Annotated in this window: 91 protein-coding genes and 1 tRNA gene; 39 read left to right on the top strand and 53 right to left on the bottom strand. The window is 73.4% G+C overall.

What is annotated here, in order from left to right; translation table 11 throughout:
- The first annotated feature begins 341 nt into the window (after nucleotides 1–341).
- From ACYVGT_RS07550 to ACYVGT_RS07560, 3 genes are all read left to right on the top strand, one after another.
- Complete coding sequence (locus tag ACYVGT_RS07550) at nucleotides 342–1,187, top strand: helix-turn-helix domain-containing protein (protein WP_460855720.1); 846 nt, start codon at nucleotides 342–344, stop codon at nucleotides 1,185–1,187.
- Between the two features lie 12 nt (nucleotides 1,188–1,199).
- Nucleotides 1,200–1,394 carry a DUF397 domain-containing protein gene (locus ACYVGT_RS07555; protein WP_460855721.1) on the top strand — a complete coding sequence of 65 codons (195 nt, stop codon included), beginning with the start codon at nucleotides 1,200–1,202 and terminating at the stop codon, nucleotides 1,392–1,394.
- A gap of 112 nt (nucleotides 1,395–1,506) precedes the next feature.
- Nucleotides 1,507–2,298 carry an SAM-dependent methyltransferase gene (locus ACYVGT_RS07560; protein WP_460855722.1) on the top strand — a complete coding sequence of 264 codons (792 nt, stop codon included), beginning with the start codon at nucleotides 1,507–1,509 and terminating at the stop codon, nucleotides 2,296–2,298.
- A gap of 8 nt (nucleotides 2,299–2,306) precedes the next feature.
- Here ACYVGT_RS07560 and ACYVGT_RS07565 read toward each other — a convergent pair whose 3' ends face one another.
- Together ACYVGT_RS07565 and ACYVGT_RS07570 are read right to left on the bottom strand one after the other, a co-directional pair.
- Nucleotides 2,307–2,789 carry a hypothetical protein gene (locus ACYVGT_RS07565; RefSeq protein WP_460855723.1) on the bottom strand — a complete coding sequence of 161 codons (483 nt, stop codon included), beginning with the start codon at nucleotides 2,787–2,789 and terminating at the stop codon, nucleotides 2,307–2,309.
- 629 nt (nucleotides 2,790–3,418) lie between these two features.
- Nucleotides 3,419–4,210 (bottom strand): SAM-dependent methyltransferase, encoded by a 792-nt coding sequence (locus tag ACYVGT_RS07570; RefSeq protein ID WP_460855724.1) that lies wholly within the window; start codon nucleotides 4,208–4,210, stop codon nucleotides 3,419–3,421.
- A 328-nt stretch (nucleotides 4,211–4,538) separates the two neighbouring features.
- Between ACYVGT_RS07570 and ACYVGT_RS07575 the strand changes: the two genes are divergently transcribed.
- Complete coding sequence (locus ACYVGT_RS07575) at nucleotides 4,539–6,080, top strand: M28 family peptidase (RefSeq protein ID WP_460855725.1); 1,542 nt, start codon at nucleotides 4,539–4,541, stop codon at nucleotides 6,078–6,080.
- Nucleotides 6,081–6,707: 627 nt separating this feature from the next.
- Nucleotides 6,708–7,316 carry a cob(I)yrinic acid a,c-diamide adenosyltransferase gene (locus tag ACYVGT_RS07580; RefSeq protein ID WP_460855726.1) on the top strand — a complete coding sequence of 203 codons (609 nt, stop codon included), beginning with the start codon at nucleotides 6,708–6,710 and terminating at the stop codon, nucleotides 7,314–7,316.
- A gap of 71 nt (nucleotides 7,317–7,387) precedes the next feature.
- Here ACYVGT_RS07580 and ACYVGT_RS07585 read toward each other — a convergent pair whose 3' ends face one another.
- The 26 genes from ACYVGT_RS07585 to ACYVGT_RS07710 all read right to left on the bottom strand — a co-directional run bounded on the left by ACYVGT_RS07585 (nucleotide 7,388) and on the right by ACYVGT_RS07710 (nucleotide 34,918).
- Nucleotides 7,388–7,690: an MTH1187 family thiamine-binding protein gene (locus ACYVGT_RS07585; RefSeq protein ID WP_460855727.1), complete on the bottom strand. Its 303-nt coding sequence runs from the start codon at nucleotides 7,688–7,690 to the stop codon at nucleotides 7,388–7,390.
- An 89-nt stretch (nucleotides 7,691–7,779) separates the two neighbouring features.
- Entirely contained in the window at nucleotides 7,780–8,253 is a 474-nt protein-coding gene (locus ACYVGT_RS07590; protein ID WP_460855847.1) for a DUF2550 domain-containing protein, read from the bottom strand.
- A 114-nt stretch (nucleotides 8,254–8,367) separates the two neighbouring features.
- Nucleotides 8,368–8,775, bottom strand: coding sequence for a F0F1 ATP synthase subunit epsilon (locus tag ACYVGT_RS07595; RefSeq protein WP_460855728.1), 408 nt, complete (start codon nucleotides 8,773–8,775; stop codon nucleotides 8,368–8,370).
- Between the two features lie 103 nt (nucleotides 8,776–8,878).
- Nucleotides 8,879–10,321 (bottom strand): F0F1 ATP synthase subunit beta, encoded by a 1,443-nt coding sequence (gene atpD / locus ACYVGT_RS07600; RefSeq protein ID WP_460855729.1) that lies wholly within the window; start codon nucleotides 10,319–10,321, stop codon nucleotides 8,879–8,881.
- 7 nt (nucleotides 10,322–10,328) lie between these two features.
- Nucleotides 10,329–11,240 (bottom strand): F0F1 ATP synthase subunit gamma, encoded by a 912-nt coding sequence (locus ACYVGT_RS07605; protein WP_460855730.1) that lies wholly within the window; start codon nucleotides 11,238–11,240, stop codon nucleotides 10,329–10,331.
- Between the two features lie 3 nt (nucleotides 11,241–11,243).
- Nucleotides 11,244–12,887 carry a F0F1 ATP synthase subunit alpha gene (gene atpA / locus ACYVGT_RS07610; RefSeq protein ID WP_460855731.1) on the bottom strand — a complete coding sequence of 548 codons (1,644 nt, stop codon included), beginning with the start codon at nucleotides 12,885–12,887 and terminating at the stop codon, nucleotides 11,244–11,246.
- Between the two features lie 75 nt (nucleotides 12,888–12,962).
- Nucleotides 12,963–13,769 carry a F0F1 ATP synthase subunit delta gene (locus ACYVGT_RS07615; RefSeq protein ID WP_460855732.1) on the bottom strand — a complete coding sequence of 269 codons (807 nt, stop codon included), beginning with the start codon at nucleotides 13,767–13,769 and terminating at the stop codon, nucleotides 12,963–12,965.
- Nucleotides 13,769–14,317, bottom strand: coding sequence for a F0F1 ATP synthase subunit B (gene atpF, locus ACYVGT_RS07620; protein WP_460855733.1), 549 nt, complete (start codon nucleotides 14,315–14,317; stop codon nucleotides 13,769–13,771). Before atpF ends, ACYVGT_RS07615 begins: the two co-directional genes overlap by 1 nt.
- A gap of 42 nt (nucleotides 14,318–14,359) precedes the next feature.
- The gene (gene atpE / locus ACYVGT_RS07625) at nucleotides 14,360–14,572 is read right to left on the bottom strand and encodes an ATP synthase F0 subunit C (protein WP_460855734.1); all 213 of its coding nucleotides are present in this window, start codon (nucleotides 14,570–14,572) and stop codon (nucleotides 14,360–14,362) included.
- 123 nt (nucleotides 14,573–14,695) lie between these two features.
- The gene (atpB, locus tag ACYVGT_RS07630) at nucleotides 14,696–15,538 is read right to left on the bottom strand and encodes a F0F1 ATP synthase subunit A (RefSeq protein WP_460855848.1); all 843 of its coding nucleotides are present in this window, start codon (nucleotides 15,536–15,538) and stop codon (nucleotides 14,696–14,698) included.
- 108 nt (nucleotides 15,539–15,646) lie between these two features.
- Nucleotides 15,647–15,862, bottom strand: a complete 216-nt coding sequence (locus ACYVGT_RS07635; RefSeq protein WP_460855735.1) for an AtpZ/AtpI family protein — start codon at nucleotides 15,860–15,862, stop codon at nucleotides 15,647–15,649.
- A 60-nt stretch (nucleotides 15,863–15,922) separates the two neighbouring features.
- Entirely contained in the window at nucleotides 15,923–16,378 is a 456-nt protein-coding gene (locus tag ACYVGT_RS07640) for a hypothetical protein (RefSeq protein WP_460855736.1), read from the bottom strand.
- 238 nt (nucleotides 16,379–16,616) lie between these two features.
- The gene (locus ACYVGT_RS07645) at nucleotides 16,617–17,819 is read right to left on the bottom strand and encodes a glycosyltransferase family 4 protein (RefSeq protein ID WP_460855849.1); all 1,203 of its coding nucleotides are present in this window, start codon (nucleotides 17,817–17,819) and stop codon (nucleotides 16,617–16,619) included.
- 168 nt (nucleotides 17,820–17,987) lie between these two features.
- A complete protein-coding gene (locus tag ACYVGT_RS07650) occupies nucleotides 17,988–18,872 on the bottom strand; it encodes an L-threonylcarbamoyladenylate synthase (RefSeq protein ID WP_460855737.1) in 885 nt (294 codons plus the stop codon).
- Between the two features lie 69 nt (nucleotides 18,873–18,941).
- Nucleotides 18,942–19,799: a peptide chain release factor N(5)-glutamine methyltransferase gene (gene prmC / locus ACYVGT_RS07655; RefSeq protein WP_460855738.1), complete on the bottom strand. Its 858-nt coding sequence runs from the start codon at nucleotides 19,797–19,799 to the stop codon at nucleotides 18,942–18,944.
- Complete coding sequence (gene prfA / locus ACYVGT_RS07660) at nucleotides 19,796–20,863, bottom strand: peptide chain release factor 1 (RefSeq protein WP_460855739.1); 1,068 nt, start codon at nucleotides 20,861–20,863, stop codon at nucleotides 19,796–19,798. The genes prmC and prfA overlap by 4 nt, the downstream gene beginning before the upstream one ends.
- A gap of 135 nt (nucleotides 20,864–20,998) precedes the next feature.
- Entirely contained in the window at nucleotides 20,999–21,208 is a 210-nt protein-coding gene (rpmE, locus tag ACYVGT_RS07665; protein ID WP_460855740.1) for a 50S ribosomal protein L31, read from the bottom strand.
- Between the two features lie 351 nt (nucleotides 21,209–21,559).
- Nucleotides 21,560–22,837: a serine hydrolase domain-containing protein gene (locus ACYVGT_RS07670; RefSeq protein ID WP_460855741.1), complete on the bottom strand. Its 1,278-nt coding sequence runs from the start codon at nucleotides 22,835–22,837 to the stop codon at nucleotides 21,560–21,562.
- Nucleotides 22,838–23,080: 243 nt separating this feature from the next.
- The gene (locus tag ACYVGT_RS07675) at nucleotides 23,081–24,874 is read right to left on the bottom strand and encodes an L-lactate permease (protein WP_460855742.1); all 1,794 of its coding nucleotides are present in this window, start codon (nucleotides 24,872–24,874) and stop codon (nucleotides 23,081–23,083) included.
- Between the two features lie 343 nt (nucleotides 24,875–25,217).
- Entirely contained in the window at nucleotides 25,218–27,230 is a 2,013-nt protein-coding gene (gene rho, locus ACYVGT_RS07680; RefSeq protein WP_460855743.1) for a transcription termination factor Rho, read from the bottom strand.
- Nucleotides 27,231–27,659: 429 nt separating this feature from the next.
- Nucleotides 27,660–28,670 (bottom strand): homoserine kinase, encoded by a 1,011-nt coding sequence (gene thrB, locus ACYVGT_RS07685; RefSeq protein WP_460855744.1) that lies wholly within the window; start codon nucleotides 28,668–28,670, stop codon nucleotides 27,660–27,662.
- Complete coding sequence (gene thrC, locus ACYVGT_RS07690) at nucleotides 28,670–29,728, bottom strand: threonine synthase (RefSeq protein ID WP_460855850.1); 1,059 nt, start codon at nucleotides 29,726–29,728, stop codon at nucleotides 28,670–28,672. The genes thrB and thrC overlap by 1 nt, the downstream gene beginning before the upstream one ends.
- A 201-nt stretch (nucleotides 29,729–29,929) precedes the next feature.
- The gene (locus tag ACYVGT_RS07695; protein ID WP_460855745.1) at nucleotides 29,930–31,225 is read right to left on the bottom strand and encodes a homoserine dehydrogenase; all 1,296 of its coding nucleotides are present in this window, start codon (nucleotides 31,223–31,225) and stop codon (nucleotides 29,930–29,932) included.
- A gap of 120 nt (nucleotides 31,226–31,345) precedes the next feature.
- On the bottom strand, nucleotides 31,346–32,740 hold the full coding sequence (gene lysA, locus ACYVGT_RS07700; protein ID WP_460855746.1) for a diaminopimelate decarboxylase: 1,395 nt from the start codon (nucleotides 32,738–32,740) through the stop codon (nucleotides 31,346–31,348).
- 328 nt (nucleotides 32,741–33,068) lie between these two features.
- Nucleotides 33,069–34,508 (bottom strand): hypothetical protein, encoded by a 1,440-nt coding sequence (locus ACYVGT_RS07705; RefSeq protein ID WP_460855747.1) that lies wholly within the window; start codon nucleotides 34,506–34,508, stop codon nucleotides 33,069–33,071.
- 26 nt (nucleotides 34,509–34,534) lie between these two features.
- Entirely contained in the window at nucleotides 34,535–34,918 is a 384-nt protein-coding gene (locus ACYVGT_RS07710) for a response regulator (protein ID WP_460855748.1), read from the bottom strand.
- 108 nt (nucleotides 34,919–35,026) lie between these two features.
- Here ACYVGT_RS07710 and ACYVGT_RS07715 point away from each other — a divergent pair.
- A tRNA-Arg gene (locus ACYVGT_RS07715) sits at nucleotides 35,027–35,098 on the top strand.
- Between the two features lie 169 nt (nucleotides 35,099–35,267).
- Nucleotides 35,268–35,918 (top strand): DUF6518 family protein, encoded by a 651-nt coding sequence (locus tag ACYVGT_RS07720; protein WP_460855749.1) that lies wholly within the window; start codon nucleotides 35,268–35,270, stop codon nucleotides 35,916–35,918.
- 78 nt (nucleotides 35,919–35,996) lie between these two features.
- Here ACYVGT_RS07720 and ACYVGT_RS07725 read toward each other — a convergent pair whose 3' ends face one another.
- On the bottom strand, nucleotides 35,997–37,340 hold the full coding sequence (locus ACYVGT_RS07725; protein WP_460855750.1) for an MFS transporter: 1,344 nt from the start codon (nucleotides 37,338–37,340) through the stop codon (nucleotides 35,997–35,999).
- Nucleotides 37,341–38,916: 1,576 nt separating this feature from the next.
- The gene (locus tag ACYVGT_RS07730) at nucleotides 38,917–39,630 is read right to left on the bottom strand and encodes a GntR family transcriptional regulator (protein ID WP_460855751.1); all 714 of its coding nucleotides are present in this window, start codon (nucleotides 39,628–39,630) and stop codon (nucleotides 38,917–38,919) included.
- A gap of 205 nt (nucleotides 39,631–39,835) precedes the next feature.
- Here ACYVGT_RS07730 and ACYVGT_RS07735 point away from each other — a divergent pair, with 205 nt between their 5' ends.
- The 3 genes from ACYVGT_RS07735 to ACYVGT_RS07745 all read left to right on the top strand — a co-directional run bounded on the left by ACYVGT_RS07735 (nucleotide 39,836) and on the right by ACYVGT_RS07745 (nucleotide 44,673).
- Nucleotides 39,836–41,176 (top strand): TRAP transporter large permease subunit, encoded by a 1,341-nt coding sequence (locus ACYVGT_RS07735; protein WP_460855752.1) that lies wholly within the window; start codon nucleotides 39,836–39,838, stop codon nucleotides 41,174–41,176.
- A 55-nt stretch (nucleotides 41,177–41,231) separates the two neighbouring features.
- Entirely contained in the window at nucleotides 41,232–41,492 is a 261-nt protein-coding gene (locus ACYVGT_RS07740; protein WP_460855753.1) for a hypothetical protein, read from the top strand.
- A gap of 238 nt (nucleotides 41,493–41,730) precedes the next feature.
- On the top strand, nucleotides 41,731–44,673 hold the full coding sequence (locus tag ACYVGT_RS07745; protein ID WP_460855754.1) for an FAD-binding and (Fe-S)-binding domain-containing protein: 2,943 nt from the start codon (nucleotides 41,731–41,733) through the stop codon (nucleotides 44,671–44,673).
- 363 nt (nucleotides 44,674–45,036) lie between these two features.
- On the opposite strand, the gene ACYVGT_RS07750 is transcribed toward ACYVGT_RS07745, so the two are convergent.
- The gene (locus ACYVGT_RS07750; RefSeq protein ID WP_460855755.1) at nucleotides 45,037–48,063 is read right to left on the bottom strand and encodes an AfsR/SARP family transcriptional regulator; all 3,027 of its coding nucleotides are present in this window, start codon (nucleotides 48,061–48,063) and stop codon (nucleotides 45,037–45,039) included.
- Between the two features lie 336 nt (nucleotides 48,064–48,399).
- Here ACYVGT_RS07750 and ACYVGT_RS07755 point away from each other — a divergent pair, with 336 nt between their 5' ends.
- From ACYVGT_RS07755 to ACYVGT_RS07800, 10 genes are all read left to right on the top strand, one after another.
- Complete coding sequence (locus tag ACYVGT_RS07755) at nucleotides 48,400–49,077, top strand: helix-turn-helix domain-containing protein (protein WP_460855756.1); 678 nt, start codon at nucleotides 48,400–48,402, stop codon at nucleotides 49,075–49,077.
- A 270-nt stretch (nucleotides 49,078–49,347) separates the two neighbouring features.
- Nucleotides 49,348–49,791 (top strand): type III-B CRISPR-associated protein Cas10/Cmr2, encoded by a 444-nt coding sequence (locus tag ACYVGT_RS07760; protein WP_460855757.1) that lies wholly within the window; start codon nucleotides 49,348–49,350, stop codon nucleotides 49,789–49,791.
- A 58-nt stretch (nucleotides 49,792–49,849) separates the two neighbouring features.
- Complete coding sequence (gene cas10 / locus ACYVGT_RS07765) at nucleotides 49,850–51,334, top strand: type III-B CRISPR-associated protein Cas10/Cmr2 (RefSeq protein ID WP_460855758.1); 1,485 nt, start codon at nucleotides 49,850–49,852, stop codon at nucleotides 51,332–51,334.
- 95 nt (nucleotides 51,335–51,429) lie between these two features.
- Nucleotides 51,430–52,575 carry a type III-B CRISPR module-associated Cmr3 family protein gene (locus tag ACYVGT_RS07770; RefSeq protein ID WP_460855759.1) on the top strand — a complete coding sequence of 382 codons (1,146 nt, stop codon included), beginning with the start codon at nucleotides 51,430–51,432 and terminating at the stop codon, nucleotides 52,573–52,575.
- Nucleotides 52,572–53,528, top strand: coding sequence for a type III-B CRISPR module RAMP protein Cmr4 (gene cmr4 / locus ACYVGT_RS07775; RefSeq protein WP_460855760.1), 957 nt, complete (start codon nucleotides 52,572–52,574; stop codon nucleotides 53,526–53,528). Before ACYVGT_RS07770 ends, cmr4 begins: the two co-directional genes overlap by 4 nt.
- Complete coding sequence (locus tag ACYVGT_RS07780) at nucleotides 53,521–54,012, top strand: type III-B CRISPR module-associated protein Cmr5 (RefSeq protein WP_460855761.1); 492 nt, start codon at nucleotides 53,521–53,523, stop codon at nucleotides 54,010–54,012. The genes cmr4 and ACYVGT_RS07780 overlap by 8 nt, the downstream gene beginning before the upstream one ends.
- Nucleotides 53,999–55,216, top strand: coding sequence for a type III-B CRISPR module RAMP protein Cmr6 (gene cmr6, locus ACYVGT_RS07785; protein ID WP_460855762.1), 1,218 nt, complete (start codon nucleotides 53,999–54,001; stop codon nucleotides 55,214–55,216). The genes ACYVGT_RS07780 and cmr6 overlap by 14 nt, the downstream gene beginning before the upstream one ends.
- The gene (locus ACYVGT_RS07790) at nucleotides 55,213–56,319 is read left to right on the top strand and encodes a hypothetical protein (RefSeq protein WP_460855763.1); all 1,107 of its coding nucleotides are present in this window, start codon (nucleotides 55,213–55,215) and stop codon (nucleotides 56,317–56,319) included. Before cmr6 ends, ACYVGT_RS07790 begins: the two co-directional genes overlap by 4 nt.
- A 197-nt stretch (nucleotides 56,320–56,516) precedes the next feature.
- Nucleotides 56,517–57,821 (top strand): hypothetical protein, encoded by a 1,305-nt coding sequence (locus ACYVGT_RS07795; RefSeq protein ID WP_460855764.1) that lies wholly within the window; start codon nucleotides 56,517–56,519, stop codon nucleotides 57,819–57,821.
- Between the two features lie 11 nt (nucleotides 57,822–57,832).
- Nucleotides 57,833–59,149 carry an RAMP superfamily CRISPR-associated protein gene (locus ACYVGT_RS07800; protein WP_460855765.1) on the top strand — a complete coding sequence of 439 codons (1,317 nt, stop codon included), beginning with the start codon at nucleotides 57,833–57,835 and terminating at the stop codon, nucleotides 59,147–59,149.
- A gap of 6 nt (nucleotides 59,150–59,155) precedes the next feature.
- Here the strand turns inward: ACYVGT_RS07800 and ACYVGT_RS07805 are convergent, their stop codons facing one another.
- On the bottom strand, nucleotides 59,156–60,025 hold the full coding sequence (locus ACYVGT_RS07805; protein WP_460855766.1) for an LLM class F420-dependent oxidoreductase: 870 nt from the start codon (nucleotides 60,023–60,025) through the stop codon (nucleotides 59,156–59,158).
- A 97-nt stretch (nucleotides 60,026–60,122) separates the two neighbouring features.
- Between ACYVGT_RS07805 and ACYVGT_RS07810 the strand changes: the two genes are divergently transcribed.
- Nucleotides 60,123–60,401: a hypothetical protein gene (locus tag ACYVGT_RS07810; RefSeq protein WP_460855767.1), complete on the top strand. Its 279-nt coding sequence runs from the start codon at nucleotides 60,123–60,125 to the stop codon at nucleotides 60,399–60,401.
- An 80-nt stretch (nucleotides 60,402–60,481) separates the two neighbouring features.
- Here ACYVGT_RS07810 and ACYVGT_RS07815 read toward each other — a convergent pair whose 3' ends face one another.
- From ACYVGT_RS07815 to ACYVGT_RS07830, 4 genes are read right to left on the bottom strand one after another with little or no spacing between them, the layout of a single operon-like run.
- Nucleotides 60,482–62,230, bottom strand: coding sequence for an ABC transporter ATP-binding protein (locus ACYVGT_RS07815; protein ID WP_460855768.1), 1,749 nt, complete (start codon nucleotides 62,228–62,230; stop codon nucleotides 60,482–60,484).
- The gene (locus ACYVGT_RS07820) at nucleotides 62,227–63,177 is read right to left on the bottom strand and encodes an ABC transporter permease (RefSeq protein WP_460855769.1); all 951 of its coding nucleotides are present in this window, start codon (nucleotides 63,175–63,177) and stop codon (nucleotides 62,227–62,229) included. The genes ACYVGT_RS07815 and ACYVGT_RS07820 overlap by 4 nt, the downstream gene beginning before the upstream one ends.
- Complete coding sequence (locus ACYVGT_RS07825; RefSeq protein ID WP_460855770.1) at nucleotides 63,174–64,130, bottom strand: ABC transporter permease; 957 nt, start codon at nucleotides 64,128–64,130, stop codon at nucleotides 63,174–63,176. Before ACYVGT_RS07825 ends, ACYVGT_RS07820 begins: the two co-directional genes overlap by 4 nt.
- A gap of 2 nt (nucleotides 64,131–64,132) precedes the next feature.
- Nucleotides 64,133–65,851, bottom strand: a complete 1,719-nt coding sequence (locus ACYVGT_RS07830) for an ABC transporter substrate-binding protein (protein WP_460855771.1) — start codon at nucleotides 65,849–65,851, stop codon at nucleotides 64,133–64,135.
- A 270-nt stretch (nucleotides 65,852–66,121) separates the two neighbouring features.
- Here ACYVGT_RS07830 and ACYVGT_RS07835 point away from each other — a divergent pair, with 270 nt between their 5' ends.
- From ACYVGT_RS07835 to ACYVGT_RS07845, 3 genes are all read left to right on the top strand, one after another.
- Complete coding sequence (locus ACYVGT_RS07835; protein ID WP_460855851.1) at nucleotides 66,122–67,900, top strand: gamma-glutamyltransferase family protein; 1,779 nt, start codon at nucleotides 66,122–66,124, stop codon at nucleotides 67,898–67,900.
- Between the two features lie 316 nt (nucleotides 67,901–68,216).
- The gene (locus ACYVGT_RS07840) at nucleotides 68,217–69,953 is read left to right on the top strand and encodes a pyruvate dehydrogenase (protein ID WP_460855772.1); all 1,737 of its coding nucleotides are present in this window, start codon (nucleotides 68,217–68,219) and stop codon (nucleotides 69,951–69,953) included.
- A gap of 377 nt (nucleotides 69,954–70,330) precedes the next feature.
- On the top strand, nucleotides 70,331–70,816 hold the full coding sequence (locus tag ACYVGT_RS07845) for an inorganic diphosphatase (protein WP_460855773.1): 486 nt from the start codon (nucleotides 70,331–70,333) through the stop codon (nucleotides 70,814–70,816).
- A 274-nt stretch (nucleotides 70,817–71,090) separates the two neighbouring features.
- On the opposite strand, the gene ACYVGT_RS07850 is transcribed toward ACYVGT_RS07845, so the two are convergent.
- Nucleotides 71,091–72,659 carry a carboxylesterase/lipase family protein gene (locus ACYVGT_RS07850; RefSeq protein ID WP_460855774.1) on the bottom strand — a complete coding sequence of 523 codons (1,569 nt, stop codon included), beginning with the start codon at nucleotides 72,657–72,659 and terminating at the stop codon, nucleotides 71,091–71,093.
- A 342-nt stretch (nucleotides 72,660–73,001) separates the two neighbouring features.
- Here ACYVGT_RS07850 and ACYVGT_RS07855 point away from each other — a divergent pair, with 342 nt between their 5' ends.
- On the top strand, nucleotides 73,002–73,937 hold the full coding sequence (locus tag ACYVGT_RS07855; RefSeq protein ID WP_460855775.1) for an SCO6745 family protein: 936 nt from the start codon (nucleotides 73,002–73,004) through the stop codon (nucleotides 73,935–73,937).
- Between the two features lie 114 nt (nucleotides 73,938–74,051).
- Here ACYVGT_RS07855 and ACYVGT_RS07860 read toward each other — a convergent pair whose 3' ends face one another.
- From ACYVGT_RS07860 to ACYVGT_RS07885, 6 genes are all read right to left on the bottom strand, one after another.
- Nucleotides 74,052–75,215: a DUF5808 domain-containing protein gene (locus ACYVGT_RS07860; RefSeq protein WP_460855776.1), complete on the bottom strand. Its 1,164-nt coding sequence runs from the start codon at nucleotides 75,213–75,215 to the stop codon at nucleotides 74,052–74,054.
- A 1-nt stretch (nucleotide 75,216) separates the two neighbouring features.
- Nucleotides 75,217–75,624: a GntR family transcriptional regulator gene (locus tag ACYVGT_RS07865; protein ID WP_460855777.1), complete on the bottom strand. Its 408-nt coding sequence runs from the start codon at nucleotides 75,622–75,624 to the stop codon at nucleotides 75,217–75,219.
- 54 nt (nucleotides 75,625–75,678) lie between these two features.
- The gene (locus tag ACYVGT_RS07870) at nucleotides 75,679–76,572 is read right to left on the bottom strand and encodes an ABC transporter permease (RefSeq protein WP_460855778.1); all 894 of its coding nucleotides are present in this window, start codon (nucleotides 76,570–76,572) and stop codon (nucleotides 75,679–75,681) included.
- Nucleotides 76,569–77,300: an ABC transporter ATP-binding protein gene (locus ACYVGT_RS07875; protein ID WP_460855779.1), complete on the bottom strand. Its 732-nt coding sequence runs from the start codon at nucleotides 77,298–77,300 to the stop codon at nucleotides 76,569–76,571. The genes ACYVGT_RS07870 and ACYVGT_RS07875 overlap by 4 nt, the downstream gene beginning before the upstream one ends.
- A gap of 1,585 nt (nucleotides 77,301–78,885) precedes the next feature.
- Complete coding sequence (locus ACYVGT_RS07880) at nucleotides 78,886–80,439, bottom strand: glycerol-3-phosphate dehydrogenase/oxidase (RefSeq protein WP_460855780.1); 1,554 nt, start codon at nucleotides 80,437–80,439, stop codon at nucleotides 78,886–78,888.
- 126 nt (nucleotides 80,440–80,565) lie between these two features.
- Complete coding sequence (locus tag ACYVGT_RS07885) at nucleotides 80,566–81,156, bottom strand: TetR/AcrR family transcriptional regulator (protein ID WP_460855781.1); 591 nt, start codon at nucleotides 81,154–81,156, stop codon at nucleotides 80,566–80,568.
- Between the two features lie 17 nt (nucleotides 81,157–81,173).
- Here ACYVGT_RS07885 and ACYVGT_RS07890 point away from each other — a divergent pair, with 17 nt between their 5' ends.
- The 4 genes from ACYVGT_RS07890 (at nucleotide 81,174) to ACYVGT_RS07905 (ending at nucleotide 87,541) form a co-directional block, all read left to right on the top strand.
- Nucleotides 81,174–82,799: an FAD-binding oxidoreductase gene (locus ACYVGT_RS07890; protein WP_460855782.1), complete on the top strand. Its 1,626-nt coding sequence runs from the start codon at nucleotides 81,174–81,176 to the stop codon at nucleotides 82,797–82,799.
- 357 nt (nucleotides 82,800–83,156) lie between these two features.
- Nucleotides 83,157–83,954, top strand: coding sequence for an enoyl-CoA hydratase-related protein (locus tag ACYVGT_RS07895; protein ID WP_460855783.1), 798 nt, complete (start codon nucleotides 83,157–83,159; stop codon nucleotides 83,952–83,954).
- Nucleotides 83,955–84,122: 168 nt separating this feature from the next.
- The gene (locus tag ACYVGT_RS07900) at nucleotides 84,123–86,846 is read left to right on the top strand and encodes an ATP-binding protein (RefSeq protein WP_460855784.1); all 2,724 of its coding nucleotides are present in this window, start codon (nucleotides 84,123–84,125) and stop codon (nucleotides 86,844–86,846) included.
- A gap of 23 nt (nucleotides 86,847–86,869) precedes the next feature.
- Complete coding sequence (locus ACYVGT_RS07905; protein ID WP_460855785.1) at nucleotides 86,870–87,541, top strand: response regulator; 672 nt, start codon at nucleotides 86,870–86,872, stop codon at nucleotides 87,539–87,541.
- 103 nt (nucleotides 87,542–87,644) lie between these two features.
- Here the strand turns inward: ACYVGT_RS07905 and ACYVGT_RS07910 are convergent, their stop codons facing one another.
- Together ACYVGT_RS07910 and ACYVGT_RS07915 are read right to left on the bottom strand one after the other, a co-directional pair.
- Nucleotides 87,645–88,763: a glycerophosphodiester phosphodiesterase family protein gene (locus ACYVGT_RS07910; RefSeq protein ID WP_460855786.1), complete on the bottom strand. Its 1,119-nt coding sequence runs from the start codon at nucleotides 88,761–88,763 to the stop codon at nucleotides 87,645–87,647.
- 409 nt (nucleotides 88,764–89,172) lie between these two features.
- A complete protein-coding gene (locus ACYVGT_RS07915) occupies nucleotides 89,173–90,108 on the bottom strand; it encodes an aminoglycoside phosphotransferase family protein (RefSeq protein ID WP_460855787.1) in 936 nt (311 codons plus the stop codon).
- A 203-nt stretch (nucleotides 90,109–90,311) separates the two neighbouring features.
- On the opposite strand from ACYVGT_RS07915, the gene ACYVGT_RS07920 reads away from it, so the two are divergent.
- Both ACYVGT_RS07920 and ACYVGT_RS07925 read left to right on the top strand, forming a co-directional pair.
- Complete coding sequence (locus tag ACYVGT_RS07920) at nucleotides 90,312–90,878, top strand: hypothetical protein (protein WP_460855788.1); 567 nt, start codon at nucleotides 90,312–90,314, stop codon at nucleotides 90,876–90,878.
- An 87-nt stretch (nucleotides 90,879–90,965) separates the two neighbouring features.
- Nucleotides 90,966–91,697: a DUF305 domain-containing protein gene (locus ACYVGT_RS07925; protein ID WP_460855789.1), complete on the top strand. Its 732-nt coding sequence runs from the start codon at nucleotides 90,966–90,968 to the stop codon at nucleotides 91,695–91,697.
- 114 nt (nucleotides 91,698–91,811) lie between these two features.
- Here ACYVGT_RS07925 and ACYVGT_RS07930 read toward each other — a convergent pair whose 3' ends face one another.
- Entirely contained in the window at nucleotides 91,812–92,492 is a 681-nt protein-coding gene (locus ACYVGT_RS07930; protein ID WP_460855790.1) for a sirohydrochlorin chelatase, read from the bottom strand.
- Between the two features lie 632 nt (nucleotides 92,493–93,124).
- On the opposite strand from ACYVGT_RS07930, the gene ACYVGT_RS07935 reads away from it, so the two are divergent.
- From ACYVGT_RS07935 to ACYVGT_RS07945, 3 genes are all read left to right on the top strand, one after another.
- Nucleotides 93,125–93,934 carry an aminoglycoside adenylyltransferase domain-containing protein gene (locus ACYVGT_RS07935; protein WP_460855791.1) on the top strand — a complete coding sequence of 270 codons (810 nt, stop codon included), beginning with the start codon at nucleotides 93,125–93,127 and terminating at the stop codon, nucleotides 93,932–93,934.
- A gap of 138 nt (nucleotides 93,935–94,072) precedes the next feature.
- Entirely contained in the window at nucleotides 94,073–94,639 is a 567-nt protein-coding gene (gene def, locus ACYVGT_RS07940; RefSeq protein WP_460855792.1) for a peptide deformylase, read from the top strand.
- A 291-nt stretch (nucleotides 94,640–94,930) separates the two neighbouring features.
- Entirely contained in the window at nucleotides 94,931–95,920 is a 990-nt protein-coding gene (locus tag ACYVGT_RS07945) for a coiled-coil domain-containing protein (protein ID WP_460855793.1), read from the top strand.
- Nucleotides 95,921–96,232: 312 nt separating this feature from the next.
- Here ACYVGT_RS07945 and ACYVGT_RS07950 read toward each other — a convergent pair whose 3' ends face one another.
- The 3 genes from ACYVGT_RS07950 to ACYVGT_RS07960 form a co-directional block, all read right to left on the bottom strand.
- On the bottom strand, nucleotides 96,233–97,426 hold the full coding sequence (locus ACYVGT_RS07950) for an MFS transporter (RefSeq protein WP_460855794.1): 1,194 nt from the start codon (nucleotides 97,424–97,426) through the stop codon (nucleotides 96,233–96,235).
- Nucleotides 97,427–97,599: 173 nt separating this feature from the next.
- The gene (locus ACYVGT_RS07955) at nucleotides 97,600–98,391 is read right to left on the bottom strand and encodes an alpha/beta hydrolase family protein (RefSeq protein WP_460855795.1); all 792 of its coding nucleotides are present in this window, start codon (nucleotides 98,389–98,391) and stop codon (nucleotides 97,600–97,602) included.
- 1,167 nt (nucleotides 98,392–99,558) lie between these two features.
- Nucleotides 99,559–101,832, bottom strand: a complete 2,274-nt coding sequence (locus tag ACYVGT_RS07960; RefSeq protein WP_460855796.1) for a CPBP family glutamic-type intramembrane protease — start codon at nucleotides 101,830–101,832, stop codon at nucleotides 99,559–99,561.
- A 231-nt stretch (nucleotides 101,833–102,063) separates the two neighbouring features.
- Between ACYVGT_RS07960 and ACYVGT_RS07965 the strand changes: the two genes are divergently transcribed.
- Nucleotides 102,064–104,232, top strand: a complete 2,169-nt coding sequence (locus tag ACYVGT_RS07965; protein WP_460855797.1) for an elongation factor G-like protein EF-G2 — start codon at nucleotides 102,064–102,066, stop codon at nucleotides 104,230–104,232.
- 93 nt (nucleotides 104,233–104,325) lie between these two features.
- On the opposite strand, the gene ACYVGT_RS07970 is transcribed toward ACYVGT_RS07965, so the two are convergent.
- Together ACYVGT_RS07970 and ACYVGT_RS07975 are read right to left on the bottom strand one after the other, a co-directional pair.
- On the bottom strand, nucleotides 104,326–105,138 hold the full coding sequence (locus tag ACYVGT_RS07970) for a M48 family metallopeptidase (RefSeq protein WP_460855798.1): 813 nt from the start codon (nucleotides 105,136–105,138) through the stop codon (nucleotides 104,326–104,328).
- Between the two features lie 31 nt (nucleotides 105,139–105,169).
- Nucleotides 105,170–107,014 carry an amidohydrolase gene (locus ACYVGT_RS07975; protein ID WP_460855852.1) on the bottom strand — a complete coding sequence of 615 codons (1,845 nt, stop codon included), beginning with the start codon at nucleotides 107,012–107,014 and terminating at the stop codon, nucleotides 105,170–105,172.
- A gap of 543 nt (nucleotides 107,015–107,557) precedes the next feature.
- On the opposite strand from ACYVGT_RS07975, the gene ACYVGT_RS07980 reads away from it, so the two are divergent.
- The gene (locus ACYVGT_RS07980; protein WP_460855799.1) at nucleotides 107,558–108,694 is read left to right on the top strand and encodes an acyltransferase family protein; all 1,137 of its coding nucleotides are present in this window, start codon (nucleotides 107,558–107,560) and stop codon (nucleotides 108,692–108,694) included.
- 107 nt (nucleotides 108,695–108,801) lie between these two features.
- On the opposite strand, the gene ACYVGT_RS07985 is transcribed toward ACYVGT_RS07980, so the two are convergent.
- Entirely contained in the window at nucleotides 108,802–110,241 is a 1,440-nt protein-coding gene (locus ACYVGT_RS07985) for a GuaB1 family IMP dehydrogenase-related protein (protein ID WP_460855800.1), read from the bottom strand.
- Between the two features lie 266 nt (nucleotides 110,242–110,507).
- Here ACYVGT_RS07985 and ACYVGT_RS07990 point away from each other — a divergent pair, with 266 nt between their 5' ends.
- Nucleotides 110,508–111,524: a CDP-alcohol phosphatidyltransferase family protein gene (locus tag ACYVGT_RS07990; RefSeq protein WP_460855801.1), complete on the top strand. Its 1,017-nt coding sequence runs from the start codon at nucleotides 110,508–110,510 to the stop codon at nucleotides 111,522–111,524.
- A gap of 79 nt (nucleotides 111,525–111,603) precedes the next feature.
- On the opposite strand, the gene ACYVGT_RS07995 is transcribed toward ACYVGT_RS07990, so the two are convergent.
- Nucleotides 111,604–112,029, bottom strand: a complete 426-nt coding sequence (locus ACYVGT_RS07995) for a nitroreductase/quinone reductase family protein (RefSeq protein WP_460855802.1) — start codon at nucleotides 112,027–112,029, stop codon at nucleotides 111,604–111,606.
- Between the two features lie 293 nt (nucleotides 112,030–112,322).
- Between ACYVGT_RS07995 and ACYVGT_RS08000 the strand changes: the two genes are divergently transcribed.
- Complete coding sequence (locus tag ACYVGT_RS08000) at nucleotides 112,323–113,060, top strand: ABC transporter ATP-binding protein (protein WP_460855803.1); 738 nt, start codon at nucleotides 112,323–112,325, stop codon at nucleotides 113,058–113,060.
- A complete protein-coding gene (locus tag ACYVGT_RS08005) occupies nucleotides 113,057–115,216 on the top strand; it encodes a YhgE/Pip family protein (RefSeq protein WP_460855804.1) in 2,160 nt (719 codons plus the stop codon). The genes ACYVGT_RS08000 and ACYVGT_RS08005 overlap by 4 nt, the downstream gene beginning before the upstream one ends.
- The last annotated feature ends 127 nt before the right edge of the window (nucleotides 115,217–115,343 follow it).

Raw genomic sequence — 115,343 nt, forward strand, 5'->3', positions numbered from 1 at the left:
GAGAGCCGGCAGAAGTCGGGGTAGTCGGGCACCCAGTAAGACGGCGGGACATAGCCGCGCTTACGGGCCCCGAACCACCGCGGTCCGGGCCTGGGGGCATCAGCAGACATAGAGAACAGCTCCTCAAGTCGAGACCGGTAGGAGACCGGTCACTTCGAGTGATGACTCCACGGTTGCCCGCATCCACTCAAAAATGCAAGACCAACTTTAAAACTAGTGACATCATCACTAGTAGGTCTCCGTTTTCATGGTGGGTGATGAGTGAAATGTCCAGTAACCCAGGTTCGGGCATAGGATCAGATCAACGTCGTTCGAAGGCCTCCTCGCCGCCTAGGAGTCACGTGGCCACCTCGCCTCCGCTGAGCAAGCGCCGGTTGTCCAAGCGGCTCCGTGAGGCGCGCGAGACTGCTGGACTGACTGCCGACCAAGTGGTCGAGAAGACGCGTGAACTCGGCGGAACCCGGTGGTCTGCCTCGAAGATCACGCGGTTGGAGCGTGACGAGTGGCTTCGACCCAAGCTCGACGACGTGGAGATGCTCCTCGACGTCTACGCAATCGAAGGGCTCCAGGAACGCGACACGTACATCCAGCTGGCTAAAGAGGCACGGCAGCGGGGATGGTGGGCCTCCTATGGCGACGTCCTCGGGCAAGCTGCATTGACGGGCTTGGAGCCAGGCGCGTCGCGGATCCGGGACGTGTCACTCACCGTGATTCCCGGACTGCTGCAAACGGGGAGCTACGCACGCTCAGTCGTCCTCGGTTCCGGCGTGACCGATCCGAGCGAGGTTGAGCGCAGAGTAGAGGCGCGCATGCTCCGGCAGCGCATTTTGGCCCTTGAGGCCGAAGGCCCCAAGTACTGGGCGATCATTGATGAAGCAGCCTTGCGCAAGATTCCTGTCGAAGCGCGAGAGCAGCAGATTCGCCATCTCATCGAGGTTCAGCGTCCGCACTTGCGTGTCCAGGTACTGCCTGACTCAGCTGGGCTGCACGCGGCAATCGCGGGCGGTTTCACGCTGCTCGACTTCACGGAGGAAACCGGGCTTGCCTACATCGAGAATGCTTCACACCAGGTGGTGATCGATGATGAGGAAGACGTCGAGGGCTTCGATCTGGCGTACCAGTATGTGAGTGCATCAGCCCTGGGCGTTCAGGAATCAAACGCCTTCCTGCGCGACCTCATCACCTAAGGACCCACCGACATGAAATCCCGGACCCACCTGGAGTTCCGCAAGTCCTCCTACTCTGGCGGACGCACCGAAGGGTGCGTGGAGATCGCCGACTTCGTCGGAGGCTCGGCGGTGCGGGACACCCAGCACCGCCACCTCGGCCACGTCGAGTTCACTTCCGACGAGTGGCACGCCTTCCTCGAAGCCCTCAAGCACGACCAGCTTTAGGCCTCAGCAACGGCCCGGCGATGCGATCGCCGGGCCGTTCGCATGGGTACACCCTCCGCCCACAGCACTATGCTCGAACCTCCCCTCCCCCCCCATTCGGCGTCAGGTGCCCATGAACACCCCACCCTTCATCGACACTTCCCAAGCCCACTCCGCCCGCATCTGGAACTACTGGCTCGGCGGAAAAGACAACTACGCCGCAGACCGCGAAGCCGGCGACCAGATCGTGGCCGTCCTGCCCGAAATCGTCGACATCGCCGTCGCGACCCGCGCCGTCCTGGTCCGCATGATCAGGCACCTGGTCCAGCAGGGCATCGACCAGTTCCTCGACATCGGCACCGGCCTGCCCACCGCCAACAACACCCACGAGGTCGCCCAGCGCACCAACCCCGCCGCCCGAATCGTCTACGTCGACAACGACCCACTGGTCCTCGTCCACGCACGCGCCCTCCTCACCGGCACCGCCGAGGGAGCAACCGACTACATCCACGCCGACCTGCGCGACCCGGCCACGGTCCTGGACAAGGCCGCCGCAACCCTCGACCTCCAGCGGCCGGTCGCCATCACCATGTTCGGGGTCCTGCCGTTCGTCGGCGAGGACACCGAGGCGACGGCGATCATCGACCACCTGCTGGGCGCACTGCCCGCAGGCAGTTACCTGGCCATCGTGCACAGCACGAGCGCCGTCACCGGCGAGGCGATGGAAGAAGCCGTCCGCCGGTGGAACGAGGCCGGATCGGCCGTCTATCACCTGCGTACACCCGCGCGCATAGCCGCACTGTTCGACGGTTTGGAGCTCGTGGAGCCCGGAATCGTCTCCTGCCCGCTGTGGCACCCGGAACCCGCGGAAATCGGCCAGGCTCGCGAAATGGACGAGTACTGCGGGCTCGCGCGCAAGAGGTAGGAACCGGCCTACTCTCGCCGCGCACCCTCCGGCCACACCACGTACACGGGGACACCTCGGCCACGTGCCGCCTCGACCGCGTCACCGGTGCCGCCCTTGCCGCCCGACGGTTTCCCGTCCCAGACGGCCACGAGCCGGTCGATGCTGCCCAGGATTGTCTCGTTCGCGTCCTCGTAGGCGTCCCGCCCGGCGCTCTTGTGCGGCATGTAGCGGACCAGCGTCGAGCGCATCAACAGGCCGTCGAACTGGTCGAGGTTGTCCGGCTTGACCTTTGCCTCGCGGTAGTCGACCGAAGGAAGCACGACTTCGAGCTGACCGCCGGCCTCCAGTACGACCTCGGCAAAGATCTGGTCGGCTCCCCGGGCGAGACACGACAGGCCGACCAGGTCGCCGTCGTTGTACGGCGCGAGCACCTCGGCCAGGGCCTTGCGCACGAGCGGAACGCTGTCGGCCGAGAGGTTCGAGTGACCGGTGATCCCGATCCGTGTCATGCCATCTCCCCAGAGGTCCAGTTCTCAGCCAGCAGGGTATTCGAAAGCCTTTCGCGGACGTCGGCCACCGCGGGGTCACGGTGGACGGCAGAGGCTTCGCGGCACCAGTCGTGCAGGCGCCGACGCACCCGACCGGACCCAAGGTCACCTTCGATGTCCCGCGTGCGCCCTGGTGGGGCTCGGCAGTCGTCGCGTCCGCAAACTGACCTAGAGAAAAAAGGCCACGAACTGCTGGGCACGCACAGATGCCGAAGCGGTGGGACAGAGCGAAAAATACTGTCGGCGAAGCCGTCCTTGTCTTTATGCCGTGAGTCCCGCGCGGCAGAGCGGAGGCACCGCCGCCGAAGCCGCCCCCGCATACTCCTGGCAAAGCCGCCCATTTCCTCCTTGGGAAGGAGGCGGCATCCGACTGGGCGAGGATGCGGGGGGCGGGTGGGGACCGAGAGACTGGAGGGCTGCGGCGCGGCGGACCGCGACGGAGGACGGCCTGACCGTTTCGCCACCGCGGCCGGCGGTGCCGCGCCGGAGCACCGCCGTGGGCCGGGGCGGGCCGCACGGCCCGCCCCGGCCGCCCAGGGCATGTTGGGTGGACAACTGCCCTGCGACAAACGCCACCCACCCGACACGCCCTATCCGCGCACCAGCGTCAGGTAGGCGAACCCCAGCGGCTCGCGGATGCCGCGGATCCGGAAGTGCTGGTGGCGGTCGGCGACCGCGCGCACCTCCGCCGCGTGCGGCGAGCCGGGGTTCGCCAGCAGCCACTCCTCCCACGCCACCGCGTTGCCGTTCTCCATCACGTCCCACTCGTCCACGGTCGCCTCGGACAGCGCCAGCAGCCGGAAACCGCGGCCCAGCGCCGCATCGACGAGGTCGGGAAGCCGCCGGTACTGCTCCCGCGGCAGACCCGCCGACGCCGCCGCGGCCGTCTCCTCCTCCGTCGGCCGGCGCTTCCAGAAGCACTCTCCGAACAGCAGCCGCCCGCCGGCCGGAACCAGTTCGGCCAGCGCGTCCAAGGCGTTGTCGGTGTGGTCGACGACCTCGCCGCCCCACGCGTGCGCCGCGCCGATGTTGACGGTGACGTCCGCGCCGCCCTGCCGCCCGATCTCGGCCGCGCGCTCGGCGGCGTCGCCCACCGACAGCTCGACGCGGTCCGCGAGTCCCCGGCGCCGCGCCTGCTCCCGGCCGTATCCGACCGCCCCGGCATCGGAGTCGACCCCGAATCCGGTGGCGTCCGGCGCCGATTCCAGTGCGCGCAGCAGGAATTCGGCCCACCCGCACCCGACATCGACAATGCGGCGGCCGCCGAGCGGGCCGAGCGAGCGGATCAGCGAGGCGGCGCGCGCATCGGACAGCGGCGCGTTGAAAGAGACGTCGGCGTGCATCGGCCGGATCGGCGGAACAACCGAGGAAAGGGAGGTCATCCGGACACCCTAGGCGCTCCGGTGCCACCGGACCGCCTCTGGAACCCCTGTGCAGCGGGCCCTCCGGGGCTCCACGGAATTCCCGGAAGCGGCCCCGGAGCCCTTCCGAACACCGTTCTGGCGGGCGTGGCGCGAAACAGGAGACCGCGGAGCCGTCTATCGGAACACGGGATTCGGGCGTTTGTTAACCCCTCTGGCTGGATGTGGCAATCCCGTGCGCGCGTTCTTGCCCTGCCACACCTGTGGTGACAGGCTGCCCGTATCTCGCACCATTCTCGCCCGTACCTACACAAATGTCCCGGGCGCCGTGTCCGTAGGAGGACAATCCGTGCGCAGTAACCAGCCTGACCCATCCCCCCGCAGGTCATCCGGGCTCCGGCGCAAGGCAGCAGCCGGCGGCGTCGGACTCGCCACGGCCCTCGCCCTCGGCATCGTCCCCACCGGGGCGGCCGCCGCCGACACGCAGGGCCTCGACGACCTGGTGACGGTCGACGCGGTCCGCACCCACCTGGAGAACTTCCAGACGATCGCGGACGCCAACGGCGGCAACCGGGCCACCGGAACGCCCGGCTACGACGTGGCCGCGAACTACGTGATCGACCAGCTGAAGCAGGCCGGCTATGCGCCGGAGAAGCACACCTACGCGTTCGAGCAGTGGCAGGAGCACTCCGAGGCGGTGTTCGCGCAGACGGCGCCCGAGGAGAAGGAGTACACCGCTGAGGAGGACTTCCTCACGATGACCTACTCCCCCGGCGCCGAAGCCGCGGGCCCGGTCGCGGCCGTGGACACCGGCTCCGAGAGCAGCGGCTGCGAGCCCGAGGACTTCGCCGACGTCCCGGAGGGCGCGATCGCGCTGATGAAGCGCGGCACCTGCGACTTCGGAGTGAAGACGCAGAACGCCGCCGACGCGGGCGCCTCCGCCGCCGTCATCTACAACAGCGGCGCCACCGACGACCCCGAGGACACCGACGTGTTCGCCGGCACCCTCGGCGAGCTCGGCGACATCCCCGCCATCGGCACCAGCCACGCGGTCGGAGCGGAGCTCGCCGAGGCCGAGGGCGCCGAGGTGCAGCTGTCGGTCGATGCGAGCGTCACCGAGGAGGAGTCCTACAACATCATCGCCGACGCCGAAGGCGGCGCCGACGACAACGCGGTGGTGGTCGGCGCCCACCTGGACAGCGTGGCCGACGGCGCCGGCATCAACGACAACGCCAGCGGCTCCGGCGCGCTGCTGGAGACGGCGCTGCAGTTCCCCAACCTGCCGGAGAAGCCGAAGAACAAGGTCCGCTTCGCCTGGTGGGGCACTGAAGAGGAGGGCCTCGTCGGCTCGACGGAGTACGTCGCGTCGCTGAGCGAGGCGGAGCTGGAGGACCTCGGCCTCTACCTCAACTTCGACATGATCGGCTCGCCCAACTACGGCCGGTTCATCTATGACGGCCGCGGCGAGCTGCCCGGCTCGATCCCGCCGCCGTCCGGCTCGGGCGCGGTCCAGAAGCTCTTCGAGGACTACTTCGCCGCCGAGGACCTGGTGGCGGAGCCGACCGAGTTCAACGGCCGCTCCGACTACGAGGCGTTCATGCTGGCCGGCATCCCCTCCGGCGGCCTCTTCAGCGGCGGCGACGGCGTGAAGACCGAAGAGCAGGCCGAATGGTACGGCGGCACCCCGGGCGAGGACTACGACCCGAACTACCACACGGCCGCCGACGACATCGACAACATCAACTGGGACTCCGTGGCGGAGCTCTCCGGCGGAATGGCCTACGCGGTGGACGAGTACTCGGCGTCCACGCTGCCGGTCAACGGCCGGGTGCGCACCCTCGACGAAGCCCCGTCGTCCTTCGAGCGCAAGGGCGACGCCTGGGTGCGGTGACCGTCCCACCGCACCGGTGACGCACTCCCGGCCCCCGGGTGCGTACACGGCAGGGCCCCTGGGCGCACCCCGCGCCCAGGGGCCCTGCTGTTCGCGGCATGGACGCGAACGCGATTGTTCCGGCCCCGCTCCGGGCCCGGCGGAGGGTGCGGGCCCCCCAGCCCCTCGCCCTCCTGCCCGAGCCCCGGCCTCCCGCGCCAGCGCCTCCCCCTCTGCGCCGGACGGGCCGCCCGGGTGGCCCCCGGTTCGCATCCGGGCGCCAGGGCCGCCATGCCGTTGAGGTCTGCCGTGGTGCGGCAGCGGTGCCCTCCAGCACCTCTCCGGGGCCACCGCCGCCGGTTCGCCCTCGGTGGCAGTGCTGTCCGGTCCGCTCCCCGGCCCCGCGCCTCCGCGGATCGCTCCGACCGCCGGACGCGCGGCACCTCGCTACTCACTTACCCTCTGTAAAATGTTCGTGCCCCACAGTACCAGCCGCCCACTTCGGTGGTAACCCGTTGTTGTCCAACAGTTACCCGCTGACGGTTTACACCGTGTGGCCCGGCCACCGGGTTCCCACCGGTCCCGCACCCCCTGTACGCCTCCCCTGCGCCCTCCACCGCACCGCCGGCGCCCCCTAGGGTTGGCCGCATGGCGAAGAAGAGCAACGACACTCCGGTTGTGCTGTCGAAGATCTACACCCGCACCGGCGACGCGGGAAGCACGAACCTCGGCGACATGAGCACGGCGCCAAAGACCGACCTGCGCATTGCCGCCTACGCCGACGTGGAGGAGGCCAACGCGGCCATCGGCACCGCCCTCGCCCTCGGCGAGGTGCCCGACGCGATGCGCGAGCTGCTCGCGCGGGTGCAGAACGAGCTGTTCGACCTCGGCGCGGACCTGTCGACGCCGCTCGCTCCGGACCCGGAGTATCCGCCGCTCCGGGTAGAGCAGGACTACATCGACCGCCTCGAAGCCGCCTGCGACGCCTACAACGCCGACCTGCCGGTGCTGCGCAGCTTCATCCTCCCCGGCGGCACGCCGACAGTGGCGCTGATGCACCAGGCGCGGGTGGTGGCGCGCCGCGCGGAGCGGAGCGCCTGGGCGGCCATCGCCGAGCACGGCACCGGCGATGGCGGCGGGATGAACGTGCTCGCCGTGAAGTACCTCAACCGGCTGTCCGACCTGCTCTTCGTGCTGGGCCGGGTGCTCGGCGCCGACGGCGGCGAGGTGCTGTGGAAGCCGGGCGGCGAGCGCTGACCGCTCCCCCGCACCCGACCGCGTCCGTTCCGCGGGGCCGGCGCAGAGCCGGCCCCGCGGAACGGCCGGAGTCAGTCGTTGGAAAGCGCTCGCTCGACCGCTTCCACCTTGCTGGTCAGGCCGTCGGTGACACCTTCGCGGATGTCGGCCTTGAGCGTGAGTGAGACGCGGGACGCCCCTTCGCCCGCGGCGGCCACGGCCCGCTTCACGACGTCCATCACCTCGTCCCACTCGCCTTCGACGCTGGTGAACATGGCATCGGTGCTGTTCGGCAGCCCGCTTTCGCGGACGACCCGGACGGCGCGCGCAACGGCCGGCGCCACCGACTCGCCCTCACCCAGCGGGCTGACAGAGAATGCGACGATCGTGCTCATGCGGCCCAGCCTAGGCGCCGCCTCCCGGGCTCGTCATCCCCACGCGCACGCGCAGCCCCATCTGCCTCGGCACGGCGGGGCAGCGGCCGCTACTGCTCCCAGGGGGTCCCCGGGGGCGCCGACTCCACCCAGGACAGGAATCCGGTGAGTGCGGCGGGCCCCATCGCGAGCTCGAAGGACGGCTCCGCGGGATCCGACCCGTCCGGGGCCGACCACCCGACCGCGACCACGTGCAGCTCGGGGGTGAGCTCTTCGAGGTCGCCGGGGTCGGGACGGCGCCGCCCCACAACGACAAGACCGCGGCGCGGCAGCGCTGCTGCCGGCCGCGGCCAGAGAGAGAAGACCCGCCACCACACCAGACACGTGGTCCCGTAGCGGCCGAGCCCGATGCGCCAGGGCGGCGTGCGCTCGCCGCCGCAGGGGCGCAGATAGCACTCGACGGCGCCGCCCCGCCGCTCCAGCAGGTGCCGCCGGAGCGCTATCCCGGCCATGCTGGCCAGCGCGAGGGCAAGCAGCAGGAGGAACGCCCACTCGGCGAGTCGCAGAAGCGTCTGCCCGGACAGCTCGTCCTCCCTGGTTCCCTGCTCCTCAGCGGTGCAGCCGCCGCCCGCCCGATGGCGGGCGCCGGCTGCGCGGTCTCCGCGCCGGCGGTGCGGCCGGCCCGGTGGCCCGCGGGCTCAGCCCTCGGCCGCGCCCGCGGCCGTAAGGCGGCTGCGCGCACGCTCGGCGCGCGCCTTGGCCTCGTCGTCCTCGGCGGTCGCGGTGCCCTCGGCCTCAGCCAGGGCCCGCTTCGCCCGCGCGACGTCGATGTCCTCGGCCAGCTCGGCGATCTCAGCGAGGATCGACACGCGGTTGTCGTCGGAGACGGAGATGAATCCGCCGTGCGCCGCCGCCCGGACCTCGCCGTTCTCACGGCCGCCGGCGACCCGCACCACCGCACCGGGCGCGAGCAGCGCCAGCACCGGGGTGTGCCCGGGCTGGATGCCGATCTCGCCCTCGACGGTCTTGGCGATGACCATGTCGCCCTCGCCCGCCCACAGCTCGCGCTCGGGGGAGACGATCTCGACGAACAGCTTCTTCGACACTGCCACCAACTCCTCTGATCGAGGGCGGCTCCGCGGCCGGCGGTGCGGGCGATGCGCAGATCCGGAAGACCTCCGCCGCCCGCGGCCGCCGGCCGTGGAACGCCTAGCCCTGCAGCGTCTTCGCCTTCTCGACGACCATGTCGATGTTGCCGACGTCGAGGAACGCCTGCTCGGGCAGGTGGTCGTACTCGCCGTCGCACAGCGCCTTGAAGGAGGAGATGGTCTCCTCCAGCGGCACGAACACGCCCGGGTTGCCGGTGAACTTCTCGGCGACGAACATGTTCTGCGACAGGAACCGCTCGATGCGGCGCGCCCGCTGGACGATGATCTTGTCCTCTTCGGACAGCTCGTCCATACCGAGGATGGCGATCTGGTCCTGCAGGTCGTTGTTGCGCTGCAGGATCTCCTTGACGCGCTGGGCCACCTGGTAGTGCTCGTCGCCCACGTACTGCGGGTCGAGGATGCGCGAGGTGGAGGCCAGCGGGTCGACCGCCGGGTAGATGCCCTTCTGCGAGATCGGGCGGGAGAGCTCGGTCGTCGCGTCCAGGTGGGCGAAGGTGGTGGCCGGCGCCGGGTCGGTGTAGTCGTCCGCGGGCACGTAGATCGCCTGCATCGAGGTGATCGAGTGGCCGCGGGTCGAGGTGATCCGCTCCTGCAGCTGGCCCATCTCGTCCGCCAGGTTCGGCTGGTAGCCCACGGCCGAGGGCATGCGGCCCAGCAGCGTGGAGACTTCCTGGCCGGCCTGGGTGAACCGGAAGATGTTGTCGATGAACAGCAGCACGTCCTGCTTCTGGACGTCGCGGAAGTACTCCGCCATCGTCAGGGCGGACAGCGCCACCCGCAGACGCGTGCCGGGCGGCTCGTCCATCTGGCCGAAGACGAGCGCGGTGTCCGGGAGGACCCCCATCTCGTCCATCTCCAGGAACAGGTCGGTGCCCTCACGGGTGCGCTCGCCGACGCCGGCGAAGACCGACACACCGCCGAAGTTGCGGGCGATGCGGGTGATCATCTCCTGGATGAGCACGGTCTTGCCGACACCCGCGCCGCCGAACAGGCCGATCTTGCCGCCGCGCACGTACGGGGTCAGCAGGTCGATGACCTTGATGCCGGTGACCAGCATCTCCGTCTTCGACTCCAGCTGGTCGAACGGCGGGGCCGAGCGGTGGATCGGCCAGCGCTCGGTGACGCCGAGCTCGGAGCTCTTGACGTCCAGCGACTCGCCCAGGGTGTTGAACACGTGGCCCTTGACGACGTCGCCGACCGGCACGCTGATCGGCTCGCCCGTGTCGCGCACCTCTGCGCCGCGGACCATGCCGTCCTGCGGGGCGAGGCTGACCGTGCGGACCAGGTTGTCCCCCAGGTGCTGGGCGACCTCCAGGGTCACGGTCTTGGTCTCGCCGCCGACGGTGACGTCGGTGTGCAGCGCGTTGTAGATGTCCGGCAGGGAGTCGACGGAGAACTCGACGTCGACGACCGGGCCGGTGACCCGGGCGATGCGCCCGGTGGCCGTGCCCGGCTCGGCGGTCCCTTCAGTGGTCGTGGTCACAGGTCTTTCACTCCCCGCTGGCGCCAGCGAGGGCGTCGGCCCCGCCGACGATCTCGCTGATCTCGTTCGTGATCTCCGCCTGGCGGGCCTGGTTGGCCTGGCGGGTCAGGGTCTTGACAAGGTCCTCGGCGTTGTCGGTGGCCGCCTTCATGGCGTTGCGGCGCGACGCCCACTGGGAGGCCGCCGACTCGAGGAGGGCGAAATAGATCCGGTTCGTCACGTACTGCGGGAGGAGCTGGTCGAGCGCCTCCTCGGCAGACGGCTCGAACTCGTACAGCGGCAGGGCCCCGCCCTGCTGCTGGGCGAGCTCCTCGGCGTCGACCTCCTCGACCTCCAGGGGGAGGGCGCGGTGGGCCGCCGCCGACTGCGTCAGCATCGACACGAACTCGGTGGAGACGATGTGGATCTCGTCCACACCGCCCTCGGCGGTGTCCTGGGTGAACCGCTCCATGAGGGCGGTGCCGATCTCCTTGGCGTGCATGTAGGAGGGGCGCTCAGTGATGCCCTCCCACGTCGCCTCCATGGCCCGCTCGCGGAACTGGTAGTTGGCGACACCCTTGCGGCCGACCATGTAGGTGACGACCTCCTTGCCCTGCTCCTGGAGCAGGGCGCCGAGGGAGTCGGCCTCCTTGATGGCGTTCATGGTGAAGGCGCCGGCGAGGCCCTTGTCGCTGGTGACCACCAGGACCGCAGCCCGGGTCGGGTTCTCCGCCTCAGTGAGCAGCGGGTGGTCGCTGACCCGCCCGGCCACCGCGGAGACCGCCTTGGTGATCTCGCGCGCGTACGGACCGGCAGCCTGGACCGCCCGCTGCGCCTTGGTGATGCGGGTGGTGGCGATGAGCTCCATCGCCCGGGTGATCTTCGCCATCGACTTCGTCGAGCGGATCCTCCGGCGATAGACGCGAAGCTGTGCTCCCATGGGCTACTTCCCGGCGCTCTTGGCGACCTTGATGGTCTCCTGACCGACCTTCTCCTCCTCCAGGGCCTCGGCCTCTTCCTCGGTGCCGAGGATGCTGCCGGAGCTGGTCTGGAAGCTGGACTTGAAGGTGGCGACGGCGTCCTTCAGGGCGCTCTCCGTCTCCGGCTCGAACTTGCCGGACTCGCGGATGTTGGCGAGGACTCCGGCGTGCTCGCGCTGCAGGTAGTCGAGGAAGTCGCCCTCGAAGCGGCGCACGTCCTCCACCGGCACGTCGTCCATCTGGCCCGAGGTGCCGGCCCAGATCGAGACGACCGCCTGCTCACCGGGGAACGGCGAGTACTGGCCCTGCTTGAGCAGCTCCATCAGACGCTGCCCGCGCTCCAGCTGCTGCTTGGAGACGGCGTCCAGGTCGGAGCCGAACGCGGCGAACGCCTCCAGCTCGCGGAACTGCGCCAGGCCCAGCCGGAGCGAGCCGCTGACCTTCTTCATCGCCTTGGTCTGGGCCGCGCCGCCGACGCGGGAGACCGAGATGCCGACGTTGATGGCGGGCCGCTGGCCCTGGTTGAACAGGTCGGACTCGAGGAAGACCTGGCCGTCGGTGATGGAGATGACGTTGGTCGGGATGTACGCCGAGACGTCGCCCGCCTTGGTCTCGATGATCGGCAGACCGGTCATCGAGCCGCCGCCCATCTCGTCGGAGAGCTTGGCGCAGCGCTCCAGGAGCCGGGAGTGCAGGTAGAAGACGTCGCCCGGGTAGGCCTCGCGGCCCGGCGGGCGGCGCAGCAGCAGGGACACGGCGCGGTAGGCCTCAGCCTGCTTGGTCAGGTCGTCGAAGACGATCAGGACATGCTTGCCCTCGTACATCCAGTGCTGGCCGATGGCCGAGCCGGCGTAGGGCGCGATGTACTTGAAGCCCGCGGGGTCGGACGCCGGGGCGGCGACGATGGTGGTGTACTCCATCGCGCCGGCCTCTTCGAGCGCGCCCTTGACGCTGGCGATGGTCGAGCCCTTCTGGCCGACCGCGACGTAGATGCAGCGCACCTGCTTGTCGGGGTCGCCGGACTCCCAGTTCGCCTTCTGGTTGATGATCGTGTCGATGCAGACCGCGGTCTTGCCGGTCTGCCGGTCGCCGATGACCAGCTGGCGCTGGCCGCGGCCGATCGGAGTCATCGAGTCGATGGCCTTGGTGCCGGTCTGCATCGGCTCTTCAACCGGCTGGCGCTGCATGACCGAGGGGGCCCGCAGCTCCAGCTCACGGCGCTCAGTGGTGGCGATCTCGCCCTGGCCGTCGATCGGCCGACCCAGCGAGTCGACGACACGGCCGAGGAAGTTGTCGCCCACCGGCACGGAGAGGACCTGGCCGGTGCGGCGCACCGTCTGGCCCTCCTCGACACCGGTGAATTCGCCGAGAACGATCGCGCCGATCTCGCCGATCTCCAGGTTCAGGGCCAGGCCCAGGGTGCCGTCTTCGAATTCCAGCAGCTCGTTCGCCATCGCCGAGGGAAGGCCGCCGATCCGGGCGGTCCCGTCACCGGCGCTGGTGACGGTTCCAACCTCTTCACGCGCGGCGGCGTCGGGCTCGTACGACTGGACGAAACGCTGCAGCGCGTTCCGGATCTCCTCCGGCCGGATCGTCAGCTCCGCCATCTCAGGTATGTCCTTGCTCTCGTATGGCGCCGTTCACCGGGCGCCGTGCGTTGTGCCTTGCGGTCGTTCGCGGAGTCAGCCGGCCAGGCGGCGGCGGACCTCCGCGAGCCGCCCGGCGACGCTGCCGTCGATGACCTCGTCGCCGACACGGATGGACAGGCCGCCCGCGAGCTCGGGGACGACGTCGATGTTGAGGTGGATCGACCGGCCGTAGACCCGGGAGAGCGCCTGCTTGAGCCGCTCCTGCTGGGCCTCGCTGAGCACCGACGCGGTGCGGACCACGGCGATCGACCGCTGGGCCCGCTCGGCGACCAGGTTCTGGACGTGGTCGAGCCCGGCTTCCAGGCTACGTCCGCGCGGGCGGACGGCGACCTCGGTGACCAGGGTGATCACCGCGGGCTCGGCCTTGCCTTCGAGGAGGGAGCCGACCAGGCCGCGCTTGCGCTCGGCCGGGATGCCCTCCGCGATCAGGGCTGCGCGGAGGTCGGGGTTGGCCGCCACGATCCGCCCGAAGCGGAACAGCTCGTCCTCGACCCGGTCGAGCCCGCGGGCCTCGGCGGAGGCGACCGTCGCGAAGACGGCCATCCGCTCGAGGGCGTCCACGAGGTCGCGGGGGCGGGACCACTTCGCGGCGACCACGTCGCCGGCCACGAGGATCGTGGACGGCGACACCTTCGACTCCAGCAGACCGCCGATCAGCTGTGTCTTCGCCTCGGCGGGGTTGGACTGGTCGGACAGCCACCGGCGGAGCGAGCTCTCCGTGGAGAGCACGCTCACCACCTCGAAGAGCTCGCGCCCGAGGGCGGCGGGCTCAGCCGAGGGCAGGACCTCGTCCAGGCGCCGGGTGACCTCGTCCAGCGAGGTACGGCTGATCCCACGCATCAGCGCACCTCGGCCTGGTTTGCACCGTTGGCGGCGGAGTCCTGCTCCAGCTCGTCCAGGAACCGGTCGATGACGCGGCTCTGCAGGGAGGAGTCGGCCAGGGACTCTCCGACGATGCGCTCGGCAAGGTCGGTGGACAGCGTGCCGATCTCACCGCGGAGCTGGGCGAACGCCTGCTTCCGGTCGGCCTCGATCTGGACGTGCGCCGCCTCGATGATCCGCCGGGCCTCGACCTGCGCCTCTTCCCTCGCCTCAGCGATGATGGCGGCGCGGGTCTCCTTGGCCTTCTCCAGCTCGGCAGCGGAAGCGCGGTGCGCCTCCTCGAGCTTCTCGCGGTACTGCTGGCGAGTCTCCTCCGCCTCCGCCTCGGCCTTCTTCGCACGCTCGATGCCACCCTCGATCTGGTTGGCACGCTCGTCCAGAGCCGAGGTCAGCTTGGGCCACATCTTGTAGACGATGCCCAAGATGATGAGGAAGGCGATGGAGCCGAAGACGAACTCATCCCAGTGGATGCGCAGGATGTTCTCTTCTGCAGCCAATTCGATCATGGCTGGCATCTCCTTCGTCTACGCGTTCGGAACAGGAACGGCTCAGGCCTGGATGAACGCGAGAACGAAGCCGAGGATGGCCAGCGCCTCGACGACCGCGAAGCCGAAGATCATCTGGCCCTGCAGGATGCCGCGGGCCTCAGGCTGGCGGGCGATCGCCTGGACGCCCATGCCGAAGATGAGGCCGACGCCGATGCCGGGGCCGATGGCGGCGAGGCCGTAACCGATGGTGGCGAGGCTACCGGTGATTTCCATTGCGATTCCTCTTAACTCAGACAATGCCGACGGGCTCATGCCGTCGAACTGACGTTGATTACCGGACTGGGGTCGTAAAGCGTGCGCAGCATCGCGGCGCGGTACCTCTCGGGAGGCGCCGGCTTAGTGCGCACCCTCCATGGCCTCTCCGAGGTAAATGGAGGACAGTAGGACGAACACGTACGCCTGCACGGCCATGATGAACAGCTCGAAGGCGGTGAAGGCCAGGAATCCGATCAGCGCGACAGCGGAGTAGCCCGTCGAAAGCAGGCCGAGCCCGATGTTGGGGGCGCCGAAGAGGTTGAACATGTACCAGCCGCCCGCAGCGAAGACCGCGAGGAGCAGGTGGCCGGCGAACATGGTCGCGAAAAGACGGATCATGTGCGTCGCCGGACGGATGATGAAGTTCGACAGGGCCTCGATCGGCACCACGACCGGGAGGATCCACCCGGGGACGCCGCCGGGCACCAGGCGCGCCTTCATGTGGGCGCCGAAACCGTGCCGCTTGATGCCGATGAAGTTCCAGAGCACGAAGATAAACAGCGCCAGGACGGCCGGGTACGCCATGTTGGACGTCACCGGCAGCTGCAGTCCCGGGATCAGACCCATGATGTTCATCGAGAAGATGAACAGGAAGAGGGTCACCATCAGCGGCAGGAACTTGTCGCCGGCCTTGCCCATCGTGGAGCGGGTGATCTGGTCGCGGATGAACCCGACCAGCAGCTCGGCCATGCTCTGCCCGCGCGAGGGGACAACCTTGGCGTTACGGGTAGTGAAGTACCAGAATGCCGACGCCACCAGCAGGGCCACCACCAGTACGAGGGTGTACTTGGTGATGCCGGAGGTGAAGGGCAGGCCGAAGTCCACCCACGGCGTGGGGAAGAACAGGCTCGTCCCCGGCGCCTCGAAACCGCAGCCGAAATCGTTGAAGAGGTGGCAGCCTTCTTCACCGGCGGCGCTGTACACAACGTCAGCACTCACGGCGAACCCTTTCGTCGTGACGCAACTCAATCCTCGATGTATGGGGCCCTGCTGCGCCGCACTCGGGGAGCGGCGCGCTGCGGGGCCGGACGTTCAGGACCGGACGTACTGGGTGATGATCAGGTACATCGCCCCGACCAGGCCCAGCAGGAGACCGATGGGCAGGAACAGCGTCTCGAAACCGAACGCCCGATCCGCCAACCAGCCGAGAAACCCCCAGAAGGCAAGGCCCCCCAGCAGGTACGAGACGATCGTCATACCGCTGGCGTTCGACACCTCTGTGTCGTCCGCCGTCTTCCGCTCGCTCATCTCGCCGCTCCGCTGGTTCGCCGGTGGTGGCACGGATCCGCGCCCCTGGGGAAAGGGCCTTCACCGCTGTTCCCCGGCCACGGCCTGAGCCTCCTCGGAGCGCTCCGCCGCGGCGGACTCGGCCTCAGGGACGACGTAGAGCTGCTTCACCCGGCGGCTCGCCACTGCTTGCCCGCCGAGCCAGAAGATGATGCAGGCGAGCGCGGTCATCGCGAACGCAGTGTGGTCGAAGGCGGTCGTCCCGCCGAAGACGATGAGGACGACCGCGAGGATGCCGATCTTCGTCGTGTAGACGAGGAACGCCACCGGCAGCATGAGCTGCGCGTTGCGCTCGCCGGTGCGGGCGATCACGTAGGCCGAGACCGCGAAGCAGCCAAGGATGAGCAGCGCCCCGAACACCGCGCCGATCAGGCCGTGCACGCCCGCGAGGGCGAAGGCCGCGATCATGGCGACCAGGCCTGCCGCGGCGGTGGGAATCGCGGCGCCGCGGAGAATCCGGGCGTCGTGTTCCTGCATGGCTGAGCTCCGGTGGTGTTCAGTGGGGTGCTTGCTCGTGAAAGCTATCACAAGGATTTCGGACCCCGATTCCGGAGAACCGTGCGACCGCAGCGCTGGCGCCGGATACGTCCGTCTATCGGGGTCGGGTTCAGCCTAAAGGGTCCCCGCGGTGGTCCGGCACCACCCCCCGCGAAAGTCCCGAAACGGGACGGGCCCCCCTGCGCGGCCGCAAAAGTTCACACCCTGCTCGGGAACTTCAGGAGCTCTTCCCGGAGCCTCCCGGAACAGCCTCCTGCGGAGCCTCCACGGGGGTTTCGGACACCGTGTGGCGGCGCCGCAGCGCCCTGCGCCGGAGGCGCGGGAGAGTGATGAGTCCCACCGCGCACGCGGCGACGAGCACGGTGACCGTCAGCACCATCAGCGGGGTGTCGAGCACCGACAGGCTGACCGACGCGAACGCGATGATCGCCGCCCACAGGTACATGAGCAGCACCGCCCGCTTGTGCGAGTGGCCCAGCTCCAGCAGCCGGTGGTGCAGGTGCTTCTTGTCCGGGGCGAACGGGGACTTGCCGGCCAGGGTGCGGCGCACCACCGCGAGGAACAGGTCGGCCAGCGGCAGCGCCAGCACGAGCAGCGGCAGCAGCACCGGCAGGAACGCGGCCAGGGCGTGGAAGCCCATGCCGGTCGCGTCCGCGGCGGCCGAGCGGTCGGGCAGGAAGAGGCCGGTCACCGAGATGGTGATCGAGGCGAGCAGCAGGCCGAGCAGCATCGACCCGGTGTCGCCCATGAACACCCGCGCCGGGTTGAAGTTGTGCAGCAGGAAGCCGATGCAGACGCCGACCAGGATGATCGCGACCATCGCCGGATAGGACTGGCGCTCGAAGCCGGCGTCGACGGCGGCCACGTAGTAGTAGGCGAAGAACGCCATGGCGGAGATCGCGACGATGCCCGCGGCCAGTCCGTCGAGGCCGTCGGCGAAGTTCACCGCGTTGATGGTGACCAGGATCAGCAGGACCGACAGCACCGCGCCGAGCCAGGGCCCCAGGGACAGCTGCATGCCGGGCAGCGGCAGCCAGAGCAGCTGCACGCCCTGGGCGACCAGGATTCCGGCGGCGGCGGTCTGCCCGGCGAGCTTGGGCACCGGGCCCATCCCCCACCGGTCGTCGATGATGCCGATCGCGGTGATCAGGCCGCCGGCCATCAGCAGGCCCCACCAGATCCGCGCCGTGTCGGTGCGGAAGACCTCCTGCAGGTGCGGCAGCTGCGCGGAGATCAGCAGCGCCGCCGCGAAGCCGCCGAAGATGGCGACACCGCCCATCCGCGGGATGGGCTCGGTGTGCACGTCCCGGTCGCGGACCGGGGGCACGGCGCCGAACGCGATCGCCGCCCTGCGGACGAAGGGGGTGAGCAGATAGGTGACCGCCACGGCGATGACGAAAGTGAGCGCGTACTCCCGCACGGCGCGATCGCCGACCTTCCCGTTACGTTGCGGTACCGCGCCGATGCACCCCGGCGCGGAGACCGCCAACCTAGCATTGCACGGCTGCGCGGTAGCCCGCTCAGCAGCCTGTTCAGCGAGCGGATCTGCGGACGGCGGCCTGCCGGCCGCGTCCGCCGGCGCCCACGGTCAGGAGTCCGGCGCCCCGGGGCGCTCCCCCGCCGGCCCGCTGCCCTGGCCGGCGTCGGCGGAGCCCGCGTCGGCGGTTCCAGCGTCCTGCGTGCCGGTGTCCTGCTGGGCGGCAGCGGCGCCGTCGGAGGCGGCGGTGCCGCTGTCTGCTGCTGCGGCGCCCGCGGCACCGGTGTCCTCGCCGTCCGCATCGCCGGCGGCGTCTTCGGACTCGGCCGGCTCCTCGGCGCGGCGCTGGCGCGCCTCGCCGATGACCGTGCCGCACACCGCGCGGAGCTGCTCGATGGAGACCGCGCCCGCCCGCAGCACCCGCGGCACCGCATAGGTCAGGTCGACGATGGTGGACGGCGCGCCGCCCTCGCAGGCGCCCCCGTCGAGGTAGACCGCGACCTTGTCGCCCAGCTGCGCGCGCGCCTCGTCCATCGTGGCGGCCGCCGGCTGGCCGGAGAGGTTGGCGCTGCTGACCGCCATCGGGCCGGTCTCCTTCAGCAGCTCGATCGCCGCCGGGTGCATCGGCATCCGCACCGCGACCGTGCCCTTGGTGTCCCCCAGGTCCCAGGAGAGGCTCGGGGTGGCGTGGCAGACGATGGTCAGCGGCCCGGGCCAGAACTCGTCAATGAGGTCCTGTCCGTGCCCGCCGAGGTCGTCGACGAGTGCATGCGCGGCGCGGACCGAGCCCACCAGCACCGGCGGCGGCATGTCGCGGCCGCGCCCCTTCGCAGCGAGCAGCGCGGCGACGGCCGCCGGGCTGAACGCGTCCGCGCCGATGCCGTAGACGGTGTCGGTCGGCAGCACGGTGAGCTCGCCGCGGCGCACCGTTGACGCCGCATCCGCGATCCCGTCCTTGCGTTCCTGCTCATCGGCGCAGTCGTAAGCGCGGCTCACCTCAGGTCACCTCGGTTCGTGTCGTGCGGGCCTGCTGGCGGGGCAGCGGCAGTGCCCGTCTGTAGTCGCCTAGTCGTCAGCGCGGCGCATGACCACGAACCGGTCCCGATGGGCCAGGTCCTTGCGGTTGCGCACGTCGCGCCAGCCCAGCTCTTCGGGGAAGAGCCGGGGAATGTCGATGCCCTGCCCGTCGCCGTGCTCGATCGCCATGGCGCCGCCGGGGCGGAGCAGGCGGCGGCCGACGCCTTCCAGGGCGCGGATCATGTCCAGCCCGTCCGCGCCCGACCAGAGCGCCGGCGCCGGGTCGTGGTCGCGCACTTCCGGCGGGATCCGGGCGCCGTCGCCGGTGGGCACGTAGGGCGGGTTGCTGATCAGCAGGTCCACCCGGCCGTCCAGCTCGTGCAGTGCGGCGCGCAGGTCGCCCTGGTGCGCGGTGACCCGGTCGGCGTGGCCCGTCTCGGCGATGTTGCGCTCGGCCCAGGCGAGGGCTTCGCCGTCGAGCTCGACCGTGTGCACGCGCGAGCGCGGCACTTCCTGGGCGATGGAGATGGCGATGGCTCCGGATCCGGTGCCGAGGTCGGCGACGAGCGGATCGGCCACATCCATGGCGCGCAGGGTGTCGATCGCCCAGTCGACCATGATCTCGGTCTCCGGGCGGGGCACGAAGACGCCGGGGCCCACGGCCAGTTCGAGGTAGCGGAAGAAGGCGCGGCCGGTGATGTGCTGCAGCGGCTCGCGAGCGGCGCGGCGCGCGACGCACTCCCAGTACAGGGCGTCGAACGCGCCGTCGCCGACGGTGTGCAGCTCTCCTCGACGAACGCCGTGCACGAACGCCGCGAGTTCCTCGGCGTCGGTGCGGGGGGAGTCCACCCCCGCCTCGGCCAGCCGCAGCGTGGCCCGCGCGACTTCGTCGAGCAGGAAGTTCATGACTGGGCCTGCTCCAGCCTTTCGTTGGTGTCGGCGTCGATCAGGGCCTGGAGAACTCCGCCCAGGTCACCGTCGAGGACCTGGTCGAGATTGTATGCCTTGTAGCCGACCCGGTGATCGGAGATCCGGTTCTCCGGGAAATTGTAGGTGCGCACCCGCTCGGACCGGTCGACCGTGCGGACCTGGCTCTTCCGCTCGGCCTGCGCCTCGGCGTCGGCGCTCGCCTGCGCCTCGGCGAAGATCCGGGCGCGCAGGATGCGCATCGCCTGCTCCTTGTTCTGGAGCTGGCTCTTCTCGTTCTGGCAGGAGACGACGATGCCGGTCGGCAGGTGGGTGATGCGGACCGCGGAGTCGGTGGTGTTCACCGACTGCCCGCCGGGCCCGGAGGAGCGGTAGACGTCGATGCGGAGGTCGTTGTCGTTGATCTCGACCTCGATCTCCTCCGCCTCGGGCACCACGAGCACACCGGCCGCGGAGGTGTGGATGCGGCCCTGCGACTCGGTGACCGGGACCCGCTGGACGCGGTGCACGCCCCCCTCGAACTTGAGGTTGGGCCACACGCTGTCGGCGGCCTCGGCCCCGCCCTTGTTCTTGAAGGCGATCGTGATGTCCTTGTACCCGCCGAGGTCGGACGGCGTGGAGTCGATGACCTCGGTCTTCCAGCCGCGCCGCTCGGCATAGCGCAGGTACATGCGGACGAGGTCGCCGGCGAACAGAGCCGACTCCTCGCCGCCCTCGCCGGCCTTGACCTCCATGATGAGGTTCTTGTCGTCGGCCGGGTCGCGCGGGACCAGCAGGACGCGCAGCCGCTCGGTGAGGCGCTCGCTCTCAGCTTCGAGCCGCTCGGCCTCCTCGGCGAAGGAGGAGTCCTCGACGGCGAGCTCGCGGGCGGCCTCCAGGTCGCTCTCCACCTGGCCGAGCTCGCGGTAGGCGGCGATGACGGGGGTGAGCTGGGAGTAGCGCTTGCCCAGGCTGCGGGCGCGCGCCTGGTCGGCGTGCACCTCCGGATCGGCGAGCTGCTGCTCGAGCTCGTAGTACTCGCCCAGAAGGTCGTCCAGCTTCACGTCTGATCCCGTCGAGATGGTGGCTGTCGAACCGCCCGGCGCTGCGTGAGCGGCGCCGCGGAGCGGCGGAGGACCGTCGACGGCGGCGCCGCTCCGTGCACGTGGCCGTGCCCGGTGCGGCGCCGCCGGAGGTGCCTACTTGCGCTTGCCGAAGCGCTTCTCGAAGCGGGCCACGCGGCCGCCGGTGTCCATGATCTTCTGCTTGCCCGTGTAGAACGGGTGGCAGGCGGAGCAGATGTCCGTGCGGATCACACCGTCGCCCTTGGTGCTGCGGGTGGTGAAGCTGTTCCCGCAGGTGCAGGTCACCTCGGTGACGACGTAGTTCGGGTGGATGTCGGCCTTCATGCGGTTCTCCTCATCGGGGGCGGTCGCCGGACGCACGCCGCGAAAGGAACCCGGGCACGATCGCACCCCGTGCGGGGTGGAGAGAGCGGCGTGCGCGAACCGGTACCGCTGGTCGTAGGACCTGGCGTGCCCCCGCGCCGGTGTGCCGCGGCCGGGCGGGGATGATCCCGCGGACCCGGTCGGTGCCCTGCGCAGGGCGGTTCCTTCCGCTACCAGTCTGCCAGAGTTCCCAACACGTTCGGACCGCGCGTTGTTCCCCCTGCAGCCCCGTGCCAAGCGCGCCGGCCGGGGCGCTCCCCGGCGCTGCTGCACCGCCGTTGCGAGCCGCGGATCCGCCGCCCGCTCCGGCTGCTACCTGCCGCCGTCCTCGCCACGGCCGGTGCCGCCGACGTCCTCGCTCGGGTAGTCGCCGGTGCTGGGCGAGGGGTCCGGCTCCAGCGGGGCCTCGGGACACATCGCGAGTTCGATCATCGACCAGGCCGGCGGGTCCGGGTTGGCCGAGTAGCGCGCCTGGAACAGGGTGAAGTCGAGGTCGTCGCCGTGCACCGTCCAGGTGCGGTGGCCGGGGATGTTGCCGGGGTGCATCCACACCTGCGCGCCGCAGCTCAGCGTGTAGGAGCGCGGGCCGAGCGCGAAACCGTATCCCTTGCCGCCGTCGTCGACGGCCTGGACCGTGAGCATCTCGTCGAGCATGTCGCCGGAGAGCACCTCGCCGTCGAGCAGCGCCCGCCAGAACCGGTTGACGTCGCTCACCGTCGACACCACCTGCGCGGTGCCGTACCAGCGGCTGGGGTCGAACTCGGTTACGTCGAACGGCTCGGAGCCGCCCTGGTGGTCCGAGACCGCCGCATAGCCGCGCATCACCGGATCGGGCACTGCGGAGTCGCCCGGGATGGAGGTCTCCTCAAGCCCGACGGGGTCCAGGACCAGCCGCTGCACCGACTCCGGATAGGGGCGCCCGGTGGCGCGCTCGATCGCCATCGCCACCAGTACGTAGTTGGTGTTGGAGTACTCGACGCTGCTGCCGGGCGCAAAGACCGGGCCGTGCTGCTCGGCGATCTCCACCAGGTCCTCCGGCTCCCAGGTGGCGCCGGGGTCGTCGGTGACGCTGGGCATCGCACCGTTGTAGCTGTAGAGGCCGCTGGTGTGGCTGAGCAGCATCCGCAGGGTGATCTGGTCGCCCCCGCCGACCAGCCCGGGGAGCATGTCCTCCAGCGTGTCGCCGAGGTTGAGGGTGCCCTGCTCGACCAGCTTGAGCGCGGTGGCGGCGACGAACGGCTTGGACAGGCTCGCGATGCGGAAGTGCGCGTTGGGGTCGACCGGGTCGCGGGTCTCGCGGTCGCTCACGCCCGCGACGCCGTTCCACGTGTCGGAGCCGTCGGCGTTGTGCTCGACGAGTTCGGCCACCGCGCCACTGGAGCCCTCGGCGATCACCTCGTTGAGCGCCTGCTGGAGCTGGACGCGCCGCTCGGAGCTGATCCGCGGCGGCTCCGGCGGCGGCTGGGACGCGGCCGCCTCCTGCGCGGGGCCGGCGTCCGCGGAGGGGCCGGAGGCGTGCACGGCCACGACTGCGGCGGCGACGGCGAGCGCCGCCGCGCCCGTTGTCGCGGCCCACCTCTTCACATCCATACGAGAGCGAATGGAAGCACGGAACGCCGGTTTTGGCGAACCGCCGCCGGGGTATCGAAGTCCCTCAGTGGCAGGCTTTGACGCCTTTCCTACCCCGCTGGTTCTACGCTTCTCCCCGCCGGGCGCTGCGGCCGCGCCCGCACTGCCGCAGCGCGGGCTGCGCCGCAGCTCAGCGCCGCAGCGAGGGCGCCGCGCGGGGCCGCGGACGCGCCGGCGGAGCGCCCGCGGCGGGAACGTCCGGGGTCAGGCGCCCGCGCGCGCCGCCTCTGCCGCATCCCGGCGGCGGAGCAGGACCGCCGCCGCGATCAGCACCAGGATCAGCGCGATGAGCATCCCCAGGCCCGCGTTCAGCCCGATGCCGTAGACCAGCAGGTAGGCCAGCGAGCCGGACATGAGCAGGTAGTAGATGCACGGGATCACGGTCTGGCGGAGCAGGTCGCCTTCGCGGCCCAGCAGGCCCACCACCGCGGCCGCCGCAACCACGTTGTGCACCGCGATCATGTTGCCGGCCGCGCCGCCGACCGCCTGGGCGGCGACCACCGATTCCGGCGCCACCCCGATCTGCTCGCCGGTGGAGAACTGGAACAGGCTGAACATGAGGTTCGACACAGTGTTGCTGCCCGCGACGAAGGCGCCCAGTGCGCCGATCCAGGGCGCGAACAGCGGCCAGGTGCCGCCGGCCAGTGCCGCTGCGCCCTCGGCCAGGGTCAGCGGCATCGACTCCAGGTCGCCGCCGGTGAACTCGGTCCCGGTGTTGATGAAGACCCGCACCAGCGGCACCGCGAACAGCAGCGCGAACGCCGCGCCGGCCAGCTGCGATCCTGCCGACTTCCAGGAGTCGGCGATCTGCCGGCGCGTCATCCGGTGCAGGCCGTAGGTGATGAGGCAGACCAGGATGAACGTGGCGCCCGGCGAGTAGAGCGGCTGCACGGCGTCGCCGATGGAGGTGCCGAACAGGCCGTCGGGAGCGCCGACCCGGATGCCTTCCAGCCACTCCTTGAGCGGAGTGATGGTCCGGGTGAGGACGAGGACGCCGGCCACGATGAGGTAGGGCGTCCAGGCGCGCACCAGGCCGATCCGGCCGCCGGCGACCTCCCCGTCGCCGACCCCCGGGACGATGTTGCCGAGCCAGCGCTGCTCCCAGCGCTCCCGCGGCGGGAAGTCCCAGATCTCCTTCGGCATCAGGAAGCCGGTGCGCGCCGCGGCGAGCACGATCAGCAGTCCGGTGAGCCCGCCCAGCAGGGAGGTGAATTCGACGCCGAGGAAGGCGTTGAAGAACACCGAGGGGATCACCATCGCCAGCGCCGAGAAGAGCGCGAACGGCCAGACGGCGAGGCCGTCGGAGAACCTGCGGCGGCCGCCGTAGAAGCCGGTGAGCATGCAGCACAGGATCAGCGGGACCAGGGTGCCGGTCAGCGCGTGCAGCACGACGACCTCGAAGCCGATCTGGCTGATCATCGCGTCGAAGCCGGTACCGGTGGCGGCGGTGTGCGCTTCGACGTTGGGCGCACCGGTGAGGCCGCCGCCGACGCCGACCAGGACGGGCGTGCCGACCGCACCGAAGCTGACCGGCGTCGACTGGATGATGAGGCCGACCATGACCGCGGCCATCGCCGGGAAGCCCAGCGCCAGCATGAGCGGCGCGACGACCGCCGCCGGGGTGCCGAACCCGGAGGCGCCCTCGATGAAGCTGCCGAACAGCCAGCCGATGATGATCGCCTGCACGCGCCGGTCCGGACTGATGCCGGTGAAGGTCGCCCGGATCGTGGCGATCGCGCCGCCCTTGGTGAGCGTCGCCAGCAGGAGCAGCGCGCCGAAGATGATGTAGAGCAGCCCGATCGCGAGGATCAGGCCCTGCACGGTGGAGGCGGCGATCGCCGCCCACTCGGTGTCCCACACCAGCACCGCGATGAGGACGACGACCGCGTAGCCGACGGGCATGGCGTATTTGGCCGGCCAGCGCAGGCCGAGCAGGAGGATGCCGACGACCGCGATGGGCGCGAGGGCGATCAGGCTGAGCAGGGCGAGGTTGTCCATCCGCGGTGCTCCCGGGGGGTCGGAGTACCGGAGCGGCCGTGCCGGTGGGGTGCGGGCGGGGCCGAGCGGTACCGGACGGAGAGGGGTGGTGGGCGGGGTGGCTCAGTGGTCGCGACTGCCCGGCGGCGTCGGCGGGCCGTTCGACCCGCGAATGCTATGCCCGTGACTCATGTCACGTAAAGACCGGATTGGCGGGGCTGAATGAATCGCTCCGCGAACACCCTGCACACACACCGCACAGAATCGCGGACTGCGCGTCCCCCTGCGCGTCCCCGGACCGCGCACGGGAAAGGGCGGCCCCTCCGCGGGAGGGACCGCCCTTTCCGTACCGCTCATGCCCTGGTCAGGTCGTCTGCTGGACCTGCAGCAGGAACTCGGTGTTGCTCTTGGACTCCTTCATCTTGTCCAGGAGGAGTTCGAGCGCCTGCTGGGTGTCGAGCGCGTGCAGGACGCGCCGGAGCTTCCAGATGATGGCGAGCTCCTCCTTGGACATGAGGATCTCCTCCTTGCGGGTGGAGGAGGCGTCCACGTCCACCGCGGGGAAGATGCGCTTGTCCGCGAGCTGCCGGTTGAGCTTGAGCTCCATGTTGCCGGTGCCCTTGAACTCCTCGAAGATGACCTCGTCCATCCGGGAGCCGGTCTCCACCAGCGCGGTGGCGAGAATCGTCAGCGAGCCGCCGTTCTCGATGTTGCGCGCCGCACCGAAGAACCGCTTCGGCGGGTAGAGCGCGGTCGAGTCGACACCGCCGGAGAGGATGCGCCCGCTGGCCGGCGCGGCCAGGTTGTAGGCGCGGCCCAGGCGGGTGATCGAGTCGAGCAGGACGACGACGTCCATGCCCATCTCGACGAGGCGCTTGGCGCGCTCGATCGACAGCTCGGCGACCGTGGTGTGGTCCTCGGCCGGGCGGTCGAAGGTGGAGTGGATGACCTCCCCCTTGACCGTGCGCTGCATGTCGGTGACCTCTTCGGGCCGCTCGTCGACGAGGACGACCATGAGGTGGCACTCGGGGTTGTTCTCGGTGATCGCGTTGGCGATCGACTGCAGCACCATCGTCTTGCCGGCCTTGGGCGGGGAGACGATGAGGCCGCGCTGGCCCTTGCCGATCGGGGCGACCAGGTCGATGATGCGCGTGGTCAGCACGTTCGGCTCGGTCTCCAGGCGGAGCCGGTCCTGCGGGTACAGCGGCACCAGCTTGGAGAATTCGGCGCGGCTGCGCGCCTGCTCGGGCGCCATGCCGTTGATGGTGTCCAGCCGGACGAGGGCGTTGAACTTCTCGCGCCGCTCGCCTTCGCGGGGCTGGCGCACCGCGCCGGTGATGGCGTCGCCCTTGCGCAGGCCGTGCTTGCGGACCTGGGCCAGCGAGACGTAGACGTCGTTGGCGCCGGGCAGGTAGCCGGTGGTGCGGACGAACGCGTAGTTGTCCAGGATGTCGAGGATCCCGGCAACCGGCAGGAGGACGTCGTCCTCGCCGATCACCGGCTCGGACTCCTGGCGCTCCCGGCCGCCGCGGCGGTCCCGCCGGTCGCGGCGCCGCCCGCGGCGCCGCCCGCCGCCGTCGTCGTCGTGGCTGCTGCTGCCGCCGCGGCCGCCCTGGTTCTGGCCCTGGTTCTGGCCGCCCTGGTTCTGGTTGCCGCCGCGCTGGCCGCCGTCGCTGTTCTGACCGCCGCCCTGGTTGTCGGACTGCTGGCCGTCGCCGTCCTCGCGGTTGCGGTTGCGCCGGTTGCGCTGGCGCTCGCGGCCGCTCTGGCGGCCGCCGGACTGCTGCCCGCCCGACTGCTGGCCGCCGGACTGCTGGTCAGGGCCGTTCTTCTGGGAGGTGTTCGAAGTCTTAGTCACACTGCTCGCGGAGGTAGAGGTTTCGGTCGCGTCCGAGGAGGTCCGGGACTGGTCACCGCCGTCCTCGCCGCGCTTGCGCGAGGAGCGGCGCCCGCGCCCCTTGTCGGCGGTCTCGCCCGCCGCGTCCGCCCCGCCCGAGGCCGCCGTGGCGTCGACCTTATCGGCCGCAGGCTCCTCGGCGGAGGACTTCGCGGCGCCGGACCGGCCACTGGCCGACTTCGGCGCCGAAACGGGGCCGCCCTGCTTCGCCTCGATCGCGGCGATGACGTCGTTCTTGCGCATCCGCCCGGTACCGGTGATGCCGAGGCTGGAAGCGAGGCGCTGGAGCTCGGTGAGCTTCAGCGCGGAGAGTCCGGTCCCGCCGGACTGCCGGCCGCGCGCCTGGCTCTTGGACGCGGCCGAGGCGGCGGCAGCACTGCCGTCCGCGGTCCCCGACTGCGCACCGGCTGCACCGGCCGCGGTGGGGGAATCACTGCTGCTGACCGCCGCGTCCGTGTGGAGATCGGTGGTGTCGCTCACTAAGGGTCCTTCCCAAGGAGCGGGCTCGTGCCGCTGGTCATGTTCTGCTACGGCAGGCCCGGTGGTGCGAACCGGCCTGGCGCCGGGTCGGGCATGCCCCACGTGGATGTGTGTCGGGAACCGAAGGCGCCCTTTACCCAATCGCGGCGGGCTCTGGGCACAGCCAGACAATGGGGCGTACAGCTCGGTGGTGCTTCCCGTGGACCGTCCTGTCGCTCTCGCCGGGCGGAAGAACAGCCGTCGGAGAGGCAGAGCCACGGGTGCGACGTGAGCTCGACACAGCGACCACCTTGGACCCCGCCGGTACACGTACGGGCGGTGTCGGTGCGGAGGACCCTGTGGCGGATGAGCACACGCCCCGCAACGGGGCATCTGGTGCTTCGACCAGCCTAACATCACCGGAGCCCACAGCTATTCCTCGACTCAGGTCTATGAACGGGGAGAACTGATCCGCACCCCAGCCGGATCGATTGTTAAGGGGCGTATGTGCCATCCCGTACCCGTTCGCGCTCGAATCGAATCCGTGAGCACGGCATCGATTTCCTCGCCCGACGGCGCGGAATGCCCGCCGCCGCGGGCGTTTCCGCCCGCCGCGGCGCCGGCGCTGCCGAGCACCAGCACCGTGGGGCCGGCGCCGGAGACCACCGCGGGCAGGCCCGCGGCGCGCAGATCGGCGATGAGGCGGGCGCTGGCCTGCATCGCAGCCGCCCGGTAGCCCTCGTGCAGCCGGTCCTCGGTGGCCGCGAGCAGCAGCTCGGGGTGGCCGGAAACGGCCGCGGTGAGCAGCGCCGCGCGGCCGGCGGTGAACGCGGCGTCGGCGTGCGGCACCTCGGCCGGCAGCAGGCCGCGGGCCTCCTTGGTGGAGGACCGCGTCTCCGGCACGCACACCACGGGCCGCAGCTCCGGCGACGGCGCCAGCGCCAGCGTGCGCCACTGCGGGCCGGCGGCGGCCGCGGCGCCGGAGTCGCGCCAGGAGATGGTGAAGCCGCCGTAGACGCAGGGCGCCACGTTGTCGGGGTGGCCCTCGATGTCGGCGGCGACCCGGAACACCCGGTCCCGGTCGAGGCCGCCGTCCGGCGCGTGCCAGCCCAGCAGACCGGCTGCAGCGGCCACGCCCGCGGTGATCGCCGACGCCGAGGAACCCAGTCCGCGGCTCTGCGGCACCGCGTTGCGGCAGTGCAGGTCGACTCCCGGCGGCTCCTCCCCCGCGGCCGCGTAGGCGGCGCGGAACGCCCTGGCGACCAGGTGGGAGGGGCCCTCCGGCACCTCGCCGGCGCCCTCGCCCGCCACCCGGACGCGCACGGCGCCGTCGGTGCGCGGGCGGGCGTCGACCTCGTCGTAGAGCGCGAGGGCCAAGCCCAGCGCGTCGAAGCCGGGGCCCAGGTTGGCGCTGGTGGCCGGGGTGCGCACGCGCACCGCGGCCAGGGGGGCGTCCGGCATCAGGCCAGCCCGAGCGCTGCGGCGGCCGCCTGGGCGTCGACCGGGACCGTGGTCGCGGAGGACGCTCCGGCCAGGGCCCAGTCGGGGTCCTTCAGGCCGTTGCCGGTCACCGTGCACACGACGCGGCTGCCGCGCTCGACCGCTCCGGCCTCGACGGCCTGCAGCAGGCCGGCGACGCTCGCGGCGGAGGCGAGCTCGACGAAGACGCCCTCCTCTGCGGCGAGCATCCGGTACGCGGCGAGGATCTGCCGGTCGGTGACCGAGTCGATCGCGCCGCCGGAGGCGTCCCGCGCCTCCGCGGCCAGCGACCAGGAGGCCGGGTTGCCGATCCGGATGGCGGTGGCGATGGTGCGCGGTGTCTCCACCGGCGCGCCGCTCACCATCGGCGCGGCGCCGCTGGCCTGGAAGCCCAGCATCTTCGGCGTGCGGGTGGCGATCCCGTCCTTGGCGTACTCGGTGTAGCCCATCCAGTAGGCGCTGATGTTGCCCGCGTTGCCCACCGGGAGGCAGTGCACGTCGGGCGCGTCGCCGAGGGCGTCGACGATCTCGAAGGACGCGGTCTTCTGGCCCTGCAGCCGGTACGGGTTGACCGAGTTGACCAGGGCAACCGGGTAGTCCACGGACAGCTTGCGGGCGAGCTCCAGGCAGTCGTCGAAGTTGCCGTCGACCTGGAGCAGCTGCGCACCGTGCACCAGGGCCTGCGCGAGCTTGCCCATCGCGATCTTGCCCTGCGGCACGAGGACGGCGCAGGTCATCCCGGCGCGGACCGCGTAGGCGGCGGCGCTGGCGCTGGTGTTGCCGGTGGAGGCGCAGATGACGGCCTTGGCGCCGTCCTCGGCGGCCTTGGAGATCGCCATCGTCATGCCGCGGTCCTTGAAGGAGCCGGTGGGATTGAGGCCCTCGACCTTGAGGAAGACCTCGCATCCGGTCAGCTCCGACACCCGGTTCGCGGGGACGAGCGGCGTGCCGCCCTCCAGCAGGGTGACGACCGGCGTCTGCGCCGTGACGGGGAGTCGGTCGCGGTATTCCTCGACGACTCCGCGCCACGCCCGTGCCATGCTCACGACAGGACCTTTCGCGGTGCGGTAGGGGCGGGGCGGGCTGGGCCCGCCCCCCTTCGATTCTACGGTCCCCCGCGCCGCGGCGGCGCCGGGGACATCCGTTCCGACCTGCACCGCCGCGCCCGGGCGGGCCCGGTGCGGCGGCGGTGCGCGGCGGAGGTTCAGGTGCCGGCGGGTGCGGCGGCCGGCGGCGCCGGGTCAGGCGCTGCCGAGGGCCTCGACGCGCATCACGCTGGCGACGCTGAGCACCTCGTCCAGCACGCTCAGCCGGTCGACGGTCGCGCTGAGCGCGGAGTCCGGGGCGGGGTGGCTGACCAGGATCAGCTGGGCGTCGCCGCCGGAGCCCTCCTGGCGCACGTTCTTGATGGAGACGCCGTAGTCGGCGAACACGTCGGCGACCAGCGCCAGCACGCCCGGCCTGTCGGCGACGTCGAGCGAGAGGTGGTAGCGGGTGACCGTGTCGCCCACCGGGTGCACCGGCAGGCCGGTGTCGTGCGCGCCCTCGCCGACCGAGGTGCCGGCGAGCCGGTTGCGCGCCACCGCGACCAGGTCGCCCAAGACCGCGCTCGCGGTGGGCGTGCCGCCGGCGCCCGCGCCGTAGAACATCAGCCGGCCGGCGTTCTCCGCCTCGACGAACACCGCGTTGTAGGCGCCGCCGACGGTCGCCAGCGGGTGCTCGCGCGGCAGCATCGCCGGGTGCACGCGGACGCCGACCGAGCTGCCGTCCTCGGCGAGCTGGCAGATCGCCAGCGGTTTGACGACGCAGCCCATGGCCTGCGCGCTCGCGATGTCGCCGGCGGTGACGCCGGTGATGCCCTCGCGGTGCACGTCGGCGGCGGTCACCTTCTGGGTGTGGAAGGCGAGCCGGGCCAGGATGGCCGCCTTCGCGGCGGCGTCGAAGCCCTCCACGTCAGCGGTCGGGTCGGCCTCGGCGTAGCCCAGCGCCTGCGCCTCTTCGAGGGACTCGGTGAAGCCGGCGCCCTGGGAGTCCATCCGGTCGAGGATGAAGTTGGTGGTGCCGTTGACGATGCCCATCACGCGGGTGACGCGGTCGCCGGCCAGGGAGTCGCGCAGCGGCCGCAGCAGCGGGATCGCGCCGGCCACCGACGCCTCGTAGAACACGTCGACATTGCTCTCCCGGGCGGCGGCGTGGATGGCCGCGCCGTCCTCGGCGAGCAGCGCCTTGTTCGCGGTCACCACCGACTTGCCGGCCTTGACCGCGGCGAGGATCAGCGACCGCGCGGGCTCGATACCGCCGATCACCTCCACGACGAGGTCGATGTCGGGGCGCGTGGCCAGCGCCATGGCGTCGGTGGTGATCAGCTCCGGGTCCAGGCCGGCGCCGCGCGCCCGCCCGGGGCGGCGCACCGCGACGCCGCCGATCTCGACCCGCGTGCCCACGCGCGCGGCGATCTCGTCGGCCTGCTCGGTGAGCTGCCGTGCGACCTCTGCACCCACGACGCCGCATCCGAGCAGCGCCACCTTCATCGCCATGGGGGGTGACTCCCGTTCCTGTCGACGCATCCTGAAGATCGGTTCCCGTTCGGGCCCGCGCCCGAACCGCGGCCGGCCAGTCCGTGCGGACCGTATCGGCCGGACCGGGCGCGGCCGCGCTCAGCCCAGATCGAGGCGGAGGAGGTCCTCCTCCGTCTCGCGGCGCACGATGGCACGCGCCGCACCGCCGGCGACGGCGACGACGGCCGGCCGCGGCAGGTGGTTGTAGTTGCTGGCCATCGAGTGGCAGTAGGCGCCGGTCGCGGCGACCGCCACGAGGTCGCCCGGCCGGAGGTCGTCGGGCAGGTAGAGGTCGTTGACCACGATGTCGCCGCTCTCGCAGTGCTTGCCGACCAGGCGGGACAGCATCGGCGCAGCACCGCCGCTCTCCCGCGAAGCGGGCACGCAGGTGTACTCGGCTCCGTAGAGGGCGGTGCGGATGTTGTCGCTCATACCGCCGTCCACGCTGACGTAGGTGCGGATGCCCTCCACGTCCTTCACCGTGCCGACCCGGTAGAGGGTGACGCCGGCCGGCCCGGCGATCGCGCGGCCCGGCTCGACCGCGATACGCGGCGGCTCCAGCCCACCGGCGGCGCACTCCCGGGCGGTGATGGCGGCGAGGTTCTCCGCGATGGCCTTCGGCGACAGCGGGGTGTCGCCGGGCACGTAGGCGATGCCGAGGCCGCCGCCGAGGTCCAGCTCGGGCAGGCTGACGCCGGTCTCGGTGTGGATCCGGGCGAGGAACGCGGCGACCCGGCGGGCCGCCACCTCGAAGCCGGCGGTGTCGAAGATCTGCGAGCCGATGTGCGAGTGCAGGCCCACCAGGCGCAGGTGCTCGGCGGCGAGCACCCGGCGGACCGCCTCGTCGGCGGCTCCGGTGCTCAGCGCGAAGCCGAACTTCTGGTCGTCGTGCGCGGTGGCGACGAACTCGTGGGTGTGCGCCTCCACCCCGGTGGTGACGCGGATGAGGACCGAGGGCGTGCAGCCGCGCTCGCCGGCGAGCCGCTCCAGCCGCTCGATCTCGTCGAAGGAGTCGACGACGATGCGGCCGACGCCGGCCTCCAGGGCGCGCACCAGCTCGGCCTCGGACTTGTTGTTGCCGTGCATGCCGAGGTCGGCGGGCGGGAACCCGGCAGCCAGCGCTACGGCGAGCTCGCCGCCGCTGCACACGTCGAGCTTGAGGCCCTCTTCGTGCACCCAGCGCGCGACCGCCTTGGTCAGCAGGGCCTTGCCGGCGTAGTAGACGTCCGCGCCGACCGCGGCGAACGCGGTGCGGAAGTCGCGGGCGCGGCCGCGGAAGTCGTCCTCGTCGAGGACGAACAGCGGGGTGCCGTACTCGCGGGCGAGCTCCGAGGCGGGGACGCCGCCGAGGACCAGCTCGCCGCTGACGCGCTGCGCGCTGCCCGGCCACACGCGCGGGTCCAGCTCGAAGAGGTCGTTGGGCGGCGCCGGCGGATTCTCCTCGGGCAGCACGTCGGCGTGGCGCGGGCCGGCGGGGTGGGCGTAGCGGCTCATGGCGGCTCTCGGCTGTCGTCTCGTGGCTGTGCGGGCAGCGGCGGTGGGCAGTGCGGTAGCGGTGCGGTTGGCGGCGATGTGCAATCGCGGGATCTTCACGATGTGGCCGGCCGCGGCGGCTGCACCCGTGCAGCCCCGGCCCGGCGGGCCGCCTGCGGTGGCGCGGCCGCTCTTGGCGTCCGGCCGCCGGCCGCGCGGTCGGACCGAGCACGCCGGGCACGCCGGAGTGCGCCGGTGTGCCCTGGATGCTCGTGCGGCTCCGGCGCGGTGCGCGCACCGCGCGGGCTGCTTCTCCCCAGGCTGTCACGCGGAGCGGGGGCACGGGCGCTCAGGGCCTTGTGGGCGCCGACACACCGAGCAGGCGCAGCGCGGCGCCGAGAACCCCCGCCGCCGCGGCGTCGGCCGCAGCGGAGCGGGACGGGCCGACAGCGGTGTACGCCGCGGCCAGTCCCTCCACGTATCTGACCAGCATATGCGGTCGTCCGCGCCGTCCAGCCCCCCGCAGAACCCCGGGACCGTCATAGAGGGCCCCCGCAAACTCCGCCAATTCGGGCTCCCGGTCCCATGCGGCCGGGTCGAGCAGGGGGTCGGAGGCGGGAGCCCCGCACGGACCTCCGGGCTCCGCGCCGCCGCTGACCTGCGGGGCTTCCCCGCCGGGGTCATGCTGCCCCGCGCGGCTGCCCCGGCCGGCTGTGCGGCCCTGATCTTCCCGAGCGCCGCCGAGCGTGTCCGCGACCGCACTGCCGCGTCCGTCCCCCGGACCGGAGCCGGACCGGGGACCGGCGCCCTGGCCGCTCTGCAGACCCGCCCTTGATGCGGGGCCGCCTCCGGCGGCGAACGGCGGTATGCCGGAGGAGAAGAGGCCGTCGCGGGAGGCTGCGGCGCGGGCGTGCGCGAGGCGGACGGCGAACGCGGGGTTGCCGGGGGTCGCGCGCGCCCAGGCGCCGGGCCGGTCGGCGGTCGGTTCGGCGGGCAGGTCGGGGCCGGTCAGCTCGCCGGGTCGGGGCTGGTCGTCGGCCGCCCTGCAGAAGGCGTAGCGGGCGGCGTTCTCCCCGACCGCCGCCAGCAGCAGCGCAGTCGGGCCGAGGGGGGTGTCCGCGGCGGCCGGGGCGAGCGCATCGGCGGCGGGTTCGCGCCAGTCGTCCCGCTCCTCGGGCGCCGGGGACGCTGCGGGCGGTCCGGCATGTGCAGGGTGCACGGGAGGGGCGGTGCCGCCGGCCCCGGCAGCCGCGCCCGCACCGGCCGCGTCCTGCGCGGCGCAGGCCGCATCGCTGCGGGCGTCGGCGCGCGCCTGGGCGACGGGCCCGGACCCGGCAAGCCCGGTCAGCGGCCAGTCCGGGACGGGCAGCGCATCGTCCGGGCCGGCCGGACCCCATCGGCCCCCGGGGTCCGGCATGCCGCGCCAGGCGCCGGCGGTCAGGAAGGCGGCGCCCTCGGCCGCACGGACCGCCAGCGCGGCGAGGAGGCGGGGCTCCGGGGTGAAGGCGATGAAGCCGGGGCCGACCGCTTCGGCCGAGCGGATACCGGGGACGCTGCGCAGCGCGGCGGCGGCGCGGCCGGCCAGTGCCGCGGGGTCGCCGGGGGCGCGCAGAGCAGCGGCGGTCGTGAACCGGCCCGCCCAGGGGCGCTGGTCCGGGTCGCGGCGCGGGTCGGTGAAACCGAGGCCGCTGGGCGCGCAGGCGAGCGCCGAAGCGAAGGCCCCGCGCAGCAGCGCGTCCAGGGTGGCGGGATCGGCGGCCGGGCCGCTGCCCGCTCCGGTCTGCGGCACGGGCCCGCGCGGTGCGGCGGAGTGCGTCAACGGACGAGCCCGGCCAGAGAGCGCACGGTGGAGATCAGCTCGGTCGGGTCGAAGGGCTTCGCGAGGTAGGCGTCGACGCCGGCGGCGCGGCTGCGGCGCAGGTCGTCCTCCTGCGCTCGGGCGGTGATCAGCACGACCTTCGCGCGGCGCGTGTCCTCGCCGGCCCGCAGCCGCTCGGCGGTGACCCAGCCGTCGAGGTTCGGCATCATCACGTCCAGCGTGATGACGTCCGGGCTCACCTCCGCGGCGCGCGCCAAGCAGTCCCGGCCGTCCACCGCGGTGTGCACCTCGAACCCCTCGAGCTGCAGGTTGACCGCGATGAGCTGCCGGATCACCTCGTCGTCGTCGACCACCAGGACCCGTGTCAGCGCTTCTCCCACGGCCGCGACCCTAGCGCCCGCCGGGCTCCCGCGCCCGCCCTTCGCCGAACCCGCCCCAAAACCGAACGACCCACCCCCGCACCCCTGTTATTGTTGTTCTCGCAGCGCGCCCCCTTAGCTCAGGGGATAGAGCAACGGCCTCCGGAGCCGTGTGCGCAGGTTCGAATCCTGCAGGGGGCACTCCAGCGCGCACAGCGCAATCCCACGGCGGCCAGCGGAAGCACCTCGGTGCCCGCTGGCCCTTGTGCTTTCCGGGCGCTCCGCCGGCTGCTCCTGCGCCGCTCCCCGCTCCCGCCGCGCGTCCGGACATCCGGTTCGGCCGCCGCAGGAGTCTCAGTACCCTGCCGGGATGACTGAGACAACGACGACCGAGAGCCCCGCGCGGACCGCGGGGATGCACCCGCTGCTCCGTGCCGGTGCAGTCGCCGTAGCGGGCTTCGCACTGGGCGCTCTGACGTTCTACGCGCAGGGGTTCCTGCCCGATTCCGTGGTCTCCTTCGCCAACTCGGCGAGCGGCTGGACCCTGCTGACGGTGCTGCTGATCGCGGCGGCACGGCTGTCCACGGCCGCTTCGTCGGTGCTGGGTGCGGTGGCCTTCGTACTGCTGGTCCTGGGCTATACCGCCGCCGCCCTGCTGAACGGACTCTTCTACAGCCCGCTGTTCTTCGGTGCCATCGGGGTGGTCGCCGGTCCCTTCGTGGGAGCGGCGACCGCGTGGCTGCGTTCCCCGGCGCCCCTCCGGGCCGCTGCCGGCACCGCCCTGCTGGCGGGGATCGGCGTCGGCGAGGGCATCTACGGGCTGACCGTCGTCGCTGCCACTACGAGCCCCGTCTACTGGGCGGCCATCGCTGCCGCCGGGCTGGCCCTGCTCGCTGCGATGCTGCTGCGCCGCATCCGCGGCGCCGCCCCCGCCGCTCTCGCGGCAGCGGGCACCGCGCTGATCGCGGGCGCCTTCGTCCTCACCTACACCGCCGCGGGGGCCGTTCCCCAGCTCCTCTAGCCCCCGCGTCCCCCGGTCTCCCCGGGCCTGCCGCCGTGCTCCCGGGACCGGAGCGGCCCCGGGAGCGCGGCGGCGGGGTCAGCGGTCGGCGAGGGGGTCGAGGTCGGCGTCAAGCTGCTCCTGGGAGACGCGCGAAGCGGAGCCGGCGAGGAGGACGGCGGCGAGGGAGATGCCGGCTGTCGCGACGATGTAGACCGCGATCGGAAGCCAGGAGCCGCCGAACTCGGAAAGCAGCCAGGTGGCGATCAGCGGAGCGGTGCCGCCGGCCGCGGCGGCGCCGATCTGGTAGCCCAGCGTCACGCCGGTGTAGCGGATGCGCGCGGGGAAGATCTCCGAGGAGAGGGTGCCGAGGGTCGCGGTCACCGGCGCCCAGAAGATGCCGAGTCCCACCACGGTCGCCAGGATCAGCATGGCCGTACTGCCGGTGTCCAGCAGCAGGAAGTACGGTGCGGCGAAGAGTGCGAGCAGCACGGTTCCGACGAGGTAGACCGGGCGGCGGCCGTAGGTGTCGGAGGCCCGGCCCGCGATCGGGATGCAGACGGTCGCGACGATCGCGCCGATGGTCACCGCGTTCAGCGTCGTGGTGTTGTCGAAGTCCAGCGTGCCGGTGGCATAGCTGACCACGAAGGTGCCGAAGATGTAGAACGGCGCGGTCTCCACGACCTTGGCGCCGGTTGCGACGAGCACGGCGCGCCAGTGGTGGCGGAGTGTCTCCAGCACCGGAACCTGGGCGATCTCGCCCTCGTCGCGGGCCTTCTGGAAGGCGGGCGTCTCATCGATGCCGGAGCGGATCCACAGCCCGACCGCGACCAGTACGACGCTGGCGATGAACGGCACGCGCCAGCCCCAGGCGTTGAACGCCTCGTCGGGAAGGAGGGTCATCCCGGCCAGGGCGAGGCTGGCCAGCAGCATGCCGGCGGTCACCCCCATCTGCGGAACGCTGCCGAAGAGCCCGCGCCGGTTCTTGGGCGCGTACTCGTAGGCGAGGAGCAGGGCACCGCCCCACTCGCCGCCGATGCCCAGGCCCTGGATGAGGCGCAGGAGGATCAGCAGGACCGGCGCCAGCATGCCGGCCGCCGCGTAGGTGGGCAGCAGGCCGATCGCCATGGTCGCGCCGCCCATCAGGGACAGCGTGATCACCAGCGTCCGCTTGCGGCCGATCCGGTCGCCGATGTGGGAGAAGATGACGCCGCCCAGCGGCCGGACGAAGAACGTCAGCGAGAACGTCATGTAGGAGAGCATCAGCGACACGAAGGGGTCGCCGGAGGGGAAGAACAGCTTGTCGAAGATGAGCCCGGCGGCGGTTCCGTAGAGGAAGAAGTCGAACCACTCGATGGTGCTGCCGGTGAGGCTCGCCGCGAGGACCTTGGCGCGGGGCGCCTTCTTCGGTTGGGACTCACTCGGCGTACTCGGTCCGCTCATGGGTCCGCTCCTGATTGGGGAGTGGTGTGCGAGGGCGCTTGGGATGAGCACCCTCCCGGGAGGGAGCCGAACGCTAGACCGGCAGGGCTACGGTTTGATTGCAGCCGGCCACGCACTGCCCGCCCTGCCCGCTGGCCCTCCGCGCCGCACACCGCGCCACCAGGCACGATTTTCGAGATAAATCGCGGAGATTTTCACCCCGGAGTCCCACGGGGCGCCCCAGCGGACCCGATTCGAACTTCTGGGCGTTTCGTCCCGAATGTCAGCTTGCGCTCGGAGTCGCGGGCGGCCGGCCACGGGCAGAGCAGCCCCGCACGGAGCCGGACGGCGGGGGCGGCGGGAGGCGCCGGCGCTCCTGTGCGGCCAGGGTCACTGCTGTTCGCGGGGCTGGGGCGGCTCGGGCCGTAGGCCCCCGCTTCTCGGCGGCGGGCTTCCCGGTGTTCAGTACGTCGGACACGCGCAAAAGCGGCAGCGACGGCAGAGCTTGACGGCGCCTCAGGCGGGCGGCCGGGTGGCGGGCTGGTCGCGTGGCGGGGTGGGCGGCGCATGCCAGGAAAACGGACACGGCAACGGGGGCCCTGCAAACCCTGCCCTGGCAGAAGAGGTCCTTCCCCCTACAGGCCCTGCGCGGCGAGCTCGATATTACGCCACGCTGACCTGCGTAAACACGGGATCATGCAGCGTCTCGATGCCTGATTCCCGCGCACCCGCCTTTTCCGCAGCCTGATCGGCGAAAAGGCACGAGCCGCGGAGTCGCACTGTTCCGCTATGGGCGATTTGAGGCGGCAGAGGTTTCACCGCCCCGCGAAAAGGAACGCGACGCGCTCCTGCGCCTAGATCCCCAGGCCGGATGCCCGCGCCCCGCCGGCGACCCGACCGGTTTCGCCCCATAGGTCGAAACGCCGAGTGAAAAGGGCCCGATGAATGAACCGCGGAAGGTTCACGACTCTCGATTCTGCGCGGATTTGCCGCTTGCCGCCGGCCGGTCGGTGCTCCCCGGGCGGCGCGCCCGGCCCGGGCGTCCAGTCGCGCAGAAGCGGGCGGGCAGTGCCGGCGGATCGGCGGGCACGGGCGCAGCGGCGGGGATCGAGGCGGCAGCGGCCGATGCCCGCCCGCAGCGCCAGGGCGCCGGCCCCGGCGCCGCCAGAGCCCGACGGCCGAGCCTTCTGGGACTCCATCCCGACCGCCGCTCCGAGGGCGGCGGTGCCGAGTACGTTGCCATGCCGGGACCGTGAACGAGCGGCCCCCGCCGGTTCAGCCGCCGGCCGGCTTGGCGGACCTGCCGCGGCCGCATGCCCGGCGGATTTCCGGCCCCGCGCTCGCGACCCCTGCACGCCCGGCGCGCAGCTCCTGGACGACGCAGCGGCGCTTCGGCAGCCAGGGCAGCCGAGAAGCGAACGCGCACACCGCCGGGCCCTCCCTCGCAGAAGGAGTCGGCCGGGCGCGGCAGGCGCAGGAAGGCACGGCGCGACTGCGGTACGGGGTGCGCGGACGGCGGATGCCGTGCGCAACCAGCAGGGGCGCCGTTGCGCGCCGACTCGGCGGCGTCCGCTCTGCGTTGCCCGGCAGAGGGCCGTCAGAAGTCCTGGGTGACCTCGTCCCAGATGGCGTCCGGAGTGCGGTCGGTGTTCTGCAGTCGGCACGCCTGGGCGACCAGGAGGCGGCCGGTCGAGCGGAGGTGGGCGGCCATGGCGGCGCCGGCGGCTTCGGGGTCGCCCGCGGTGATGGCGGCGAGGACGGGCGCGTGTTCGGTGCGGATGTCGTCGAAGGTGCGGGACTCGTCGGCAGCCGTTGACGCGCCGAGGATCCGGGTGTGCACGCGGAGCCGGGCCACCGTCTCTGCGGCACGGCGGGTCCGGCCGGCCAGCATGACCTCTTCGTGGAGCCGCTGGTCGTGGTCGAAGAACGCGTCCTCGTCGCCGCGGCCGGCTGCGTCGCGCATTGCGGCGTCCTGTTCGGCGAGGCGGTCCGGGGTCGCGGCACCGGCGTAGCGGGCGGCGCGGCGGGCCGCCGGCACCTCCAGGGCCAGCCGGATCGCGAAGATCTCGGCGACGTCCTCCGGCCGGGTGGGCACTACACGGAAGCCGCGATTGCGCTCGAACCGGACCAGCCCGGCCTCTTCCAGGCGGAGCAGGCCGTCGCGGACGGGCGAGCGGGAGATCCCCAGCTCCTCGGAGAGGCGGTGCACGCTGTAGAGCTCGCCGGGGAGCATGGTCTGGGCGACCACCGCGCGCCGGACATGCTCCATCACCTGAGTCGTCAGGGTGGGGGCGGTCCAGGGGGCGTTCACGTCGCCATCCTCCCATACCGAAATCGGTGCCGGCGGCCGGGATCGGCTGCGGCACGGGAGGTTCTGCCGCAGGTCCGGGGCTACACGGCCGGCGCTGGATGTGTCCGGTTTCTTCTACAACATGTAACATGTTACCTTCCCTGTGAAGTGGTTCACAGGAGCCACTCGCACCCCTTTCACAGGAACTGACAGGAGGACTGTCGGCGTGGGCATCGTCAGTCTGGTCGCCTTCATCGGCGTCACCGTCGCCGTCAACACGGTCCTGAAGCGGCCGATCGCGGAGGCGCTCGTCGCGGGCCTCGTCGTGGCCGCCCTCATGGGCGGTACCGACGCACCCGCACTGCTCGTCAACGGAGTGGCCGAGGCCGCGTACTCCACCGACGTGATCTTCGCCGGCATGGCGTTCGTCTTCATGGGCGCGATCGTTTCGGCGACCGGCCTGATCGAGCGGCTGATCGGCATCCTCAACTCGCTCTTCGGACGCGTGCGCGGCGGCCCCGCCTACGTGTCCACGCTGGGCTCGGGACTGGTCGGCATGGTCGCGGGCTCCACCGCGGGCAACACCGCAACCGTCGGCTCGGTCACCATCCCGTGGATGAAGCGGAACGGCTGGAGCCCGGAGAAGTCGGCCACCCTGGTCGCCGGCAACTCGGGCCTCGGCGTCGCGCTGCCGCCCAACTCCACGATGTTCATCCTGCTCGCCTCCCCCGCGGCAGCCGGCATCTCCACCGGGAGCGTCTACGTCGCACTGCTCGTCGCGGGCCTGTGGTGCGTGCTCTACCGGCTCATCGTCGTCTGGCTCTGGTCGCGCGGCTCCGACAGCATGCCGCTGCCGGCCAGCGAGCGCCTCCCGATCGGCGCGACGCTGCGGGAGAACTGGACCTCGACCGCCATCTTCCTCGGCGTGCTCATCCCGGTCGCGGTCACCTTCGGCCCGATCAACGACTGGCTCGCCCAGCCCGGCCGGATGGGCGCCAGCACCGAGAGCATCTCGATCATCGTGTGGATCCCGCTGATGATCATCGCGCTGGCCCTGCTGGAGGGCATCCGCCGGATGCCGTCCGCGGCGCAGCTGCGCGAGGCGATCGTCAGCAGCATCCCCAACTTCGCCACCGTCGGCATCTCGCTCTTCGCGGCGCTGTCCGCCTCCAACGTGATGGAGGAGCTGGGCCTGGGGCCGCAGCTGGGCGGTGTCATGCAGTCGCTGGACGTCCCCGCCGCACTGCTCATCCTGCTGGTCTGCGTCATCGCCGTCATCGTGGCGACGCCGCTCTCCTCCACCGCCACCGCCGCCGCCATCGGCGCACCGTCGATGTTCGCGCTCACCTCGGTCGGCGTCGACCCGGTCGTCGCGATCGTCACCGTGCTGATCTGCACCTCCACCGAGGGCGCCTCGCCGCCCATCGGTGCGCCGCTCTACATGGCCGCCGCCTACGCCGATGCCAAGCCGCAGAAGATGTTCGTCCCGCTGCTGCTCTGGTTCGTCTTCCCGGTGATCGCGATCGCGTGGGCGATCGGGATGGGCTGGATCCCGATCCCGGCCTGACCGCGTCCGCCCCTGTCCCGCTCCGCCCCTGTCGCCTTCGGGAGAAGTGATCCCCGTGCAGAACGTGAAGAGAATCCTCACCGCCACCGCCTGGACCGTGTTCTGGGCCAGCCTGGCGCTGTTCCTCGGCCTCGGCACGATCGTGATGGCCGGCCAGTTCGCCGGCGTCGCCGCCTTCCAGCCCGCCTGGGTGGAGGCGCTTGCCGGGCTTCCGTCCGAGGCGGCGTTCACCTGCGCCGCGATCTGCGCATCCGCTGCGTTCGCGCTGCAGTACACCAGCCGATTCAGCGGAGCCGCCGCATCCGAGGACGACTAGGGCGTGTTGGGTGGACACCTGTCCCGCTCGCGACGAACGCCACCCACCCAACACACCCTCGGGCGTTTCGGTGAACGCCTGTCCTGCTGCGCGTCGCCCCGGCACGTCCAAACCGCCCCCGGCTAGCTCGACTCCACCCCCCTTCGTCTCAGCCGCGGCAGGCCTGCGCGCCCGCCGCGGCTCTTCAGCGCACATTCCCGCCGCACGGTGCGGCGTTCACAACGGAAGGGGATCGGCGATGCCGACAGCCAGCCCACCCGACCACGTCTCCGGATCCGGCGCGGGCGGACCCGCCGGCGCAGCGCGGGGCATCAGCGCTGCGGCGGGGCTCGGCGACCGGCTGCGGCGGGATCTGACCACGCGCGCCGCCTATGTCTCCGACGCCTCGGTCTACCGCCGGCTGCCGGCGGCCGTGCTGGAGCCGGCGGACGCCGCGGACGTGCGCGCCGGCATCGCGCTGGCCGAGGCCGAGGGGTGGCCGGTGGTCGGGCGCGGCGGCGGCACCTCGGTCGCCGGCAACGCGATCGGCGAGGGCCTGGTCATCGACACCTCGCGGCGGATGAACCGCATCCTCGCCATCGACCCGGAGGCGCGGACGGCGCGGATCCAGCCGGGGGTGGTGTGCGACCGGCTGCGCGAGGCCGCCGCGCCGCACGGCCTGACCTACGGCCCCGATCCGTCCACGCACTCCCGGTGCACCGTGGGCGGCATGGTCGCCAACAACGCGTGCGGCTCGCACTCGGTGGCGTGGGGGACATCGGCCTCGAATCTGGTGTCGGTGACCCTCATGCTCGCCGACGGGCGCGAGGTGGTGCTGGAGGCGGGCGGTGCCAGCGACCCGGTGATCGAGGAGGGCCTGCGCCGGCTGCGCGACGGCGCGCTGGCGCCGCTCCGCACCGAACTGGGCCGGTTCCCCCGGCAAGTCTCCGGCTACGGACTGCACTACCTGCTGCCGGAGAACGGCTTCGACGTTGCGAAGGCGGCCGCCGGCTCCGAGGGCACGCTCGGCATCATCACCGAGCTGACGGTCCGCCTGGTCGAGCGGCCCGCGGCGACCGCGCTGGCGGTCCTGGCCTTCCCCACCGTGTTCGACGCCGCTGCGGCGGCGCCCCGGCTGCGCCAGCCCGGCGTCGCCACGATCGAGGGCATGGGCGGCGACCTGCTGGCTGCCCTGCGCACCCGTCCGGGCAGCGCCACCGCCGGCGAGGCGCTTCCCGGAGCCGGCACCGCGGGCGGCTGGCTGTACTGCGAGACGACCGGCGGGACCGAGGCGGAGGCGGCCGCGGTCGCCGGGCGGTTGGCCGCCGCAGCGGAGGGCACCGTCGGCACGGCCGTCGTCACCGATCCGGCCGAGGCCCGCGCCCTGTGGCGGATCCGGGAGGCCGGCGCCGGCATCGCGACCCGGCTGCCCGACGGCGGCGCGGCGTGGCCGGGCTGGGAGGACTCCGCCGTTCCCGCGGAGAACCTCGCCGACTACCTGCGCGACCTGTATGCCCTGATGGACCGGCACGGGGTGCGCGGCACCCCGTTCGGCCACTTCGGCGAGGGCTGCGTCCACCTGCGCGTCTCCCTCGACCCGGGCAGTGAGGAGGGGGTGGCCGGGTTCCGCCGCTTCATGCAGGAGGCCGCCGACCTGGTCTGCGCGCACGGCGGATCGCTCTCCGGCGAGCACGGCGACGGCCGCGCCCGCTCCGAGCTGCTGTCCCGGATGTACAGCGCAGAGATGCTGGACCTGTTCCGCGGCTTCAAGGCGGTGTTCGACCCGGCCGGGGTGTTCAACCCGGGTGTGCTGGTGGACCCCGAGCCGCTCGACGACCGGCTGCGCCCCGGACCCGGCCGGCGCGCGCTGGAGCTGGCGCCGGTGCACGCCCTGTCCCGGGACGGCGGATCCCTGGCCGACGCGGTGAACCGGTGCGTCGGGGTGGGCGCCTGCCGGTCGCAGGAGGGTGCGATGTGCCCGTCCTTCCAGGCCACCGGGGACGAGGTGCACTCGACGCGCGGCCGGGCGCGGCTGCTGTCGGAGATGCTGCGCGGCGAGTCGGTGGCAGACGGCTACCGCTCCGAGGAGGTGCGCGAGGCGCTCGACCTGTGCCTGTCGTGCAAGGCGTGCGCCTCGGAGTGCCCGGTCAACGTCGACATGGCCACCTACAAGTCGGAGTTCCTGTACCGGCACTACGAGGGCCGCATCCGCCCGGCGGCGCACTACTCGATGGGGTGGCTGCCCCTGGCCACCCGGCTGCTGCACGCGGTTCCCGGCGCGGCCTCGCTGGTCAACACGGTGATGCGGGTGCCGGGTGTGGCGGCCCTCACCAAGCGCCTGGCCGGTATCGACCGGAGCCGCGGCATGATCACGTTCGCGCCGCGGTCGCTGCAGTCGCGCGCGAAGGACCGCACCGCGCGCCGCGCGCCCGAGGCGGCAGACGGGGACGGCCGTCCGGTGGTCGTGCTCTGGCCCGACTCCTTCACCAACCATCTGAAGACCGAGCCGGGCACCGCCGCCATCGAGGTCCTGGAGGCCCTGGGCTACCGGGTGGTGGTGCCCTCAGCACCGGTGTGCTGCGGTCTGACCTGGCACTCCACCGGCCAGCTGGGCATGGTGCGCTCGGTGCTGGCGCGCACACTGGACGCGATGGAGCCGTTCGACGGCCTGCCGGTGGTGGCGCTGGAGCCGTCCTGCCGGGTGATGCTCGGCCACGAGCTCAGCGAGCTCCTGCCCGGCGATCCCCGCGCCGAGCGGCTGCAGGGCGCGGTCGTCTCGCTGGCCGGCATCGTGGCGCGGCACCTGCCGGACCGGACCGGCCGGCCCGAGGAGTGGCCCTTCACCACGCTGGACACCGGCGCGGTGCACCAGGTGCACTGCCACGAGCGTTCGCAGGAGAACAGCGCTGCCTCGCGCGCCGTACTGGCGGCGCTCGGCGTCTCCGAGCGGGCGATCGCGACCGGCTGCTGCGGTCTGGCGGGGAACTGGGGGTTCGAGGACGGCCACGCGGAGCTGTCCCGCACTCTGGCCGAGCGGGAACTGCTGCCCGCGGTCCGCAACCGCGACGACGGCGACCTGGTGCTCGCCGACGGCTTCTCCTGCCGCACCCAGCTCGCCGAGGAGGCGGGCGAAGACGGCCTGCACCTCGCCCAGATCCTGCAGCGGGCGCTGCTCTCCGCTGACGGAGCAGGGCCCCGCTGACCGGCCGGGCCGTCGGCCGGCGCAGCCCCGGGCGGGCCGCCGACCGGGGCTGCGGTCCGTCGCTGCGGCCGCTCCCGGGCGGCGGCCGCAGCGGAACCGGATGAGCGGGAGGAGGCGCCGGCAGAGCACCGCCCCGGCCCGAGCGCGGCGGGCGCAGCCCCGGCCCCGTTCCGCCGGCCGGCCCCCACTTCCCGAGTGGCGCCGGACGCGGGCCCACGGCGCCACGGCCGCGTGGCGTGTGCCTCGACCGCGGACGTCGCGGGCCCCGCGGCTGCGGCTGGGCCCGGTCCCGAATCGGCCGCTGCGGCCCGGGCAGGCCTGCAGGCGGAACCGCTCGCCGAAGGCCGCGGCCGGCTTCGGGGCTCAGTCGCCGAACCCGGCCCCCAGCGGAGCGCCGGCCGCGGGGCCGGCGGGGGACGAGGCGCTGAGCCGGGCCTCGACCGCGTCAGCGGCCGAGGCACCGATGCCGCGGAAGACGTCGGCGCCGATGCGCCAGTGGCTGCGGGCGGAGTCGAGGTCGCCGAGCTCGGCCAGGGCGTCACCGATGCCTGCGTTGGCCTGCGCAAAGCAGTAGCGGATGCCGATCCCCGAGGCCAGCCTGGCGGCGGTGCGGTGCTGCGCCAGTGCTGCCTCCGGGTCTCCCGAGCGCAGCCGGATCTCGCCGAGCGTGTTGCGCGCGCTGGGCTCGACCAGCCGCTCGTTGCCGCTGATCGCCACGGCCAGGCACGACTCCGCCGCGTCGACCGCCGCCTCCTGCTGGCCCGCGCCCCAGTAGGCGTGCGCCAGCGGGTGGACGTAGGCCTCGATGAACCGGTTGCGGGCCTGCTGGGCCATCGACCGCGCCCGCTCCAGCTGGTCCACCGCCTCGCCGTGCCGGCCCATCCCGACGAAGACCCAGCCGGTGACCGCCTCTCCGTCGATGCGCTGCCGCGGGTTTCCGCGGCCGGCGAGCTCGACCGCGGAGCGGGAGTGGTGCAGCGCCCGCTCAAGATCGCCCTTGAGGTACAGCAGCTGGCCCAGATAGGCGTGCGCCGGGATGTGCTCCTCCAGCGCCTCGCCTCCGGAGGCGGCCAGGATCTCGGCGAGGCTCTCCTCGGCCTCGCTGTAGCGGCCGCGGAAGATCGCCAGCACCCCGAGCTGGATGAGCTGGATCCGCTGGTCGCGGTCGCAGCCGACCTCGCCGAAACCGGAGTAGGAGCGCCGCATGTAGTCGAGCGCGAGATCGAGGTGGCCCAGGCGGCGGTGGACCGAGCCGATGCAGCGCTGCCCGGTCGCCACCAGGAAGGGATCGCCCAGCTGCTGGGCCGCCTCCAGTGCGGCGGCGTAGACCTCCAGCGCGTCGTCGTGGTGTCCGCCGAGGCTGAGATAGCGGCGCAGGACGCAGGCGAGTTCGACCGCCGTGCGCCACTCCCCCGCGGCCGCGGCGCTGCGGGCCGCGCCGGCCAGGTTGGGGCGCTCCGCGTCGAGCCAGCGCAGGGCGTCTGCGGGTGTCGCGAAGGAGCGGCCGCCGGAATCGGCGCCGATCACCATCCCGCCGGGAAGGTCAAGGGCGCCATGCGCGGCGCCGGCCGCGGCGGCCGCCGATTCGACGGCGTGCCGGTGCAGCCGAGTGAGGGCTGCGGCGCGCTCTGCTGCGGACTCGGTCTCCGCCGCGCGGTCGCGGGCGTAGGCGCGCAGCAAGTCGTGCAGCGCGTACCGCCCGTCGCCGACCTCGTCGGCCAGGCTGGCGCGCTCCAGCGCGGCGAGGCGGCGCGCAGTCGCGGCGCGGCCGTCGCCGGTGAGCGCGGCGATAGCGGGCACGTCGGCGTCGTGGCCGGGAAGCAGGCCGAGGAGGCGGAAGGTGCGCGCCTCCGCGCTCGGCAGCTCGCGGTAGGACCAGGAGAGGACGGAGCGGACCGAGGTGGCCGCATCGCCGCCGGCGTCGAGCGCGTCCAGGGCGTGCTGCTCGTCGGCGAGCTCCGCCGCGAACGCGGACAGCGGCCGGCGCGGGCGGGCGTTGACCAGTTCGGCGGCGACCCGCACGGCCAGCGGCAGATGGGAGCAGCGGCGGACGAGCTCGGCCGCCGCATCGGGCTCGTCGCGGACGCGGTCGCCGGCGAACGCCGCCAGCAGTTCGAGTGCGGCGTGCGGCGCGAGGCGGTCCAGCGGGAAGCGCGCGGCGCCGTCCCTGGCCACCAGGCCCGGCAGCGCCGCGCGGCTGGTGACCAGGGTGCGGGCGGTAGAGCCGCCGGGGAGCAGCGGGCGCACCTGCTCGGCGGTCGCCGCGTTGTCGAGGAGCACGAGCATGCGGCGGCCCGCGACCAGGGTGCGGAAGCGGGCGGCGCGCTCGGCGAGACCGGACGGGATCGCAGCGCTGTCGACGCCGAGCCCGCGGAGCAGCCCTGCCAGGGCGTCCTCCGGCGGGACGGCCGGATCGGGGCCGAAGCCGCGCAGGTCGACGTAGAGCTGGCCGTCCGGGAACTGCCCGGCGGCCCGGTGCGCCCAGCGGACGGCCAGCGCCGTCTTGCCGACGCCGCCACCGCCGGAGATGAGGGCGACCGGGGCGCCCCGGTCGTCGAGCAGCTGGCGGAGGGCGCCGAGTTCGCCGTCGCGGCCGGTGAAGCCGCGGATGTCGGCGGGCAGCTGCGCGGGCACCTGCGGCGCCACGGCGGCCGCGTCGTCGACTTCCTCGCCGGCGAGCACGGTCCGCTCGATCCGCCGCAGCTCGGGGCCGGGCTCCTGCCCGAGTTCGTCGATGAGCGCGCGGCGGGCCGCCTGGTAGGCGGCCAGTGCGCGGCTCTGCTGGCCGCTGCGCGCGAGCGCGATCATCAGCAGCGCCGACAGCCGCTCGTGCAGCGGGTGCCGGCGCACGTGCGCGGCGAGCTCCGCGGCGACCGCGGCGTGCCGGCCGCAGGCGAGCTCGGCGGTGTAGAGCGCCTCGAGCGCGGCGAGGCGGCGCTCGGAGAGCCGGTGCGCCTCGGCGCCGACCAGCGCGCAGTCCAGGCCGGCGAACGGCTCCCCCGTCCACAGTGCGAGGGCCTTGCGGATCAGCTCGGCGGCGGTGTGCGGGTCGTTCGCGCGCGCCTCGGCCCCTTCGGCGGCGAGTGTCTCGAACCGCTCGGCGTCGAGTTCACCGGGCAGGACGGTCAGGCGGTAGCCGCCGGGTTCGGAGATCAGCCGGTCGGGTTGCGGCAGGGCCCGCCGCAGGCGGTGCACGTGGACGTGCAGGCGCGAAGCGGCGCGGTCGGCGGCGTCCTCACCCCACATGGCGTCGGCCAGCGCGTCGGCCGTGACCGCCGTGTTGGCACGGGCGAGGAGCGCGCCGAGGAGGACACGCTGGAGCCGGCCCGACAAGGCCGCTTCGCGGCCGTTCTGCCGGACGCCCATGCGTCCAAAGATCTCGAATTCCATTCCGCTCCACTCGCCTGCGGCCAGTATGCACGAGGAGGCGTCAAGCCGGCGGGCTCCCGCGATACCGCCGCCCCCAGCAGCACGCGCCTGCCCCACCGGTTTCCCAGCGCGCGCAACCGCCCCCGGGAATGGGACGCCTGCCACGCCGGCCGAGTGTGCTCACCCGGGTGGCCGGTTCCTGTCGGAGGTGGCCGCCCTCGGACATCCGGACCTCCCCCGCGGCTGCGGACCGGATCGCGGGCGCGCCCCGGCCGGAATCACCGGCCGGGCCCCCGCCCCCCACTCGGAGCGGCCGGTGCGCTGCACCGGCCCAGCGCCACGTGGCACGCTGGGGACATGAACGCAGGTGGGGACGGTGACGGGCCGGGCAGCGGCACGGAGCAGGCGCTCGCCGCCGTCGGCCCGCGTCTGCGGTCGCTGCGCAAGCGGCGGCAGGCGACGCTGGCCGAACTGTCCGAGGAGACGGGGATTTCGGTGAGCACCCTATCCCGCCTGGAGTCGGGCGCCCGCCGCCCCGCACTGGAGCTCCTGCTCCCGCTCGCCCGCGCGCACGGCATGACCCTGGACGAGCTCGTCGGCGCGCCGCCGACCGGCGACCCCCGCGTCCACCTGCGCCCGGTTCAGCGCAATGGGATGACGATGATTCCACTGACCCGCGGCGCCGGCGGCCAACCGGGCATGCCCGGCGCCCCGCAGGCCTACAAGATCGTGCTGCCGCCCGCCGGCGTCCAGGAGCCCGACCCGCGCAGCCACGAGGGCTACGAGTGGCTCTACGTCCTCAACGGCCGCCTCCGCCTCGTCCTCGGCGACCACGACCTGACCCTCTCCCCGGGCGAAGCAGCCGAATTCGACACCCGCACCCCCCACTGGTTCGCCGCCGCAGACTCCACCCCGGTGGAGTACCTCGGCCTCTTCGGGCGCCAGGGAGAACGGGCCCACCTGCGGGCGCGGCCGACGGGCGGGCAGCCCGACGCCCTGCCGGACCAGGGCCGGGGCGGCGGCGGGCAGCTCTGAGACCGCACCGCGGAACGGGCCCCGGATGTCCGGAAAGGGACAGTCTGCGCACCGGCCGAAGCGCGAGCAGCGGTACAGATCAGCCGGAAATCGCTCCCGCCTCCTTTCTGCGGAGCGGATTCTCTTTTCCCTAATACCACCTCCTCCGTCCCGTGGGCGGATACCGTCACGTTTTGCTACGCTCACCATCGATTGCCAGTCGAACACCCGTTTCCGCCGCTGCCCCGCCCGGCTGGCGAAACGCGGGCACCCCCTGCGGATCGGAGTGCAATGTCTGATCGGGACCTCGTCGTCCTGACCGTTTCCGGGCCCCAGACCTTCATCGAAGAGTCGCGGAGCACGACTGACCTGCGCTCGGCCAGCGTCATTATCGCCACCCTGGCAGCCCGCGCGGCCCAGGTCCTGCGGGACGGACCGCCCTCTCAGTCCGGCCCCGAGTCCGATGGCGCCGCTCCGGCGAGCGCTCTTGAGGCTGCCGGCGAGGTCATCTTCCCAGGCGGCTCAATTCCCGAACCGGTTGCCGTGGCCGCCGGAATTGCTGACGGTATACCGAATCGGATCTCCGCCCTTGTTCCGGCGGGCCAGGGAACGGAGTGGGCGAAGGCCGCCAAGTCCGAAGCCCTTTCCTTCTGGGTTGACTGCGCGGCACGCATTCTGGGTGCCAACGCGAAACAGCTCCTCCCGGCGGACTGGCCGGCCGTGCGGTGGGTGTAGTGTTCCGGGCAGCACCGGCCGCTCCTACCGGGAGCAGTGGGAGCTCGCCCATGGCCGCTTGCAGGAGCGCAAGCGCATCGGGGACTTCCCGCAGCGCGACGGCAGCGAGCCGGGCGAGCTCTGCATGCTCTCGCCGCGCTGGCGTGCGCTCTCCCAGCCACCGAAGATGGCGCCCAAGCACATGGCCGACGTCCAGCTGGCTCCGGTGAACTGGGTGAAGCGGCTGTGGCACCTGGTCCAGTGGAACCCCAACGCCGACTCCGAACGCTTCCCCTCAACGAACGCGATCTCGTCGGCCCCGTACCGGAATGCCGCGCTGCGTATCGCTCTGGGGCTGGAGGGCAGTGCCAGCGATGCTGAGGCGGTGCGCAAAGCCGTGCGCGATCTTGAGGAGAGCATCAGCTCGCTGGCAGACAGCCCCAACAACCACCCCGAACAGGGAACTGAAGCGCCTCTACGCTGGCTCGCTGAGCCTGCCCGCGATGACCCGGACACATCGGCCCTCAACTGGTTCCGGGCTCGCGGGATCTGGGTCTACCCGGAAACGTGGAATATCGATGCCCTCGGCCGCGAATTCCTCTCTCCCCAGCAGGTCGCAGAGCTCAGGGACGGCCCCGGTGCTCCGCGTCCGCACGAAGTCGAGGTCCACCAGGGCTCAGCAGCAGCAAAGGAGATCGCCACCGTGCTGGCGCGCTGCGGCGCTCCCCCGCTCTCGCGCTACCTCGCCGTACTCCACCTGGACCTCGACTCGATGGGGCGCTTCCTTTCGGGAACCGGGACCGCGCAGGATGGCTCTGCTCTGGAGATCTCGCCGGAAGCCCACTCCGCGACCTCCGGCTTGCTCACCGAACTGGCCGGGAAGCAGAAGGACGCGATCCGGGAGCATAACGGCCTGGTCGTCTACGCCGGTGGCGACGATCTCCTCGCCCTGCTACCGGCCAGCACGGCGCTGACCGCGGCGATCGCCTGCCGGAAGGCCGTCGCTGATTTCACGGGGTCGCTCCCCTCGGCAAGCGCCGGCCTGATGTTCTTCCCGCACGACTCTGCGCTCGCCACTGCACTGCAGGATTCCCGCGCCCTGCTTGACAGCGCCAAGGCGAACCGCGCAAGCAAGGACACCATCGGTATCGGCTACAGCCGCGGGAGCGGTACGCAGGCGTCGTGCGCAGTGGGTTGGGAGTCGCTCCCCAGCATGCAGTCTGTCGCGCATGCTCCCGCGCGCGGGCAGAAGCTGTCTCCGCGCATCATCCAGGACCTCGACGCCCTCGAGCCCTACGTCGACCACCAGCGCCTCGGCCCGGACGGCGACCGGCGCGGTGGTCTTGGCCCGGAGGCAGCCCGCTCCGAGGTGACCCGCCTCGTGCGCAGGCACCTGAATCCCACGGCCGGCGCCGCAGCCGGCGCTCCGGGTTCGGAAGAGGCCGCGTCGCGCGCGGAGGCACGGCGGATCACCGCCGCTCTCGAAGAGCTCGCCCCGAAAGGAGCGCTGTTCTCCAGCGACACGACCCGCGTCGCGTACTTCCTGCAGCAGGAGTCGGGCTGACCGGCAGCCATTCCCGAGATACCGCCCCGGGATAGAGCTGGCAAGCGCTAACGCGTGCCGACCCCACCCCCAAGTCGTGACAGAAAGGGAGTCGCATGGACTCAGCCACCAGCGCCACAGCCGAGCAGTGGGCGGTGCTGAACCCGCACGACACCGTCCAGGTCCGCGACGGCCGCACGTTCAACGGCGGCGAAGGCGGCGCAGCGAAAACCGTCGCCCCGTGGCCGTCGACGGTGGCGGGGGCACTCGGCGCTCTGCTGGGTGGCGAGCCGGCGTGCGTCCGCGGCCCGGTGCTCGCGCGGCAGGAAGGCGACGGCAGCTGGACCGCCTACTTCCCCGCTCCGGCAGACCTCGTGTGGCTCGCCAACCGCGATCACCCCCAGTCCGGGACGGTTCGCCGGATGGCGCTGTCCGAGCCGGACGCCGACGGTCTGGGGCCGGTCGACGATCTCACGGCCGAGGCCGGGCCGCTGCGGTCCGGAGCGGACGCGACGATTAAGGATCCCTTCGGAACCCCGCTCGAAACCGAGGCGGTGTCCGGAGCGGTCTCTCAAGGCGCGCTGCAGGACTACCTCAACGGCGACCTTGCCGCGCCCGGTCATTCCACGCAGGAGTGGCGCCTCCACCGCGCAGTTCCCGCGCAGCATGAGGAGCGGGTGGGTATCGCCATCGACGAGAACCGCCGCATCCGGCACGGCGCCCTGTACCGGGCCGGCCATCTGCGCCTCGATACAGACTGGGCTTATGCGGCATCCATCGTTCCCACGCCCGGCAAGCACCGGCCACTCACGCACGCCGCAGGCCCCGTCCGCTTCGGCGGCATGAGCCGGATGGCCGACATCGAACCGGCCGACGGCCTGCAATGGCCAAGGATCCCAGCGGCGTTCCCCGGCGGCCGGGTACTCGTCTACGCAGCGACACCCGCGGTATGGCCGGGCGGATGGCGTCCGCCGCTGGCAGCGGTGGGCGATGGCCCCGTGCCGGAGTTGGTCGGCGCGGTAACCGGGCGGCCGATGCCAGTGGCGATCGCTCGGCCCGCCCGCACCAATCAGCGGTTCCACAGCAGCAAGCGCCTGTTCACGGCGGTGCCCCCGGGATCGCTCTACCACCTGCAGTTCCCCAACCACGATGACGCGGCGGCGTGGGCGCAGGCCCATCACGGGCGGGCGCTGGGCCCGTCCGCCGGTGCCCGCATGGACACCGCCGGGTTCGGCGTCATCCTCACCGGAGTGTGGTCGTGACCGAGAAGAACTCCCTCGAATTCCTGCTCTACCTGTATACGGAATCGCCGCTGCACGCGGGCGGCCCAGAGCCCGACTCCTGGATCGACCTGCCCATTCAGCGCGAAGCCGGCACCGGCTATCCGGTCGTGTGGGGCCAGAGCCTCAAGGGCGCGCTTCGGGCACAGGCGCGCCGCGAGTGGGACAGCAGCGCCGATGTCAGCACCGTGTTCGGCACTGCGTCCGGCGATGACGATGTCCCAGGCGACACGGCAGCGGGGTCACTGACTGTCGGCGACGCGCAGCTCGTGGCCATGCCGGTGCCGACGCTGCAGCGCACCTTCGCCTGGGCCACCTCGGCCCTGGCGCTCGGCCGGCTCCACCGGAAGTACCGGTACCTGCTGCGCGGCACGGAGCAAAACCTCCCGGCCTCCCCCGACAACCCCGAGCTGGGGAAGGCCCTCTCGCTCAGCGCCGCGTGGGTGCACCAGAACCAGATTCTCGGCCCCTACGCGGTCCACGTCGAGTCCGGCGCCGACCACCCCGGGTTGGCTGACTGGGCACGGGCGATCGCCGCCGACGGCCTGGGCGGTTCGTTCAGCGCCGAGGGTGCCGACGCTGAGGAGCCGCTGGACTACTTCGCGCGCCGGTTCGCCGAGGACCTGCTCCTCGTCGACCCGACAGTGATGAGCGGTCTGTTGCGGGAGTGCACCGAACAGGCGGTGCGGGTGAGCCTGGACCCCGGAACCAAGACCGTGCAGGCCGGGCCGTTCACCAGCGAGTATCTCCCAGCGGAGAGTGTGCTCGCCGCGACCCTCACCCTGCGGCTGCGCGGCGATGACTCCGCAGAGCGGGCGCGGATGCACGGGCTTGTCCGCACCCTGCTGCACGACGCCCCGATCCAAATCGGCGGCGATGAGACCCTCGGCAAGGGCCTGACCTGGGCACGACTGGTGGAGGCGCACCGTGCCTGAGCCGATGAAGCCGGTGCGCAGCGGTGAACGCATCGACCAGATCTTGCCTCGGGTGGCACTGCAGATCCTAGAGGGCGGAGTCTCCCGGGAGCTGCGTATGCGGATGCGCCGCCTCCCTGCACAGCTCCGCGGCAGCGGGCTGGCCGCAACCTACGCCGAGATCGCTGCCCGCTCCAGCGGCTCTTCCGACGCTGGCGACTCGGAACGCCGCGGCAGCGAGGTTCAGCGCGCCTATGACCGGCTGGCCACAACCATTCCCGAGCACGTGTACAAGCAGGGCCTGATCGCAAAGGCAGCGCCACCCGAAGGGCAGACCTGGAGCGCCAAGCAGACGTTCCTCTACTCGCTAAGCCACGCATCGACCATTGATTACACGCGGGTCTCTGCCGAGGTCGACGCGCTGGCGCTGTGGCTGAGCCGCCTCTCGACAGCGCTGTTCGAGGAGTCCGAAGAACGCAGGGAGGACGGAGATGGCGAAGGGTAGCGGGCCTCAAGGCGCCAAGGCACCGGAACCGCAGCGCATCCCGGGCTTCACCGAAGCCCCCGGGGACCGGCCTCAGGGCGCTGACCGCACCGCACCGCGCCACCATCCTCCCGAAGGGTCGCCCGGCCCGCACGGCCCGCTGGGCCGCCGGCTGCGGGTGCTGGTCCGCGACGGCTATACCGAGGAGCGGAACAAGAAGCAGCGCTTCACGCTCAAGGTCGACCGGCTGGCCGGCGAGCGCTATATCGAGGGCGAGCCGCTACTCGCCCTGCAGCAGCGCAACGACAGCGAGTACCGTCCGCTCGGTGACGGCGCGAACGCACTGACGGTGCTGCGCCGCACCGGCCTCAGCCGCTTCCACCACGTGGACGACGGTGGGCCGCCGAAGCCGGTGGAAGGGCCGTTCCCAGTGCACCGCTGGGCGGAGGCGACCGGTCTGGGCCAGGAGCCGGAGCTCGCCGCGCGAGCGCTGCAGCGGAGGGATGCATTCCTCCGGCGCTGGACGCGGCGGAAGGGCAACGCCATCCGCCGACTGGACCTGGTGCCGGAGTGGCGGCTCGTGACAGGTATCGGGCTGAAATTCGGCACGCTCGACACCGGGATCACCCTGCACGGCACCTACGGGTGGCCGATGCTGCCGGGCTCGTCGGTCAAAGGGCTCGCTGCGGCAGGCGCCGCACTGCTCGGCGCCCCGGAAGACCAGGTCCAGCGGGTACTTGGCGCTCCGCGCGCTGACCGGTCGGGCCCGCCGGAGTCCGAGAGCGCCGCTGCGGAGGGGGCGGAGCCGGACGGGCCGTCGCCCCAGACAGCGGTGCAGGCTGCCGTAGGTAGCGTCATCTTTCTTGACTCGTTGCCGTCTGCCACGGGACAGCCGGACGGCGGGCAGCCCGCGCCAACGCGGCGCGCCGTCCAGGTGCACCGGGACGTCGTCACGCCGCACCAGAAGCCCTACGCCGACGACACCGACCCGAGGGCCCCGAAGAACAACCCACGCTCGCCCGCCGAGCACTATGCTCCGGTGCCGCTGCCGTTCCTGTCCATCAGCGGACGGCTCCGCGTCGACCTGCTCGGGAGTAGTGACGGCGATCTGGACGCGGCCTATGAGTGGCTTTCCGCTGCCGGCGACTTCATCGGCGCCGGCGGCCGGGTGACCGCGGGCTACGGCTACTTCTCACTGGAGCCAGCCGGGAAGGACACCCCGTGAGCGCAGGCCAGGAGCGCCATCTGCACGTGATGAGCGTAGGGATCAGCCTCACCACCAACCTCACCAGCGGCCGCGGGATGTACTTCCAAAAGGGGTTCAACCCCGGACCTCAGGGCAGGGACGGGGATTACGCGGACGAGATGACGGGGCTGTTCAGCTTCCCCTACGACAGCAACCCCGCGCCGCGCACCGCGGTTTCGGAGCAGTTGACGCAGGCCACCCGGGCAGGCACCGCGATGCGCAAACAGCTGGCCGCCGTTCTGGACCGGCACCGGCCCTGGCAGCGGTGGAGCGCCGGTGCCAGCGCGGAACTGACGTCGATAGCGGCCAGCTACCGACGGCAGCGCGGGGACGCGGTGCAGTTGAGGGACGGCGACGCCGCGGTCCTCATCGCGAGCGACACTGCCGACGGCCTCCGCGCGGCGCTGTTCAACGCGGTCATCCTGGCGGGCGTTCAGGACAGAGACACCGAGTCCGCGCTGGACCGGATCGCCTACTTCCCCGAACCGTCCGACGCGCTGTTCGACTACGGCGGCCAGCGCAGCGTAGCCATCATGCGGATCCCCGGCATGGACGTCGGCGACCGCGACGGCTTTGTGCAGGCGATGCAGGGACTGGGCATCATCGGCAGGGGGATCGCCGATCGCATTGACCCCGATCCGCGCGACCGCGCCGCCGCTGCAGATGCGCCGACAGCCGTCTTCCACCTTTCCGGGGGTTACAAGGCCGCCCAGCCCTATGTCATCGGGCTGGCCGAAGCCCTGCGCGGGAAGACCAGTCCGAGTCGTGTGGACGCGTGCGTCATCCACGAGAGCAGTAAGGCAGTGGAGGCCCTCAGGGTTCCACTGAAATCGCTCGACCGCGAGCTCCTAGAAGCAGAGCTGGCTGAGATCGCCGCGAAGGAAGAGGTCCAGGACGGCTCTGCCTTCGACGGAAACGGCCTCCTCCAGCTCGAGTTCGAGGCACCGCCGCAGACCGTTCTGCGCGGATATGCCTGCGAACCGGTGCAGGGTCCTTCTGGGAAGTGGCGGCTCACGCCGTTCGGAGCCGCGCTGCTGGAACTGTTCCGCCATGAAATCACCACGCCCGCACCAGAGACATGACAGAGAATTCCACGGCCCCCGCCCGCCCCCAGAAGCACATCATTGCCCCGGACCTCCTCCACCAGCTGAAGAGCGGGTTCGGAGCCGCCAGCGAGTCTGACCGCTCTCAGGGAGGAGCAAAGAGCGATAACCATCCCGCCACCAAGCGAGCTATCAGCAAGGTTCGGGACTCGGTGCACGAAAGCCCGGTCCCGCGTGTGGCACGGCCCGACCGGGCGCACCCGAACGAGGTAGCCGCAACGTTTGCAGAGAACGCGTCTGCACTGCGCTCCCTCCTCCACAATCCGTGGCGCGCATTCATCGAGCGCCCCGCGGAAGAGACACCTCTGGCGCACACTGAGGCGCAGTCCTGGCGCGCCGCAGCTCGGCTCATCGATGAGATGTGGCGCTATGTCAACGCCCGCTCAGTTTCCGACCACCGCATGGCCGACCTCGCTCCTCTCGCCGCCCGCGCCCGGTTCATCCTGCTGAGCTACCCGTTCCGGCTGGCGGAGGAGCGGAGCGCCCCTTATTGGGGCCGAAACGGGACGGCAAACGATGTGTTCGGGAAGCGGGGCGGCAGAGCCGAGCTGACCCGGCGGGCCATGGAGGCCCGCACCGTGTGGACGTCGTATTTGAGGACCTACCAGTCGGTTCCCTCCTTCGCCGCGGCTGCACCTTCGGCGGTTGAAGACGAATTGAAGTGGATCGTCGCCCGAGGCGGCTCCTGGTCGAACCGCCTGGTCCTGGAGCCCGACCAGACGACCCCGCTCCCCAGGGACGAGGCGTTCGCAGAGGAGGTGGTCGAGACCCACCTCCTTCCGCGGTTCGCCCTAGGCGCCGCGGCATCGGCCGTCACCGCGAAACGATGGGCCTATCCGCTCCTCTGGGGAGCCGCTCTGGCCGTGCCGCTCCTGCTCCTCTTCGGGGTGGACGCGCGGGCCGCAGCCGCCGGCGCCGGCGCCATCTACGTCGGGATTGGTGTCTGGGCGGTATTCGGCCGCCGCCTCGCCACTGCCCCGCTCCTTCTGCGGATCCCCGCCGCGGCCACCGTCGGGCTGATCCTGCTCGTGGCGCTCCATCCCGACTGGTGGAGCAACGTCGACTGGAGCCGCTCCTACGTCGGCACACTCGCCGTCCTCATCATCGCGTCCTACGGCTACCTGGTGATCCAGTGCCGGAACCACTGCAGCGGGGAGCTGGCGAGGGAGGAGAGTCGGCTGCGCGATGCGATGCGCCTCTTCCTCGGGCGCCCGCTCCTCGTCCTCGCCATCGGCGCCGTGCACTCGTTCCTCGTCGCGCTCATCGGGCTGGCGTTCGTGGGGCCGGTCTTCTCGGAGCGCGGGAAGGGTCCGGCGACGGTCCTCACGTATCTGGACGGCGGGCCGCAGACCGCAGCGGTCGTGGCCGGGGCGACCGCCTGGTGCCTCGCCGCCGGCGTCTTCTCCCAGGTCCTCTGGGACGACCAGCCCATCACGGCGCCGCTGGCCCACCGCCGCTGGCGCCGCAGTGCGAACGGATGACAGGAGGCCCCATGGGGCAGCGGCCGGAATGGACCGAGTTCGGGGTGGAGGCGGTCACGCCGCTTCTCGCCCATCAGGAGGACGGCCACCTCGCCGTGGCCACGATCCGCGGCCAGGTGCGGCACTGGATGCGGGCTCTCGTGGGACCGGTGCCCTGCGCTCCCGGCGGGCCCGTGCTCGGAGCCGACCTGCACGCGCTCGCCGCGGTCGAACGGCACGTCTTCGGCAGCACCCGGCAGGCGTCGCCGGTGCGGATGCGCACCGCCGCCGACGGCCGCCCGAAGATCGCCCCGGCCGGCAGCGCCGTCACCGCGATGTTCGGAAGCCCCGGCCGCAACGCCAAGGACAACAGCAAGTTCGCCACCTACCTGCTCGGGCAGGGCCACGCCACCCCGAAGAACGGGAATCAGCTGCTCAAGCCCGCGGTACAGCCGGGCTCCCGCTACACGCTCAAGCTGATGCTGCCGACCGGGCCCGGGGGCGAGGACCTCGCCCGGCTCTTCCTCGCGTCGCTCTGGCTGGCCTGCTCCTACGGCGGGTTCGGGGCGCGCGTCCGGCGCGGGTTCGGCGGGATCGCGCTCACCCACAAGTGCGGCCCGCTCCCGTCCGGCTGGAACGCGGCCTCCTTCGCTCCGCCCGACTACGCCGGCCTCGCCCATCTCCCCGCCACCGGCGGCCCCCTCGACGACGCCGCCGCCGTTCTCCCCCGCGTGATCGAACGCGCGGTCGCGGAGTGGCACGCCGCGGAGAAGGAGGCCGGCCGGACCCCGCGCCCCTTCCCCGACCCTGCGTTCGCGGGCCAAGCGGCGGAGTTCCCCGTCCTCGGCCCGGACACCACCCTCGCCGCCCTCGACGGCACCGGCCCCGCACCCCTCGCCGACGCCGTGGGCGCGCTCGGCGAGCGATATCGCAGGTTCCGCGCGACCGAGGACCACCCCGGCGCGGGCTACACCCCTGCGGTGAAGACGCCCGAGCACGTGCCGGTGATCGCGCAGGACGTCCAGCGCGACTTCCCGCTCGGCGCGCTCGGGCTCCCCGTCATCTTCAACAGCAAGGAGGGCGGCGGCCGCGGCCAGGTCAACGCCATGCAGCACAGGGAGAACCTCCGCCGCGCCTCGCCGCTCTGGTTCCGGTTCGTCCGCGAACCGGGCGGGCGGAGCGTCCGACTGTTCTCCCTGGGGTTCACCAGCCCCTTCCTCCCGGACGGGGTGGACGTGGTCCGTACGAAGGGGGGCAGCACCAAACCGCTCCAGGTCACCGACGCCCATGTCCGCTCGGCGCTGGAGGCGTGGATGCGCGGCGACGAGTCCTGGGAGCGGCCGCGGTGAGTTCGCTTACGGCCACTCCCGCACCTCAGGCACGACCGACGCGACCAGCTCCACCGTGCGGGCCGGGTCGGTCTCGCCGACCGCGGCGACGTAGGTGGCGGTGAACCCGGCCGCCGATGCGGCGTGGAGGTCGGCGAGGAGGGTGTCGCGGGTACTGCCGGGGCCGACGAAGGCCATCGAGGTCTTCTCCACCGAGGCGTAGTCGCGGCCGGCGTCGTCGCAGTGGCGGCGGAGGACGTCGAGCTTGTGCTGCGTCTCCGGGCCGACGTGCAGGTTGCAGGCGTCGGCGTAGCGGGCGACCAGGCGGAGGGTCTTCTTCTCGCCGGCGCCGCCGATCAGCAGGTAGGGCCGCGGGCGGGAGAGCGGCTGCGGGCGGTTCAGCGTGCGGCCGAGTCGGTAGTGGCGGCCCTCGAACGGGGCTTCGCCGTCGCTCCACATGTCGGCGCAGATCTGCAGCGTCTCTTCCAGCCGCTCGAACCGCTCGGCGGTGGGCGGGAAGGGCAGGCCCAGGCCGTGCGCCTCGTCGGCGAACCACGCCGCGCCGATCCCCAGTCCCGCGCGGCCGCCGGAGAGCACGTCCAGTGTCGTGACCAGCTTGGCCAGCACCGCCGGCTCCCGGTAGACGGCCCCGGTGACCAGCGTGTGCAGCCGGACCCTCGCGGTGTGCGCCGCGATGAAGCCGAGGGCGGTGTAGGCCTCCAGCATCGGCGCCTCATAGGGCCCGAGCTCATTGCCGAGCTGCCAGAAGTGGTCCATCACGCTGATCCGGGCGACGCCCGCCGCTTCGGCGTCCCGCGCGGTCCGGGCCAGGGTCGGCCCGGTCGCGGCGGTGCCGCCCTGCCAGTCGAAGGCCGCGATCTGCAGTCCGAGTTCCATGGCCCGCCCCTACCCCGCCCGGCGGTCGACACGCACCCGGTGCGCCGGCAGCGTCCCCCGTTCGCGAGGCCGCCCCCCCCGATCCTCAAGGACCCTCATGGACCGTGTTCCGCCCGATGCTCCGCTGTCCGGTGGTACCGCACCGAACACGACGGCTCCGCTGGTCGCCAACGTCGCGGGACTGCTGAACTGCCCGCCGTTCAGTGTCCCGGGCCTGCTGGTGGCCCTGCGCGCCCGCAAGCACGTCCCTGGCGACCCGGCCAGGGCTCGGCAGCTGACCAGCAGGGCGTGGCTCCTGTTCTCCCCTTGCGTGGTGTTCGTGCTGTTCTTCTTCGCGACGCAGCCGCAGGCGGCGCTCTCCCTCGTGGGGCTGTAGGCACCCGCCACCGCGGCAGACCGAGCCCGCCGGCGCGCACTTCCCGGTGGAGCCCTGTGGGGGGGCTCCACCGGGAACGCTCAGCCCTCGCCCTCCGGAGCCGAGGAAGCGGCCCGGCGGCGCCGCTGCTCGTCGGGGTCGGGGACGGGAGCGGCCGCCACGAGGGACCGGGTGTAGGGGTGGCGGGGCGCGTGGAGCACCTCGCCGGTCGGGCCCTCCTCCACGATCTCGCCGCTGCGCATGACCGCCACCCGGGAGGCCAGCCGCTCGACGACGGCGAGGTCGTGGCTGATGAACAGGCACGCGAAGCCCAACCGGTCCTGCAGCCCGGTGAGCAGGTCGAGGACCTCGGCCTGCACCGACACGTCGAGGGCGCTGGTCGGCTCGTCGGCGACGAGCAGCGCCGGCTCCAGGGAGAGGGCGCGCGCCAGGGCCACCCGCTGCCGCTGCCCGCCGGACAGCTGGTGCGGGTAGCGGTGCCGGGCGTTCGGGTCGAGGGCGACATCGGACAGCAGCTTCGCGACGCGGTCGTCGAGCTCGGTACCGCGGGCCACCCGGTACCGGCGCAGCGGCTCGGCGATCGCGTCGCCGATGGTCATCCGCGGGTTCAGCGAGGACGCCGGGTCCTGGAACACCATCTGGACGGAGCGGCGCAGCGGCCGCATCCGCCGCCGGGAGAGACCGGTGATGGCGGTGCCGGCCACGTCGACCGTGCCGGAGGTCGGCCGGGCCAGGCCGACCGCGCACCGGCCCAGGGTCGACTTGCCCGAGCCGGACTCGCCGACCAGACCGACGATCTCGCCGCGGCCGACTTCCAGCGAGACGCCTTTGACGGCGCGGAACGCCCCGTACTCCACCACCAGATCGCGCACCTGCAGGGCCGGCGCCGCAGGTGCGGCCTTCGGCGCCTTGGCCGCGCCGCCGCCCGCAGCATCCCCCGGCTCGTCCGCTCCCTCTTCGGCGGCCGGGGCTTCCGCCGCCTCGTCCGGCGCCGCAGACGCCGCTCCCAGGTGCGGGACGGCGGCCAGCAGGCGGCGCGTGTAGGCGTGCTCGGGCGCGCCGAGGACCTGGCGGACGCTGCCGGTCTCGACGATCTCGCCGCGGTACATGACCGCGACCCGGTCGGCGATGTCGGCCACCACGCCCATGTCGTGGGTGATCAGCACGACGGCGGTGCCGAGCCGCTCGGTGAGGTCGCGCAGCAGGTCGAGGATCTCGGCCTGCACGGTGACGTCGAGGGCGGTGGTCGGCTCGTCGGCGATGAGCACCTTCGGGTCGCAGGCCACCGCCATCGCGATCATGACGCGCTGCCGCTGGCCGCCGGAGAGCTGGTGCGGGTAGCCGGCCAGCCGCCGCTCGGGGTCGTCGAGGCCGACCAGCTCCAGCAGTTCCACGGAGCGGGTGTGCGCCTGTGTGCGGGTCATCCCGCGGTGCCGGGTGAGTGTCTCGCGGAGCTGCCAGCCGACGGTGAACACCGGGTTCAGCGACGTCATCGGTTCCTGGAAGACGACCGCGGCCTCACTGCCGCGGATCGACCGCATCTCCTTCTCGGGCAGGCCGACCAGCTCGCGGCCGCTCAGCTGCGCCGAGCCGGTGACCTGGGCGCCGCGCGGCAGCAGGCCGAGCATCGACATGGTGCCGATGCTCTTGCCCGATCCCGATTCGCCGACCAGGGCGAGGACCTCGGCCGGGCGGACCTCCAGGTCGATGCCGCGGACCGCGCGCACGGGGCGGTCCCTGGTCTCCCCGGGCAGGACGACGTCGAGGCCCTGCGCGCGCAGCACCGGCGGCGCATCGGCGGCGGGACCGGAGGGCGTGGTCGCGGTCATCGGCGGGCTCCCTTCGGGTCGAGGGCGTCGCGCAGCGCGTCGCCGAACAGGTTGAAGCCCAGCGTCACCAGCACCAGGATGATGCCGGGGAACACCGCGAGCCACGGCGCCTGGGTGAAGTACGCCTGGGCGCTGGAGAGCATGGTGCCGAGCGACGGCGTGGGCGGCTGCACGCCTAGGCCGAGGAAGGAGAGCATCGCCTCGCCGATCACCGCCGCCGGGATGCCGACGGTGATCTGGATGAGCAGCGCGTTCGCGGCGTTGGGCAGGATGTGCCGGAACAGCACCGCGGCGTCGCCGGCGCCGCCGGCGATCGCGCCGTCAACGAAGTCCTCGCCGGCCAGCCGGATCGCTTCGCCGCGCATCACCCGCAGCACGGTGGGCACCTGGGAGACGCCGATGGCGATCGCCGCATTGGTGAGCGACGGGCCGAGGATGGCCGCCAGACCGACCGCGAGCACCAGGAACGGGAACGCCATGACCGCGTCGTTGAGCCGGGACACGATCGGGTCGACGATGCGCCGGTAGTAGCCGGCGGCGAGACCGAGCGGCACCGCGACGGCCACGGCGAGCAGCACCGCGCCGACCGCGACGGCCAGCGAGGAGCGGATGCCGTAGAGCACGCGGGCCACCTGGTCGCGGCCGAGCTCGTCGGTGCCCAGCCAGTGGGCGCCGGACGGCTCCTCGAACAGCCCGGTGAAGTCCACCGCCGACGGCGAGGCCGGCGCGACGACCGGCGCCAGCAGCCCGGCCAGGACGAACGCGGCCGACAGGACCAGGCCGGCCACGCCGGCCGGGTTGCGCAGCAGGCGGCGCCAGGCGGCCGTGCGCGGCGGCGCGGCGCTGTCGCCGGGGCCGCGGCTGGGGGCGCCCGCGGCGCCGTCGGATGCGCCGGGGGCGGTGCCGGGCACGCTGTCGGGAGTGCTGCCGGGGGTGGCGGCGGTCATCGCTTTCCTCCCTGGACCCGGATTCGCGGATCGACGAGCGAGTAGCAGACGTCGACGGCGAGGTTGACGAGGATGTAGCCGACCGAGGTAACCATCACGGTCGCCTGGATCACCGGGAAGTCGCGGGTGAAGACCGAGTCCACCATCAGGTTCCCGAAGCCGGCCAGCACGAAGATCTGCTCGGTGACGACCGCGCCCGAGATGAGCGCCCCCAGCTGCAGGCCGAGGATGGTCAGCACGGTGATCATGCTGTTGCGCAGGCCGTGCACCAGCACCACGCGCGCCGGGGAGAGGCCCTTCGCGCGGGCGGTGCGGATGTAGTCGGAGCCGAGCACTTCGATCATCGACGACCGGGTCTGGCGCAGCACGACCGCGGCCAGCCCGGTGCCCAGCACCAGCGCCGGCATCAGCATGCTGGCGAGGTTCCCGCCGAGGGACTCGCTCATCGGCACGTAGCCGGAGGCCGGCAGCCAGCCGAGGACGACGGCGAACAGCAGGATGCCCATCAGGCCGAGCCAGAAGTTCGGCACGGACATGCCGAGCAGCGCGAACGCGTTGGCGCCCCAGTCCGCGGCGCGGCCCTGGCGGACCGCCGCGATGACGCCGCCGAGGACGCCGGCCACCGCCGCCACCAGCAGGCTGAGGAACGCCAGCTCCAGGGTGATCGGCAGGCGCGCGGCGATCGCCTCGGACACGGGCAGGCCGGTGCGCACCGAGTCGCCGAAGTCGAGCTGCAGCATCCGCCAGACCCAGGTGAGGTACTGGACCGGGACGGGCTGGTTGAGGCCGAGGTCCTCGCGGATGGCGGCGACGGTCTCCGGCGAGGGGTCCTCGCCGGCCATGAGGACCGCCGGGTCGCCCGGCATGGCGCGGGCTCCGGCGAAGATGGCGACCGACACCAGGAACAGGGTGGCGATGGACTGGGCGAAGCGCCCGAGCAGATAGCGGCCCACGGCTACCCCTCCCCTGCGGTGCGTCCGGCTTCGGCGACCCGGATCAGGCCGTCCGGGTAGACGGTGATGCCGGCGACGTCGGAGCGGTGCGCGTTGTAGAGCTGGTTGCGGTACAGGTAGATGATCGAGTTGAGCTCCCGGAGGTCCGGGACGAGCTCGTCGTAGAGCTTCTTGCGCTCCTCCGGGTCGGTCTCGGTGGCGGCCTCCTCGATGCGGGCGTCGATCTCGGGGTCGGAGGTGCCCGAGTAGTTGTTGCCGCCGCCGGTCACGAAGAACTGGCCGATGTTGCCGTTCGGGTCGACGCGGCCCGACCAGCCCTGGATGAACGCCTCGAAGTCGCCGGCCTGCGCGGCGGCGGTCGCCGAGGCGAACTCGGTGGGCTGCAGCTTCACGTCGAAGCCGACGTCGGAGGCCATGGCCTGCACGGTCTGGCCGAGCAGCAGGTTGACCGGGTCGTTGGGGATCATCAGGTTCACCGGCACCGGGCCGTCGACGCCGCTCTCCTCGACGAGTTCGCGGGCCCGATCGGGGTCGTAGTCGGGGCAGGCGAGCGTGGCGTCGCTGGCGAAGTCGCTGATCGGCGGGATCGGGCCGCAGGCCGGCTGGTAGACGTCGGAGAACACGACCTCGTTGATGGTCTCCCGGTCCAGCGCGAGGGAGAGCGCCTCGCGCAGCTCCGGCGAGCGCGCCAGCGGCGAGTCCTGCTGCTGCGGCTCGGCACCGACGCCGTCCTCGTTGGCGACGTTGACGGTGATGCCCATGTACTGCAGCGACGGCTGGTTGAGGAGTTCGAGGCCGGCTTCCTCGCCGATGAGCGCGACGTCGTGCGGCCCGACCTCCTGGACCAGGTCGAGCTGGCCGGAGCGCAGGTTGGCGAGGCGGATCGTGTCGTCCGGGATGCCGCGGTAGACGACCCGGTCGAGGCGCACGTCGTCTGCGCCGTAGTAGTGCTCGCTCTTCTCCAGCACGATGCGGTCCTGGGCGACGCGCTCGACGTAGGAGAAGGGCCCGACGCAGACCGGGTCCTGGGCGAAGTCGTCGCCCAGCTCGTCCAGCTTCGCCGGCGACATGACCATTCCGGCGCGGTCGGCGAGCATGGCCGGCAGGCCGGGGTCGGGCTGGGAGAGGCGCAGCTCGACGGCGTCGTCGCCGTCGGCGCTGACCTCCTCCACTGCGGAGAGCTCGGTGGCGCGCACCGACCCCGTCATCTCGATGTGCCGCTCCAGGCTCTGCACGACCGCGTCCGCGTCGAAGGGGGTGCCGTCGTTGAACAGCACGCCTTCGGTGCGCAGCGGGATGCGCACGTCGAGGCCGTCGTCGGAGACCTCGGGTTCGCCGGCGGCGAGCTGCGGCACCACTTCCAGGTCGGCGTCGACGTCGTAGAGCTTCTCGCAGAGCGAGGAGAAGACCTGGCGGCCGACGAGGGTGGTGGACAGGGTCGGGTCGAGGGCGTCCGGCTCGGCGTCGAGGCCGATCGCGATCGACCCGCCGTCCTGCAGCGGCGCCTCGACCGAGGTGCGCTCTTCACCGACGGCTTCGACGGAGTCGACGAGCGGCGCGCAGGAGGCCAGCAGCGGCGCTGCGGCCAGCAGGGCCAGCGCTGGGGCGGCCCGGCGCAGGCTCCGGTGCCTGGCGCGGCGCGCGGTGCCGCCGGCGTGCGCGCGGCGCAGCGATGCGCCGGGGGGACGGGGTTCCGGGGGAGGCGCGGGGGTTGCGCGCACCGGAGTCACCTCCGCGGGGGATGAGGGGGCGTACCAGGACGGACCACCAGAAGGTGATCATGATGGGGTTGGACTCTACAGGGAGGAAGGAGTCCACCGTATACAGTGTCCCGGCCGGTGCCTTTTCGTCCAAGAAAACACTGGATGCCCGAGATCACCAATGCGTTAAACCTGATCGCGAAGGTGCGGCGCCGCATCCGGCCCCCGGACCCCGGATCCGCCGCCCCCGCCCGCACCGGCGACCGCACGACTGGAAGGAACTTCCGCCGCATGGCCGACTTCACCACCCGACCCGAACTCCGCGGAACCGTCGGCATGGCCGCGTCGACCCACTGGCTCGCCAGCGCGGTCGGCATGGGCGTGCTGGAGCGCGGCGGCAACGCGTTCGACGCGGCCGTCGCGATGGGCTTCACGCTCCAGGTCGTCGAACCGCACCTGAACGGCCCCGCCGGCGAGGTGCCGATCATCTTCAAGGCCGCCGACGGGGCGCCGACCGTGGTCTGCGGCCAGGGCACCGCGCCCGCGGCGGCCGTGCCCGAGGCGTTCGGCGGACTGGAGCGCATCCCGGGCAGCGGAGTGCTGCCGGCCATGGTGCCGGGCGCGTGGGATGCCTGGCTGCTGCTCGCCCGCGACCGCGGCACCTGGCCGCTGCGCGACCTGGTGGAGCCGGCGATCGGCTACGCGCGCCGCGGGTTCCCGCTGATGCCGCAGATCACCGACAAGATCACCTCGGTGCGCGACGTCTTCACCGGCCTGTGGCCCACCTCCGCCGAGCTCTGGCTGGACAAGGGCGCCGTGCCCGCCGCCGACTCGTTCCGCCGCAACCCGGCGCTGGCCGACACCTTCGAGCGGATCGTCGCCGAGGCCGAGGCGGGCGGCACCGGCCGCGAGGGCGTGTTCGACGCCGCGCGCCGGGTCTGGAAGGAGGGGTTCATCGCCGAGGAGATCCTCCGCTTCACCGCTGCGCCGATCGCCTCCGGCGAGGGCGACTACCAGCAGGCGCTGCTCACCGGCGACGACCTGGCGGGCTGGAGTGCCACCTACGAGGAGACCGCCAGCATCGACTATGCCGGGCTGACCGTGCACAAGACCGGGCCCTGGGGCCAGGGCCCGGTGTTCCTGCAGCAGCTGCGGCTGGCCGAGGCGCTCGGAACCGGCGACGCCGACGTGCTGTCGCCGGAGTTCGTGCACGGGGTGACCGAGGCCGCGAAGCTCTCCTTCGCCGACCGCGAAGCGCACTACGGCGACCCGGCCTTCACCGACGTGCCGCTGGCGGACCTGCTCTCCGCCGGGTACGCGGCCGAGCGCGCGAAGCTGGTCGGCGCCGAGGCGTCGCTGGAGCTGCGTCCCGGCGCGCCCGGCGGGCGCGTCCCCTACCTGCCAGTGCTGCACGAGACCGGTGCGACGCCGGTCCGGGACCGGACCGGCGGCGAGCCGACTGTGGACCGGTCCGGGGCCCAGCGCGGCGACACCTGCCACATCGACGTGGTGGACGCCGAGGGCAACATGGTCGCGGCCACGCCGTCCGGCGGCTGGCTGGCCAGTTCGCCGGCGATCCCCTCGCTCGGCTTCGCGCTGGGCACCCGCGGCCAGATGTTCTGGCTCGACCCGCGCTCGCCCAGCGTCGTCGCCCCGGGCAAGCGGCCGCGGACCACCCTGTCGCCGACCCTGGTGACGCGCGGCGACGAGGGCCTGATGGCGCTCGGAACCCCCGGCGGCGACCAGCAGGACCAGTGGTCGTTCACCTTCTTCCTGCGGCTGGTGCACGGCGGCATGAACCTGCAGGAGGCGGTCGACGCCCCGATGTTCCACTCCAACGCGATCCCCAGCTCGTTCTACCCGCGCGAGATGTCGCCGGGCGAACTGGTCATCGAAGACCGGATCGGCGAACAGGCGATCGCCGAGCTGCGCCGCCGCGGGCACCGCGTCGTCGCGTCGGACCCGTGGTCGCAGGGGCGCCTGTCCGCGGTCTCCCGCGACCCGGAGAGCGGTGTGCTGCGTGCCGCCGCCAACCCGCGGGGCATGCAGGGCTACGCGGTGGGCCGCTGAGGCGGCAGCAGTGCCTCCGGGCGGGGCGACGATGCCCCCGAGCGGGGTGACAACCCCCCGCACCCCCCGCAACCCGCGCAGTGCCTCCGGGCGGGGTGACGACCCCCCGCACCCCCGCAACCCGCGACCGCCTGCCGTTACTCAAAGGGGCTCGCAATCCCCTGCAACCTGTGCGGTTGCGGCTGCTGCCCCGGCCCGCCCCGGTTCTTCCCGGGCGGGTCGGGGCGGTGGCCTGTTCTGCCTGATTCCTGCACGCACCGGCGACATGCCGGGCCGCGGCCGTGCACCGCGCCGGTCCGGCGCCTAGCGTGGCCGCATGGCACGCGAACGCATTGCCGACCAGCTCATCTCCGTCCTCCGCGAAGCCGGCGTCGAGCGCATCTACGGCGTCGTCGGCGACAGCCTGAACCCGGTGGTGGACACGATCCGCCGCAGTGGCGACATCGAGTGGGTCTATGTCCGCAACGAGGAGGCGGGCGCGTTCGCCGCGGCCGCCGAAGCGCAGGTCACCGGCAGACTCGCGGTGTGCGCCGGCTCGTGCGGTCCGGGCAACACCCACCTCGTCCAGGGCCTCTACGACGCGCAGCGCAGCGGTGCTCCGGTACTCGCACTCGCCGCGCAGATCCCCTCCCGCCAAGTCGGCACCGGCTACTTCCAGGAGACCCGGCCGGAGCGGCTGCTCGGCGAAGCCGCCGGGCTGGCCGAAGTCATCGCCCACCCCGACCAGATGCCGCGGCTGGCGCGGATCGCCGTCCAGCATGCGATGGGCGAGCCGGGCGCAGCCGTCCTCGTCCTCCCGGGCGACATCGCCGACCAGGAAGCCACCGGCTCCACCGGACACGGCGTCCCCTGCACGCACCCGGCGACCGTGCACCCCGACCCCGCCGCGGTCCAGCGGCTCGCCGAACTCGTCAACGGTGCCGAGAAGGTCGCCCTCTTCTGCGGCGCCGGCGTGCGCGACGCACGCGACCAGGTACTGGCGGTGGCCGACGCGGTCAACGCGCCGGTCGGGCACACGCTCCGCGGCAAGGAGTGGATCCAGTACGACAACCCGTTCGACGTCGGCATGATCGGCCTGCTCGGCTACGGCGCCTGCCATGATGCGCTGCACCGGGCCGACCTCGTGGTGATGCTCGGCTGCGACTTCCCCTACGACGAATTCCTGCCCCAGCGCAACACGGTGCAGGTCGACCGGGACCCCCGCCGGCTGGGCCGGCGCACTCCGCTGGAGCTGGCGGTGCACGGCGATGTCGCCGCGACGCTGGACGCGCTGCTGCCGCTGCTGGAGGCGCACTCCGACGGGTTCCTCTTCGACATGCTGCGCCGGCACGAGCGGGCGCTGTCGAAGGTCGTCGAGGCGTACACGCACGACATCGACCACCACACGCCGATCCACCCGGAGTACGCGGCGCGGCTGCTCGACGAGGAAGCAGCCGAGGACGCCGTGTTCACCGTGGACACCGGCATGAACAACGTGTGGGCGGCGCGGTACCTGTCGCCGAACGGGCGGCGCCGCATCATCGGGTCGTTCTCGCACGGCAGCATGGCCAACGCGCTGCCGCACGCCTTGGGCGCCGCGTTCGCCGACCGCGGCCGCCAGGTCGTCTCGCTGTCCGGCGACGGCGGCCTGAGCATGCTGATGGGCGAGCTGATCACTGCGCAGCAGTACGGGCTGCCGATCACCACGGTGCTGTTCGACAACTCCTCGCTCGGCATGGTCAAGCTGGAGATGATGGTGGACGGGCTGCCGGCGTTCGCCACCGACCATCCGGCGGTCGACTACACCGGGATCGCCCGCGCCATCGGCATGCACGCGGTGCAGGTGAAGGAGCCGGACGCGATCCGCGGTGCGCTGCGCGAGGCGCTCGACCACGACGGGCCGTCGCTGGTGCACCTGGTGACCGACTCCAACGCGCTCTCCATCCCGGCGTCGATCAGCGCCGAGCAGGTCAAGGGGTTCGCACTGTCGGCGGGCAAGACCGTGCTCGAGGGCGGTGTGGGCCGGATGGTGGACTTGGCGCGGTCGAACCTGCGCAATATCCCGCGGCCGTAGGGCGGCAGCCGCCGGGCGGGTGACGGCATCTGCCGGTGCTTTCGGGCGGGGGCGGCCCCGCGCCCGTGCCACCGGGCGGGGTGACGCCCCCCGCCAGTGCCGCCGAGCGGGGTGACCACCCCCCGCGCCCGTGCCACCAAGCGGGGTGACGACCCCCCGCACCCGTGCCACCAAGCGGGGTGACGACCCCCCGCACCCGTGCCACCAAGCGGGGTGACGACCCCCCGCACCCCCCGCAACCCGCGGTCGTCTGCCGTTGCTCTCGGAGTGCTTTCAGGCGGGGCGAACCCGCAACCCGCGATCGCCGGCCGCCGCTTCCGGGCACGACTCGCCCGGACCGCTTGTCCTGGGCGCTTCGAGGCGGCACCGTGGGCGGCATGGACATCGACATGGTCGTAGAAATCCCGCAGGGATCGCGGAACAAGTACGAGATGGACCACCGGTCGGGACGCATCCGGCTGGACCGGACGCTGTTCACGTCGACCCAGTACCCGGCGGACTACGGCTACTTCCCCGGCACGCTCGCCGAAGACGGCGACCCGCTGGACGCGATGGTGCCGCTGGAGCAGCCGGCGTTCCCGGGGTGCACGGTGCTGGTCCGGCCGGTGGCGGTGTTCTGGATGCGCGACGAGAAGGGGCCGGACGCGAAGGTGCTGTGCATGCCGGCCGGCGACCCGCGCCTGGAGCACATCCGCGACCTCCGCGACCTGCCGGCGTTCCAGCGCAGCGAGATCGACCACTTCTTCGACATCTACAAGCGCCTCGAACCGGGCAAGAGCGCCGAGGTCCGCGGCTGGCAGGACCGCACCGCCGCCCACGACGCCATCGCCGACGCCCAGGAGCGCGCCCGCGCCACCGGCTGACGGCCCCCGCGCGGGACGCCCCGGGCCCTCGCTCTGCTCCCCTGCCGCGGGCCGGGTGGGGGGGCAGCGGGCACCGCACCCGGATCCGCGGCGGGCTGCCCGCGGCACGGCTCTCCCGCCGGGGGCCAGGGGTGTGTGATGGCGTTCACCGCGGACGGTGTCCTGGTGCACCCCATCGTACGGCCGACGAAGGGGTCAGGGCGGGTTTTCCCTGTCGACTAAGGAGAACGCCGCGAGGGGCGTGCCGGGGCGGTGCGCAGCAGGACAGGGGCCCCTAGCCGCGGCGGCCCTCCCAGAGGCGGCGGGTCTCGCTGCCGGGGTCGTCGACGGCGTGCGAGCGGGGGGCGTCGAACCGCCACACGGTCCGGCGCTCCGGCGTCCACGCCGCCCAGCCGGGGTCGCCGGTGCGGGCGAACCGGGCCCAGGCGCCGCGGAGTTCCGCGCCCAGGGCGGCCGGCGGATCGGTGCCGACCAGTGCTGCGGCCTCGCGCTCCGTGCCGAACAGGAACGGCAGCTCCACACCGTGCGCGGCGCCCAGGGCACCGGGGCCGGCGGCACGGGCACCGCCGTTGCGCGCGGCCTTCCGGCTTCCGCTGCGGGCGCGCCCGCTGCGGGTCGTGCCGCCGGGGCCGCCGAGAGCGGGCGAGCGCCAGGCGAACTCGTAGGCGAACACCCGCAGGCCCACCCGGGCGCGGGCCTCCATGGCGCGGTAGGCCGGGATGCGGAATACCGCGTCGCCGTGCAGGGCAGCGAACGCCGACGCCGCGTCGCCGTGCTCCGCCGAGTAGACGGCGGCGGCCTTCTCGTCCAGGCCGTACCGGGCGCAGGCGGCCGCAAGGTGGCGGTCGCGGACGCGGCGGTGCAGCCCGGCGGGCACCAGGAACGAGCGGAACTCCTCCGCGGTGGTGCCGATCAGCAGGTCCACCGAGGCGCCCCCGCCGGTCCGCAGCTCGTCCAGCGGCCGGCGCGGCAGCACCTCACCGTCGATCACCGGCGCGAACGGGAGCGCGCCCGGCGCGGCGAGCCGCTCGCCCCACACCCGGGGGTCCGGGCGGTCGGCGAAGTCGGCGGAGATGGAGTCCTGCGCTGCGAGCACCCGGTCCTGGTCCAGGGCAGCCAGCGCCTCGGGCGTCGGTGCGGCGGCGCCCGCGCGGCGGGCCAGTTCCGCGGCGACGCGGCGGGCGTCCTCCGGCGGGTTGGCGTGGTGCCCGGCGCCCGACATGGCGATGGCGCGGCCGAACAGGCCGCGGGCGCGGGGCGCCGCCATCAGTGCGACGACGCTCATCGCGCCGGCCGACTGGCCGAAGACGGTGACCCGGCCCGGATGGCCGCCGAACCGGTCGATGTTGTCGCGCACCCACTCCAGGGCGTGGATCTGGTCGAGCAGGCCGAGGTTGGCGGTGCCGCCGTCGAGCAGCGCGAACCCCTCGGCGCCGATCCGGTAGTTGAGGGTGACCGCGACGACGCCGGTCCGGGCGAACTCCGCGCCGTCGTAGGCGGGGTCGGCGCCGGAGCCGCGGGTGAACGCGCCCCCGTGCAGCCAGACCATGACCGGCAGGCCTTCGGCGGCGGTGTCCGGCGTCCACACGTTGAGGTTGAGGTAGGCGCTGCCGGGAACGGTGCGGCTCGGCAGCAGCTGCGGCCGGCCGGATCCGGGGACGGGCGCAGTGGGGCCGTAGCCGGTGGCATCGAAGACGTCGTCCCATGGGGCGGGGTGGCGCGGCGGGCGGAACCGGAGCGGCCCGGCGGGTGCGGCGGCGTAGGGGATGCCGGTGAAGGCGGTGACGCCGCCGGCCCGGGTGCCGGCGACCCGCCCGGGGTCGATGTCCACCACGGCCCTCATCGCCCCTCCTCGGTCGCCACCACAGGTCTTCCGTCCTACGGAGCGCCCCGGACGGAGTCAAGGGGACGAAAGGCCCGCCCATGTCCGGCATCGGACATCCGGATCGGGAACGCCTGCCCTGGCCAGTGCCCATACATCCGCGCGGCCGGACCGCCGCTCGCTCCGTTCTGCCGCGCCGCGCACCGGGTCCGGCGGAGGGGGCTCCTCGCCAACCGGCACACCTCTGGGGCAGGCTGCTGTGTGCGGTCCGCACCGGGCGGCCCGCGGCGGAGCCGGCCGAGAGCAGCTGGCGGCCGGCCCGGCGACGTGCTCCGAGCACCCCTCACCAGAATGGAGCCCTGCATGACGGGAGACGGGAAGCCCGCAACCGCGCCGGCGGCCGGCGAAGCGGTGACCGTGCGCGGCGCGCGCGCCGCCTGGGCCGCCCTTGAGCCGGTGCACGCCCAGGCGTATTTCACGCCGGAGGGCCAGCAGGTGTACGCGGCGGCCGGCCTGGACAACCCGCTCGCCGCCTATGTCGCGCCGCGGGCGGCGCCGATGGGGGCGGTGGGCGCCGGACCGGTCGCGGCGGCGTTCTACAACTTCAACCCCGCCGCGATCGGCAGCGTCGTGCCGCGGGTGTGGGAGAAGGTGTCGCCCGACGAAGCGCTCGCCGCCCGCTGGAAGGCGGTCGACGCGGGGCTGCGCGCCCACCTCGGCGACGCGATGGCGGACTCCGCTGAGATCGCGGAAGCGGCGCAGCTGGCGCGGCGCGCGGCCGAAGGGCTGTCGCGCGAGTCCGCCGCGGGGCGTCCGCTGTATGCCGCCCACGCCGATGTGGAGTGGCCGGCGGACGACGCTCCGCACCTGGTGCTGTGGCACGCGGCGAGCCTGATCCGGGAGTTCCGCGGCGACGGGCACATCGCGCTGCTCGTCGAGGCGGAGCTGGACCCGGTGGAGGCGCTGGTGTCGCATGCGGCGGCCGGCGGCCCGTTCTCGGCGCGCGCGCTGCGCAAGCTGCGCGTCTGGTCGGAGCAGGAGTGGGCGGCCGGCCTCGCGCGGCTGGTCGACCGGGGCCTGGCCGTGCCGGGCAGCGACCCGGACTCCCCCGCCCTCACCGACAAGGGGCGGACCCTCCGCGCCGAGCTGGAGGACCGGACCGACGACCTCGCCCTCCCGGCCCTGGCCGCCCTGACCGCGGCCGAGGCAGCCCGTCTCACCGAACTCACCGCGCCGGCCTTCGCGGCCCTCGCGGACGCCGGCGTCCTTCCCGGCACCCGCCGCAAGTCCGGCTCCTAGGGTTATTCGGCCGGGCACGGCCGTTCGGGTGGGTCCGCGGCCGGTGCGCACCGGCCGCGGACCCGCCGCGGCTGTCCCGCTCAGAGACCCGGCCGGTGCGGCGCAGCCGGGACGCTACGGGCTCCAGTGCCAGCCGTAGAAGGCCCCGCCGGGCGGGAGGTCGAGCGTGAACAGGGCGGCGGCGGCCGCGGCGGAGGCCAGGACGGCGGCCGCGGCCAGGCAGATGGCGACCGGATGGCCCAGGTTGACGGTCCAGCCGAGCCCCATGCTGCGCTTGGGCACCAGCAGGGCGGGGTCGGAGCGGTCGGCGTAGACCAGGCCGCCCAGGCGCCAGGAGCGGTCGTCGTCGCGCTGGACGGCATTGCCGGACCCTGCCTCCGCGGCAGGCGCGGCCTGGCGCAGCCGCCAGCCGCCCTGGCCCACGGCCGCCAGCGCACCGAAGGCGGCGACCGCAGCGAGGAGCCCGGGGACCAGCGCGAGCACCGCCGGCAGCGGGCGGTCCAGCGTGCCCGTCCACATCAGCGCCGCGAGTCCCGCCAGGCAGAGCACCGAACCGAACACGGCCGCGGCGATGCAGCGCCCGGCGACCGTGAGGAAGCGCCGGTACTGGGCTGCCGCCTCGGACGGGCGGTCGGCGTCGATCTGCGGCCGTGCCCGCAATACCGCGGCGAGCACCCCGGTGAGCACGGCAAAGCAGGCGACCTGCCCGATGACCGGGGAGAGCGCGACCAGCGGCGTGGTCGGCGCGGTCTCGATGAGCTGCTGGCCACCGGAGTAGCGGACCGACACCATCAGCTCGCCGGGCAGCCGCGGATAGGCGGCCGCACCGGCGGCGGCCGTGGCTCCGGCCAGCACGGCTGACGGCGCCAGCCAGCGCCACGGCATCGGCACCGGGTCGGTGCGCAGCGTGGTGTCGGCGGCCGCGGTCTGCCGCAGTCCGGAATACCAGTCGCCGGCCTGCTTGGCCGCGGAGATGCTCCGGTGCGCGCGCACCCGGAGCACGAGGTGGCCGCCCACGGCGGCGGCCACCGCGGCGAGCACGGCGGCCGCGGCTGCGCCGGAGAGGGTTCCGGCGGTCACGAGCGCCAGCAGGGCTGCGCCGAGCAGGAGGGTGGCCCGCCGGTAGCGGAGGGCGGCGGCGGTGACCGCCGGATCGGCGATCCGGCCGCGCGGCACGCGCACCCCGAACGGCACCGTGGGCGGGCCGAGCGCGGGCGCGGCGAGCATCACGGCTGTCGCGGCGGCCACCCCCGCGGCGAGGACGAGCCAGGTCACCATGTCAGGTCCTCTCTTCGGCCGAGCCGGCGCCGCGGAAGGCCGCAAGGCGCCGTGTGCACGCGTCGGCCACGTCGCCGCCGGTCAGCCCCTGCGCGGTCGCCTCCGCCAGCAGCGTGGCCAGCCGCTCCTCCCATTCGGCGGCGAACTCCGGCGGTGGCGGGCCGGAAGCCGGGTCGCGCTGGATGACCGCGCCCGTCTTCCGGTTGATCCGCAGCAGGCCCTCGCGGCGCAGCTGGTCGTAGGCCTTGTTGACGGTGTGGAAGTTGACCCCGAGATCGGCCCCGAGCGTGCGCGTCGGCGGCAGCCGGCTCCCCTCGCGCAGCTCGCCGGATGCGACCGCCTCCACCACGCGGTCGCGCAGCTGCTGGTAGATGGGGACCTCGCTGTCGAGGTCGATGCTCAGGATCACTGTTCCCCCCTTGCGGCCGATCCGGCGCGGCGCCGCTCCCCAGGATCCCACGCGTCATCGGACGTCCCTGCGCATCGGGAGGGCGATCGCGATTGCCGCGGCAAGCAGCGCGTAGGCGGCCAGCACGGCCGCCGCCGCGCCCACCGGGAGGAGGTCTGGAGCAGGGATCCCGGTCTGGGCTGCGGTCTCGGCGGCGAGGTGTCCGGCGCCGGTGAGAGCGTCGGTGGCGCCGCGAGGCAGGAACGGCTGCACCGGGCCGAGCACCGGCAGCAGGGTCAGCACCGGGTCGATGAAGTAGAGGTAGGCGCCGAGAACGGCCAGCGCAGCGAGCTGGTTGCGCAGGAGCGCGCCGACGGCGACCCCGATCAGCGTGTAGGTGGTCATGGCCAGCGCGGCGCCGGCAAGGGCCGCGGCGATCGCTCCGGCCGGGGCACCGAGCGGTGTGCCGGTGAGCGCCGAGGCCAGCGCGATGCCGGCGGCGCCGGACACCGCGGCGACCGTGCCGTAGCCGGCGCCGACGGCGGTGAAGGCGGCGAGCTTCGCGGCGAGGACGCGGCCGCGGCGGGGCACCGCGAGGAAGGTCGGCACCGCGGTGCCGTGCTGGTGCTCGCCGCCCATCGCGGTGATGCCCACCAGTGCGGGGACGATGACGAGCATGCCGAGCAGCCCGGTTGCGACGCCGACGCCCGCGGCCGTGTCCAACCCCGGCAGGGGCGGGTCGCTGTAGGGGGCGGCGACTCCGACCAGGGCGGTGGCCCCGAAGGCGAGCGCGCCGAGGAGCAGCCCGCTCCACAGCCAGGTGCGGGTCCCGAAGAACTTGGCGAACTCGGCACCGACAAGCGCGAATGCTCCGGCGGGCGGGCGGGGGGCGGGTCCGGGAGAGCTGGGCGCATGCCCTGCCCGCTGCGCGGTCGCCCGGTCCGCGGTGCTGGTCGTTCGTGCGTTCATGCCGCCATCTCCGCTTCGCTCGCTCCGGTGAGTTCCAGGTAGACCGCTTCCAGGTCCGTGCCCTCGGGCGCCACCTCGTCCAGGGCGCCCTCCGCGGCGACGGCCCCGCGGTGCACGATCGCGACGCGGTCGACGGTGCGGGCGACCTCGGCCAGCAGGTGGCTGGAGACGAGCACGGTGGCTCCGGCGTCGGCGCGGGCGCGCAGCAGGCGGCGCAGCCAGGCCGCGCCGGCCGGGTCGAGGCCGTTTCCGGGCTCGTCCAGGATGAGCACGCCGGGGTCGCCGAGCAGCGCCGTGGCGAGGTCCAGCCGGCGGCGCATGCCCGTCGAGTAGCCGCGGATGCGCCGGTCGGCAGCTGCGTCGAGGCCGACCTCCGCCAGCACCTCGCCGACACGGCCGGCGGGCACCCCGGCCAACCGCCGGTAGACGTCGAGGTGCCGCCGCCCGGTCCATGCCGGATGCGCCGCCCGCCCCTCCAGCACGGCACCCACCACCGATGTGGGGCGGGGTATCCGCGCATAGGGCACCCCGCCGATCTCCGCGCGCCCGGCGGTCGGACGCGCGAGCCCGAGCAGGCACCGCAGCGTTGTCGTCTTCCCCGACCCGTTCGGCCCGAGCAGGCCGGTCACACTCCCCGGCCCGGCCGACAGCCCGAGCCCGCGCACCGCTTCGACCTCCCCGTACCTCTTGACGAGCCCCTCGATCCGGATCTCGCTTTCCTGCCGCATGCCTGCCCCCTGCCTCGATCGTCCACTACAACTTCTATTAGTTATAGATGACATAGAACAAAGAGGCAACGGGGCGTCCGAGCTCTCCTCGGCCAGACGCTCGGGGTGGCCGGCAAGGCGGCGGGTTGGTGCTGGGAGAAAGAGAGAACAAGACACGGGCGGCTTCGCCGACCGGCTTGCCGCTCTGCCCGGCCGCTGTGGGAGTGGCGCGTGGCCAGTAGCGCTGCTGTTCGCGGGACTGGGCGGCTGAGGCCGAAGGCTCCCGCACCCCTGCACCGACTACTCGGTGTTCAGTGCGTCGGACCAGCGGAAAAGCGCCAGCGACGGCAGCGGTGGCCGGAAGTTCGGGCCGACGGCCGGGCACAGGCTGAGCGCGGGGCGGTGCCGCAGGGCGGGTGTGACTGCAGAGGCGGGGGAAGTCGCGGGCTCCCTCGCGGCGGCAGCCGGGTGGTGATTGGTCGGTGCGTCGGACACACCAAAGACGGCAGCGGCAGGGCTACCCAGACCTCGGGGCGGCGGCCGGGCGGCGACTGGTCACGGAACGGGCGCGCGGGGCGGGTGTGACTGGTGTAAATAGAGGGACTGCAGGCGCGATGGCCGGCGGGCCGGGCGCGGGCACGTGGTTCGCGAACCCCGGGTAACACCCCATCGGTGCCGCGGCTGCCGCCTTTTCAGCGGCAAATCCGCGCAGAATCGAGAGGAGCGGTTCTTCCGGGGCCCGTCCACCGGGCCATTTTCACTCTGCGTGGCGACATATAGGTCGAAACCGGGCGCCAGTCACTACTGGAGCCTGAGTGTCCGGTTCGGGGACCCACGCGCAGGAGCGCGGCGCGTTCCTTTTCCCGGGGCAGTGAAACCTCTCCCGCCTCAAATCACCTAAAGCGGTGCCTCCTGGCGTCGCGGTTGCCACCTTTTCGCCGATCGGGCCGCGAAAAAGTTGGGCCCGCGGGAATCAGACACCGCCACGCTGCGTGACCTCGCGTTTGCGCAGTTCAGCGCGGCGCGATATCGGCTCTGCGTACAGGGCCCGCAGGGAGAGGAGGATGGTACTTGCTTGGGCAGGGTTTACAGGGCCCCCGTTGTGTCCGTATTCAAATCATTTGTCCCCCAGTCCCGCCACGCGACCAGTCCGCCACCCGGCCGACCCGCCGGAGCCCCTGCCCAGCCTCGCCGTCGCTGCCGCTTGTGCGCTTGTCCGACGCACCGAACACCGGAACGCCGATCGCAGAGGAGCAGGAGCCTGCGGTCCAAGCCGCCCGAGCCCCGCGACCAGCAGTGACTCTGGTTGCGCAGCGTCCCTGGAGCGGCGGGCAGAGCGGAAAGACTGCCGGCGAAGCCGCCCTTCGCCTTTGTGCCGTGAGCTCCGCCCCGCGAACAGCAGCACCGCTGGCCACGCACCACCCCGGAGCCGTGTGACAGAGCGGAAATACCACCGGCGGCCCCGCCCATTTTTGTCATGGCTACCCCCAGCCCCGCGAACAGCAGAAGCACAGCTCATGCACCGACTCCCGAAGCGGCGGGACAGAGCAGCAGGACTGCCGGCGAAGCCGCTCACCCCCGCGAGCACGGTGGAGCAGCGGGGGCCTCAGGCGAACGCGGCTTCGGCGGCCGCGGTGGCGGCGGCGCGGTCGGTGGGGACGAGGCCGAGGCGGGTGCGGCGGTCGAGGAGGTCCGCGGCGTCGAGCGCGCCCTCGCGGTCGACGGCGAAGCGGAGTTCCGCCGGGGTGACTCCGGCCGCGACGGGGCGGAGGAGGTCCGGGTTGCCGTCGGCGAGCGCGACCACGTCTGCGGCCTCGGTGCCGTAGCGGGCGACCAGGCGGCGCGGGGCATCGACCGCGTCGAGGACGTCGCGCGGCGCAGCGCCGACCAGGGGCAGGTCCCGCGTGCGGCACGGGCCGGCGGCCAGCCCGGCCTGGCCGACCGCCGCGTCCACGGCACCGGCCGCCATGGTGCGGTAGGTGGTGAGCTTGCCGCCGACCACGGTGAGCGCGCCGCTCCGCGAGCGCAGTACGGCGTGCCGCCGCGACAAGTCGGCGGTGCCCTCCGCCGACCCGTCCGGGCCCGCCAGCAGCGGGCGGAGGCCGGCGTAGGTACCGAGCACGTCGGCGCGCCGCACCCCGGTGCCTAGCACCCGGTTCACCGTCTCCAGCAGGAACGCGACGTCGGACTCGGGGGCTGCCGGCACCTCCGGAAGCGGGCCGTCGACGGGCTCGTCGGTCAGCCCGGCGATGATCCGCCCGTCGTCCTGCGGCAGGGCGAAGACGAACCGGTCGAGCGCACCCGGCAGCGGAACGGTGAGAGCGGTGCGCGGCCCGCCGAGCACGGCGGCGGGCAGCACGATGTGCGTGCCGCGGCTGGGCCGCAGCTCGACGTCGGGCGCGAGGGCACCCGCGTAGACACCGGTTGCGTTGACGACCGCCCGCGCCGACACCGACAGCCGCCGCCCGGTCTCCCGGTCGATGAGGTCGGCGCCCTCGCCGGAGATTCGCTCCGCCGCGCACCGGGTGACGATGCGGGCGCCGAGCCCGGCGGCGGTCCGCGCGATGGCGACGACGAGGCGCGCGTCGTCGGTGAGCTGGCCGTCGAAGGAGAGGATCGCGCCGCGCAGGCCGCCGGGGCGGAGCGCGGGCTGCAGCCGCAGTGCCTGCTGCGCGGTGAGGCGGCGGGTGCGCGGCAGCGTGCTGGATCCGGTTCCGGCCGCCGCGCGCAGCAGATCGCCGGTGCGCATGCCGCCGCCGACCGCGGCGGCCTGCATCCGGCCGACGTCACCGTGCAGCGGCAGCACCATCGGCAGGGTGCGGACCAGGTGCGGAGCGATGGTGCCCATCAGGGCGCCGCGCTCGCGGGCGCTCTCGTAGGCGAGGCCCAGGCGCCCGCGGGCGAGGTAGCGCAGGCCGCCGTGGACCAGCTTGGAGCTCCACCGGCTGGTGCCGTGCGCGAGGTCGTGCCGCTCGACCAGGGCGACCGACAGCCCGCGGGCCGCGGCGTCCAGCGCCACTCCGGCGCCGGTGACTCCGCCGCCGACGACGAGCAGGTCCACGGTGCCGCCGTCGAGCTCCGCCAGATCCTCCTCCCTCCGCGCACTGTTGAGCGCCGTCCCGCGCACCGATGCCTGCACTGGCGCCTGTACTGCCGTCACCGCGGTTCCTTTCTCTGCCGCGGCCCCTGCCGCGACGTTGCGAAGCCGAATGTTCAGCTCACCCGCCCGCCGAGCCCTGCACGCGCGCCAGGCACTACTGCCGGCGGCGGTGAGCCGCGGCGCGGCTCACCGCGGTTCCGGCGGGGCCAGGTAGGCGTCGAGGAGCGTGCGGATCTCGCCGGCGAGGGCGGCGGGAGCAAGCACGTCCGCCGTGAGGCGGCGGGAGGTGGCCGTGTTCTGGACCGTGAGCAGCACGATCCGGGCCAGGGCAGCGGGATCGCCGGGGCGGATGGAGCCATCCGCCTGGCCCGCTTCGATCTGCGGCCGGACCAGGTCGAGCACAGCGAGCTGGCTCGTACCCAGCCGGTGGAAGGCGTAGGTCGCCAGGATCTCCGGCTCGTGGTCGACGATGCGGCAGAACAGCGGATGCTCGATCACCGCGCGGAGCACCTGCGCGGCCAGGTCGGCCAGGTGGGCGCGGCCGCTGCGGCCGCCGGCCGGCTCCTCGGCGGCGCCGTGCACCACGGCGAGCATCTCGCGGGTGAGCAGGTCGGCGACGAGCGCGACGGCGTCCGGCCAGCGCCGGTAGACGGTCGGCCGGCTCACCCCGGCGCGGCGCGCCACATCGGTGAGGGTGGTGCGGCGGACGCCGAACGCCTCGACGCACTCCCGGGCTGCATCGAGGATCCGATCCTCAACGTTACGTCTTAACGGCATGTGTAAAACTGTACGGCATGAGCGGAGACCGACCCAGAACCCGGGTGGCCGATCGGGTCCCCGAAATGCCCGCCCAGGCGTGGGGCGACCCCGGCCGCGCCCACGAGCTGTCCGACGCGGTGCGGGCCCTGATCGCCGATGCGCTCGGCACCGAACTGGCCCCGCGGCCGCCGGTGGACCCCGCAGCGATCCCGCTGCCCGGCCCGGCGCTGGACGACGGCGCCCTGCAGGCGCTGCGCACCGCGCTGGGCGCAGACGGCGTCAGCACGGAGAAGGCCGACCGGCTCCGGCACACGGCCGGCAAGAGCACGCCCGACCTGCTGCGGATGCGCGGCGGCCAGGTCGACGCCGCCCCGGATGCGGTGCTGCGCCCGGCCGGCCACGACGGTGTCGCGGCCGCGCTGCGCATCTGTGCCGAGCACGGGGTGGCCGTCGTGCCGTTCGGCGGGGGCACCAGCGTCGTCGGCGGGGTCGCCCCGCTGCGCGGCCGGTTCTCCGCGGTCGCCGCCCTCGACCTGCGCCGCCTGGACGCCCTGGACGAGCTGGACACCGCGGCACACACTGCCGTGCTCGGGGCGGGGCTGCGCGGCCCCGAGGCGGAACGCCTGCTCAACGAGCGCGGATTCACCCTCGGCCACCTGCCGCAGAGCTTCGAGTTCGCCACGATCGGCGGGTTCGCGGCCACCCGCTCCAGCGGTCAGGCGTCGGCGGGCTACGGCCGCTTCGACGACATGGTGGTCGCGCTGACCGCAGCCACCCCGCAGGGCACCCTGCACGCCGGCCGCGGCGTTCCGTCCGCCGCCGGCCCGGACCTCCGGGCACTGCTGCTGGGGTCGGAGGGCGTGTTCGGCGTCATCACCTCGGTGACCGTGCGGGTGCGCCCGCTCCCGGAGGCAGCCGTCGACGATGCGTGGCGGTTCGACGACTACCCGACCGGCGCCGCTGCGCTGCGCCGGCTGGCCCAGTCGGGGCTGCGGCCGACGGTGGCGCGGCTCTCCGACGCCACCGAGACCTTCGTCAACGCCGCGCTGGCGGGTTCGGCGGCGCCGGCCGGGTGCCTGGCCGTGCTCGGCTTCGACGGGCCGGCCGGCGAGGTCGCGGCGCGCCGCGCGGCAGCGGCGCGCACGCTGGAGCAGTCCGGCGGGGAGCCGCTGGGACCGGAGCCGGTGGCGCACTGGCGCGAAGGCCGCTTCAACGCCCCCTACCTGCGCGACGCTCTGCTCAGCGCGGGCGTGCTCGCCGAAACGCTGGAGACGGCGGCCCCGTGGTCGTCGCTGCTGCCGCTGTACGAGGCGGTGGGCTCGGCGCTCAGTACCGCCCTGGACGGGCCGGACGGGCGCGCGATCGTGCTCTGCCACATCTCGCACACCTATCCGGAGGGCGCATCGCTGTACTTCACGGTGGCGGCGCCGGCCGGAAACGACCCGCTGGAGCGGTGGGCGCGGGCCAAGCGCGCGGCGGGCGACGCGATCGCCGCGGGCGGCGGCACCATCACCCACCACCACGCGGTCGGCACCGACCACCGCCCGTGGATGGCCGCCGAGATCGGCCCCCTCGGCGCCGCGGCACTCCGCGCGGTCAAGTCCGCCCTCGACCCCGAGGGCATCCTCAACCCGGGCAAGCTCATCCCGGACACGGACTAGGGCGTGTCGGGCGGGCACCTGTCCTGCTGCGGGTCGCCCTGGCACGCCCCTCGCGGCATCCTCCTCTCCTCGCCAGGAAAACCCGCCCCGGCGTCCTCCGGCCGGCCCGCTGTGCGGTGCGGCGGCCCGCCCTCCGGCGGAGGCCGCCGCACCGGCCTGCGGAGCTTCACCGCGCACCGCCGCCACCGCACCCGATCCGCTTCCCGCGACCGCCGGCGGTGCCGTCCTCCCGCAGGTCTGCGGCGCACGCCCCGGGGAGCAGACCCCGAGTGATCCGCACCACATTGCCCGGCGTAGCATCGGCGGCGGATCCGGCACGGGCAGCGGACAGCCGGCACCGAGGGCGAGGAGGCGCGGATGGCGGAGGCGGCACCGGTCCTGCGGGAGGACGGCGACGGGGTGTGCGTGCTCACACTCAACCGCCCGGACCGGCTCAACGCGTGGACGCCGGAGATGGAAGAGCTCCTCTTCGACCACCTGGAGGACGCCGACCGCGACCCGGGGATCCGCGCGGTCGTGCTCACCGGCGCCGGCCGCGGGTTCTGCGCCGGCGCCGACATGGACGGGCTCGCCGGCATCGGCGACGGCTCCGACTACCGGCAGCCGGACCGGCCCAAGTCGCTGCCGCTGCTGCTGAGCACTCCGGTGGTCGCGGCGCTGAACGGTGCAGCAGCCGGCCTGGGGCTGGTCGTCGCGCTCCACGCCGACGTGCGGTTCGCCGCCGAGGACGCCAAGCTCACCACCTCCTTCAGCCGGCGCGGCCTGATCGCCGAGTACGGCATCGCGTGGCGGCTGCCCCGCCTGGTCGGCGCCGGGCACGCCGCCGACCTGCTACTCAGCGGCCGCGTGGTCACCGGCACCGAAGCGGCGCGGATCGGCCTCGTCGAGCACGTGCTGCCGCGGGAGGAGGTGCTGCCCGCCGCGGTCGGCTACGCCCGCGACCTGGCCGCCCACTGCTCGCCGGCCTCCATGGCGGCCATCAAGGGCCAGCTGCTCCGCTCCGGCGACCAGGACCTCGCCGCGGCGGAGGAGGACGCCGCCGCGCTCATGCCGGGCGCGTTCGCCCACCCCGACTTCGCCGAGGGGATCACCGCCTACACCGAGCGGCGCCCGCCCCGCTTCGCCCCCCTCAACGGCTCGGACGGCCCGGAATAGGCGGAGGGGAGGAGTCCGACGCCGCACCGCACGCACCCGCCTCCGCGTCCGGCGCCCCCGCCGCGGCCCGCACTGCTGGAGCCGCCCCGGCGCAGACTGGCTGACCTGCGTTTCCGCGTCCGCACGCGGGTCCGCCAGCATGCCCGCGGCATCGCCGAGAATGGACGGGTGACACGTGGACAACTCCGCATCTACCTGGGCGCCGCACCCGGCGTCGGCAAGACCTACGCCGCGCTGAGCGAGGGCCACCGGCGCCGCGAGCGCGGCACCGACGTCGTCGCCGCCCTGGTGGAAGCGCACGGCCGGCCGCGCACCGCGGAAGCCGCCGAACGGCTGGAGCAGGTGCCCCCGCGCGCGGGGGCCGACGGGCCGGAGGTGGACGTCGCCGCGGTCCTCGCCCGCGCGCCGGAGGTCGCGGTGATCGACGAGGTGGCGCGCGCCAACGGCCCGGGCGCGCGCAACCCCAAGCGCCGCCACGACGTGGAGGAGCTGCTCGCGGCCGGCATCGACGTCGTCACCACCCTCAACATCCAGCACCTCGAATCCCTCAACGACGTGATCGTGCAGATCACCGGGGTGCCGGTGGACGAGACGATCCCCGACGACACGGTGCGCCGCGCCGACCAGATCGAACTGTGCGACATGTCGCCGTACGCGCTGCGCCGCCGCATGTCGCACGGGAACATCTATCCGGCGGAGAAGGTCGACGCCGCGCTGTCCAACTACTTCCGGGAGGGCAACCTCACCGCGCTGCGCGAGCTCGCGCTGCTCTGGCTCGCCGATCGCGTCGACGAAGGGCTCGCGCGCTACCGCGGCCGGCACAAGATCCGGCACACCTGGGAGGCGCGGGAGCGCATCGTCGTCGCGCTGACCGGCGGGCCGGAGGGCGAGACGCTGATCCGGCGCGCGGCGCGCATAGCTGCCCGGTCCCGCGGCGGCCAGCCGCAGCCCAGCCACCTGATGGCGGTGCACGTGGCGTCCGGAACCGCGCTGGCGCACCCCTCCCCGGAGCTGGTGCGGCAGAAGCGGCTGCTCGCCGAGCTCGGCGGCTCCTTCCACCGGGTGATCGGCGACGACGTGGCAACGTCGCTGCTGGAGTTCGCGCGCGGCGCCAACGCCACGCAGATCGTGCTGGGGTCGTCGCGGCGGCGCGGCTGGCAGTTCGTGTTCGGGCCCGGTGTCGGCGCGACGGTGGCCCGCGAGTCCGGCGACATCGACGTGCACATCGTCACGCACGAGGAGGTGGGACGCGGCCGCGGGCTCGTCCCGCCGCTGCGCTTCTCGCTCGGCCCGACCCGGGTGGCCTGGGGCTGGGTGGCTGCGCTGGCGCTGCCGCCGCTCGGCGGCGCCGTGCTGCGCCTGCCGCCGTTCAGCGATCTGGGCCTGACCACCGACACGCTGATCTTCCTGATCGGCACGGTCGCGGTGGCGCTGGTCGGCGGCCTGTGGCCGGCGCTGGCGTCGGCGCTCTGGGGCAGCCTGCTACTGAACGTGCTGTTCACGCCGCCCGCGTCCGGCGTGGCGGTGAACGGGCTGCAGAACGTGCTCGCGCTCGGCGCATTCGTGCTGGTGGCGCTGCTGGTGTCGTTCGTGGTGGACCGGTCCAACCGCAACTCGATCCAAGCGGTACGCGCCCGCTCGGAGGCGGAGACCCTGGCGCTGCTCGCGGGCAGCGTGCTGGCGTCCCAGGAGCCGCTGCGCGCGCTGCTGGTGCGCATCCGCAGCGTGTTCGCTCAGCGCTCGGTGACCCTGCTGGAGCAGGGCGAGGGCGCCCAGTGGCGGGTGGTCGGAAAATACGGCGACCCGCCGTGCACCGACCCCGACCAGGCCGATGCCCTGGTCTCAGTGAGCGACACCCTGGTGCTGGCGCTGCGCGGGCATATGATCGCCGCCTCCGACCGCACCTTCCTCAACGCGTTCGCCAGCCACATCGGCATCGCGCTGGAGCGCCAGCGGCTGGCCCGGGACGCGGCCCAGGCGCGCCGCCAGGCGGCCGGCAACCGGATCCGCACAGCGCTGCTGGCCGCCGTCTCCCACGACCTGCGCTCACCGCTCACCTCGATCAAGGCGAGCGTCTCCAGCCTGCGCTCGCCCGACCTCGCGCTGGACGAGACCGACCGCAGCGACCTGCTGGAGAACATCGAGGAGTCCGCGGACCGGCTGGACGGCCTGATCGGCAACCTGCTCGACATGAGCCGGCTGGAGACCGACACGGTACAGCCGAAGATGCAGCGCATCGGCCTGGAGGAGGTCGTACCGGCCACGCTGATCGGCGTCCCGCCGGACACGGTCGCCGTCGCCGTGCCCGACGCGCTGCCGCGGGTGTCGGCCGACCGGGGCCTGCTGGAGCGGGCCGTGGCCAACGTCGTGCAGAACGCGGTGCGCTACAACCCCGCGGGCAAGGGCCCGGTCCGGATCGCGGCGAGCGCGCACGGCGACGAGGTGGAGCTGCGCATCGTCGACCAGGGGCCTGGCGTCACCGACCGGGACAAGGACGCGATCTTCGAGGCGTTCCAGCGGCTGGGCGACGCACCGCGGGGCACCGGCGTCGGCCTGGGCCTGGCGGTGGCGCGCGGGTTCAGCGAGGCGATGGGCGCCTGGCTGAGCGCCGAGGACACGCCCGGCGGCGGCCTCACGCTCGTCTTCACCCTTCCCGCCGCGCCGCCCGACAGCGCGGCCGCCCCGGGACCGGGCGCACCGGGCGCGGGTGCGGATGCAGCAGCCGGCGGTGCGCACGAGACCGCGGACGGAGGGGCGGAGGCCGGTGGCGGGGCGGCGCCGGGTGCACCCGGCCGCGCCGATGGCGGCCCCTCGCGTGCGGAGCGCGGCGGCGGCGGAGAAGATGGCGGGGGTGCCGGTCCCGGCGCCTCCGGCGGAGACGGACGCCGCTGACCCACCGCTGACGAGGACGGACGATGCGGATTCTTGTCGTCGACGACGACGCGCAGATCATCCGGGCGATGCGCATCAACCTGCGGGCGCGGGGCTACGACGTGACGACGGCCGCCACCGGCGCGTCGGCGCTGCAGGCCGCCGCGGAGCACCACCCCGACGTGGTCCTTCTCGACCTGGGGCTGCCGGACATGGAGGGCGACGAGGTCATCGCCGCGCTGCGCGCCTGGACGGCCGTGCCGATCATCGTGCTGTCGGCGCGGCACTCGGCCGGGGAGAAGGTCCGCTCCCTGGACCAGGGCGCCGACGACTACGTGACGAAGCCGTTCGGCATGGACGAGCTGCTCGCCCGGATCCGCGCCGCGCAGCGCCGGTCGGTGCAGGTGGAGGAGGCGCCCGTGGTCGAGGCGCGGGCGTTCACCGTGGACCTGGGCGCGAAGCGGGTCAGCCGCGGCGGCGAGGAGGTGCGGCTCACCCCCACCGAGTGGCACATCCTGGAGATCCTGGTGCGCAACGCGGGGCGCCTGGTGAGCCAGCGCCGGCTGCTGCACGACGTGTGGGGGCCGGTCTACCAGAGCGAGACGAACTACCTGCGCGTCTACATGGCCCAGCTCCGCCGCAAGCTGGAGCCCGACCCGGCGCACCCGGTCCACCTCATCACCGAGGCCGGCATGGGCTACCGCTTCGAGAAGTGACGGGCGGGGGCGGGGAGCGGCGGCCGCCTCACCCGCCTCACCCCGCGGCGGAGCGCGCCCGGTCCCGCGGCCTGCGGGGCCGGGCGCGGCGCTCTCTGCCGCTCTAGCCGCGGGCGTCCAGGTAGATCTCGCGGGCCTCGGCGAGGTGGTCCGGGCTGTCGGAGAAGACGCCGTCGACGCCCGTCTCCAGGATGGCGATGTAGTAGTCGAGGTAGTCGCCGTAGGCGGTGGGGTCGCCGCTGGTGCGGTAGCCCTCCGGCAGGAACTCGTTCTCGCTGCGCAGCGTGTAGGGCGTGACCAGCAGGCCGCGGTCGTGGGCGTCGGCGACGAGCGGGGTCGGCTCGGCGGCCTTGCCGTCCTCGCCGATCGGGCGGACCAGGTTGAGCTCGGGGCCGATCGCGTCAGCGTACTCCGCGACCCCGTCCAGCCCCTCGGGCGCCGTCAGCTCGGGCTGGTTCGCGCCGATGAGCTGCACCACCGGCGTGTCGACGCGCTCGCTCACCTCGGCTGCCGACTCGGGCTCGAAGGACTGCACGTAGACCGGCGCGTCCGCGCCGTCCAGGCCGTGCTCGACCAGCGACTCCGCGATGGCCTCCTCGATGTCCAGGCCGAGCCCGTCGAAGTAGGCGCCGTGCTTGAGCTCCGGGATGAGCTTCACGTCGCGGTACTTGCGCTTCTCGGTCTGCTTCTCCCAGTACGCGACGGCCTCCTCCCAGGTGGGGATCGTGTACCGGCCGTCGTAGCGGGTGTTGTCCGGCCGGATGTCGGGGATGCGCTCGACGGCGCGGAGCGTCTTGATCTCCTCCAGCGTGAAGTCCTCGGAGAACCAGCCGGTCACCTCCCGGCCGTCGATGACCTTGGTGGTGTGCCGGTCGGCGAACTCGGGCCGGTCGCTGACGTCGGTGGTGCCGCCCAGCTCGTTCTCGTGCCGGACGATGAGGTGTCCGTCGGAGGTCGGCACGAGGTCGGTCTCGATGAACGACGACCCCTGCTTGAGGGCGAGGTCGTAGGCGGCGAGGGTGTGTTCGGGGCGGTAGGCGGAGGCGCCGCGGTGGCCGATCACCCACGGCGTGTCGGAGGCGCTGGGGCCTCCGTCGGCCGCGGCGGTGCCGGCGGCGGCTGCGTCGGCGGCCGCAGGGGCGGGGGCGACGGCGAGGGCTGCCGCCGCGGCGAAGCCGGTGGCGACGGCGATCCATCGGGGGGCGTCGGAACTGCGCCGCATGGGTCTCCTTCGATGCGCTGGTGCGTGCACGACGCACGGGACACTGCCGCCCGCGCGCGTCGCTCGCCTTCACGGTGCTTGAACGACACCCCACCGACGGCCGAAAAGTGAAGGGCCGTCCGACTGCACGGCCGGTTGTGGACGCCGCGCAAGGAAGCCGCCACCACGGTGTATCCGCTGCTGCGCGATCCTGCTACCAGCCGCGCCGCGGCCGGACCCGCCGCACTGCCCGCTGCCGGCCCGCGGCTTCCCGCGCCGCTGCTCAGCGCCCGTGCGCAGCCGGGCGCAGCGCTGCAGGCCCCGCTCCCCGCGGCGTTCCCGCTGAACCGCAGCCGCGGCGCACTCCCCCGCGCGGCCGGGGCCGGAGCGCAGCTCCGAGCGGCGTGTGCCGCCCCCGCGCGGGCAGCCGTCAGACCCCGTTGGCCGCTGCGTCCAGCAGGAAGTCGAACTCGGGGGTGCCGTCCCGGCCGCGGTCGGCGAGGACGACGGCGAAGACCGGCGCGAATGCGCCCGCCCAGTCCAGGAGCCGCTGCTCCGGTACGCCCATGGCGGGGGCGAGGCGGGCCGCTCGGCCGCGGATCTCGTCCCTGCTCCTGGAGCGCCACACCAGCCATTCGATTCCGTCGATGGCGGGGTCGCCCAGGCAGGCTCGGGGGTCCACGGCGACGAGGCCGCGCTCCGGGCCGCCGTCCAGCACGTTGCCGGGGTGCAGGTCGCCGTGGAGCGGGGTGAGGGGGCCGTCGTCGCGGGCGCCGTTGGCCAGGGCGCGCGCCCACGCGTGGCCGTGGTGGAGCAGCGGCGCAGGCACCCGTTCGGCCGCGGGCCCCTCGGCGCGGCGCCGCTCGCAGGAGTCGAAGACGAAGTTGATGCGGCCGACGAGCGGGTTGAGCTCGGCGCGCTCCCGGTCGCTCAGTTCGACGCCGTGCAGGTCGGCGATGAGGGCGCCGACCTCCTCCATCGGCGGGACCGTCTCGCCCATGGAGACGGTGCGGCCGTCGCCGATCGCCTCCATCAGCAGCGCTCCGCGCGCCGGATCGAGGCCGAGCACGCGCGGCACCCGGCCGGTCCCCGCCCACTGGCGGAGGGTCGCCGCCTCACTGCTGACCAGCCGCGTATCGGGGGTGATCTTGACGACGGCGGGGGTGCCGTCGGCGCGTTTGCAGAGCAGCACCAGCGACGTGCGGCCGTGCGGCGCCGCGCCCTCGATCACGAGGTCCCACTCCTCGGCGATGGCCTCGGCCGTAGCGGGGACGCCGGACAGCCACTGCTCGACGCCCGCGCCGAACCTCCGGACCAGCCGCTGGCGCTGCTTCTCGTCGTACAACTGGGCTGTGACGTCGCTCATTACTCCACCTCAGGGATCGCATCGCCCGGCTTCGAGGGCCGGCTGCCCGTCCGTCCGCCGGTCCGGTGCACCCACCCCGGAGCGGCGCGGCCATCCGGTGGCCCGGACCCGGAGTGCGCGCCGGCACCCGGTTCGGGGCGCTGCCGGAGTCCTACCCACCGCCCCCGGCGCTCTATACCCCCGGGGGCCATTACGATGGCGGCATGCAATGGCAGCGGACGCAGCGGCGTGCGGGCGGCGGGGTCGGCCCTGCTCTGCGGCTGCTGCTCTTCGTCGCCGTTCTGCTCGGCGTGGGCGCCATGCACACCCTGGGCCACTTCGAAGGCCACGGGCATGCGGGCCACGCGGCGTCCGGGGCCGCGGCGGACAGCACCGGCGCTTCCGGCGGCGCACAGCACTCCGCCCCGCAGGGGCCCGCCGTGGCCGGCCTCGCCGAGCCCGGCAGCGGCGGGCCCGCCGCATCTGCCGGCCACCCCGCCGGCGCAGCCGGCACCGAGGGCGCTGCCGGCCCCGAGACCCCCGGGCAGCAGCACTCCTCGGCTACTGCAGCCGGTGCAGACGGCTCCGGCCTCCCACCGCTCGATCCGGCTTCGGTCTGCCTCGCCCTGGCCGGCCTGGCCCTCGCTGCGCTGCATCTCGCGGTCTCCGCGCTGCCGCGCACGCCCGCACCCGCCGCCGCGCCGGTGCGCGGCGGCCGCACCCGCGCGCCATCCGCCGAGCGGCCGCCGGCGCCTCCCTCGCTCTCCGCACTCCAGGTGCTGCGGATCTAGATGCCCGGGCGGCTGCCCGCCCGCGCACCGATGACGCACGAGCACCTTTCCGGCACGCACCGTGCCGCTGTGAGAACGGAAAGCACCATGGACCACAACGCTGACCGCCCCTGCCCGGACACCGCCGAGGCAGCTCCCCGCGCTGCGGCGCACGGCACCGCCGCCCGCCGGGGCGTGCGGGCGCTGCTGCCCGTCGCCGCCGCTGCACTGCTCGCCGCGGGCGCCTGCGGCGCTCCGGAAGAGGACAGCGAGGCCGCCGGGAGCGGCGGGGCGCAGCACAACGACGCGGACGTGATGTTCGCGCAGATGATGATCCCGCACCACGAGCAGGCCCTGGAGATGGCCGATCTGGCCGAAGACCGGTCCGGACCCGAAGTGGGCGACCTGGCAGCGGAGATCGCCGAGGCGCAGGGGCCGGAGATCGAGCAGCTCACCGGGATGCTGGCCAGCTGGGGCGAGGACCCCGAAGGCGGGGACCACGACGGCCACAGCATGGACGGCATGCTCTCCGATGACCAGATGGCGGAGCTGGAGGCCGCCGACGGCGCCGAGTTCGACGCCCTGTTCACCGCCTTCATGATCGAGCACCACGAGGGCGCCGTCGACATGGCGGAGGCCCAGATCGAGGACGGCTCCGACCCGGAGGCGACCGAGCTCGCCGAGGAGATCGTGGCCGCCCAGGAGGACGAGATCGCCCAGATGGAGGACCTGCAGGAGGGCTCGGTGGGAACGCCGGACGGCGGCTCCGGGGACTCGGGCGACTCCGGCGGCGGGGATTCCGGCGGCTCCGAGGAGGGCGGGGGCCACGGCGGGCACTGATCCTGACCCCCGGGCACCGTGAGGGGCGCCCCCCCGGCGGACCGTGGCGACGCGGACCTGCCGGGGGGCGCCCTGCTTCGGCTCCGCGCCCGCTGCCGGAGCCGCGGGCTGCGGTCACGCGGCGAGGCGAGCGGTGGCCGCGCGGTGGCGCGCCAGGAGGGCGTCGACGACGAGGCCGGAAGACGAGAGCGGGTCGGTGACGGTGACGGTGCCGCCGAGCGCGCGGAGCCGCGCAGAGCCGGCGTCGTCCACCAGCCGCCAGGTGGCGATGGACACCCGGTGCCCGCCGCGGTGCAGCCGGTCGGCCGCGTCCGCGACGGTGGGGGCCCACGCGTTGAGGTAGCCGACCCGGACCGGTGCTTCGAGCCGCCGGCTGAGCATCCGCGCCACGTCAGCGACGGCGCGCCGCTCGTCCTGACCGCTGGGTCCGTCGGCGGCGAGGACGACGCCGCCGCCGGAGCGGTGGCCGCCGGCGGTGAGGCGGACGGCCAGGTCGGCTACGAGGGAGGGGACGGCGCCGAGCGGGTCGGTGGCGCACCGGTCCGGCCGGGCACCGAGGTCGATCCGGTCGAAGAGCGCGGCGCTCGCAACGTCGCCGCCGGCGACGTAGGCGGGTGTGGCCACGGCGGGGCCGCGCAGTCCCCGCAGGACCGAGCGGACGTCCTCGGCTCCCCCGAAAGCAGGGACGACTTCGGTTTCCCCGCGGGCCGCCACGGCCCGGGCAAGGGCGTTGAGCGACGCGGAGCGGCGCGCATCGGTTGTACCATCGGCCACCAGAACCATCGCCGGCATCATCTGCCGCCTCCTTTGCATCACCGCGGAAATCCCCTCCCGGGCAGGAAAAGGTACGGATCCGCGATTTCACTTCAATGACCTGGTGTTACACGCAGAAGAACTCGCACAGAACCCGCAGCGGGCGCGGTTCTCACCAGGAATGACGGGGTATGCCTGCGATGGTAGACGGAGGGCGGGCCTTTTTCCATTTCCCCGGGGAGTCGCGCTCGTCACCCTCGGGGCAACCGCTCCAGAGAACTCGGGCCACCGCAGAACCACCTCCCTCCGCATCCGCGTACGCGCGCATCAGGGAAAGCGAGAATACCCGGCCTGACCGCGGCATAACGCGACCCCCCTTTCCCGCGGAAAACGTTTCCCGATCGCAATTGGGCGCATTTTCGGGAATGCAATCCCGCGCAGCACCCATTCCTCGTCACCCCGTAGACCAGGGCTCTCTAGCGGATACCCTGAACCCCGTCAAGGGTGCGCGCACCACCCGGGCAGTGGTCCGCCCACCCTTCCGCCTGGGGAGACAGGCGGCGGATGCGGCGTGACCACTTGCATCGGCGTGTCGGCGCCGCTCAGACTTGTGGTGAGGAGAGGGCACCCCCACCGCCCCGCTCCGGCCCCGAGCACGTCAGGAGTACCGCACCATGGCGATCCATCCCCGAGTCCGCAGCCTCGCGGACACGTTCCTCGCGAGCGCGGACGCTGAGGCACCGGGGCTGGTGGTCGGGCTCTACCTGACCGGCTCCGTGGCGCTGCGCGACTTCCGGCCGCACGCCAGCGACGTCGACTTCGTCGCCGTCACCCGCCACCGCACCACGCCCGAAGAGAACGCCGCCCTGCGCCGCGCCCACGCAGCGGCGCGCGCCGCCGGGCACCGGCTCCAGTTCAACGGCGTGCACCTCACCGCCGACGACCTCGTCGCACCGCCGTCGGAGTGCGCCGCGGCGCCGGCCGTCGTCGGCGGCCGCTTCCGCACCGCCTCCCGCCACGAACTCAACCCCGTCACCTGGCACGTGCTGGCCGAGCGCGGCATCACCGTGCGCGGCCCGCACCCGGCCGAGCTGGACGTGTGCGACGGAGCGGAGAGCCTGCGCACCTGGTCGCTGGGGAACCTGGAGGAGCACTGGCGGCGGTGGCGCGCCAAGGCGGGCCGGCTGCTCACCCCGCGCGGCCTGGCCGCGCTCGGGTCGCTCGCTCCGTCCTGGAGTGTGCTGAGCGTCACCCGGCTGCACTTCACGCTGCGCACCTCCGAGATCACCTCCAAGTCCGGCGCCGGCGTGTACGCGCTGCACTCCTTCGACGAGCGGTGGCACCAGATCGTCAACGAGTGCCTGCGGGTGCGGCGCGGCGGGAACGGGCCGTCGCTGTTCGACAACTCGCTGGTGCGCCGCCGGGCCGCCCTCGACTACATCGAGATGGTCATCGACGACGCCCTGGAGGCACGCACCGTCTGAAGCCGGCGCCCCGGCCGGGTTCCGGGCCGGGCCCTCTTCGCCTCCTCGCCTCCTCGACTGGGGAGAACGCCGCGAGGGGCGTGCCAGGGCGGTGCACAGCCGGACAGGCGCCCGCCGAGCACGCCCTAGGCTGGAACCATGACCAAGCGCGCCATCGTCCGCTTCGGCGACCCCGTCCTCACCACGCCGACCACGCCGATCACCCGGTTCGGCGAGCACACCGACCGGCTGGTCCGCGACCTGCTCGACACCGTCGACGCGCCGGGCCACGCCGGTGTCGCGGCCACCCAGATCGGGGTGGCGCTGCGGGCGTTCAGCTACAACGTCGACGGGCGCATCGGCTACGTCATCAACCCGCAGCTGGCGGAGCGCTCCGACGAGGAGCAGGACGGCGACGAGGGCTGCCTGTCGGTGCCCGGCCTCTGGTACCCGACACGGCGCGCGATGCACGCCGTGGTCACCGGTGTCGACCGGCGCAACGATCCGGTCACCGTGCGCGGCTCGGGCCTGCTGGCCCGCGCCCTGCAGCACGAGACGGACCACCTGGACGGCACCGTCTACATCGACCGGCTCGACAAGGAGCACCGCCGCTCGGCGCTCCGCGAGATCCGCACCTCCCCCTGGTTCCTCGGCGCCGGAGCCGCACCGCAGCCCGAGCCGGCCGCCGGGTCCAAGCTCCCCACCGCCTTCGGCGGACCGCGGTAGGGCGGAGGCCGCCGGCGCCGGGCCCCTCCCGCGCGGCAGGGGGCTGTACGCATCACGGTGCAATCACGTAAGGTGCACCGCAGCCGCGCGCCACACCCGCCCCCGCTCCGCCCCCCGCCTCGGGCGGAACCGCCACCGCGGATGCGGCGGACCGCAACCGCAGATGCGGGCCCCGGCACGGATAACGGTGCGATCACGTAAGGTGTGGCGCAGCATCGTGTGGCCCCCCTGCCCCCTGTGCCCCCGCTCCCCCGGGCGAGGCCACTGGTCCCGTTCACGGAGAACCCCACAGTGAATCGACACAGCAGACCCGTCCGCGGCCGTGCGCGCTCCGGCGCCCTGACCGCCGCGACCGCGGCCGCAGCAGCAGCGCTCCTGCTCTTCGCGCCGGCGTCCTACGCCGATGACGACGAGCCCTCGCTGGACGAACTGGAGCAGAAGGCCTCGAAGCTCTCCGAGGAGCTCGACGGCGAGCTCGTCGTCTACGAAGAGGCCAAGGAGGCCGCCGACAAGGCCAACAAGCGGCTGTCGGAGGTCGAGGACGCCTACGAGACCTCCCGCGGCGACGTCTCCGAACTCGCCGCCGAGCAGTACAAGGGCTCCGGCGTCGACCCCGCCTTCGAGGTGGTGATGAGCAGCGACCCCGAGGAGACGCTGCACAATGCCTCGCTCGTGGGCCAGCTCTCGCACAACAACGGCGAGCGGCTGCTCTCCCTCACCTCGGCCAAGGCCGACCTCGAAGAGGCCGCCGAGGAGGCGAACTCCACCCTCGACGACGCCGAAGAGGTCGTCGACGAGCTGGAGGAGAAGCAGGGCGACATCAAGGAGCGGATCGAGCGCTACGAGGCCGAGGACGCCCAGGCCGCCGCGGGCGGCGGTGGCGGCACCGGCGGCGGTCCCGTCCCGGACCGGCTGAAGGGCTGGGGCTTCGACGGCGCGACGCCGCGGATGGCGTCGATCCGCGACGAGGTCATCGCCAACTTCGACCTGCCCTACGAGGTCGGCTGCGTGCGCTCCAGCGCCGACGACCACGGCACCGGCCAGGCGTGCGACTTCATGATGAGCGCCGGCGGCGCGATGCCGGACGGCGGCAACGCCCAGATCGGCCAGTCGGTCGCGGACTGGTCGGTGTCCAACGCCGACCGCCTCGGCATCAAGTACGTGATCTGGGAGCAGCAGATCTGGGACAGCCGCAACCCCGGCATCGGCTGGAAGCCGATGGAGGACCGCGGCTCGGTCACCGAGAACCACTTCGACCACGTGCACATCTCGTCGTTCTGACGCAGGCGCCCAGCGCGCATGGCCCGGCCGCGGACTGCTCTGCGGCCGGGCCGGCCTGTGCACGCACCGCAGGCTCCCGGAACAGCTCCGGCACCGGCCTCCGCCACCAGCCGCCAGGGGGCGCCGGGCCGGCGCCAAGGCCCGCCCGCGCCCGCTACGCCGTGCACACCGTCCTGCGGACCGGCACTCGCCAGGACGCACGCGTGCCCCGGACCGCGCTCCTCGCCGCCGATGCCGTTCCGGTTCCGGGCACCCGCGCCCGGGCGGCCGCCGCGCGGGCACGCGCGGGCGCCGGCACCGCCCGGCGTCCCGTCAGCTCCGCGTACGCGGCGCGCGGGTGAGGACGGCGGCGGTGGGCAGGGCCGCGGAGACGGCGACGGCGGCGATGAGGAAGGCCGGGCCGTATCCGGCGGCCGTGATGGCGACGCCGAGGACGACGGCGCCGACCCCGGTGCCGCCGTCGAAGCCGATGTTCCACACGGCGCTGGCCGTGCCGTAGCCGGCGCGGCCGCCGCGGCGGAACATCACCACGATCGAGTCGTTCTGCACCGCACCGAAGCCGGCCCCGAACAGCGTCGCGCCTGCGATGGCCAGCACCGGGGCGGCGGGAGCTGCGGGCGTCCAGAGTGCAACCGCCGCCAGTCCGGCGCCCAGGGCTCCCGACGCGGTGGCCGGCGCGATGAGGACGACGTGTCCGTACCGGTCACTCAGCTCCCCCGCGAGCCAGCGCGTGACCAGTGCACCGGCGGCGTAGCCGAGGAGGGCGAGCACAGCCACCGCCGGGGTGTCCTGGAGCGGGATGGACAGGAAGGTGAGGAACGCGGCAGCGGCCGACGACAGCGCCAGCATCACCGCGAGCGGCGCACAGAGCCGCAGCAGCAGCCGCAGCGGGGACAGCGGTGCTCCGGGCCCGCCCTCCGGCTCCCCGTCCGCCGCAGAGCCGCCCTCCCCGCCGGTCCGCGCCGACCCGCCGACACCGAGCGAGAGCACTGCGCCGAGCAGCGGCGCCGCCGTCGCCGCCCAGAAGGCCGGGGCGAAGCCGAACTGCAGCGCGAAGCCCACGCCGGTCGGCAGGAACACCAGGTTGGGCAGGCCGATGGCGAGGCCGTACAGGCCCGCGGCGCGGCCGATGAGCCGCGGCGGCACGAGCCTCGCGGCGAGCGCTGACCCGGCCACGGTGAACAGGCCGAAACCGATCCCGCGGGCCGCGGAGATCGCGGTGACGGCGGGCAGGGCGTCGGTGAACACCAGCAGCGGTGTCGGCAGCGCGATCAGCAGCGCACCGGCCGGAAAGGTCCACCGGTAGCCGTTCGCGCGGCTCAGCAGCAGGGGCATGGCGAGCTGGGCGGCGACCGTCGTGCCCATGAACGCGGCCGTCGTGCCGCCGGCGCCGGCGGCGTCGGCACCGCCGCGCTCCGCCCACAGCGGCACCAGCGGCAGAAGCAGGACGTACCCGGTCACGCTCGCCACGGTGGCGGCCAGAAGAAGTCGGAACGATCGGGTCACCGGGCGATGCTACCTTCGCCGCTCCCGCTGCCCCCGACCCGCATCCGCCGCTCCGGGGCACCGCTCCGCGTGCCGGCCGGGGCCGCCCCGGGCTGCTTCCCGCGAGCGCCGGGGCGGCCGCGCCGCAGCCCGCGTCTCCCGCCGCCCGGACGTGCGGTGGGAGGCGCGGGCGGTCAGGCGGCGGTGCTGATGCGGTGCTCGGCGAGCCAGCCGGCGATGCGGTCGGCGCGCTCGATGGTCATGGCGCCCTCCGCGTGGCCCATGCCGGATTCGATCCAGAGGTCCTTGGGGGCGCCGGCGGCTTCGTAGATCCGGCGCGGGTGCTCCAGCGGGAAATAGCCGTCGGAGTCGCCGTGCATGACGAGCAGCGGCGTCGGGGCGACGGCGGCCGCGAGTTCGGTGGGGTCCGGCGGAACCGGGTCCCATTCGCGGTCGACGACGCGCACGTTGCGGGCGGTCCGCAGGAACCAGCGGCCCACCGGATGCTCAACGCCGAAGTGGAGCAGCCGCATGCTGCGGGTGCCCCGGTAGTACCAGCGGCTCGGGCCGCTCACCGAGACGGCTGCGGACAGCCCGCCGTAGGAGCCCGCGTGCCGCACGACGACGGCGGCCCCCATCGAGAACCCGACGGCGCTGATGTCGTCGTAGCCGAGACCGCGGAGGTGGCCCACCGCGGCCTCCAGGTCGAGCACCTCGTCGTTGCCGACGGTGCACATCCCGTCGGAGTCGTAGTGCCCGCGGAAGTCGAAGAGGAGGACGTCGCCGGCGGTGAGCAGGCGGCGGGCGATCATCCGGGTGTCCCGGCTGCGCCACGTCCCGGTGAAACCGTTGGCGACCACGACCGCGCTGCTGGTCGGGCGGCCGCCGCGGAGCAGCACGGAGTCGATGCCGACGCCGTCCGCGGTGGTGAGGCGGCGCCGCTCGGGGTGGTCGGGACGGGTCATTCTGGACAATGCATCGGTCACCCCCTCATCCTGCCCGATCCGGCCCGGCGCGTACCGGGAGGCGTGCACGTGTCCTGCGGGTGGGGACAACCCGCACCGGGGGTGAAGAGCACCGCAGTGGGCGCCGGCACCGCTGCCCCACCGCGCACCGTGGCACGGATCACCCCGCACCCGCCCCGAGCGACGCAGAGCCGCTGCGTACCGGCGCCCCGAAACACCACCCGGCCTGCCGCGGCGCCGTCCGGAATGGACGCGCGGGCTAAGGGCGTGTTGGGCGGATGGCGGTTATCGCGAGCGGTGTCGGAGGTGCGTTCATCGCCAGGCCGACGAAGGGGTCAAGGCGGGTTTCCCTGTCGAGGAGAGGACGCAGCGAGGGGCGTGTCAGGCCGGTGCGCAGCAGGACAGGTCTCCACCCACCACTCTCTAGAGCCCGCGCAGGGCACCGCACTCAGACGGCACGTCCCGGCCGATGCCGCCGGACGGGCGGGGAGCGGCAGCGGAGAGCGCGATGTCCGGCAGAGTCGGCGCCGCGCGCAGGAGCGGCCGCCCAGCGCGCGATGGGCGCGGACAGCGGCGGCCCGCGCCGCGCCCCCGGTGTCTCCGGGCTCGGCGGCACCGTACGCGCGACCGCCCCGCCTCTTCGGCGGGACTGGCCGGGGCGCCCGAAGGGGCGGCCCTGCGCGCGAGGCGCGAGGGACGCGGGGTCGGGGCCGGAGCGCTGGGACGGCCAGCCCGCAGCGGCGGCGCCCGCCAGCACGGCGGGCCATCCCCGCCCCTCGCCGAAACGCAGCACGCCGTATCCGTTCCGTCCGCACCGGTGGCCGGCGGGAGCCGGCGGCGGGCCGGTTCGGCGCCATGCCCCGCAGCCCGGCGGCGGCACCCCACCGGGGGGCGGTGGCAGCACCGGAGCGGATCGACCAGCCCCGCGGCCGGCCCGGCGCCCGGCCGCGGCTGGGGGCCGCTTCCGCCCGCGTACCGAGGGCAGGCAGCGTCAGCGGCGCGACGGCCGCGAGCCGCGGCGCAGCGCCGCTGCCTCGGATCGCGGGCTGAGGCCGCGCGGAGGGCGCCCCGCGGCACCCCCGGCAGAGGGCTTGCAGGAGCCGGCTGCCGAAACCGCAGCTCCGACCTGGAGGCGGCACAGCGCCGGCGGCGCGCCGGGCCGCGGGGTGTCCCGGTGCCGCGGGGTGGTCAGCGGCGCGGCGGCCACTGCTCGTCGTCGGTGTCCCACGCGCGGTCGTGCGGCTGCGCCGGACGGGGGCCCCACTGGACCGGGGGCGGAGGACCGTACGGCGCCTCCGGGGCATCCGGCGCAGCGTCGTACGGCGGCTGCGGACCGGTGCCGTAGCCGGTTCCCCCGTCGGCGGAGCCGGGCCAGGCCGGAGCGCTCGGGCTGCCCGGGTTGAAGTAGTCCTGCGCCGGGCGGTGCGGCTGCTGCGGCCCCGTGCCCGGGTAGTCCTGCGGCGCACCGTAGGGCGCCTGCGGGTCGCCGGGGTAGCCGGGCCCGCTGCCCGCCTCGCCGTAGCCCGGCCCGCGGCCGAACGGCGGCTGCGGACCGGTGCCAGGGAAGCCCTGGCCGGTGTCCTGGGACCCCGGGGCGCCGGCGCCGAAGGGGGCCTGCGGACCGCTCGCGTACCCGGTCGGCTCCGGCGGCCGGAACGGCGGCTCCTGGGGGCCCGTGCCGGGGTAGCCCTGCGGCGCACCGTACGGCGCCTGCGGGTCGCCCGGGTAACCGGGCCCGCTGCCCGCCTCGCCGTAGCCCGGCCCGTACGGAGCATCCTGCCCCGGTGCGCCGAACGGCGCCTGCGGGCCGCTGGGGGCTCCGCCGTACGGTGCGTCCGGGCCGGAGCTGAACGGAGCCTGCGGGCCGCTGGCGGGGGCACCGAAGGCGGTATCCGGCACCCGGCCGAACGGAGGCTCCTGCGGACCGGAGTAGCCGCTCGGCGGCTCCTGCCGCCCCGCCCCGGGGAAGCCGGGCGCGGACCCGGGAGAGGCGTACGGATCCGGTGCTCCGGCCCCCGGGAAGCCGGCGGTCGGCGCGGGAGCACCGTACGCGTCCTGCGGACCGGTGCCGGGGAAGCCGGCCGTGGAGCCGTAGGGGTCCTGCGGCCCGGCGCGGCCGGCGGGCGGGGCGTCGGGGCCGAACGACGGCTGCGGGCCCGACTCCGGCCCCCACGGCGCCTGTGCGCTCGGAACCGAGGTGTAGGGCTGCTGCGGACCGGTGCCGGGGAAAGCGGGACCCGGGTCCGGGGCACCGGGGTAGCCCGCCCGCTCTGCGCCGAACGACGGCTGGGGTCCGCTGGGGAACCCCGTGCCGGCCGGGGGCTCCGAGCGCAGCGGTGCGTCCTGCGGGCCGGTGCCCGGGAATCCGGCAGCGGCGCCGTAGGCGGTCTGGCCCGGGGCGTCCGGCGGCGGGTAGGGGCCGCCGCCCGGGCCCTGCGGAGAGGAGCCGTTCGGGTCGGGGAACGGCGGGGCGTCCACCGCGCCGTGGACGCGGGTCGCCGCGTCGGCGCCGGCACCGGCCAGCGGGAGCCCGTCGGGGGCCGTATCGCTGCGCCGCCCGCTGCCGTCGTCGCCACCGGTGTAGAGGTCGCCGTCCCCGCGCCGGTCTCCGTAGCCGCGCTCGTCGTAGTCGTCGTAGCGGGCGTCGTCTTCGTAGTCGCCGTAGTCGTCACCGGGCTCCTCGCCGCCGGAGCGGCCGCGCCGCCCCCGCCCCGCGTGCCGCCGGCCGCGCCCGGTGAACAGCAGCGACCGGGCCTCGATGGCGATGTGCAGCAGCACCGGGAAGAGCAGGCTCCCCGTGCCGAGGTAGAGCACCATGAGCAGCGCGCCCAGCAGGCCGGGGCCGACAAGGCCCCACCAGCCCTGGTAGAGGTGGGCGGCCGCGAACAGCACGCAGGAGAGCACCGCGGCCAGCCACACCGGCAGGCCGAGGCCGACGCCGAGCGCCGTCAGCAGGCCGCGGTAGAGCAGCTCTTCGCAGATGCCCGCGGTGACCGCCAGGGCCGCTGCCGCGCGCCGCTCGGTGCGGGTGTGCGGAGCCAGGCGCGAGATGACGTCGCCGCCCGGCTCATACGACGGGTCCAGGTGCGGCATCCGGCGGCGGCTGGGCTTCTGGTCGCCCCGGGTGAGCACCCAGAACACGCCGAAGGCGAGCGCGAAGCCGAGCGCGGCGGCGACGACCGGACCGAAGGCCATCGGCAGGCCCAGGCCCAGATCGGCCGCCGTCAGGTCGGGCGAGACGAGCAGGATGGCGACAATGAGCGCCGCCCACCCCCACTGCACCCCCATGGTGAGCCCGTAGAACCGGACCAGCGCGCGCGGGTCCCGGTCCCGGTTGCGGTCGAGCCGCGCATAGGCGTAGCGGCCCAGCAGGGGCTCACCGACGACGGCGTAGAGCAGCAGCAGGACCGCGAGGACCATGCCGACTGCACTGAACTGGAGAACGCTCTCGGACCACGGCACGGGGGACAGCCTAAGAGATACGGACGGCCCCGTCGCCCATTCCCGGCGAGCCGTTCTCCTGCGCCCCCGGGGTTTCCGCGCCCGATGCCGGGACTCCCGCCACCGGTGCCGCCGTCACCCCCTTGTGATCCGGGGCCGCTCGGGCGACGGTGGAGAGTGCGCCAGATCACATCGTTGACCCGCCCGGCGCCCGCGGCGGCAGGCGGGGGCGCAGGGAGAGAGGACGGGAGCATGGCGGAGAGATCCGGTCCTGCGGCCGGCGGCAGGGCGCCCGAGGCCGCCCGGCCCGCGGACATACGCAACGTGGTGCTGGTCGGCCCTTCGGGAGCCGGCAAGACAACCCTCGTCGAGGCGCTGCTGCACGCCGCGGGCGCCACCCCGCGGGCCGGCTCGGTGGCCGACGGGACGACAGTGAGCGACTACGACGCGGTGGAGGTGCGCCAGCAGCGCTCGGTCAATCTGAGCGTCGCACCGCTCACCGCCGGCGGCTGCAGGATCAACCTGGTCGACACCCCCGGATACGCCGACTTCGTCGGCGACCTGCGGGCCGGCCTGCGCGCGGCGGACGCGGCACTGTTCGTCGTCTCCGCGCTGGACGGCGTGGACGCCCGCACCCGACTGCTGTGGGACGAGTGCGCCGCGGCCGGCACACCCCGTGCGCTCGCGGTGTGCCGGGTGGACCACCCGCGGGCCGACTTCGCCGAGACCGTGGAGCAGTGCCGCGCCGTGCTCGGCCCCGGGGTCGTGCCCGCCTACCTGCCGGTCTTCGGCGGCGAGGGCGACCAGCGGACGCTGCACGGCCTGGTCGGGCTGCTCTCCCGGCGCTTCTTCGACTACCGCGCCGGCGCCGGGGGCTCCGGCGGGGCTCCCGTTCCCGCGCCGTCCCTGCCCGAGAGCGTCGCCGAACAGGCCGACGCGCTGCGCGACGCGCTCGTGGAGGAGGTCATCCAGGAGAGCGAGGACGAGTCGCTCATGGAGTCCTACATGGAGGGCGGCGCCTCCGCCCTCGACCCGGAGCAGCTGGTCGCCTCGCTGGAGCGCGCGGTGGCGGCCGGCGGCCTGCACCCGGTCCTGGCGGTCTCGCCGGTGCACGGGGTCGGCGTGGCCGAGCTGCTCGACGAGCTGCCGCGCGCCACGCCGTCCCCGGAGGAGCGCCTCCTGCCGCCGGTGCAGGACGAGCGCGGCCGCCCGGTCGAGGGGCTCACCTGCGATCCGGACGGCCCGCTCCTGGCCGAGGTGGTGCAGACACTCAGCGACCCCTATGTCGGCCGGGTCAGCCTGGTGCGGGTCTTCTCCGGCACGCTCCGCCCGGACATGCCGGTGCACGTGGCCGGCGGCGCGGACGGCGGAGAGGGCGACGAGAAGCTCGGCGCGCCGTCGGCGCCGCTGGGCCGGCGGCTCACCCCGGTACCGCAGGTCGCTGCGGGCGACATCGGCGCCGTCGCCAAGCTCGCCGCCGCGACCGGCGCCACCATCTCCGCGCCGGAGCAGCCGCTGGTGATCCGCCCGTGGACGTTCCCCCCGCCGCTGCTGCCGGTGGCGGTGCGCGCCGCTGCGCGCTCGGAGGAGGACCGGCTCGCCCAGGCGGTGTCCCGCCTCGCCGCGGAGGATCCGGCGCTGCACACCGAGGTCGACGCCGACACGGGGCAGCTGGTGCTCTGGTGCACCGGCGAAGCGCACCTGGACGTGGCGCTGGAGCGGCTCCGCGACCGGCACCGGGTGGCGGTGCAGACCGAAGAGGTGCGGGTTCCGCTGCGCGAGACGTTCACCGGCGCGGCCCGCGGGCTGGGGCGCAACGTGAAGCAGTCCGGCGGGCACGGCGAGTACGCGGTGTGCCGGATCGAGGTGGAGCCGCTGGAGTCGGGGGCGGGGCTGGAGTTCGTCGACCGGATCGTCGGCGGCGCCGTGCCGCGGCAGTACATCCCGTCGGTGGAGAAGGGGGTCCGGGCGCAGATGGCGGCGGGCGGGCGGGCCGGCCACCCCGTCGTCGACATCCGGGTCACCCTCTACGACGGCAAGGCCCATTCGGTGGACTCCTCCGACATGGCATTCCAGAAAGCGGGCCGGCAGGCCCTGCGCGACGCGGCGGAGCAGGGCGGCACCGCGCTGCTCGAACCGCTGGACGCGCTGGAGGTCGTCGTGGCCGACGAGCACGTCGGAGCGGTGCTCAGCGATCTGGCCGCGCGCCGCGGCCGGGTGGTCGGCACCGAGGCGGGGCCGCCGGGGCGCACGGTGGTGCGCGCCGAGGTGCCGCGGCTGGAGACGGTCCGCTACGCCGTCGACCTGCGCTCGGTGGCACACGGCACCGGCTCGTTCCGCCGCAGCCCGCTCCGGTACGAGCCGCTTCCCCCGCAGCTGGCCGCGGCCTACAGCGGCGCCGCCGGCGCGTCCGCGGGCTGATCCGGCCCGTCCGCGCCTGTCCCGCTGCGGCCTGGATACCCGGCGCCCCGGCGCGGCCGCACCCCTGCGCCGCGGCAGCGGCGACCGGCGGTCCTAGAGGACGCGGCCCGGGCGGGCCCGGTCGACGAGGGCCTGGAACCGCCAGGTGTTGACGGGGTGGGTGGAGAGGAAGTTGACCAGCATGACGAACAGGCCGCTGTCGGTAGCGGAGCGGGCCGCGATCGCGCCGAAGTCCACCCGCTGGTAGAGGTGCTTGCCCGCGGCGAGCACCCGCAGCCCCGGCGCGCCCTCGGGGTGGAACAGGTAGGCGTGGTTGTCCGCGGTGTACTCCTGGGCGCGGCTCAGGGTGGCGCCCACGCCGGGGATCACGTTGGCGATGGAGATGCCGAACTGGCGCCAGAAGGAGGCGTGCCCGGCGGCGATGTGGCCGACCTCGTGGCCGATGATGAACCGCAGCGCATCCGGATCGGCGAACCCTTCGCCGATCTCGAACAGGTCGCTGTTGACCGCGACGTAGCGGCGGAAGCCGTGCCCGGACGCGAACGCGTTCACCACGCCGTTGCCGAGCACCACGTAGGCGTCGGGCGGCTCGGGCAGCCCGTACAGGTCGGCCGCCTCCACCACCATCCGGTGGGCTTCGGGGAACTGGTCCGGCGTGATCCGGACCCCGTTCACGCGCTGCTTGGCGTAGAGGTGCCCGCGGAAGAAGAAGACGGATACCGGCACGGCCAGCAGCGCGAGCGGCTGGCCGCTCTCCCCGTCCGCAGTGCGCGCCGCCGCCCCCACCACGGCGAGGACGGAGACGGCGACGCACACGGCGAGCAGCGTGTTCTCCCACGGGTGCCGGAGCCCGGGGATCCTGCGGCGGCTGGTCAGGCGGCTGGACAAGCGGCACGGCTTCGCCATGCGCACATTGTCCCTGCCGATGGGCCGCAGATCAGTACTGGCGCGGATCCTCCGGCGCGTCTTCCGGCGGCGGCGCCGACACCGGCGGACCGGACGGCGGCGGGGGCGGCGGTGCCGCGACCGGCGGCCCCTGCGGCGGAGCGCCGTAGGGCGGAGGCGGCGGGGGCCCCTGCGGAGCACCGTAGGCGGGCGGGCCCGCGGGCGGAGGCCCGGGCGGCCCGGGAGGCGCCTGCTCTTCCGGGCCGTTGGCGAGCAGCGCGTCCATGTCGGCCTCGTGGGTGGAGGCCGGGTCCTGGCGCGGGAAGGGGTCGTCGGCGAGCGGGGCGTCGGAGAACTGCACGCCCGCCAGGTCGGCGGAGCCCGGGGCGAGCGGCGCGGGCGGGACCGGAGGCCCCTGCGGCGCCGGAGCGGGCTCCGGCTCGGCAGCCGGCGGCGGAGGCGGGGGCGGCGGGAACGCTCCGGCGCCCGCATCCTCCGCGCCGCCGTCGCCCATCGCGGCCTGTCCGCCGGTCGGCACCGCCGCGTCGGCCGCGGGCCGCTCCTCGGCTTCGGGCACCTGATCGGCGCTGCCGAGGTAGGTGAGGGCGCCGACGGTCAGCGCAGCCAGGCCGGACCGGAGCGTCTCCTCGCGCTCCGGAGCGAAGTGCGGCGAGTGGTTGCTGGGCACTCCGGAGAGCTTCTCGAAGGGGGTGCTGCCCGGCGCCGCCTCCCACACGTCGTAGGGCGTACCGCCGATGAACCAGAAAACGTAGGGCACCGGCTCGGGGTCGTCCGGCAGGCCGAAGAGGTTGACGTCCTCGCTGCCGGTCATCGGCTCGGGCAGCTCGATGACGTAGTCGTCGCCGAAGAACGCCCGGTGCGCGCCGAGCACACCGGCGGTGTGCGCGGGGTCGTTGTCGGTGACCCCGTTGGTGTCGATGAGCTCGATCTCCGGGTCGCGCGGCGCGCCGGAGGCGGCGGCCTCGCCGGTCACGACGCGGGTGACCGCCTCGATCAGCTGGTCGGCGACGGCCGGGTTGAGCGCCCGCGTGTTGATCTCCAGGTAGGCCTCGTCCGGGATGACGTTGCCCTTGGTGCCGGCCCGGAGCACGCCGACCGTGGCGACCGCCATCTCGGAGGGGTTGATCTCCCGGGAGACCACCGACTGCAGGCGGGTGACGATGTTCGCCGCGATGAGCACCGGGTCGACGGTCGTGTGCGGCTGGGAGGCGTGGCCGCCCTTGCCGAACACCCGGATGCGCAGGGTGGCGCTGGAGGCGAGGATGATGCCGGCGCGGTGCGAGACCATTCCGGCGGGCTGCGGACCGACGTGCTGCGCGAGCACGATGTCGGGGCGGCCGAAGCGGGTGTAGAGGCCGTCGCGGAGCATGCCGGCGGCGCCGTCCGCGGCCTCCTCGGCGGGCTGGGCGACGACCATCAGGGTGCCGCTCCAGTGCCGGCGGGCCTCGGCGAGCAGGTCGGCGGTGCCGACCAGGCAGGCGGTGTGCACGTCGTGGCCGCACGCGTGCATGACGGGCACCTCGTTGCCCGACTCGTCGGTGCCGCGGGCGGTGCTGGCGTAGGGCAGCCCCGTCTGCTCCTCGACGGGCAGCGCGTCCATGTCCGCGCGCAGCATCACGGTGGGCCCGTCGCCGTTGCGCAGGACGCCGACCACACCGGTGCCGCCGATGCCGGTCTCCACCTCGAAGCCGGCGTTGCGGAGCCACTCCGCGACGGCGCTGGAGGTCCGGTATTCCTGGTGGGACAGCTCAGGGTTCTTGTGCAGATCGACGTAGAAGCCCTCGACGAGGGGGAAGATCTCGTCGACCAGCCTCAGGACAGCGCCGCCGTGCTGGGCGACTCGGGAGGGATCGACCGCGTCCGGCACCGCATCCACCGCCTTCTCAGGTTCTCCGTGCACGTGGGCCGTAGGTCCCGGCCGCGCGCCGATTGTCTCGTTCGACCCGGGGAATCTCAAACGGGGGGGGTGGCCGGCCGGCCCGCGGCGGGCGCCGCGGCTGAGCCGCCCACGGTAGCCGCCCGCGCGGCCGGCCCGCCCCGGCATGCCTGCGGGCCCGCCCGGAGCGGGAGAAAGCTGAGAACCTGGGACTCCGCCTGAGAGCAGTCCGCATCCCGCACTACACCGCGCCCGTTATCTCCGTGTTATCCTCACGGGCGTGTCCCGCGCCGGACAGCGCCGGCGGCCACCCCGCCGACCTGCGACCGTGCCGCAGAACACAGGCGCGGACACGGTGCGGTATGGCCGTGCCCGCCACCGCCCGGTACAGTGCTCGGGCGGTTCCTCTCAGGATTCCCAGCCGACACCGACCGGCCCGTCCCCCGCGCCAGCGGCCCTGCCGCCGCGCCGCCCGGTCGACCGCACCCGGCACTCCCCAGCCCCGAAAAGGTGACCGGAGACCCCGTGGCCTCAACAATCAGCATGCCCGGCGATCGCGCTGACCAGACCGGCGGCGGCAGCCGCCCCGACAGCACGTCCGCCGGCGCGGCGCCGGGCGCGCCCAAGCCAAAGCCCAAGCCCCAGCGCGACGCGCTGCTGGACAACGCGAAGTTCCTGCTGATCGTGCTGGTGGTGGTGGGACACGCCATCGAGCCGACCGTGGACGGGAGCCTGTCGGAGGGGGTCTACTTCTGGATCTACCTCTTCCACATGCCGGCGTTCGTCCTGATCAGCGGCTACCTGTCGCGATCCCAGGACGGCTCGGGCCGGCGCATCGACAAGCTGCTGACCACGATCGCCGGCCCCTACCTCATCTTCTGGGGCATCTATGCGCTGCAGTCGCTGTCGGTCGGCCGCAAGCTGCCGGACAGCCCGCTGGAGCCGCTGTGGCTCACCTGGTTCCTCGCCGCGCTGTTCGTGTGGCGGCTGAGCGTTCCGCTGTGGCGGCGGGTGCGCTGGCCGTTCGCGGTCTCGGTGGCGGTCTCGCTGGCCGGCGGGCTCGTGGTGACCGGCGACGTGCTCGGCATCTCCCGCATCCTCAGCCTGCTGCCGTTCTTCGTGGCCGGCCTCGTCATCGAGCAGCGCCACCTGGACTACCTGAAGGCGACCTGGGTGCGCGCGGCCTCCGCGGTCTTCGTGCTCGCCACGATGGCGGCCACCGTCTTCTACCTGGAGCGGGTCAGCCGCGAGTGGGTCTACTGGCGGGAGAGCCTGGTCGACCGCGACGTCGACCTGCCGGTCGGTATCCCCGGGCGGCTCCTCTTCCTCGGCCTGGCGTTCGGGCTCACGGTCGCGCTGCTCTCGCTCACCCCGCGCCGGACCACCTGGTTCACCCGCTACGGCGCGCTGACGATGTACGCCTTCCTGCTGCACGGGCTGGTGATCCGGATCGCCGAGGGCTTCGGCTGGCTCGAGTGGTCGGAGGCGTTCTTCGGCCCCAACGGCACGTTCGTCGTCAACGGGGTGCTCGCCGTCGGACTCACCCTGGTGCTGATGTCGAACTGGGTGCAGCGCTGCACCAGCTGGATCGTCGAGCCGAAGCTGGACTGGATGCTGCGCCGCGACCGCGAGGAGCACCCAGCGGCGTCGATCACGCCGCGGTCCTGGCCGCGGCCGTAGCCCCGCGGCGCTCCGGCAGCCCCCAGCGTGAAAGGGCCCGCCCCGCACCCCTTCTCGGGATGCGGGGCGGGCCCTCGCCGTTGCAGGGGGCGCCGCGCGGCAGCCGGCTACCAGCTGGTGGGCACGGGCTTGCCCTCGGTGAAGCCGGCGGTGCTCTGCAGGCCGACGGTGGCGCGCTCGGCGAACTCGGCCACCGTGGTCGCGCCCGCGTAGGTGAAGGAGCTGCGCACGCCCGCGATGATCTCGTCGATCAGGTCCTCGACGCTCGGCCGCTCCGGGTCGAGGTACATCCGGCCGGAGGAGATGCCCTCTTCGAACAGCGCCTTGCGGGCCCGGTCGAACGCCGAGTCCTCGGCGGTGCGCAGCCGGACCGCGCGCGAGGACGCCATTCCGAAGCTCTCCTTGTACATCCGGCCCTGCGCGTCGCGCACGATGTCGCCGGGCGACTCGTAGGTGCCGGCGAACCAGGAGCCGATCATGACGTTGGAGGCTCCGGCGGCGAGCGCGAGCGCGACGTCGCGCGGGTGGCGGACGCCGCCGTCGGCCCAGACACTGCTGCCCATCTCGCGGGCGGCCTCGGCGCACTCCAGCACGGCGGAGAACTGCGGCCGGCCCACGGCGGTCATCATCCGGGTCGTGCACATGGCGCCCGGGCCCACGCCGACCTTGACGATGTCGGCGCCGGCCTCGATGAGGTCGCGGGTGCCCTCGGCGGTGACGATGTTGCCGGCCACCACCGGCACCTGCGGGTTGAGCGCGCGCACCCGCTGCAGCGCGGAGACCATCTTCTCCTGGTGCCCGTGCGCGGTGTCGATGACGAGCGCGTCGACACCGGCCTCCAGCAGCTCGGCCGCCTTGCCCGCCACATCTCCGTTGACGCCGACGGCCGCGGCGACGCGCAGCCTGTTCGCGGCGTCGACCGCGGGCGTGTACAGGGTGGCGCGCAGTGCCCCGGTGCGGGTCAGCACGCCCACCAGCGCGCCGGTCGCGTCGACGACGGGCGCGAGGCGGTGGCGGCGCTCGTGCAGCGTGCCGAACGCCTCCTTGGGGTCGGTGCCGGCCGGCACGGTCAGCAGCTCGGCCGACATGACCTCGCGGAGCTGGGTGAAGCGGTCGGCGCCCTCGCAGTCGGCGTCGGTGACGACGCCGACCGGTCGGCGGTCGCCGTCGATCACGATCACGGCGTTGTGCGCCCGCTTGGGCAGCAGGTTGAGCGCGTCGCCGATGGTGTCGGTCGGGCCGAGCGTGAGCGGGGTGTCGTGCACCAGGTCGCGCTGCTTGGTCCAGCCGATGACCTCGGTGACGACGTCGATCGGGATGTCCTGCGGGATGACCGCGAGGCCCCCGCGGCGGGCCACGGTCTCGGCCATGCGGCGCCCGGCCACCGCCGTCATGTTCGCCACTACGATGGGGATTGTGGTGCCGGTGCCGTCGTCCGACGACAGGTCGACGTCCAGGCGCGACCCGACGGTCGAACGCCGGGGGACCATGAACACGTCGCTGTAGGTCAGGTCGTGTGCGGGGACCTGGTTGTTGAGAAAGCGCACGCCTCTACCTCGGTCGATGCCGTCCGGGTCGGGGGCCGCCTGCCGGCGCCGGTACCGTACCCGTCTTACTTGTCGATTATGGACGAGCCGCGCGGCGGACCGGACCAGTGGCCTGGGGTGATCCCCGGGCCGCGGTCTGCAATGATCGTGCGGCTCCGACTTGCCCGCCCGTGACTCCCCCCGTATGGGAGCAACACTCCCCTCCGGCCGATCGTCGCAGACGACCGCCCCTTCGGCGGCGCGCCGGGGGACCCGCAGGAGATGAGATGACGACCTTTACCCTCGCGGAGGTCCGCGAGCGGACGTACAAGAGCCGGGATGCCTGGTGGACGGTGTTCCTCACCGACCCGCTCGCCGCCCGGCTCGTGGTCTGGACCGCCAACCGGACCTCGATCACCCCGAACCAGATCACGTTCGGCGCGGGGGTGCTGGGCCTCGGCTCGGCGGTCGCGTTCGCGTTGGGGACCTGGCCGTGGCTGGTGGCCGGCGCCGTCCTGTTCCACCTGAGCTTCGTGCTGGACTGCATGGACGGCAAGATCGCGCGGCTCAAGCACAACGGCTCGGTGTTCGGCGCCTGGGTCGACTTCGTGTTCGACCGGATCCGGTTCTTCGGCTGCATGATGGCGCTGTTCATCGGGCAGTGGGTGGTGACCGGGCACTCGGTCTTCCTCATCCTCATCGGCGTGGTGACCTTCCTCGACCTGTTCCGCTACCTGAACGGCGCGCAGGTCGGCAAGACCCGGCTGACGATGCGGGAGAACCTGCGCGCCGCCGCCCAGGGCCGCCCGGCGCAGGCCGCGGCCGACGCGGAGAGCGCGAGCACCGAGGAGGCCGGCAGCAGCAGCCCCGCGCCGGGCACCGGCGAGGGGGATGTCGAGGACGGCCCCGCCGTGGTCTTCATGGAGGAGGCGCTGCGCGACGACCCGTCGCTCGACCGCGAGCAGGTCTACGCCCGCGCCAAGGCGACCGGCGCCCGCGTGGTCGACGTGCACAAGGCGTTCGCGGAGCGGCTCGGCTTCTACGAGCGGGTGCGTGACGCACTGCTGCGCAGCAGGGTGCGGCCGCACCTGTTCAGCGGCATCGAGTTCGAGATGTTCGTCTGCGTGGTGGCGCCGCTGACCGCCCTGGTCGCGCTGGCCTCCCCGGCCCTGACGACGCCGTTCATCGTCGGCGTCACGATCCTGTCCTGCGCGGCGCTGCTCGCCTTCGAGCTGGCCATCATCGCCAAGCTGTGGCTGGCCACCCGCGACTACGAGAAGGAGATGCGCCGCCTGCAGGTCTGACCCGCAGCACGCAGTCCCCACAGGGAAGGGCCGCACGGATCCCGTCCGTGCGGCCCTTCCCTGTGCGCGCCCCTCGGCCCTAGGCCACCCAGTCGGAGGGGACGAGCAGGACGACCGGGATCTCCCGGCGCGTGCCGGCCTGTTCATCGGCGAGGCGCGGGTGGCCTGCGGTGAGCTGCTCCCAGAGGCCGGCGCGCTCGCCGCCGCCGGCCGTGCGGGCGCGGACCCGCCGGACCTCGCGGCCGATCTGGACGGTGGCCCGCGGGTCGTCGAGGAGGTTCCGGTACCACATGGGGTGCCGCGGGGCGCCCCGGCCGGACGCGGCGACCGCGATCACGCCGCCGTCGGCCTCGACGTAGCCGAGCGGGAGTGTGCGGAGCCGTCCGGTCTTGCGGCCGCGGGAGGTGAGCAGGCAGGTGCGGCGCCGCGCAGGCCACCCGGAGGCCCGGTAGAGGGCCGCGTCCACGCGGGCGGCAACGGCGCGGACGGGGGGCGCTGGGGTCATCCGGGGGGACACCTCTCCGTTTCAGGGGGATGTAACGACGCTATTGCGGCCACCCCCCGTGCGGTCAAGACGCCCTCTTCGCTCTTTCCGTCCGCATTCGGCCGGTTGCCGCGGTAAACGAATCCGGTTCTACCGGCGCGCGGCCGCGCCGGTGTGACGCAGCCGACGCCGGCCCCGCCTCCGCGCGCCCCGCGCCGGAGTTATCGTGGATCCCGATTTGAACTGACTGGTCAGTCTAAAAACGGGGCGGCGCGCTCGCGGACGCCCCGGTACGGTCGGAAGCGGAGGGCCGGATGCGGCGTGCGACGGGAGCGCGGATCGATGCCGAAGGGCTCGCGGTGCGCTCCGCCGAGGGGCCGGTGTTCACCGGACTCGACCTGGCGGTGGCACCCGGATCGCTGACCGCGGTGCGCGCCGGGTCCGGCGGCGGCCGGACCGCTCTGCTGCTCACCCTGTCCGGGCGCATGCGGCCGAGCGGCGGGCAGCTCGCCGTCGACGGCCATCCGCTTCCGCGGGCGGCGCGGCGGGTGCGCGGCATCGCCTCCCTGGCCCTGTGCCCGGGTGTCAACGACCTGGACGACCGGCTGACCGTCGGCGAGCACCTGACCGAGCGGCTGCTGCTGCGGCTGCGCCCGGCACCGCGCGCCGCCCGCGCCGAGGCGCTGGCGGCGGCCGGCCTGGACGGCCTCGACCCCGCCCGGCGCACGGGCGCGCTAACGGCGGCGCAGCGGCGCCGGCTGGGCGTCGCACTGGCCCTGCTCGACGAGCCGCGGCTGATCCTGGTGGACGAGGCCGACACCGGCCTGGACGCCGCCGAGCAGGAGGCGTTCTGGGCGGTGCTCCGCGACGTCGCCGACGCCGGTACCACCACCGTCGCCGCCTGCGCCGACGCCGAGCGGGCGGCCGGCCTGGCCGACGTCGTCGAGCTGCACCCCGACCGGGCCGGAACCCCGGCCGCGCCGGCCGCGGACCGCGGCAGGAGCGCGGAACGCGGTACGGGGCGCCACACCCGCGCGGAGGAGGCGGCATGAGCCGCACCCGCCTCCGCCGCCCGCGCCTGCTGCCCACCGCCCGGATCGGGCGGCTGTCGGTGCGCGCGTTCTTCCGCTCGCGGCTCACCATCGCCGCCCTGGCGGCCCTCACCCTGATCCCGATCCTCTATTCGGGCCTGTACCTGTGGTCCTTCTGGGACCCCTTCTCCCGCATGGACCACCTCCCGGTCGCCCTGGTCAACGAGGACCGGCCGGCCGAGCGCGAGGACGGCGGCGAGCTGGCGGCCGGCGACGCGCTCGCCGACGAGCTGTTGGACGGCGGCGAGCTCGACTGGCACGAGGCGGACGCCGCCGAGGCCGCCGACGGCGTCCGCGAGGGGCGCTACTACGTCTCGCTGACCATTCCCGCCGATTTCAGCGAGCAGCTCACCGCCCCCGAGCGCGGCGACGGCACGCCCGTGCCGGCGCTGCTGCAGGCCGACTACAACGACGCCAACGGCTACACCGTGCGCCAGCTGCTCTCCTCCGCCTTCGCCGAGGTGCGGGCGGCCGCGAGCTCCTCGGCGGCGGCCGACTACCTCGACGCGCTGTTCGTCGGCTTCGGCGACGTGCGGGAGGCCACCGCGGAGGCCGCCGACGGCGCCGGGGAGCTGGCCGACGGCAGCTCCGAGGCCAAGGACGGCTCCGCCGATCTCGCCGATGGCGCGAGCAGCGCCGAGGAGGGGGCGGGCGACCTCTCCTCCGGCGTGGCCGAGCTCTACGCCGGCTCGCGGGACCTCGCCAGCGGCGCCGGCGACGCCTCCGGGGCGGTCTCGGACGCCGTCGACGGGCTCGACCCGGTCGCCGAGGAGTGGATCCCCAAGCTGCGCGAGGACGCACCGGACATCTCCAGCGGCGCGCAGGACATCGCGGACGCCGCTTCGGCGGTCTCCGATGCGCTGGAGGAGCTGCCGGAGCCCGGCGCCGCGGACCCGGCGGGGGCCGGGTCCGCCGCCGGGCCGGGCTCCGGCGAGCCGGTGGACGCCGCCGGCCTCGCCGATCGGATCGGGACCCGGCTGTCCGAGGACCCCGGCCTGGAGCAGCGCGAACCCGAGGCGTTCGCGCTGCTCACCGAGGCGCAGACCTCCGCGGACCGGGCCGCGGAGCTGGAGGGCTTCGTCGCGGACCACCGCGACTCCATCGACAGCGTCGCCGAACGCGCCGGCGAGGTGGCCGCGACCGCCGAACAGGTCGCCGACGGAGCGCCCGACCTGGCCGACGGCGCCGAGGACGCCATGGACGAGGTGCACGACCTCGACGACGGCCTGGCCGACCTCGCCTCCGGCGCGCGGGACCTGCGGGACGGCCTGGAGGAGGCGTCCGGGGGCGCCGGCGACCTGCATGACGGCCTGGGCGACCTGGACGAGGGCGCCGCTGCACTGGACGGCGGGCTCGCCGACCTCTCCGAGGGCTCTTCGGAGCTGGCCGGCGGACTGTCCGACGGCGTCGGCGCGATCCCGGACTTCGGCGGCTCCGGCGAGCGCGCCGACCGTGCCGAGGCCATGGGCGACCCGGTCCACCTGGCCTCGGCCACCGCGAACGAGGCGCCGGACTACGGGACCGGGTTCGCGCCGTTCTTCATCGCGCTCTCGCTGTGGGTCGGCGCGATGATGGTCTTCATGGTGCTGCCGCCGGTACCGCCGCGCTCGCTGGCCTCGGCCGCGCCCTCCTGGCGGATCGCACTGGCCGGCTGGCTGCCGGCGGCCGCCATCGGCGCCGGCCAGGTGCTGGTCAGCCTGACCGTGCTGCACTTCGCCCTGGGGCTGCAGGCCGACCGCTGGCCGGCGCTGATCGGCGTACTGCTGCTCACCGCGGCCGCCTATGCCGCCGTGGTGCAGTGGGCCAACGCGCGGTTCGGGGCCTCCGGCCGCGTGGTGGCGCTCATCCTGCTCATGCTGCAGCTCACCTCGGCGGGCGGCACCTACCCGATCGAGACCAGCCCGGGGTTCTTCCAGGCGATCGCGCCCTACCTGCCGATGAGCTGGGTGGTGTCCGCCCTGCGTGTGCTGATCAGCGGCGGCGATCCCGCGATCCCGGCGGCCGCCTGCGGCGTCCTGGCCGCCTACCTCGCGGTGTTCGCCCTGCTCACCTGGTGGGCGGTGGCCCGGCGGCGCACCTGGACCCTGGCCGACCTGCACCCGCCGCTCTCGCTGTGAGCCCGGCCGGCGGCCACCCTGCCCGCGGGGGCCCGCCGCCCGCGGTGCGCGGCAGGGCGCGCCCCGCCGCCCCGGCCCGGGATAATGCCTGCGGTGCGGCCGGCGGGGTCCGGCCGTCCGGCACGGC

The organism is Nocardiopsis coralliicola (assembly GCF_054779695.1).

Coding starts and splice junctions, on each gene's coding strand:
- ACYVGT_RS07555 (WP_460855721.1), top strand. CDS start 1,200: ATGAAATCCCGGACCCACCTGGAGTTCCGCAAGTCCTCCTACTCTGGC.
- ACYVGT_RS07560 (WP_460855722.1), top strand. CDS start 1,507: ATGAACACCCCACCCTTCATCGACACTTCCCAAGCCCACTCCGCCCGC.
- ACYVGT_RS07565 (WP_460855723.1), bottom strand. CDS start 2,789: ATGACACGGATCGGGATCACCGGTCACTCGAACCTCTCGGCCGACAGC.
- ACYVGT_RS07570 (WP_460855724.1), bottom strand. CDS start 4,210: ATGACCTCCCTTTCCTCGGTTGTTCCGCCGATCCGGCCGATGCACGCC.
- ACYVGT_RS07580 (WP_460855726.1), top strand. CDS start 6,708: ATGGCGAAGAAGAGCAACGACACTCCGGTTGTGCTGTCGAAGATCTAC.
- ACYVGT_RS07585 (WP_460855727.1), bottom strand. CDS start 7,690: ATGAGCACGATCGTCGCATTCTCTGTCAGCCCGCTGGGTGAGGGCGAG.
- ACYVGT_RS07605 (WP_460855730.1), bottom strand. CDS start 11,240: ATGGGAGCACAGCTTCGCGTCTATCGCCGGAGGATCCGCTCGACGAAG.
- atpA (WP_460855731.1), bottom strand. CDS start 12,887: ATGGCGGAGCTGACGATCCGGCCGGAGGAGATCCGGAACGCGCTGCAG.
- ACYVGT_RS07615 (WP_460855732.1), bottom strand. CDS start 13,769: ATGCGTGGGATCAGCCGTACCTCGCTGGACGAGGTCACCCGGCGCCTG.
- atpF (WP_460855733.1), bottom strand. CDS start 14,317: ATGATCGAATTGGCTGCAGAAGAGAACATCCTGCGCATCCACTGGGAT.
- atpE (WP_460855734.1), bottom strand. CDS start 14,572: ATGGAAATCACCGGTAGCCTCGCCACCATCGGTTACGGCCTCGCCGCC.
- ACYVGT_RS07635 (WP_460855735.1), bottom strand. CDS start 15,862: ATGAGCGAGCGGAAGACGGCGGACGACACAGAGGTGTCGAACGCCAGC.
- ACYVGT_RS07640 (WP_460855736.1), bottom strand. CDS start 16,378: ATGCAGGAACACGACGCCCGGATTCTCCGCGGCGCCGCGATTCCCACC.
- prmC (WP_460855738.1), bottom strand. CDS start 19,799: ATGAACTTCCTGCTCGACGAAGTCGCGCGGGCCACGCTGCGGCTGGCC.
- rpmE (WP_460855740.1), bottom strand. CDS start 21,208: ATGAAGGCCGACATCCACCCGAACTACGTCGTCACCGAGGTGACCTGC.
- ACYVGT_RS07670 (WP_460855741.1), bottom strand. CDS start 22,837: ATGGATGTGAAGAGGTGGGCCGCGACAACGGGCGCGGCGGCGCTCGCC.
- ACYVGT_RS07675 (WP_460855742.1), bottom strand. CDS start 24,874: ATGGACAACCTCGCCCTGCTCAGCCTGATCGCCCTCGCGCCCATCGCG.
- thrB (WP_460855744.1), bottom strand. CDS start 28,670: ATGCCGGACGCCCCCCTGGCCGCGGTGCGCGTGCGCACCCCGGCCACC.
- thrC (WP_460855850.1), bottom strand. CDS start 29,728: ATGGCACGGGCGTGGCGCGGAGTCGTCGAGGAATACCGCGACCGACTC.
- ACYVGT_RS07695 (WP_460855745.1), bottom strand. CDS start 31,225: ATGGCGATGAAGGTGGCGCTGCTCGGATGCGGCGTCGTGGGTGCAGAG.
- lysA (WP_460855746.1), bottom strand. CDS start 32,740: ATGAGCCGCTACGCCCACCCCGCCGGCCCGCGCCACGCCGACGTGCTG.
- ACYVGT_RS07720 (WP_460855749.1), top strand. CDS start 35,268: ATGACTGAGACAACGACGACCGAGAGCCCCGCGCGGACCGCGGGGATG.
- ACYVGT_RS07725 (WP_460855750.1), bottom strand. CDS start 37,340: ATGAGCGGACCGAGTACGCCGAGTGAGTCCCAACCGAAGAAGGCGCCC.
- ACYVGT_RS07745 (WP_460855754.1), top strand. CDS start 41,731: ATGCCGACAGCCAGCCCACCCGACCACGTCTCCGGATCCGGCGCGGGC.
- ACYVGT_RS07750 (WP_460855755.1), bottom strand. CDS start 48,063: ATGGAATTCGAGATCTTTGGACGCATGGGCGTCCGGCAGAACGGCCGC.
- ACYVGT_RS07755 (WP_460855756.1), top strand. CDS start 48,400: ATGAACGCAGGTGGGGACGGTGACGGGCCGGGCAGCGGCACGGAGCAG.
- ACYVGT_RS07760 (WP_460855757.1), top strand. CDS start 49,348: ATGTCTGATCGGGACCTCGTCGTCCTGACCGTTTCCGGGCCCCAGACC.
- ACYVGT_RS07770 (WP_460855759.1), top strand. CDS start 51,430: ATGGACTCAGCCACCAGCGCCACAGCCGAGCAGTGGGCGGTGCTGAAC.
- cmr6 (WP_460855762.1), top strand. CDS start 53,999: ATGGCGAAGGGTAGCGGGCCTCAAGGCGCCAAGGCACCGGAACCGCAG.
- ACYVGT_RS07800 (WP_460855765.1), top strand. CDS start 57,833: ATGGGGCAGCGGCCGGAATGGACCGAGTTCGGGGTGGAGGCGGTCACG.
- ACYVGT_RS07805 (WP_460855766.1), bottom strand. CDS start 60,025: ATGGAACTCGGACTGCAGATCGCGGCCTTCGACTGGCAGGGCGGCACC.
- ACYVGT_RS07810 (WP_460855767.1), top strand. CDS start 60,123: ATGGACCGTGTTCCGCCCGATGCTCCGCTGTCCGGTGGTACCGCACCG.
- ACYVGT_RS07815 (WP_460855768.1), bottom strand. CDS start 62,230: ATGACCGCGACCACGCCCTCCGGTCCCGCCGCCGATGCGCCGCCGGTG.
- ACYVGT_RS07820 (WP_460855769.1), bottom strand. CDS start 63,177: ATGACCGCCGCCACCCCCGGCAGCACTCCCGACAGCGTGCCCGGCACC.
- ACYVGT_RS07835 (WP_460855851.1), top strand. CDS start 66,122: ATGGCCGACTTCACCACCCGACCCGAACTCCGCGGAACCGTCGGCATG.
- ACYVGT_RS07840 (WP_460855772.1), top strand. CDS start 68,217: ATGGCACGCGAACGCATTGCCGACCAGCTCATCTCCGTCCTCCGCGAA.
- ACYVGT_RS07845 (WP_460855773.1), top strand. CDS start 70,331: ATGGACATCGACATGGTCGTAGAAATCCCGCAGGGATCGCGGAACAAG.
- ACYVGT_RS07850 (WP_460855774.1), bottom strand. CDS start 72,659: ATGAGGGCCGTGGTGGACATCGACCCCGGGCGGGTCGCCGGCACCCGG.
- ACYVGT_RS07855 (WP_460855775.1), top strand. CDS start 73,002: ATGACGGGAGACGGGAAGCCCGCAACCGCGCCGGCGGCCGGCGAAGCG.
- ACYVGT_RS07860 (WP_460855776.1), bottom strand. CDS start 75,215: ATGGTGACCTGGCTCGTCCTCGCCGCGGGGGTGGCCGCCGCGACAGCC.
- ACYVGT_RS07870 (WP_460855778.1), bottom strand. CDS start 76,572: ATGAACGCACGAACGACCAGCACCGCGGACCGGGCGACCGCGCAGCGG.
- ACYVGT_RS07875 (WP_460855779.1), bottom strand. CDS start 77,300: ATGCGGCAGGAAAGCGAGATCCGGATCGAGGGGCTCGTCAAGAGGTAC.
- ACYVGT_RS07885 (WP_460855781.1), bottom strand. CDS start 81,156: ATGCCGTTAAGACGTAACGTTGAGGATCGGATCCTCGATGCAGCCCGG.
- ACYVGT_RS07890 (WP_460855782.1), top strand. CDS start 81,174: ATGAGCGGAGACCGACCCAGAACCCGGGTGGCCGATCGGGTCCCCGAA.
- ACYVGT_RS07895 (WP_460855783.1), top strand. CDS start 83,157: ATGGCGGAGGCGGCACCGGTCCTGCGGGAGGACGGCGACGGGGTGTGC.
- ACYVGT_RS07905 (WP_460855785.1), top strand. CDS start 86,870: ATGCGGATTCTTGTCGTCGACGACGACGCGCAGATCATCCGGGCGATG.
- ACYVGT_RS07910 (WP_460855786.1), bottom strand. CDS start 88,763: ATGCGGCGCAGTTCCGACGCCCCCCGATGGATCGCCGTCGCCACCGGC.
- ACYVGT_RS07915 (WP_460855787.1), bottom strand. CDS start 90,108: ATGAGCGACGTCACAGCCCAGTTGTACGACGAGAAGCAGCGCCAGCGG.
- ACYVGT_RS07920 (WP_460855788.1), top strand. CDS start 90,312: ATGCAATGGCAGCGGACGCAGCGGCGTGCGGGCGGCGGGGTCGGCCCT.
- ACYVGT_RS07925 (WP_460855789.1), top strand. CDS start 90,966: ATGGACCACAACGCTGACCGCCCCTGCCCGGACACCGCCGAGGCAGCT.
- ACYVGT_RS07930 (WP_460855790.1), bottom strand. CDS start 92,492: ATGATGCCGGCGATGGTTCTGGTGGCCGATGGTACAACCGATGCGCGC.
- ACYVGT_RS07935 (WP_460855791.1), top strand. CDS start 93,125: ATGGCGATCCATCCCCGAGTCCGCAGCCTCGCGGACACGTTCCTCGCG.
- def (WP_460855792.1), top strand. CDS start 94,073: ATGACCAAGCGCGCCATCGTCCGCTTCGGCGACCCCGTCCTCACCACG.
- ACYVGT_RS07965 (WP_460855797.1), top strand. CDS start 102,064: ATGGCGGAGAGATCCGGTCCTGCGGCCGGCGGCAGGGCGCCCGAGGCC.
- ACYVGT_RS07970 (WP_460855798.1), bottom strand. CDS start 105,138: ATGGCGAAGCCGTGCCGCTTGTCCAGCCGCCTGACCAGCCGCCGCAGG.
- ACYVGT_RS07980 (WP_460855799.1), top strand. CDS start 107,558: ATGCCCGGCGATCGCGCTGACCAGACCGGCGGCGGCAGCCGCCCCGAC.
- ACYVGT_RS07990 (WP_460855801.1), top strand. CDS start 110,508: ATGACGACCTTTACCCTCGCGGAGGTCCGCGAGCGGACGTACAAGAGC.
- ACYVGT_RS07995 (WP_460855802.1), bottom strand. CDS start 112,029: ATGACCCCAGCGCCCCCCGTCCGCGCCGTTGCCGCCCGCGTGGACGCG.
- ACYVGT_RS08000 (WP_460855803.1), top strand. CDS start 112,323: ATGCGGCGTGCGACGGGAGCGCGGATCGATGCCGAAGGGCTCGCGGTG.
- ACYVGT_RS08005 (WP_460855804.1), top strand. CDS start 113,057: ATGAGCCGCACCCGCCTCCGCCGCCCGCGCCTGCTGCCCACCGCCCGG.